This is a genomic window from Phycicoccus ginsengisoli (genome assembly GCF_054779295.1).
The window spans coordinates 1-111,712 of the sequence record NZ_BAAGYN010000007.1 but is presented as its reverse complement, the minus strand read 5'-3'; the positions used below and the strand labels follow the sequence as shown (position 1 = coordinate 111,712).

118 protein-coding genes, 1 rRNA gene, 1 pseudogene and 1 riboswitch (1 of these 121 cut by a window edge) are annotated in these 111,712 nt (G+C 74.0%); of the genes and pseudogenes, 25 read left to right on the top strand and 95 right to left on the bottom strand.

The genetic code is table 11. The annotated features are described in order from the left end of the window. From gltB to ACYVDO_RS13330, 13 genes are all read right to left on the bottom strand, one after another. On the bottom strand, positions 1-1,337 hold the 5' portion of the coding sequence (gene gltB / locus ACYVDO_RS13390) for a glutamate synthase large subunit (protein ID WP_460936655.1). It extends 3,208 nt beyond the left edge of the window; the window shows 1,337 of its 4,545 coding nt (coding positions 1-1,337); it begins with the start codon at positions 1,335-1,337; the stop codon falls past the left edge of the window. A gap of 138 nt (positions 1,338-1,475) precedes the next feature. After that, positions 1,476-2,402 (bottom strand): prolipoprotein diacylglyceryl transferase, encoded by a 927-nt coding sequence (lgt, locus tag ACYVDO_RS13385; protein WP_460936653.1) that lies wholly within the window; start codon positions 2,400-2,402, stop codon positions 1,476-1,478. After that, positions 2,402-3,166 carry a DsbA family protein gene (locus ACYVDO_RS13380; RefSeq protein ID WP_460936652.1) on the bottom strand — a complete coding sequence of 255 codons (765 nt, stop codon included), beginning with the start codon at positions 3,164-3,166 and terminating at the stop codon, positions 2,402-2,404. Before ACYVDO_RS13380 ends, lgt begins: the two co-directional genes overlap by 1 nt. Further along, entirely contained in the window at positions 3,163-3,684 is a 522-nt protein-coding gene (locus ACYVDO_RS13375) for a MauE/DoxX family redox-associated membrane protein (protein WP_460936650.1), read from the bottom strand. Before ACYVDO_RS13375 ends, ACYVDO_RS13380 begins: the two co-directional genes overlap by 4 nt. A gap of 1 nt (position 3,685) precedes the next feature. After that, positions 3,686-4,501 carry a tryptophan synthase subunit alpha gene (gene trpA / locus ACYVDO_RS13370; protein ID WP_460936648.1) on the bottom strand — a complete coding sequence of 272 codons (816 nt, stop codon included), beginning with the start codon at positions 4,499-4,501 and terminating at the stop codon, positions 3,686-3,688. After that, entirely contained in the window at positions 4,498-5,769 is a 1,272-nt protein-coding gene (trpB, locus tag ACYVDO_RS13365; protein WP_460936646.1) for a tryptophan synthase subunit beta, read from the bottom strand. The genes trpA and trpB overlap by 4 nt, the downstream gene beginning before the upstream one ends. A gap of 22 nt (positions 5,770-5,791) precedes the next feature. Then, positions 5,792-6,583, bottom strand: coding sequence for an indole-3-glycerol phosphate synthase TrpC (gene trpC, locus ACYVDO_RS13360; protein WP_460936644.1), 792 nt, complete (start codon positions 6,581-6,583; stop codon positions 5,792-5,794). Between the two features lie 37 nt (positions 6,584-6,620). Beyond that, entirely contained in the window at positions 6,621-7,040 is a 420-nt protein-coding gene (locus ACYVDO_RS13355; protein ID WP_460936642.1) for a DUF2752 domain-containing protein, read from the bottom strand. Between the two features lie 4 nt (positions 7,041-7,044). Then, a complete protein-coding gene (locus tag ACYVDO_RS13350) occupies positions 7,045-7,299 on the bottom strand; it encodes an HGxxPAAW family protein (RefSeq protein WP_460936640.1) in 255 nt (84 codons plus the stop codon). 52 nt (positions 7,300-7,351) lie between these two features. After that, entirely contained in the window at positions 7,352-7,951 is a 600-nt protein-coding gene (locus ACYVDO_RS13345) for a Trp biosynthesis-associated membrane protein (RefSeq protein ID WP_460936638.1), read from the bottom strand. Then, positions 7,948-9,507: an anthranilate synthase component I gene (locus tag ACYVDO_RS13340; RefSeq protein ID WP_460936636.1), complete on the bottom strand. Its 1,560-nt coding sequence runs from the start codon at positions 9,505-9,507 to the stop codon at positions 7,948-7,950. Before ACYVDO_RS13340 ends, ACYVDO_RS13345 begins: the two co-directional genes overlap by 4 nt. After that, positions 9,494-9,862 carry a phosphoribosyl-AMP cyclohydrolase gene (gene hisI / locus ACYVDO_RS13335; RefSeq protein ID WP_460936634.1) on the bottom strand — a complete coding sequence of 123 codons (369 nt, stop codon included), beginning with the start codon at positions 9,860-9,862 and terminating at the stop codon, positions 9,494-9,496. Before hisI ends, ACYVDO_RS13340 begins: the two co-directional genes overlap by 14 nt. Before the next feature lie 64 nt (positions 9,863-9,926). Further along, entirely contained in the window at positions 9,927-10,667 is a 741-nt protein-coding gene (locus ACYVDO_RS13330) for a VOC family protein (protein WP_460936632.1), read from the bottom strand. Positions 10,668-10,737: 70 nt separating this feature from the next. Here ACYVDO_RS13330 and ACYVDO_RS13325 point away from each other — a divergent pair, with 70 nt between their 5' ends. Next, complete coding sequence (locus tag ACYVDO_RS13325) at positions 10,738-11,580, top strand: NAD-dependent epimerase/dehydratase family protein (RefSeq protein WP_460936630.1); 843 nt, start codon at positions 10,738-10,740, stop codon at positions 11,578-11,580. 208 nt (positions 11,581-11,788) lie between these two features. Here ACYVDO_RS13325 and ACYVDO_RS13320 read toward each other — a convergent pair whose 3' ends face one another. Together ACYVDO_RS13320 and ACYVDO_RS13315 are read right to left on the bottom strand one after the other, a co-directional pair. Next, positions 11,789-12,121 (bottom strand): hypothetical protein, encoded by a 333-nt coding sequence (locus ACYVDO_RS13320; protein WP_460936628.1) that lies wholly within the window; start codon positions 12,119-12,121, stop codon positions 11,789-11,791. Between the two features lie 51 nt (positions 12,122-12,172). Then, on the bottom strand, positions 12,173-12,829 hold the full coding sequence (locus tag ACYVDO_RS13315; protein WP_460936626.1) for a dihydrofolate reductase family protein: 657 nt from the start codon (positions 12,827-12,829) through the stop codon (positions 12,173-12,175). Between the two features lie 368 nt (positions 12,830-13,197). Between ACYVDO_RS13315 and ACYVDO_RS13310 the strand changes: the two genes are divergently transcribed. Both ACYVDO_RS13310 and ACYVDO_RS13305 read left to right on the top strand, forming a co-directional pair. After that, positions 13,198-15,342, top strand: coding sequence for a DEAD/DEAH box helicase (locus ACYVDO_RS13310; RefSeq protein ID WP_460936624.1), 2,145 nt, complete (start codon positions 13,198-13,200; stop codon positions 15,340-15,342). 8 nt (positions 15,343-15,350) lie between these two features. Beyond that, positions 15,351-15,869 (top strand): metallophosphoesterase family protein, encoded by a 519-nt coding sequence (locus ACYVDO_RS13305; RefSeq protein WP_460936622.1) that lies wholly within the window; start codon positions 15,351-15,353, stop codon positions 15,867-15,869. Here the strand turns inward: ACYVDO_RS13305 and ACYVDO_RS13300 are convergent. From ACYVDO_RS13300 to ACYVDO_RS13270, 7 genes are all read right to left on the bottom strand, one after another. Continuing rightward, positions 15,857-16,144, bottom strand: a complete 288-nt coding sequence (locus ACYVDO_RS13300) for a hypothetical protein (protein WP_460936620.1) — start codon at positions 16,142-16,144, stop codon at positions 15,857-15,859. The genes ACYVDO_RS13305 and ACYVDO_RS13300 overlap by 13 nt on opposite strands. After that, on the bottom strand, positions 16,141-16,536 hold the full coding sequence (locus ACYVDO_RS13295; RefSeq protein ID WP_460936618.1) for a DUF1622 domain-containing protein: 396 nt from the start codon (positions 16,534-16,536) through the stop codon (positions 16,141-16,143). Before ACYVDO_RS13295 ends, ACYVDO_RS13300 begins: the two co-directional genes overlap by 4 nt. 57 nt (positions 16,537-16,593) lie before the next feature. Then, entirely contained in the window at positions 16,594-18,183 is a 1,590-nt protein-coding gene (locus tag ACYVDO_RS13290) for an Hsp70 family protein (RefSeq protein ID WP_460936616.1), read from the bottom strand. 129 nt (positions 18,184-18,312) lie between these two features. Continuing rightward, a complete protein-coding gene (locus ACYVDO_RS13285; protein ID WP_460936614.1) occupies positions 18,313-18,822 on the bottom strand; it encodes a hypothetical protein in 510 nt (169 codons plus the stop codon). 49 nt (positions 18,823-18,871) lie between these two features. After that, positions 18,872-19,360 (bottom strand): heme-degrading domain-containing protein, encoded by a 489-nt coding sequence (locus tag ACYVDO_RS13280; RefSeq protein WP_460936612.1) that lies wholly within the window; start codon positions 19,358-19,360, stop codon positions 18,872-18,874. A gap of 271 nt (positions 19,361-19,631) precedes the next feature. Continuing rightward, a complete protein-coding gene (locus tag ACYVDO_RS13275) occupies positions 19,632-20,738 on the bottom strand; it encodes a TIGR03118 family protein (RefSeq protein WP_460936610.1) in 1,107 nt (368 codons plus the stop codon). A gap of 140 nt (positions 20,739-20,878) precedes the next feature. After that, positions 20,879-21,319, bottom strand: a complete 441-nt coding sequence (locus ACYVDO_RS13270; protein WP_460936608.1) for an SRPBCC family protein — start codon at positions 21,317-21,319, stop codon at positions 20,879-20,881. A gap of 423 nt (positions 21,320-21,742) precedes the next feature. On the opposite strand from ACYVDO_RS13270, the gene ACYVDO_RS13265 reads away from it, so the two are divergent. From ACYVDO_RS13265 to ACYVDO_RS13255, 3 genes are all read left to right on the top strand, one after another. Beyond that, positions 21,743-21,934 carry a hypothetical protein gene (locus ACYVDO_RS13265; protein ID WP_460936606.1) on the top strand — a complete coding sequence of 64 codons (192 nt, stop codon included), beginning with the start codon at positions 21,743-21,745 and terminating at the stop codon, positions 21,932-21,934. 60 nt (positions 21,935-21,994) lie between these two features. Then, on the top strand, positions 21,995-22,228 hold the full coding sequence (locus ACYVDO_RS13260) for a hypothetical protein (RefSeq protein ID WP_460936604.1): 234 nt from the start codon (positions 21,995-21,997) through the stop codon (positions 22,226-22,228). A 384-nt stretch (positions 22,229-22,612) separates the two neighbouring features. Next, complete coding sequence (locus tag ACYVDO_RS13255) at positions 22,613-23,344, top strand: hypothetical protein (RefSeq protein WP_460936602.1); 732 nt, start codon at positions 22,613-22,615, stop codon at positions 23,342-23,344. Positions 23,345-23,401: 57 nt separating this feature from the next. Here ACYVDO_RS13255 and ACYVDO_RS13250 read toward each other — a convergent pair whose 3' ends face one another. The 3 genes from ACYVDO_RS13250 to ACYVDO_RS13240 all read right to left on the bottom strand — a co-directional run bounded on the left by ACYVDO_RS13250 (position 23,402) and on the right by ACYVDO_RS13240 (position 27,677). Further along, positions 23,402-23,758 (bottom strand): hypothetical protein, encoded by a 357-nt coding sequence (locus ACYVDO_RS13250; RefSeq protein WP_460936600.1) that lies wholly within the window; start codon positions 23,756-23,758, stop codon positions 23,402-23,404. Positions 23,759-24,072: 314 nt separating this feature from the next. Further along, positions 24,073-25,854, bottom strand: coding sequence for an ABC transporter ATP-binding protein (locus ACYVDO_RS13245; RefSeq protein WP_460936598.1), 1,782 nt, complete (start codon positions 25,852-25,854; stop codon positions 24,073-24,075). After that, the gene (locus ACYVDO_RS13240) at positions 25,851-27,677 is read right to left on the bottom strand and encodes an ABC transporter ATP-binding protein (protein ID WP_460936596.1); all 1,827 of its coding nucleotides are present in this window, start codon (positions 27,675-27,677) and stop codon (positions 25,851-25,853) included. The genes ACYVDO_RS13245 and ACYVDO_RS13240 overlap by 4 nt, the downstream gene beginning before the upstream one ends. 68 nt (positions 27,678-27,745) lie before the next feature. On the opposite strand from ACYVDO_RS13240, the gene ACYVDO_RS13235 reads away from it, so the two are divergent. The 4 genes from ACYVDO_RS13235 (at position 27,746) to ACYVDO_RS13220 (ending at position 32,044) form a co-directional block, all read left to right on the top strand. Further along, positions 27,746-28,390: a TIGR03085 family metal-binding protein gene (locus ACYVDO_RS13235; protein WP_460936594.1), complete on the top strand. Its 645-nt coding sequence runs from the start codon at positions 27,746-27,748 to the stop codon at positions 28,388-28,390. Between the two features lie 130 nt (positions 28,391-28,520). After that, positions 28,521-29,285, top strand: coding sequence for a hypothetical protein (locus ACYVDO_RS13230; RefSeq protein ID WP_460936592.1), 765 nt, complete (start codon positions 28,521-28,523; stop codon positions 29,283-29,285). A gap of 21 nt (positions 29,286-29,306) precedes the next feature. Further along, entirely contained in the window at positions 29,307-31,394 is a 2,088-nt protein-coding gene (locus ACYVDO_RS13225; protein ID WP_460936590.1) for a sensor histidine kinase, read from the top strand. Then, entirely contained in the window at positions 31,391-32,044 is a 654-nt protein-coding gene (locus tag ACYVDO_RS13220) for a response regulator (RefSeq protein WP_460936588.1), read from the top strand. Before ACYVDO_RS13225 ends, ACYVDO_RS13220 begins: the two co-directional genes overlap by 4 nt. A 9-nt stretch (positions 32,045-32,053) precedes the next feature. On the opposite strand, the gene ACYVDO_RS13215 is transcribed toward ACYVDO_RS13220, so the two are convergent. The 4 genes from ACYVDO_RS13215 to hisF are packed head-to-tail and all read right to left on the bottom strand — an operon-like array spanning position 32,054 to position 34,261. Next, positions 32,054-32,650 (bottom strand): maleylpyruvate isomerase family mycothiol-dependent enzyme, encoded by a 597-nt coding sequence (locus ACYVDO_RS13215; RefSeq protein WP_460936586.1) that lies wholly within the window; start codon positions 32,648-32,650, stop codon positions 32,054-32,056. After that, entirely contained in the window at positions 32,647-33,087 is a 441-nt protein-coding gene (locus tag ACYVDO_RS13210; protein ID WP_460936584.1) for an SRPBCC family protein, read from the bottom strand. Before ACYVDO_RS13210 ends, ACYVDO_RS13215 begins: the two co-directional genes overlap by 4 nt. After that, complete coding sequence (locus ACYVDO_RS13205; RefSeq protein WP_460936582.1) at positions 33,084-33,431, bottom strand: ArsR/SmtB family transcription factor; 348 nt, start codon at positions 33,429-33,431, stop codon at positions 33,084-33,086. The genes ACYVDO_RS13210 and ACYVDO_RS13205 overlap by 4 nt, the downstream gene beginning before the upstream one ends. A 56-nt stretch (positions 33,432-33,487) precedes the next feature. Then, positions 33,488-34,261, bottom strand: a complete 774-nt coding sequence (gene hisF / locus ACYVDO_RS13200; protein ID WP_460936580.1) for an imidazole glycerol phosphate synthase subunit HisF — start codon at positions 34,259-34,261, stop codon at positions 33,488-33,490. A 31-nt stretch (positions 34,262-34,292) separates the two neighbouring features. On the opposite strand from hisF, the gene ACYVDO_RS13195 reads away from it, so the two are divergent. From ACYVDO_RS13195 to ACYVDO_RS13175, 5 genes are all read left to right on the top strand, one after another. Continuing rightward, a complete protein-coding gene (locus ACYVDO_RS13195; protein ID WP_460936578.1) occupies positions 34,293-34,859 on the top strand; it encodes a uridine kinase family protein in 567 nt (188 codons plus the stop codon). 28 nt (positions 34,860-34,887) lie between these two features. After that, positions 34,888-35,304, top strand: a complete 417-nt coding sequence (locus tag ACYVDO_RS13190; RefSeq protein WP_460936576.1) for a DUF5655 domain-containing protein — start codon at positions 34,888-34,890, stop codon at positions 35,302-35,304. Further along, a complete protein-coding gene (locus tag ACYVDO_RS13185; RefSeq protein ID WP_460936574.1) occupies positions 35,304-36,467 on the top strand; it encodes an FUSC family protein in 1,164 nt (387 codons plus the stop codon). Before ACYVDO_RS13190 ends, ACYVDO_RS13185 begins: the two co-directional genes overlap by 1 nt. Before the next feature lie 22 nt (positions 36,468-36,489). Next, positions 36,490-37,698 carry an MFS transporter gene (locus tag ACYVDO_RS13180; protein ID WP_460936572.1) on the top strand — a complete coding sequence of 403 codons (1,209 nt, stop codon included), beginning with the start codon at positions 36,490-36,492 and terminating at the stop codon, positions 37,696-37,698. A gap of 153 nt (positions 37,699-37,851) precedes the next feature. Then, entirely contained in the window at positions 37,852-38,196 is a 345-nt protein-coding gene (locus ACYVDO_RS13175; RefSeq protein WP_460936570.1) for a TfoX/Sxy family protein, read from the top strand. A 225-nt stretch (positions 38,197-38,421) separates the two neighbouring features. On the opposite strand, the gene ACYVDO_RS13170 is transcribed toward ACYVDO_RS13175, so the two are convergent. The 30 genes from ACYVDO_RS13170 to pyrR all read right to left on the bottom strand — a co-directional run bounded on the left by ACYVDO_RS13170 (position 38,422) and on the right by pyrR (position 68,049). Further along, positions 38,422-38,925 carry a PH domain-containing protein gene (locus ACYVDO_RS13170; protein ID WP_460936568.1) on the bottom strand — a complete coding sequence of 168 codons (504 nt, stop codon included), beginning with the start codon at positions 38,923-38,925 and terminating at the stop codon, positions 38,422-38,424. Between the two features lie 2 nt (positions 38,926-38,927). Beyond that, positions 38,928-39,776 (bottom strand): ATP phosphoribosyltransferase, encoded by an 849-nt coding sequence (gene hisG / locus ACYVDO_RS13165; RefSeq protein ID WP_460936566.1) that lies wholly within the window; start codon positions 39,774-39,776, stop codon positions 38,928-38,930. A gap of 27 nt (positions 39,777-39,803) precedes the next feature. Continuing rightward, entirely contained in the window at positions 39,804-40,067 is a 264-nt protein-coding gene (locus ACYVDO_RS13160; protein WP_460936564.1) for a phosphoribosyl-ATP diphosphatase, read from the bottom strand. Beyond that, positions 40,064-40,549 (bottom strand): 6,7-dimethyl-8-ribityllumazine synthase, encoded by a 486-nt coding sequence (gene ribH / locus ACYVDO_RS13155; RefSeq protein WP_460936562.1) that lies wholly within the window; start codon positions 40,547-40,549, stop codon positions 40,064-40,066. The genes ACYVDO_RS13160 and ribH overlap by 4 nt, the downstream gene beginning before the upstream one ends. Beyond that, on the bottom strand, positions 40,546-41,769 hold the full coding sequence (gene ribB, locus ACYVDO_RS13150; protein ID WP_460936560.1) for a 3,4-dihydroxy-2-butanone-4-phosphate synthase: 1,224 nt from the start codon (positions 41,767-41,769) through the stop codon (positions 40,546-40,548). The genes ribH and ribB overlap by 4 nt, the downstream gene beginning before the upstream one ends. Next, positions 41,766-42,473 carry a nicotinamide mononucleotide transporter family protein gene (locus ACYVDO_RS13145; protein ID WP_460936558.1) on the bottom strand — a complete coding sequence of 236 codons (708 nt, stop codon included), beginning with the start codon at positions 42,471-42,473 and terminating at the stop codon, positions 41,766-41,768. The genes ribB and ACYVDO_RS13145 overlap by 4 nt, the downstream gene beginning before the upstream one ends. After that, the gene (locus ACYVDO_RS13140) at positions 42,470-43,147 is read right to left on the bottom strand and encodes a riboflavin synthase (RefSeq protein ID WP_460936556.1); all 678 of its coding nucleotides are present in this window, start codon (positions 43,145-43,147) and stop codon (positions 42,470-42,472) included. Before ACYVDO_RS13140 ends, ACYVDO_RS13145 begins: the two co-directional genes overlap by 4 nt. Continuing rightward, positions 43,147-44,169, bottom strand: a complete 1,023-nt coding sequence (ribD, locus tag ACYVDO_RS13135; protein WP_460936554.1) for a bifunctional diaminohydroxyphosphoribosylaminopyrimidine deaminase/5-amino-6-(5-phosphoribosylamino)uracil reductase RibD — start codon at positions 44,167-44,169, stop codon at positions 43,147-43,149. The genes ACYVDO_RS13140 and ribD overlap by 1 nt, the downstream gene beginning before the upstream one ends. Before the next feature lie 117 nt (positions 44,170-44,286). After that, a riboswitch (FMN riboswitch) is annotated at positions 44,287-44,417 on the bottom strand. A 134-nt stretch (positions 44,418-44,551) separates the two neighbouring features. Continuing rightward, positions 44,552-45,208 carry a ribulose-phosphate 3-epimerase gene (rpe, locus tag ACYVDO_RS13130; RefSeq protein WP_460936552.1) on the bottom strand — a complete coding sequence of 219 codons (657 nt, stop codon included), beginning with the start codon at positions 45,206-45,208 and terminating at the stop codon, positions 44,552-44,554. Positions 45,209-45,272: 64 nt separating this feature from the next. Next, entirely contained in the window at positions 45,273-45,782 is a 510-nt protein-coding gene (locus ACYVDO_RS13125; protein WP_460936550.1) for a GNAT family N-acetyltransferase, read from the bottom strand. Between the two features lie 75 nt (positions 45,783-45,857). Further along, the gene (locus ACYVDO_RS13120) at positions 45,858-47,357 is read right to left on the bottom strand and encodes an RsmB/NOP family class I SAM-dependent RNA methyltransferase (RefSeq protein ID WP_460936548.1); all 1,500 of its coding nucleotides are present in this window, start codon (positions 47,355-47,357) and stop codon (positions 45,858-45,860) included. Next, the gene (gene fmt / locus ACYVDO_RS13115; protein ID WP_460936546.1) at positions 47,350-48,285 is read right to left on the bottom strand and encodes a methionyl-tRNA formyltransferase; all 936 of its coding nucleotides are present in this window, start codon (positions 48,283-48,285) and stop codon (positions 47,350-47,352) included. The genes ACYVDO_RS13120 and fmt overlap by 8 nt, the downstream gene beginning before the upstream one ends. After that, complete coding sequence (gene def, locus ACYVDO_RS13110) at positions 48,285-48,830, bottom strand: peptide deformylase (protein WP_460936544.1); 546 nt, start codon at positions 48,828-48,830, stop codon at positions 48,285-48,287. The genes fmt and def overlap by 1 nt, the downstream gene beginning before the upstream one ends. A 10-nt stretch (positions 48,831-48,840) precedes the next feature. Next, positions 48,841-49,485 (bottom strand): HAD family hydrolase, encoded by a 645-nt coding sequence (locus ACYVDO_RS13105; RefSeq protein ID WP_460936542.1) that lies wholly within the window; start codon positions 49,483-49,485, stop codon positions 48,841-48,843. A gap of 104 nt (positions 49,486-49,589) precedes the next feature. After that, positions 49,590-50,657: an alpha/beta hydrolase gene (locus tag ACYVDO_RS13100; RefSeq protein WP_460936539.1), complete on the bottom strand. Its 1,068-nt coding sequence runs from the start codon at positions 50,655-50,657 to the stop codon at positions 49,590-49,592. Between the two features lie 204 nt (positions 50,658-50,861). Beyond that, positions 50,862-52,925, bottom strand: a complete 2,064-nt coding sequence (locus tag ACYVDO_RS13095; RefSeq protein ID WP_460936537.1) for a primosomal protein N' — start codon at positions 52,923-52,925, stop codon at positions 50,862-50,864. A 158-nt stretch (positions 52,926-53,083) separates the two neighbouring features. Next, positions 53,084-54,304 (bottom strand): methionine adenosyltransferase, encoded by a 1,221-nt coding sequence (metK, locus tag ACYVDO_RS13090; RefSeq protein ID WP_460936535.1) that lies wholly within the window; start codon positions 54,302-54,304, stop codon positions 53,084-53,086. A 77-nt stretch (positions 54,305-54,381) separates the two neighbouring features. Continuing rightward, the gene (locus ACYVDO_RS13085; protein ID WP_460936533.1) at positions 54,382-55,716 is read right to left on the bottom strand and encodes a bifunctional phosphopantothenoylcysteine decarboxylase/phosphopantothenate synthase; all 1,335 of its coding nucleotides are present in this window, start codon (positions 55,714-55,716) and stop codon (positions 54,382-54,384) included. Positions 55,717-55,756: 40 nt separating this feature from the next. Further along, entirely contained in the window at positions 55,757-56,020 is a 264-nt protein-coding gene (rpoZ, locus tag ACYVDO_RS13080; protein WP_460936531.1) for a DNA-directed RNA polymerase subunit omega, read from the bottom strand. Between the two features lie 53 nt (positions 56,021-56,073). Beyond that, positions 56,074-56,658, bottom strand: coding sequence for a guanylate kinase (gene gmk, locus ACYVDO_RS13075; RefSeq protein WP_460936529.1), 585 nt, complete (start codon positions 56,656-56,658; stop codon positions 56,074-56,076). Further along, positions 56,655-56,972, bottom strand: coding sequence for an integration host factor, actinobacterial type (mihF, locus tag ACYVDO_RS13070; RefSeq protein WP_179420118.1), 318 nt, complete (start codon positions 56,970-56,972; stop codon positions 56,655-56,657). Before mihF ends, gmk begins: the two co-directional genes overlap by 4 nt. 124 nt (positions 56,973-57,096) lie before the next feature. Next, positions 57,097-57,960: an orotidine-5'-phosphate decarboxylase gene (pyrF, locus tag ACYVDO_RS13065; protein ID WP_460936526.1), complete on the bottom strand. Its 864-nt coding sequence runs from the start codon at positions 57,958-57,960 to the stop codon at positions 57,097-57,099. A gap of 1 nt (position 57,961) precedes the next feature. Further along, positions 57,962-58,942 (bottom strand): dihydroorotate dehydrogenase, encoded by a 981-nt coding sequence (locus tag ACYVDO_RS13060; protein WP_460936524.1) that lies wholly within the window; start codon positions 58,940-58,942, stop codon positions 57,962-57,964. Beyond that, positions 58,942-59,844, bottom strand: a complete 903-nt coding sequence (locus ACYVDO_RS13055) for a dihydroorotate dehydrogenase electron transfer subunit (RefSeq protein ID WP_460936522.1) — start codon at positions 59,842-59,844, stop codon at positions 58,942-58,944. Before ACYVDO_RS13055 ends, ACYVDO_RS13060 begins: the two co-directional genes overlap by 1 nt. Beyond that, positions 59,841-63,146 carry a carbamoyl-phosphate synthase large subunit gene (carB, locus tag ACYVDO_RS13050; RefSeq protein WP_460936520.1) on the bottom strand — a complete coding sequence of 1,102 codons (3,306 nt, stop codon included), beginning with the start codon at positions 63,144-63,146 and terminating at the stop codon, positions 59,841-59,843. The genes ACYVDO_RS13055 and carB overlap by 4 nt, the downstream gene beginning before the upstream one ends. After that, entirely contained in the window at positions 63,143-64,345 is a 1,203-nt protein-coding gene (gene carA / locus ACYVDO_RS13045) for a glutamine-hydrolyzing carbamoyl-phosphate synthase small subunit (RefSeq protein WP_460936518.1), read from the bottom strand. The genes carB and carA overlap by 4 nt, the downstream gene beginning before the upstream one ends. Beyond that, a complete protein-coding gene (locus ACYVDO_RS13040; protein ID WP_460936516.1) occupies positions 64,342-65,115 on the bottom strand; it encodes a PH-like domain-containing protein in 774 nt (257 codons plus the stop codon). The genes carA and ACYVDO_RS13040 overlap by 4 nt, the downstream gene beginning before the upstream one ends. Next, complete coding sequence (locus ACYVDO_RS13035) at positions 65,112-66,401, bottom strand: dihydroorotase (RefSeq protein WP_460936514.1); 1,290 nt, start codon at positions 66,399-66,401, stop codon at positions 65,112-65,114. The genes ACYVDO_RS13040 and ACYVDO_RS13035 overlap by 4 nt, the downstream gene beginning before the upstream one ends. Further along, entirely contained in the window at positions 66,401-67,411 is a 1,011-nt protein-coding gene (locus tag ACYVDO_RS13030; protein ID WP_460936512.1) for an aspartate carbamoyltransferase catalytic subunit, read from the bottom strand. The genes ACYVDO_RS13035 and ACYVDO_RS13030 overlap by 1 nt, the downstream gene beginning before the upstream one ends. Beyond that, positions 67,408-68,049 carry a bifunctional pyr operon transcriptional regulator/uracil phosphoribosyltransferase PyrR gene (pyrR, locus tag ACYVDO_RS13025; protein WP_460936510.1) on the bottom strand — a complete coding sequence of 214 codons (642 nt, stop codon included), beginning with the start codon at positions 68,047-68,049 and terminating at the stop codon, positions 67,408-67,410. The genes ACYVDO_RS13030 and pyrR overlap by 4 nt, the downstream gene beginning before the upstream one ends. Positions 68,050-68,250: 201 nt before the next feature. On the opposite strand from pyrR, the gene ACYVDO_RS13020 reads away from it, so the two are divergent. Together ACYVDO_RS13020 and ACYVDO_RS13015 are read left to right on the top strand one after the other, a co-directional pair. Continuing rightward, positions 68,251-69,138: an NAD(P)-dependent oxidoreductase gene (locus ACYVDO_RS13020; protein WP_460936508.1), complete on the top strand. Its 888-nt coding sequence runs from the start codon at positions 68,251-68,253 to the stop codon at positions 69,136-69,138. Positions 69,139-69,289: 151 nt separating this feature from the next. Next, positions 69,290-70,240: a cupredoxin domain-containing protein gene (locus ACYVDO_RS13015; protein WP_460936506.1), complete on the top strand. Its 951-nt coding sequence runs from the start codon at positions 69,290-69,292 to the stop codon at positions 70,238-70,240. A gap of 127 nt (positions 70,241-70,367) precedes the next feature. Here the strand turns inward: ACYVDO_RS13015 and ACYVDO_RS13010 are convergent, their stop codons facing one another. From ACYVDO_RS13010 to efp, 3 genes are read right to left on the bottom strand one after another with little or no spacing between them, the layout of a single operon-like run. Further along, positions 70,368-70,937, bottom strand: coding sequence for a GNAT family N-acetyltransferase (locus ACYVDO_RS13010; RefSeq protein WP_460936504.1), 570 nt, complete (start codon positions 70,935-70,937; stop codon positions 70,368-70,370). Between the two features lie 10 nt (positions 70,938-70,947). Continuing rightward, positions 70,948-71,361 carry a transcription antitermination factor NusB gene (gene nusB / locus ACYVDO_RS13005; RefSeq protein ID WP_460936502.1) on the bottom strand — a complete coding sequence of 138 codons (414 nt, stop codon included), beginning with the start codon at positions 71,359-71,361 and terminating at the stop codon, positions 70,948-70,950. 1 nt (position 71,362) lies between these two features. Next, a complete protein-coding gene (gene efp, locus ACYVDO_RS13000; RefSeq protein WP_460936500.1) occupies positions 71,363-71,923 on the bottom strand; it encodes an elongation factor P in 561 nt (186 codons plus the stop codon). Between the two features lie 216 nt (positions 71,924-72,139). On the opposite strand from efp, the gene ACYVDO_RS12995 reads away from it, so the two are divergent. Both ACYVDO_RS12995 and ACYVDO_RS12990 read left to right on the top strand, forming a co-directional pair. Continuing rightward, positions 72,140-73,081 carry an aldo/keto reductase gene (locus ACYVDO_RS12995; protein ID WP_460936863.1) on the top strand — a complete coding sequence of 314 codons (942 nt, stop codon included), beginning with the start codon at positions 72,140-72,142 and terminating at the stop codon, positions 73,079-73,081. A 7-nt stretch (positions 73,082-73,088) separates the two neighbouring features. Beyond that, positions 73,089-73,373, top strand: a pseudogene (locus ACYVDO_RS12990) (nuclear transport factor 2 family protein); the annotation flags it as partial. 146 nt (positions 73,374-73,519) lie between these two features. Here the strand turns inward: ACYVDO_RS12990 and ACYVDO_RS12985 are convergent. Further along, positions 73,520-73,690 (bottom strand): hypothetical protein, encoded by a 171-nt coding sequence (locus ACYVDO_RS12985; protein WP_460936876.1) that lies wholly within the window; start codon positions 73,688-73,690, stop codon positions 73,520-73,522. Between ACYVDO_RS12985 and ACYVDO_RS12980 the strand changes: the two genes are divergently transcribed. Beyond that, positions 73,689-74,030 (top strand): hypothetical protein, encoded by a 342-nt coding sequence (locus ACYVDO_RS12980; RefSeq protein WP_460936874.1) that lies wholly within the window; start codon positions 73,689-73,691, stop codon positions 74,028-74,030. The genes ACYVDO_RS12985 and ACYVDO_RS12980 overlap by 2 nt on opposite strands. A gap of 41 nt (positions 74,031-74,071) precedes the next feature. Here ACYVDO_RS12980 and aroB read toward each other — a convergent pair whose 3' ends face one another. The 12 genes from aroB to ACYVDO_RS12920 all read right to left on the bottom strand — a co-directional run bounded on the left by aroB (position 74,072) and on the right by ACYVDO_RS12920 (position 85,786). Then, the gene (gene aroB / locus ACYVDO_RS12975; protein ID WP_460936498.1) at positions 74,072-75,154 is read right to left on the bottom strand and encodes a 3-dehydroquinate synthase; all 1,083 of its coding nucleotides are present in this window, start codon (positions 75,152-75,154) and stop codon (positions 74,072-74,074) included. After that, the gene (locus ACYVDO_RS12970) at positions 75,151-75,717 is read right to left on the bottom strand and encodes a shikimate kinase (RefSeq protein ID WP_460936496.1); all 567 of its coding nucleotides are present in this window, start codon (positions 75,715-75,717) and stop codon (positions 75,151-75,153) included. Before ACYVDO_RS12970 ends, aroB begins: the two co-directional genes overlap by 4 nt. Next, positions 75,714-76,937: a chorismate synthase gene (gene aroC / locus ACYVDO_RS12965; RefSeq protein WP_460936494.1), complete on the bottom strand. Its 1,224-nt coding sequence runs from the start codon at positions 76,935-76,937 to the stop codon at positions 75,714-75,716. The genes ACYVDO_RS12970 and aroC overlap by 4 nt, the downstream gene beginning before the upstream one ends. Positions 76,938-77,061: 124 nt before the next feature. Further along, entirely contained in the window at positions 77,062-77,952 is an 891-nt protein-coding gene (locus ACYVDO_RS12960; RefSeq protein ID WP_460936492.1) for a PAS domain-containing protein, read from the bottom strand. 322 nt (positions 77,953-78,274) lie between these two features. Beyond that, positions 78,275-78,676: a PPOX class F420-dependent oxidoreductase gene (locus ACYVDO_RS12955; RefSeq protein ID WP_460936490.1), complete on the bottom strand. Its 402-nt coding sequence runs from the start codon at positions 78,674-78,676 to the stop codon at positions 78,275-78,277. A 349-nt stretch (positions 78,677-79,025) separates the two neighbouring features. Further along, complete coding sequence (locus tag ACYVDO_RS12950) at positions 79,026-79,715, bottom strand: prepilin peptidase (protein ID WP_460936488.1); 690 nt, start codon at positions 79,713-79,715, stop codon at positions 79,026-79,028. Further along, a complete protein-coding gene (locus tag ACYVDO_RS12945; protein ID WP_460936486.1) occupies positions 79,712-80,563 on the bottom strand; it encodes a shikimate dehydrogenase in 852 nt (283 codons plus the stop codon). Before ACYVDO_RS12945 ends, ACYVDO_RS12950 begins: the two co-directional genes overlap by 4 nt. Beyond that, entirely contained in the window at positions 80,533-81,729 is a 1,197-nt protein-coding gene (mltG, locus tag ACYVDO_RS12940) for an endolytic transglycosylase MltG (protein ID WP_460936484.1), read from the bottom strand. Before mltG ends, ACYVDO_RS12945 begins: the two co-directional genes overlap by 31 nt. After that, positions 81,726-82,241: a Holliday junction resolvase RuvX gene (gene ruvX, locus ACYVDO_RS12935; protein WP_460936861.1), complete on the bottom strand. Its 516-nt coding sequence runs from the start codon at positions 82,239-82,241 to the stop codon at positions 81,726-81,728. Before ruvX ends, mltG begins: the two co-directional genes overlap by 4 nt. Before the next feature lie 20 nt (positions 82,242-82,261). Further along, positions 82,262-84,958: an alanine--tRNA ligase gene (gene alaS, locus ACYVDO_RS12930; protein ID WP_460936482.1), complete on the bottom strand. Its 2,697-nt coding sequence runs from the start codon at positions 84,956-84,958 to the stop codon at positions 82,262-82,264. 108 nt (positions 84,959-85,066) lie between these two features. Next, positions 85,067-85,396 (bottom strand): DUF6167 family protein, encoded by a 330-nt coding sequence (locus ACYVDO_RS12925; protein ID WP_460936481.1) that lies wholly within the window; start codon positions 85,394-85,396, stop codon positions 85,067-85,069. A 6-nt stretch (positions 85,397-85,402) separates the two neighbouring features. Then, positions 85,403-85,786: a DUF948 domain-containing protein gene (locus ACYVDO_RS12920; RefSeq protein WP_460936859.1), complete on the bottom strand. Its 384-nt coding sequence runs from the start codon at positions 85,784-85,786 to the stop codon at positions 85,403-85,405. 87 nt (positions 85,787-85,873) lie between these two features. Between ACYVDO_RS12920 and ACYVDO_RS12915 the strand changes: the two genes are divergently transcribed. Beyond that, positions 85,874-86,770 carry an alpha/beta fold hydrolase gene (locus ACYVDO_RS12915; protein WP_460936479.1) on the top strand — a complete coding sequence of 299 codons (897 nt, stop codon included), beginning with the start codon at positions 85,874-85,876 and terminating at the stop codon, positions 86,768-86,770. Positions 86,771-86,791: 21 nt separating this feature from the next. Here ACYVDO_RS12915 and ACYVDO_RS12910 read toward each other — a convergent pair whose 3' ends face one another. After that, entirely contained in the window at positions 86,792-88,126 is a 1,335-nt protein-coding gene (locus ACYVDO_RS12910; protein WP_460936857.1) for a replication-associated recombination protein A, read from the bottom strand. Between the two features lie 97 nt (positions 88,127-88,223). Between ACYVDO_RS12910 and ACYVDO_RS12905 the strand changes: the two genes are divergently transcribed. The 3 genes from ACYVDO_RS12905 to ACYVDO_RS12895 all read left to right on the top strand — a co-directional run bounded on the left by ACYVDO_RS12905 (position 88,224) and on the right by ACYVDO_RS12895 (position 92,116). Further along, entirely contained in the window at positions 88,224-90,446 is a 2,223-nt protein-coding gene (locus tag ACYVDO_RS12905; RefSeq protein WP_460936477.1) for an MMPL family transporter, read from the top strand. Next, positions 90,443-91,222 (top strand): GNAT family N-acetyltransferase, encoded by a 780-nt coding sequence (locus ACYVDO_RS12900; RefSeq protein WP_460936475.1) that lies wholly within the window; start codon positions 90,443-90,445, stop codon positions 91,220-91,222. The genes ACYVDO_RS12905 and ACYVDO_RS12900 overlap by 4 nt, the downstream gene beginning before the upstream one ends. A gap of 75 nt (positions 91,223-91,297) precedes the next feature. Then, on the top strand, positions 91,298-92,116 hold the full coding sequence (locus tag ACYVDO_RS12895; RefSeq protein WP_460936472.1) for an alpha/beta fold hydrolase: 819 nt from the start codon (positions 91,298-91,300) through the stop codon (positions 92,114-92,116). An 84-nt stretch (positions 92,117-92,200) separates the two neighbouring features. Here the strand turns inward: ACYVDO_RS12895 and ACYVDO_RS12890 are convergent, their stop codons facing one another. From ACYVDO_RS12890 to ACYVDO_RS12815, 16 genes are all read right to left on the bottom strand, one after another. Continuing rightward, a complete protein-coding gene (locus ACYVDO_RS12890) occupies positions 92,201-92,629 on the bottom strand; it encodes a VOC family protein (protein WP_460936470.1) in 429 nt (142 codons plus the stop codon). A gap of 9 nt (positions 92,630-92,638) precedes the next feature. After that, complete coding sequence (locus ACYVDO_RS12885) at positions 92,639-93,094, bottom strand: helix-turn-helix domain-containing protein (RefSeq protein WP_460936468.1); 456 nt, start codon at positions 93,092-93,094, stop codon at positions 92,639-92,641. Next, on the bottom strand, positions 93,094-94,923 hold the full coding sequence (gene aspS / locus ACYVDO_RS12880; protein ID WP_460936466.1) for an aspartate--tRNA ligase: 1,830 nt from the start codon (positions 94,921-94,923) through the stop codon (positions 93,094-93,096). The genes ACYVDO_RS12885 and aspS overlap by 1 nt, the downstream gene beginning before the upstream one ends. 117 nt (positions 94,924-95,040) lie before the next feature. After that, positions 95,041-95,526 carry a YchJ family protein gene (locus tag ACYVDO_RS12875; protein WP_460936464.1) on the bottom strand — a complete coding sequence of 162 codons (486 nt, stop codon included), beginning with the start codon at positions 95,524-95,526 and terminating at the stop codon, positions 95,041-95,043. After that, the gene (locus ACYVDO_RS12870) at positions 95,523-96,242 is read right to left on the bottom strand and encodes a VOC family protein (protein WP_460936462.1); all 720 of its coding nucleotides are present in this window, start codon (positions 96,240-96,242) and stop codon (positions 95,523-95,525) included. The genes ACYVDO_RS12875 and ACYVDO_RS12870 overlap by 4 nt, the downstream gene beginning before the upstream one ends. 84 nt (positions 96,243-96,326) lie before the next feature. Beyond that, entirely contained in the window at positions 96,327-96,959 is a 633-nt protein-coding gene (locus ACYVDO_RS12865; RefSeq protein WP_460936460.1) for an NUDIX domain-containing protein, read from the bottom strand. Between the two features lie 3 nt (positions 96,960-96,962). Then, on the bottom strand, positions 96,963-98,669 hold the full coding sequence (locus tag ACYVDO_RS12860; RefSeq protein WP_460936458.1) for a CTP synthase: 1,707 nt from the start codon (positions 98,667-98,669) through the stop codon (positions 96,963-96,965). Positions 98,670-98,680: 11 nt separating this feature from the next. Then, positions 98,681-99,802 (bottom strand): glycosyltransferase family 4 protein, encoded by a 1,122-nt coding sequence (locus ACYVDO_RS12855; RefSeq protein WP_460936456.1) that lies wholly within the window; start codon positions 99,800-99,802, stop codon positions 98,681-98,683. After that, entirely contained in the window at positions 99,799-101,478 is a 1,680-nt protein-coding gene (gene murJ / locus ACYVDO_RS12850; protein WP_460936454.1) for a murein biosynthesis integral membrane protein MurJ, read from the bottom strand. The genes ACYVDO_RS12855 and murJ overlap by 4 nt, the downstream gene beginning before the upstream one ends. Then, entirely contained in the window at positions 101,475-102,308 is an 834-nt protein-coding gene (locus tag ACYVDO_RS12845; protein WP_460936452.1) for a hypothetical protein, read from the bottom strand. Before ACYVDO_RS12845 ends, murJ begins: the two co-directional genes overlap by 4 nt. Before the next feature lie 7 nt (positions 102,309-102,315). Further along, the gene (locus tag ACYVDO_RS12840; protein WP_460936450.1) at positions 102,316-103,254 is read right to left on the bottom strand and encodes a copper transporter; all 939 of its coding nucleotides are present in this window, start codon (positions 103,252-103,254) and stop codon (positions 102,316-102,318) included. Beyond that, positions 103,251-104,435 (bottom strand): putative cytokinetic ring protein SteA, encoded by a 1,185-nt coding sequence (gene steA / locus ACYVDO_RS12835; RefSeq protein ID WP_460936448.1) that lies wholly within the window; start codon positions 104,433-104,435, stop codon positions 103,251-103,253. Before steA ends, ACYVDO_RS12840 begins: the two co-directional genes overlap by 4 nt. 85 nt (positions 104,436-104,520) lie before the next feature. Further along, a complete protein-coding gene (recN, locus tag ACYVDO_RS12830) occupies positions 104,521-106,239 on the bottom strand; it encodes a DNA repair protein RecN (protein ID WP_460936446.1) in 1,719 nt (572 codons plus the stop codon). Between the two features lie 114 nt (positions 106,240-106,353). Next, complete coding sequence (locus ACYVDO_RS12825; RefSeq protein WP_460936444.1) at positions 106,354-107,331, bottom strand: NAD kinase; 978 nt, start codon at positions 107,329-107,331, stop codon at positions 106,354-106,356. A 16-nt stretch (positions 107,332-107,347) separates the two neighbouring features. Further along, positions 107,348-108,154 carry a TlyA family RNA methyltransferase gene (locus tag ACYVDO_RS12820; RefSeq protein WP_460936441.1) on the bottom strand — a complete coding sequence of 269 codons (807 nt, stop codon included), beginning with the start codon at positions 108,152-108,154 and terminating at the stop codon, positions 107,348-107,350. Beyond that, complete coding sequence (locus ACYVDO_RS12815; RefSeq protein ID WP_460936439.1) at positions 108,151-108,462, bottom strand: hypothetical protein; 312 nt, start codon at positions 108,460-108,462, stop codon at positions 108,151-108,153. The genes ACYVDO_RS12820 and ACYVDO_RS12815 overlap by 4 nt, the downstream gene beginning before the upstream one ends. On the opposite strand from ACYVDO_RS12815, the gene ACYVDO_RS12810 reads away from it, so the two are divergent. Next, a complete protein-coding gene (locus ACYVDO_RS12810) occupies positions 108,463-109,380 on the top strand; it encodes a hypothetical protein (RefSeq protein WP_460936437.1) in 918 nt (305 codons plus the stop codon). Between the two features lie 72 nt (positions 109,381-109,452). Here ACYVDO_RS12810 and ACYVDO_RS12805 read toward each other — a convergent pair whose 3' ends face one another. The 3 genes from ACYVDO_RS12805 to rrf all read right to left on the bottom strand — a co-directional run. Next, positions 109,453-110,466, bottom strand: coding sequence for an HAD-IIA family hydrolase (locus ACYVDO_RS12805; RefSeq protein ID WP_460936435.1), 1,014 nt, complete (start codon positions 110,464-110,466; stop codon positions 109,453-109,455). Next, positions 110,467-111,510 carry a tetratricopeptide repeat protein gene (locus tag ACYVDO_RS12800; RefSeq protein WP_460936433.1) on the bottom strand — a complete coding sequence of 348 codons (1,044 nt, stop codon included), beginning with the start codon at positions 111,508-111,510 and terminating at the stop codon, positions 110,467-110,469. Between the two features lie 120 nt (positions 111,511-111,630). Next, positions 111,631-111,712: ribosomal RNA gene (gene rrf, locus ACYVDO_RS12795) — 5S ribosomal RNA — on the bottom strand; the annotation flags it as partial.

Below are 111,712 nucleotides of genomic sequence, written 5' to 3'. Positions count from 1 at the left end.
AGGTCGTCGAGGTGCAGGAGGCCGGCGTGCAGCCACTCCTCGTACGGCTTCTGGGCCGCGAGCGAGGACTTGACCTCGTCGTCCGAGACGATCCGGCCGTGCTCGGTGTCCACGAGGAACATCCGGCCCGGCTGGAGCCGCCCCTTGCGCACCACGCGGCTCGGGTCGAGGTCGAGGACACCCGCCTCGGAGGCGAGCACCACGAGTCCGTCGTCCGTGACCGAGTAGCGGCCGGGGCGCAGGCCGTTGCGGTCGAGCACCGCGCCGATCAGCGACCCGTCGGTGAACGTCACCGCGGCAGGGCCGTCCCACGGCTCCATGAAGGTCGAGTGGAACTCGTAGAAGGCCCGTCGGGCCGGGTCCATCTCCTCGTGGTTCTCCCACGCCTCCGGGATCATCATGAGGACGGCGTGCGGCAGCGACCGCCCCCCGAGGTGCAGCAGCTCGAGCACCTCGTCGAAGGACGCGGAGTCCGAGGCGCCGGGGGTGCAGATCGGGTACAGCCGCTCCAGGTCGCCCGGGATGACGTCGGAGACGAGCTGGCTCTCGCGGGCCCGCATCCAGTTGCGGTTGCCCTTCACCGTGTTGATCTCGCCGTTGTGGGCGATCAGGCGGTACGGGTGGGCCAGCGGCCAGGACGGGAAGGTGTTGGTGGAGAACCGGGAGTGGACCAGCGCGAGCTGGGTCTCGAACCGGCGGTCGGACAGGTCGGGGAAGAACGGCTCGAGCTGCCCGGTCGTGAGCATGCCCTTGTAGACGATGGTCCGGCAGCTCAGCGACGGGAAGTAGACGTCGGTCTCGTGCTCGGCCCGCTTGCGCAGGCAGAAGGCGAGGCGGTCCAGGCCGATCCCGACCATGCGTCCGACGGCGGCGCTGACGAACAGCTGCCGGAAGTGCGGCATGCAGTCGCGGGCCACCTGGCCGACCAGCTCCGCGGAGATCGGGACGTCGCGCCAGCCGAGGACGTTGAGCCCCTCCTCGCGGGCGATCTGCTCGATCCGCGCCACGGCCGCGTCGCGCTCGGACTCGTCGCGGGGCAGGAAGGCGGTGCCGACGGCATACGCCCCACCGACGGGCAGGTCGAAGTCGACGACGGAGCGGAAGAAGCCGTCCGGCACCTGGGTGAGGATGCCGGCGCCGTCGCCGACGAGCGGGTCGGCGCCGGTGGCGCCACGGTGCTCGAGGTTGCGCAGGGCGGTGAGTGCGTGGTCGACGATGTCGTGCCCGGCACTGCCCCGCATCGTCGCCACGAGCGCCACGCCGCAGGCGTCGTGCTCGAACTCGCGGCGGTAGAGCCCGGTGTCGGCGGGCTGGGCGGAGAAGCGCGTGTGGGACACGGGCGGGTCACCGTCCTCGGGGGTCGTAGGGCGTGCGCACAACCCTCGGAAGGGCGCACGGGGCACGCGCGTGGACGGCCTTGGCCACGGCGCAAGCAGGATAGCCCGCGCCCTCTCCGTTCCGCTATGTGAGCCGGCTCATTCCGTATGGTGAGACGTCACGCGTGGTTCGTGAGCCTCCGGAGCGCTCTCGGCGCCCTGCTCCGGCAGGGCCACGGGGCGGTCGCGGTTCCACCAGACGATGGCCAGGCCGAGCAGGAAGACGAGGATGCTGGTCCAGACGTTGACCCGCTGGCCGAGGATCCGGTGAGCCTCGTCGGAGCGCATGAGCTCCACGACGATGCGCCCGATCGGGTAGCCGGCGACGTAGAGGCCGAAGAGCTGGCCCCGGCGCAGCCGGAACCTGCGGTCGACGAGGACGAGGGCGAGGGCCAGCACGAGGCAGAAGACCGACTCGTAGAGGAACGTCGGGTGGAAGTACCCCAGCACCGTGCTGGAGGTGCCGGGGCAGGTCGTGGCGTGGCCGGCCGCCTGGTCCCAGCAGTGGATCTCCAGCTTCCACGGGACGTCGGTGCGACGGCCGTAGAGCTCGTTGTTGAACCAGTTGCCCCAGCGGCCCAGCGCCTGGGCCACCGCGACGCCGGGGACGGCGGCGTCGGCGAAGTCCATGAGCGGGACGCCGTGCCGTCGGGCGCCGATCCAGGCGCCGAGGGTGCCCAGGGCGATCGCGCCCCAGATGCCGAGCCCGCCCTGCCAGATGAACAGCGCGTGCAGCGGCTGCCCGCCCTGTCCGAAGTACGGGTCGGGCGTGGTGATGACGTGGTAGAGCCGGCCGCCGACGATGCCGAACGGCACCGCCCACGCCGAGATGTCCACGGCCTTCTCGAGGTCGTGGCCGCGGTCGCGCAGGCGCCGGCCCGTGATCCAGACCGCGACCGCGATCCCGGCGAGGATGCACAGGGCGTAGGCGCGGATGGGCACCGGTCCGAGGTGCCAGACGCCCGAGGACGGGCTGGGGATGCTCGCCGGGAGGGCCGTCGACACCGCGGCCACGACGCCGGGCATCACTTGGTCGCAGCCTTGACCTTGGCCGCGAGGCCCTGCTGCGTCAGCCCGGTGAGGTCGAGGGTCTGCCCGTCGAGCTTAACCGTGGGGGTGCCGTTGACGCCGTCCTTCTCGGACTGCGTCTGCACCGACTCCACCCACTGGTTGTGCGCCTTGTCGGCGTAGCACTTCTCCCACGACGTCAGCGCGGCCCCGGTGATGCCCGCCTTGGTGGCGAAGTCCTTGAGGGCCGCGTCGGTGTACCCGGCGCCCTCCTTGGCGGGCTGCCCCTGGAAGACGGCGGCGTGGTACTGCAGGAACTTGTCCTGGTCCGCCGCGCAGGCCGCGGCGTTGGCGGAGCGGTTGGAGGAGTCGTTGCGCAGGTTGTCGTCGAGGAACGACAGCGGGTGCGCCACGAGCTTGACCTGGTTGGCCTGCACCATGTCCTTGAGCTGCAGGCCGAAGATCTCCTCGAACCGGGCGCAGACCGGGCACTGGAAGTCCTCGTAGAGGTCCAGGGTCGGGACGTTGGCCGGGGCGCCGGGGTTGACCACGATGCCGGCCCCCATGGCTGCGACGTTCTTCGGCAGGGCCGAGCCGCCCGCGGTGGTGGCGGCCTTCTTGTCCGACCTGCCGAGCGTGACGGCCGTGACGACGCCGGCGACGACGAGCAGGACCACGACCACCGCGACGACGATCTTCGTGGTCGAGCTCCCCCTCGGTGCGGCGGCGGCCGCCTTCTCCTTGCGACTGGCTGCCTTGCGGTCGGCCGTTGCCTTGCTCATGCCGGGTGTCCTTCTCGGTCGAGGGTCTCGTCGTGGTCGCCAGCGGCCACGGGGTGCGGGAACAGCCAGCCGTCGAGCGCGAGGGCCGTCCGGGGCCGGACGGCCAGCCACGCCGCACAGGCCAGCAGCCCGAGGTCGCGGGCGATCTCCTGGGGGTACTGCGTCTGGGAGGCGTCGATGGTTCCCCCCTTGCCGAAACAGCCGCAGTCGATCGACAGGCCGCGGGCCCAGGCCGCGGAGATGCCGGCGATGAAGACGACCATGAGGATGCCGCCGACGACGGCCGAGCCCCGGGTCAGCAGGCCCACGACGAGGAGCAGGCCGACGGCGATCTCGAGCACCGGCAGGGCGTACCCCACGTAGCCGGCCACGTCGTACGGCAGCAGCTGGTAGGCGCGCACCGAGCGGGCCGACGTCTCCAGGTGGCCCACCTTGAGGCCGCCGGCGACCACGAGCACCACGCCGAGGACCACACGGGCCAGGGTCCCCACCCAGTCGCGCCAGGTCGCCGACCTCATCTCAGCGCCTGCTCCGCACGCCCTCGGCGAGCTCGCCGACCAGGGACCGCAGCGCCGCGATGCCGGACGCCTCGTCCGGGGCGTCCGCGAGGCACCGCACCAGGGCGGAGCCCACGATGACCCCGTCGGCGTATGCCGCGACCTCCGCCGCCTGCGCGCCGCCGGAGACCCCGAGGCCGACGCACACGGGCTTGTCCGTGACCGCCTTGGTCCGCTCGACGACGACCCGCGCCGCGTCGCCCATGGCGGTGCGCGCGCCGGTGACACCCATGTGCGAGACGGCGTAGACGAAGCCACGGCACTGGGCGGTGACCGACGCGATCCGCTCGGGGGTGGAGCTGGGGGCGACCAGGAACACGCGGTCCAGGCCGGTCTCGTCGCTCGCGGCGATCCAGTCGCCCGCCTCGTCCGGGATGAGGTCGGGGGTGATCATGCCCGCACCCCCGGCCGCCGCGAGGTCCTGGGCGAACCGGCGCGGACCGTGCTTGAGCACGAGGTTCCAGTACGACATGACGAGCGGGGGCGCCCCGGCGTCGCGCACCGCGCGGGTCGCGGCGAAGACGTCACGGACGTGGACCCCGTGCTTGAGGGCCTGGTCCGCGGCATACGCGATCGTGGGGCCGTCCATGAGCGGGTCGCTGTAGGGGATGCCGACCTCGACGATGTCGACGCCGGCCTCGACCATCGCCACCATCGCGGCGACGGATCCCTCGACCGACGGGAACCCCACGGGCAGGTAACCGACGAGGGCTGCGCGGTTCTCCTCGCGGCAGCGGGCCAGCACCCCGCCCACGCCGATGTCGGTGGTCGTGCTCACAGCTGGGTCCTCCCGTCGCCCTCGGCGCGCGGTTCGTCGGCCGTGCCGCTCGGGACCGCGTCGCCGTCGATGAGGCCGAAGTACTCCGCGGCCGTGTGCATGTCCTTGTCGCCCCGGCCCGAGAGGTTGACCAGCAGCACGGCGTCGGGGCCGAGCTCGCGCCCGACCTCCATCGCGCCGGCGAGGGCGTGGGCCGACTCGATGGCCGGGATGATGCCCTCGGTGCGGCAGAGCAGCTCGAACGCCCGCATCGCCTGCTCGTCGGTGGCGTAGCGGTACTCGGCGCGGCCGCTGTCGCGCAGGTAGGCGTGCTCCGGACCGACGCTGGGGTAGTCCAGCCCGGCCGAGATCGAGTGCGACTCGAGCGTCTGGCCGTCGTCGTCCTGCATGAGGTAGCTGAACGTGCCGTGCAGCACGCCCGGGGAGCTGGCCGCGAACCGGGCGGCGTGGCGACCCCCCGCGATCCCCTCTCCCCCGGCCTCGATACCGATGAGGCGGACCTCGGCGTCGTCGAGGAACCGGTGGAAGATGCCCATGGCGTTCGACCCGCCGCCGACGCAGGCCAGCACGGCGTCGGGCAGCCGCCCCACGCTGTCGAGCACCTGGGCCCGCGCCTCGACACCGATGATGCGGTGGAAGTCCCGGACCATCTCCGGGAACGGGTGCGGGCCGGTGACGGTGCCCAGGATGTAGTGGGTGTGCCCCACGTTCGTCACCCAGTCGCGCATCGCCTCGTTGATGGCGTCCTTGAGGGTGGCGCTGCCGGTGTCGACCGCGTGGACCTCGGCGCCGAGCATCCGCATGCGGGCGACGTTGAGGGCCTGCCGTTCGGTGTCGACCTTGCCCATGTAGATCACGCAGTCGAGCCCCATGAGCGCGGCCGCGGTGGCGGTGGCGACACCGTGCTGCCCGGCGCCGGTCTCGGCGATGACCCGCTGCTTGCCCATCCGCTTGGTCAGCAGGGCCTGGGCGAGGACGTTGTTGATCTTGTGCGAGCCGGTGTGGTTGAGGTCCTCGCGCTTGAGGATGACCCGGGCGCCACCGGCGTGCTCGGCGAACCGCGGCACCTCGGTGATGATGCTCGGCCGTCCGGTGTAGGTGCGGTGCAGCCGTTCGAGCTCGCCGAGGAACTCGGGGTCGACCATGGCCTTGCGCCGGGCCTCGTCGAGCTCCTCCAGCGCGGGGATCAGTGCCTCGGGGACGTAGCGCCCGCCGAAGTCGCCGAACCGGCCGGTCCGCGGCAGCGGGTGGGGGGTCAGGTCGGTCACAGCTGGTCTCCTCCGTGGCGGGTCACGCCGGCGCGCCCGCGGTGATGATGTCCCGCGCCGCCCCGCGGGGGTCGGCACCGCGGACGAGTGCCTCGCCGACCAGGACCGCGTCGGCGCCCTCCGCCGCGTAGCGGGCGGCGTCCTGCGGCCCGGCGACGCCGGACTCGGCGACCCGGACCACTCCGTCGGGCACGAGGCCCGCCAGCCGGGCGAAGGTGTCGGGGTCGACGTCGAGCGTCTTGAGGTTGCGGGCGTTGACGCCCACGACGGTGGCGCCGGCGTCGAGGGCGCGGCGCGTCTCCTCCTCGTCGTGCACCTCGACGAGGGCGGTCATGCCGAGCTCGCGGGCCAGGGCGTGCATCCGCTCCAGGTCGTCCTGCGACAGGGCCGCCACGATGAGCAGGATGATGTCGGCGCCGTGCGCCCGGGCCTCGAAGAGCTGGTAGTCCTCGACCATGAAGTCCTTGCGCAGCACGGGGATCCGCACGGCTGCCCGGACCGCGTCGAGGTCGGCCAGCGACCCGCCGAAGCGGCGCTGCTCGGTGAGCACGCTGACGGCCGTCGCACCCCCGGCCTCGTAGTCCGCGGCCAGGGCCGCAGGGTCGGCGATCGCCGCGAGCGCGCCCTTGCTCGGGCTGGAGCGCTTCACCTCGGCGATGAGCGACAGGCCGGGCCGGCGCAGGGCCGCCTCGGCGTCCAGGGCGGCCGGCGTCCGGGCCGCGGCGTGCTCGACTGCGGCACGCGGGGTCACCGCCACGCGCGCGGCGAGGTCCTCGCGCACGCCGGCGACGATCTCGTCGAGGACGGTGCCCATGCCCCACAGGCTAACCAGCGGGGCTGGGGCCCCGGCGTCAGGGTCGCAGGACGGACAGCTGGGGCAGCAGACGCAGCACGCCGAACGCGAGCAGTCCCAGCGCCCAGACCGGGCCGATGGTCGACATCCGGCCGACCCAGGCGACCGGGCGACCCCGGACGGCTGCCGCCAGCCACGTGGCGTACGCCACGGCGGCGAGCACGGCCGTGCCCACGGCATACGCATTGCTGGAGACGGCGGCGCCGACGTGCCCGGTGAGGAGGTCGTTCGTGGCGCGCAGGCCGCCGCAGGCGGGGCACGGCAGCCCCGTGAGGACGAGGAAGGGGCAGAACCCCCAGGAGCCGGCGGTGTGCGGGTCGTGCAGGACGAGAGCCGCCCCGAGGGCCGCTCCGCCGAGGCCGACCAGCAGCGGCGCCCGCAGCGAGGGGGGCGCGACGCTGCGGGCGGCGACGCTCATGGCGTCAGTGGATGCCGAGCTCGGGCTTGGCGGAGTCGGGCGAGTCCGGACCCACGACGGTCTTGGCGCCGTAGCCGGCCATCGACAGCACCTTGCCCGCGACCGCGCCGAGGACGCAGACGACGGCGCCGACGACGAACAGGGCCACATTGGCGATCGCGACGCCGATGGCCATGAGCGCGAAGCCGACGAGGTTGACGGCGACCCCGGTCCAGGCGGCGACGCTGTGGCCGTGGTCTTCGTGGACTTCTTCTGCCATGGGGCTCGGGCTCCTGGGGGTCGAGGTGCTGCTGGGTACTGGTGCCATTGTGTCAGGTGGTCCGGGAGTCGTCGCGGGCCGTGGGGTCCTCCCCCGCGTCGAGCCGGTCCCAGTCGGTCCCGACCCGCTGCCCACGGGCCCCGGCCGTCGTGGTGGGCGACTCGTAGCGCGCCCCGAGCCCCCGCCACCCTGGGGCCCCGACCCAGCCGCCGACGGCGGCGATCAGGAGCAGGGCGCAGGCGACGAGGTCCACCCACGGCCAGGCCGTCGCGGAGGAGTGCGTCTCGAGCGTCCCGGTGCGCCCGGCGCTGCGGGCCGCGACGGCTCCGAGGGCACCCGAGGGGTCGAGCGCCACCCGGGCCACGACGAAGCCCTCGGCCACGGCCGCGAGCGCCATGACCGCGAGCGTCACCCGGCGCAGCACCGGACCGCTCGTGGTGCTGGCGACGGCCGCCGCGAGGGCCACGAGGGCCAGGGCGACGACGCCGGAGGCGACCTCGGTGCCGCTGGCGTCGATGCGGGTGGCCCCGAGGACGGCGTCGTCCACGGTCCCCGACACCCAGGTGCGCCCGCCACTGGCGAGCAGCACCAACGCCGACACGAGGGCGACCAGGACGACGAAGAGCTTGCCCGTCGGGCGCAGCCGCCTCATCGGACGGTCCTCAGGGCGGACGCGGTGGCGACCGCGCGCAGGGCGGCGGCGGCCTTGTTCACCGTCTCGTCGTACTCGGTGGTCGGGACGGAGTCGGCGACGATCCCGGCTCCCGCCTGGACGTGGGCCGTGCCGTCCTTGACGACGGCCGTGCGGATGGCGATCGCCATGTCGAGGTCTCCGTGGAAGTCGAGGTAGCCGACGACGCCGCCGTAGACGCCGCGCCGGCTGGGTTCGTAGTGCTCGATGAGGCTGAGCGCCCGTGGCTTGGGGGCGCCGGACAGCGTCCCGGCCGGGAACGTGGCCCGCAGGACGTCGTATGCCGTGCAGCCGGGACGGATGTCCCCGACCACCGTGGACTCGAGGTGGGTGACGTGGGAGTAGCGCCGGACGTTCATGAACTCCACGACGTCCACGGTGCCCGGCTCGCACACCCGCTGCAGGTCGTTGCGGCCGAGGTCGACGAGCATGACGTGCTCGGAGCGCTCCTTGGGGTCGGCGAGCAGGTCCTCTGCCAGCGCCAGGTCCTCCTCGGGCGACTTGCCCCGGGGACGCGAGCCGGCGATGGGGTGCGTGATCGCCCTCCGGCCGGTGACCTTGACCAGGGCCTCGGGGGAGGAGCCCACGACGTCGTAGGAGCCGCCGTCCGGGTGGGGCAGCCGGAGCAGGTACATGTACGGGCTGGGGTTGGCGGTGCGCAGCGCCCGGTAGACGTCGAGGGCGTCGGCCGGGCACGGCGTCGAGAAGCGCTGGGACAGCACGACCTGGAACACCTCGCCGGCCCGGATGTCCTCCTTGGCGTCCTGCACCATCTGCTCGAAGTCGGCCTGCGTGGTGTTGCTCGTGACCCCCTGCCGGGCGCGGTCGAAGGCGTCGCGGTCGACCGTCGCGACGGTGGACGGGGCGGCGACCGCGAGGTCGGCGGTCATCCGGTCGAGCCGCTGGACCGCGTCGGCCCACGCCTGCTCGACCCGCTCGTCGGTGGCGTCGTAGTTGACGGCGTTCGCGACGAGCAGCAGCGAACCGTCGGCGTGGTCGAGGACGGCCAGGTCGGTGGCGAGCATCATCGCGAGCTCGGGCACGTCGAGGACGTCGGGGTTGGTGTCGGGCACCCGCTCCCACCGGCGGACGGCGTCGTAGGTGATGGCGCCGACCATGCCGCCGGTGAGCGGCGGCAGGCCCTCGACCGGCTCGGTGGCGAGCGCCGCCACGGTGTCGCGCAGCGCCTCCAGGGGGTTGCCGTCGGTGGGCACCCCGACCGGCGGCTCGCCCAGCCAGAGGGCCTCGCCGCCGCGCTCGGTCAGCGTGGCGCGGCAGGCCGCCCCGACGATCGAGTAGCGCGACCACACTCCCCCGTGCTCGGCCGACTCGAGCAGGAAGGTGCCCGGCCGGTCCTGCGCGAGCTTGCGGTACACCCCCACCGGCGTCTCGGCATCGGCCATGAGCCGGCGCACCACCGGGATGACGCGGCGGTCCTGCGCGAGCACCGAGAAGGTGTCCAGGCTCGGCCAGGTGGCACCGAACGCGAGGTCCGGGCTGACGTCACTCACCGGCATACGGCCTCGCCCCGAGGTCCCCCTCGTCGAAGCAGGTGCGCGCGCCCGTGTGGCACGCGGCGCCGACCTGGTCCACGCGCACGAGGAGGGCGTCGCCGTCGCAGTCGAGCGCCACGGACTCCACGCGCTGGTGGTGGCCGCTCGTGTCGCCCTTGCGCCAGTACTCCTCGCGGCTGCGCGACCAGAACGTCACGCGGCCCTCGGTCAGGGTCCGGCGCAGCGCCTCGTCGTCCATCCACCCCAGCATGAGCACCTCGCCGGTGTCGTGCTGCTGGACGACCGCGGCGACCAGGCCGTGGGCGTCGCGCTTGAGGCGGTCGGCGATGGCGGGGTCGAGGACGGCTGGGGAGGTCACCCCGCCATTGTGCCGGTCCGGCCGGCGCCGCTCCGACCGGCATCCTCCGGGTGGGCGGGTGCGGTCACCCGCGGCGCAGGACGAGCTCGTTGCCGTCGGGGTCGGAGAGCAGCACCCGCTCGTCCCCCGCGGCGCCGGCCTCCCCCTCGGCGCCGGCCCCGGGACGGGTCGCGCCGAGCGCCAGCAACCGGTCGATCTCGGCCCGCAGGCCGCCCTCGGGCGCGACCAGCTCGAGGTGCTGGCGGTTGCGACCGACCTTGGGGTCGACGGGCGGCCCACCCCACGAGATGTTCGTGCTGCCGCCGGGGGCGCGGATCGAGGTCTCCTCGTCCTGGTCCCAGACCAGCGGCCAGCCCAGCGCCTCGCTCCAGAACCGGCCGACCGCCCGGGAGCCGTCGCACGTCACCTCGGCCAGGAAGCCGCACCCGGCGAAGAACGCGTTCCCGGGCCCCAGCACGCAGAAGTCGTTGCCCTCGGGGTCCTCGAGCACCACGTGCCCCTCCTCGGGCAGCTGCCCGATGTCGAGGTGGTGCGCACCGAGTGCGAGCGCCCTCGCCACGGTCGCGGCCTGGTCGTCCTCCGAGGAGCTCGTGAGGTGCAGGTGCAGCCGGTTGCGGACGACCTTGGCACCCCGCGACGGCTCGAACCGCAGGTCGAAACCGGTGGGCTCGGCGGCAACGAGCTCGACGCCGTCGTCACCCGGCGTCGTCCCGCCGGTGCGCCAGCCGAGGACACCGCCCCAGAAGCGGGCCAGTCCGGCAGGGTCGTCGGCGTCGAGGCAGAGGGCACGCAGGCGGCTCGTCACGCCGCGACGCTAGGCGGGGGGGCGGGACGCGGGCAACGGGTTTTGCCCGGTCCGGGTAGCGTGGTCGACCGTGCGCGTGTGGGTGAGCGGGTCCCGTGGCCGCCTCGGCAGCGAGGTGTGCCGTCAGCTCCTGCGTGCCGGTCACGAGGTGGTGGGCGCCGACGTGGCCGCGGACGACGGGGGTGGCCACGCGGCCGTCGACCTGCTGGACCGCGAGGCCGTCGCCGCCTCCCTCGCCGGGTGCGAGGCCGTCGTCCACTGCGCGGGCATCCCGAGCCCGGAGGACGTGGTCCCCGCCGACCTGGTCCGGACCAACGTCCTGAGCACCTTCCACGCCCTCGAGGAGGCCTGGGCCGCCGGCATCCGCACGGCGGTGCTGGCCTCGAGCGGTTCCATCTACGGCACGGCGTGGTCGCCCGAGCCGCTGCACCAGCCGTACGTCCCCGTCGACGAGGACAGCCCGCTGCAGTACGTCGACCCGTACGCCCTCACCAAGGACCTGCTCGAGCGGATGGGCCAGATGTACGGCCGCCGCGGCATGACCGTGACGGCGCTGCGCTTCCACTGGATCCTGTCGCGGCAGGAGGTGCGCGAGCTCGTCGACGCGGTCCCCGAGGCGCAGGAGGTGGGGAACCTCTGGGGGTACGTCGACCTCGAGGACGCGGCCCGCGCCTGCCTGCTGGCGCTGCACCCGACGCCGGAGCACTCCGGCTACGAGGCGGTGCTCGTCGCCGCGGACGACACCCGGGTGGAGCGGCCGATCGAGGATCTGCTGGCGCAGCACTGCCCCGAGACCGAGGTGCGCGTCCCCCTGCGCGGCACGGCCGGGGCGTTCGACTGCTCGAAGGCCGACCGGGTGCTCGGCTGGCGGCCGCGGTCGCGCTGGCGGGGGACGCCGGAGCGCTCCGGCTAGGAAGCCGGGGCCTTCTCGGCAGGAGTCCTCTTCTCGGCAGGAGTCCTCCCCGAGCGGGATGTCGTGGTGGTGGCGGAACCCCGGCACCGAGGTGGAGAAGTCCAGCGCCGACCGCTGGTCGTCGACGTCGATGCTGGTCAGCCGGATCCGCAGGGTTCGTCCTTCCGGTCGTCCGGCCTACGCCGGCCGTCGGCCGGATCGGCACGGCTCACAGCTGCAGGATCCGCGTCGAGACCTCGTAGGCGGCCGCTGCCGCTCGCGCGTCGTGCCAGCCCGTGGGGTCGTCCAGCGTTGCCTGGGTGCGCCGGCGCACGGCCGCCCCGGGGTCGGGCGACACGAGGTCGTCACACAGCCCGGCGACGACGAGCTCCGCGTCGTGCTCGTCGACGCCCTCCAGGGCCAGCCCGTTGTACAGCAGCGTGGCCGCCTCCTCGAACACCTCCCGGGCCATGTCGGCGTCGACGCCGGGGCGCTCGCGGGCGACCCGTTCGGCGGTCTCCAGCAGCTGGTCGAACGGGGGCTCGAAGGCGGCGGACGGCATACCGCCACCGTCGCAAGCGCTGGGCCCCGGTGGCAAGGCACTTTCCGGGCCTCAGGGCGCCGGGACGCCCCCGGCATCCGCGTCCGTGCGCGTGAACGTGAGGTGCGTGACGCCGCTCGGCGACGACACGGCCTCGACGTCGTAGCCCGCCTCCACCCCCTCGAGCCCGTCCCAGAGCCGTACGCCGCGGCCCAGGACGATGGGCACCTGGACCAGGTGCATGTGGTCGACGAGCCCGGCGGCGAGGAAGTCGCGGACCACCGTGGCACCGCCGCCGATCCGGACGTCGAGGCCACCGGCCGCCTCCCTCGCGACGGCGAGCGCCTCCTGCGGGCTGGCGTCGAGGAAGTGGAACGTGGTGCCGCCCTCCAGCTCCAGGGACGGCCGGGGGCGGTGGGTGAGGACGAACGTCGGCGTGTGGAAGGGCGGGGTGGTCCCCCACCACCCCTGCCAGTCGGGGTCGTCCTGCCAGCCGGGAGGACCGTACTTGTGGGCGCCCATGATCTCCGCACCGATGCCGTGCTCGTGCCGCTGGGCCATCGCGTTGTCGACGCCGTCACTGCCGGCGGGGTCCCAGTAGCGGGTGGCCATCATCCACTGGTGCAGGCGCTGCCCGGCGTGGCCGAACGGCGCCTCCAGCGACTGCGGCTCCCCCGTCGCGAAGCCGTCGAGGGAGATCGAGAAGTTCTGGATCCGGGTGAGTGACATGGGCACGCTCCTGCTCGGTGGTGGCGCCAGTCTGCCGCGGGGCGGCGACAGGGCTCCTGCGTTGGGACCGCCCCGGCGCGCCGAACTCGTCGGCTCCGGCACCTCCCGGTCCCCCCGGCCCCGACACACCGACGGCGGTGAGTATGCCGGTCCGGTGGTCGTCGTCGCCCTCGACCGCGTATCCTCGGGGGTGCGCCCCGCTGATCGGCGAGGGCGCTCCAGCGTCACGGGACCAGCTCCTCCCCTGCCGCGCGGCCGCACCGGTCCGGTGTCTCGCGCCGTCGACGGCCAGGCGAGTCGCCCCACGCCCGGTGCAGCCGCACCGTCGTCCGGGCCCATCCCGTGTCCGACACAGGAGAAGGAACCGCTTGGCTCAGCGAGCTCCGCGCCGCACCGGCACGTCGCGCCCCACGAACCGCGACGCCCGACGTGCCCGCGCCCACGACGAGGAAGGCATCCTGCCGGTCCTCGCCAAGGCCGTCCGACAGGTCGAGGCTGCCGCGCAGCGCGGCCCGGTGCGCCCGGGTGCCCGCACGGCGTACCAGGTCGTCGCCCTGCTCGTGCGCGAGGAACGCGCCCGGGTGAAGTCCGACCCGGAGGTCTCCGAGGCGGAGCGGTCCGCCGTGCTGACCCGGCTCGACGGCATCGCGACCATCCTGGCCAAGACCGCCGCGCGCGACACCTCGCTGCTCTCCCTGCTGGCCGAGGACGCCAAGGTCTCGCCGTCGGCGCTCAGCCTCAAGGAGGACATGCTGCGCGCAGCCGGGCGTGAGGTGGAGCCGGAGGAGGAGCCGGAGCCCGAGGACGCCGCCCCGGCCGCCCACGCGCCGCGACGGGTCATCCCCCAGACGGTCATCGCGCGGCAGCTCGCGAACCCGTTCCTGGCCCCCGACTACTCCGCGGTCCCGGCGCGTCCCACCACCAACCGGTTGGGCGGCTGGGAGCTGCTGACCCCCCTCTTCCGTGCGTTCGAGAGCGGCGGCGACGCCACCTGTATGCCGCTGCCGGAGGACCCGGAGCTGCCGATGGGCATGCGGGGGCTGCACCTCATGCGCCACCAGGCGCAGCTCGTCGCGGCCGCCGCGGAGGGCCACCGCACGTTCCTCCTCGCGGACGAGCCGGGTCTGGGCAAGACCGCGCAGGCCCTGCTCGCGGCCGAGGCCGCCGACGCGTTCCCGTTGCTGGTGGCGGTGCCCAACGTCGTCAAGGCGAACTGGGCGCACGAGGCCGGTCTGTGGGTCCCCCGACGGACCTCGACCGTGGTCCACGGCGACGGCGAGACGGTCGACGGCTTCGCCGACATCGTCATCGTCAACTACGACATCCTCGACCGGCACGTGGGCTGGCTGGGCGAGCACGGCTTCCAGGGCATGGTCGTCGACGAGGCGCACTTCATCAAGAACAAAACCTCGCAGCGGTCGCGGCACGTCCTCGAGCTCTCGGAGCGCATCCGCACCCGCCGGCTCAACCCGTTGCTGATGGCCCTCACGGGGACGCCGCTCATCAACGACATCGAGGACTTCCGGGCCATCTGGCAGTTCCTCGGCTGGATCGACGACACGAAGCCCCGCACCGCCCTCATGGCGGCGCTGGAGGAGAACGGACTGACCCCGGCGGACCACGGCTTCTACAAGGCCGCCCGCACCAGCGTGATCGACCTCGGCATCGTCCGGCGTCGCAAGGTCGACGTGGCCTCGGACATCCCGTCCCGTCGGATCGCCGACCTCCCGGTGGAGCTCGACGACGAGGCGGGTCGCTCGATCCGCGCCGCGGAGCAGGAGCTGGCCCGGCGCCTCGTCGCGCGGTACGAGTCGGCGCTGGCCACCCGCAAGGTCTCCGTCGTCGTCGACGGCATCGACCACGACCTCGTCCGGCGCGTGGCCGAGTGGGAGCGGGAGGACGGCGGCTCGGACAAGACCGGCGACAACGTGTTCACCGTCATGCGCCGGATCGGCCAGGCCAAGGCCGGCCTCGCCGCCGACTACGCCGCCCAGCTGGCCCGCAACGTCGGCAAGGTCGTCTTCTTCGCCAAGCACATCGACGTCATGGACGAGGCGGAGCGCACCTTCGCCCGTCGGGGCATCGGCTACTCCTCGATCCGTGGCGACCAGACCCCCAAGGCACGCAAGGCCGCCATCGAGGCGTTCCTCACCGACCCCGACGTCGCCGTGGTCGTCTGCTCGCTCACCGCGGCCGGCGTGGGCCTCAACCTCCAGGTCGCCTCGAACGTCGTCCTCGCCGAGCTGTCGTGGACCTCCGCCGAGCAGACCCAGGCCATCGACCGGGTGCACCGGATCGGCCAGACCGAGCCGGTCACCGCCTGGCGGATCATCGCCGCGCAGACGATCGACCCGCGCATCGCGCAGCTCATCGACGACAAGGCCGGGCTGGCGGCGCGGGCGCTCGACGGCTCCGACGAGGAGGTCGGCTCCTCGGCCGACGTCCAGCTCGAGGCCCTGGTCACGCTGCTGACGCAGGCCCTGGAGAAGCAGCTCGCCACCGACGAGGACTGACCGGGCCGATGACGACCCGGCTGCTGCTGCTCGCCGACACGCACGTGCCCAAGCGGTCCAAGGACCTCCCGGCGGAGGTCTGGGGAGCGGTCGAGCAGGCCGACCTCGTGCTGCACGCCGGTGACTGGGTGGACGTGTGGCTGCTCGACGCCCTGGAGTCGCGGGCCCGCCAGCTGGTCGGCGTGGCCGGCAACAACGACCACGGCGTGCTGCGCGAACGCCTCCCCGAGGTGGCCCGCGTGGCGGTCGAGGGCGTGCGCATCGGCCTGGTCCACGAGACGGGCCAGGCCGCGGGCCGCGAGGCGCGCTGCGCAGCGGCCCACCCGGACCTCGACGTGCTCGTGTTCGGCCACAGCCACATCCCCTGGGACTCCACTGCACCGGGCGGACTGCGCCTGCTCAACCCCGGCTCCCCCACCGACCGGCGACGACAGCCCACCTGCACGTACATGACGGCCGTCGTCGAGGACGGTGCGCTGGGCGGGGTCGTCCTGCACCGGATCGCGCCCCGGCGTCAGGACGGCTGACCGACGGGTTCCCGGGCTGGCCGACGGCCGCTGGACCTCAGCCCGAGGACGGCGAGCTTGCGGATGGCCACGATCGCCGCCGCGCCGGCGATCGCCTGCCACGACCCCGCCGTCGCCAGCCGCAGGAGTCCAGCGGCGAGCAGGAGGTCGAGGAAGACGCCGAGTGACGGGAGCAGCCTGCGGGTGACGCACACCGCCGCCAGCCCCGCCACCAGTCCCGCCGAGGCCACCAGCCAGGACAGGTGCAGGAGCACCCCCGACACCACCGGCGTCATGCCGGCTCTCCTTCGGTGGCGGCGGCGTCCCGGCTGCGCAGCAGCTCCTGCTCCTCGCGGATCTCGCGGGCGAGGAAGAAGTTCAGGGCCGTCCTGATGGCCGCGACCGCTGCCAGCTTGCCCAGCTCCTGGAAGGTCGGCGCGATGGCGGTCCGCAGGACGTCGCTGGCCAGCTGGAACTCCAGGCCCAGGGCGAGGAACCGTCCGAGGGTGAGCCGGACGGGCACGAAGGCCTCGGCGCGGCGCCGCGGCAGCGCCCGGACGAACCCGGCGAAGGCGAGCAGCGCGCCGACGACGATGACCAGCGCACCGGCGGCCTCGACCAGCACCACGAGCGCGTCGACGCCGGTCCGCAGCCAGTCGTCGGACCCGAGGACCGCTGCAGCCGCCATCACCCATCCCTACCACGGGGCGGGTCGGTGCGCCTCGGCAGCGCGTCGGCGCGCGGGTCACGCGCGGAGGACGTGCTCCTGCCGGTACCCGGTCGTGAGGTCGGTGATCCGCACCGAGACGATGCCGGCGGCGTCGACGGTGTAGCGCTCCTCGACCATGGGTCCGGAGCCGAGCCGCTCGACGGCCACGCCGGCCTGCAGGTCCGCTGCCGACGGCTCCGGCTCGTCCGCCTCACCGCCTGCCCGCGCGGCCTGCAGCTCGGGGTCGAACGGGAAGACGACGTGACCGACCGGTGCCAGGTCTCCTCGGGGCTCGCCCTGGTCGTCGACGGAGGAGTACTCCACGAACCGGAACCAGCCGATGTTGTGGGCCGCCTGGTACCGGCGCGTCACCACCACCGGTTCCGCCGACGCCTCCACGCCGACGACGGAGGTCGTGAGCAGGGAGCGGTCCAGCACGGGGTCGAAGGACACCCCGGCACCGGCTCCCCTCTCCCGGAACACCCCGAAGCCCCGCGAGAGCCGGTCGCGCAACGAGAAGCCCGCCCTCGGGTCGGCCGCGATCGCCAGCCCCACCGCCGTGGAGGCACTGGGGAGCGGGGCGCGGTGGACGCGGCGCCCGAACCGCTCCCGGAGCAGGCGGGGCACGAGGGGCAGGCCGCTGGCCCCGCCGACGAGGTAGATGCCGGCCACGCCCTCGAGCCCCATCGGGTCGTCGCCCTCCGGCAGGGTCGCCACGAGCGGCTCCATGGCCGCGACCGACGCCTCGACCAGCGGCGTCACCCGGGCGTAGTAGTCGGCGACGTCCACACTGACCATCCCCGCGTCCGTCCCGGGCACCTCGACCCCGAGGCGACGCGACTGGGGGCTGATCCGCTCCTTGGTGTCCCTGCTGTGCTCCACGAGCGCCGCCCAGCCCTGGGGACCCAGCTCGTCCCGGCCGACGCCCGCCGCGGCGAGCGCGCGGTCGGCGAGGGCCTCGTCGAAGTCGTCCCCGCCGAGCCGGTTCACCCCGCGGGAGTCCAGGACCTCGTGCGACGTGCCGTCGAGCTGGACGAGGGAGGTGTCGAAGGTGCCGCCACCGAGGTCGTAGACCACGACCAGGTTGCGGCGTGAGGTGATGGACCGTGACTGCCGGTGCGCGAACTCCAGGCTGGCGGCGGACGGCTCGTTCACCATCCCGGTCACGTCGAACCCGGCCCGGCGACAGGCCTCGAGGGTGAGGAAGCGCTGCGAGCTGTGCGCCTGGGCCGGCACCCCGAGCACGACCCGGGTCGCCGCGTCGCCGCCGGCCAGCTGCTCCTCGATGCTCGACGCCTGCGCCAGCGCGCGGCGCAGGGCCACGAAGAAGCCGGTCAGGAGCTCGAGGACGGCCACGTCGCGACCACCGATGCGCACCGCCGAACCGCCCGCCGCGTCCGGCTCCGCCAGCAACCGCTTGAACGACCGGGCGGTGGGAGCACCGCGCCGCGAGGCGTCGAGCGCCTCGAAGCCGTAGACGAGCTCGTCGCCGTCGAGGGCGGCCAGTGACGGGTAGTGGTCGTGCGCGTCACCGGCCGGGTCGAGGAACGACACGACCGGGTAGTTGCCCCGGTCCGCGTGCGCGACGACCGTGTGCGTGGTGCCGAAGTCGAGCCCGAGGTCCATGCCGCCAAGGCTAGGTGCACGGCAGCCGGCAGCGCGTGCCCGTCCCCCGGTCGGACCCGGGGGCCGCTGCAGCGGCGCCATGCCGGGCGGCCCCGTCCTGCCGGGCCGCCCCGTCCTGCGCCCGGCGCCTCAGACCGCCCGGGCGGCCGCCTCGGCCCGCTGCTTGAGGTTCAGCAGCTGCCGCCTCGCCATGACGAGGTCGCCGACCGCCAGCAGGGCGGCGGCAGTGCGGTTCGTGTCCATCACCACCTTGAGCAGCAGGCGGGTCCGGCCCTCGGCCTCCGGCAGGACGAGGTAGGACATGAACGCGCCGAGGATGAGGCCGGTCAGCTGCCGTCCCGGCTCGACGGCGACCACCCGCCCCAGCGGGCGACCGCCGGAGCTGGTGAACGGCTCCCCCACCCGCGGCTCGGGCAGCGCCAGCAGCTCGCGGGGTGACCGGTGACCGAGGTTGTCGAGCCAGTCGTAGGAGTACGGGGCGACCCGGACCTGGGTCACCCAGGGCCACACGTCCGCGGGCGTGGCCTGCACCGTGACCCCACGCCAGGCCTGCAGCGCAGGACGGGGCCCGACGAGGTCGTCGCAGGCGAAGTGGAGCCCGGTCTCGCGCTCGGTGACCCCCCACGTCGCGCCGATCATCGTCCCGGCCCCGTGGCGGTGCTGCCCGGACGACGGGTCACGCGGCAGGTCACGCCGCCGGGCCGGCGGCGAGGTGCTCGAGCAGGATGCGGACCACGAACCGGTGGTCCTCCACCTGCGGGAGTCCCGACACCCCCATCCACCCGACGAGACCCGCTCCGGCGACGCGCAGCGGCACGGCACCCCCGGCCGCGGCGTACCGGGAGGCGGGCAGGGCGAACTTCTCGGTCAGCGTCGTGTCCTGCTCCCGGCACATCCGCGAGAGGTAGAGCGAGGAGCGCTCGAACCGCATCACGACCCGCCCCTTGCGGCGCAGCCAGGCCTCGTTGTCGCTGGTGGACCCCGGCAGGGCGCAGTGGAAGAGCTGGTGTCCTCCGCGCCAGAGGCCGACGGCCACCGGGAGGGAGTCCGCCCACGCGGCGTCGACGGCCCGGCGCCCGACGGCGTAGGCGACCTCCTCGGTCAGGGCCGGCAGGACGAGCCGGTCCTCCTCGAGCAGGAGCTCGTCCAGCGTGGGCCAGGTCTCCGGTGCCGGCATGCGCTGCCCCTCCTGGGTCGGGTCGGGTCGGGTCGGGTCGGGTCGGGTCGGGTCGGGTCGGGTCGGGTCGGGTCGGGTCGGGTCGGGTCGGGTCGGGTCGGGTCGGGTCGGGTCGGGTCGGGTCGGGTCGGGTCGCGGCGGGTCGGGGTCGCGGCGGGCCACGGGTCCGGGTGCCGCAGGCCGCCCGCGGAGCGTAGCCAGCCGGTGGGTCCGGGGCAACGGGCCCTGGTGGGAGACCCGCCACCCCGGACCCCGTGGGCCGGCGGCAGCGTCAGGACGTGGCGTGGAGCAGGCCCAGCAGGCCGTGCGACTCGTCCTGGGGGCCGGCCGTGAAGAGCACGTCGTGCGTGGACGCCTCCGTGCCGTTGCCGGGCAGGAGCGCCCACAGCCCGTCGATGGTCACCGCCTTGCCGCCCGCGGTCCGCAGCGTCCCGGCATACCGCAGGGTCGTCGGGTCGAAGGCGTGGATGCGCCCGTCACCGAAGTTCCCCACGAGCAGGTCACCGGAGAACGAGCCGAACCCGGCCGGCGCGATCGTCATCCCCCACGGCGCGTTGAGCACGCCGTGGCCCGCCAGCCTGCGCAGGAGGGTGCCGTCGAGCGTGAACACGTCGACGCGGCCTCGTCCGGCACCGGCCACCTCGTCGTGGCGGGCGCTGTCCTGCTTGGCGTAGGAGACGTACACCTTGTCCCCGGCGACCATGACGTTGAAGGGCGCGTAACCCCTCGGGAGCCGCGGGTCGGCGAAGCTCCCGGCGGTGACGACCCGCTGGAAGCCGCCGTCGTACACGTCGACCACCCCCGCCGAGAAGTCGGCCACGTAGAGCCGCGGGCCCTGCGGCGTCTGCCCCATCGCCATCCCCTTGTCCACGGCCCCGGGCGTCACGACCGCGTCGACCGCGTGGGTCGACGGGGGTGCACCGGTACCGCCCACGGCCGGGTTCCAGCCGCTGAGGTGACCGGTCTCGCCGACGAACAGGAAGCGGGCGGCCGCGGAGTGGCCCGAGGAGTCGTGGACCACGAAGGACGTCGTCGGGTTGGACACCTGGCCGGTGGGCGCCCCACCGGGGATGCTCACGACCAGCGGTGCGACCGCCTGCGGGCTGCCGTCGACACCACCGGTGTACAGCGTGGTGACGTCCGCGCCGTTGTCCGACACCCAGAGGGGGCTGGTCCCCAGGTAGGACGCGCCCCAGGCGTTGACGAGGTGCGGGTCGGTGACCTGGGCCGCCCCCGGGACGTCGGAGACGAGGTTGACCTGTCGGTATGCCGTGAAGGCGCTCGCGCCCGCGGGCGCGCTGACCGTGAGCAGCCCGACGGCTGCGGCGCAGCCGGCCGCGAGGGCCGGCAGCGAGGGGCGACGACGTGTGCGTGTCATGGACAGACCTCCCGTGTCAGGAGCGGACGGTCCTGGGTGGACCGGCGCCATGAGGTACACGGGCCACGGGGGTCCGGGGTTCAGCCGGTGGGCTCCGGGGTTGCAGCCGAGGGGTTCCGGAACTCAGCCGGGTCCGGCGTTCAACCGCGCCGGGTCTCCAGGTAGCGCTTCAGGTCCACCCAGTTGCGGCGCTCCCACCGCGGACCGACCAGCGCCAGGACCGGGGTCATCACCCGCATGGGACCGACGAGCCGAATGTCCCAGTCCCAACGCAGCCGGGTCCGGCCCTGCGTGGCCTCGAAGGTGAGCACCCCGTCCACCTGCATGGCGGGTGAGCGGATGGCGTTGTGGAGGCGGTGCGGCCGGTCGTACTCCAGGACCTCGACGGTCATCCGGCTCCGGGAACCCATCCCCTTGGGCCGGGCGGTGAAGCGCGAGCCCTTCCCGACCGGCCCCGCGCCCAGCTTCTCGGCGTCGACGATCCGTGGGTTGTAGCGGGGCTCGTTCCGCTCGTCCGCCACGAGGTCGAAGACCTCCTCCACGGGCGCGGCGATCGTCACCTCTCCCGAGATGTGCGTCATCGTGATGCTCCCTCCGTCAGGTCCTCCCCGATCTCGACCGTGCCACCCCGAGGGCACGGCGCCCAGGGCCCTTGGTCGCCCCCGCGGCCGCCGGACGCGGGCGGGCGCGGCGGAAGGCCAAGGCCGGCCTGCCGCCGTCGGGGCGGCACCCTCCACGCCCTTCCGCCGCGAGGACCTTCGGCCGGAGCCACCGCGCCGCAGGAGGCGGAGGATCGAGGACAGGAGGAGGGAGCCGTCGTGGAGAGGATCGGGTGGTTGGTCCTGGGGGCCTGGCGTTGGTGGCGGCGGTGCGGGCGCGCAGGAGCCACCGTGCCATGGTCGTGGGCCGCGCGGCCGTGGCCGTCCTGTTCATCGTGCTCGGGGCCGGGGTGAACGCCTACTACCTGCTCGTCGGCCGAGGCGGCGGCCGGGGCGCTCGTCCTGATGGGCGGTCGCCGGACCCAGGCAGGGCTGGTCGCCCTCATCGCCTTCCACGTCTGCCAGCTGCCCTTCGGTGGCGTGCTGTGGGTCTGGGCGCCGGTCATGCTGACGGCACTGGTCCTCCTGCTCCGCGCGGAGCGGGCGGCGCCGCTGGAGCCGGCAGTCCAGGCAGTGAAGGTACGGGCCCGTGCCTGAGCCGGGCACGTCTCCCTCTTCCGTCCCGGGGACCAGGTGCTCCTCGCCGGCGACGCCATCGTGACCACGAGGATCGACACGCTCAGGCACCTCGCGACCCGGCGGCAGGGCCTGTCGGCGCCACCCTGGTACACCACGTGGGACCGCGAGGCCGCTGCCCGGTCCATCCGAGGGCTGGCCGAGCTGGCCCCGTCGGCGCTGGGGAGCGGGCACGGCCGCCCGATGACGGGTCCGGGCACGGCGCGGGCCGTCCGCGACTTCGCCGCAGGGCTCGCCGGAGGGTCCGCGGCCTGACCCGGGCACCGTCGCACGGCCGCTGGGGTCGCGGGCACGCCGGTGTCGCGGGCACGCCGGTGTCGCGGGCGCCCTGGTCGAGGCGGGGTGACCCGGCGACCCCCGGACGCCGTCGGTGACCCCACCTTGGGTGGGCAAGCGGCGACCGGTCCGGCTGTGACACCCCTGCCCGCCGGGATGCCGGGCGCTCTCGCACGCGCCTCGACGCTAGGCACGCCGGATGGTCCCGGCGCAGGGACCTTGGTCCCCCTCGCGGCGACAACCCGCCCGGTCTCGGAGGTTTGACCACCCCGCAAACGGGGCACGGACCACACGGTGCGGCCACAACACCCTGGCGAAACACCCTGCCGAGCCGGAGCCGCGCCGAACCGGAGGTGCACAACCATGAGCGACATCTCTCGCCGGAACCACGAGACCCGTGTCCACGACGAACGGCTCGACGACGACCCGCGCACGGAACGCGTGGTGGCGCGCGACGACGTCGCCCGGCACGACGGCGTCGACGGCCGCGACGTGCGGGAGCGCACCGCCCGCGACTACCGCGTCGGCGACCCCGAGGAGGGGCTCGCGGCCGGCGCCGACCGGTACGGGGGCGTGAAGGTGGGGTCCGCCTTCTTCGGCTGGCTCACCGCCATGGGCCTGGCCGTCCTGCTCACGGCCGTCGTCGCGGCTGCGGGCACGGCCGTCGGCCTGGAGACCGGCACCAGCTCCACGACGGCCGCCAACCGGGCCGCCGACAACCCCGGGACCGTGGGCGTCGTCGGGGCCATCGCCATCGCCGTGATCCTGCTGGTGAGCTACTACTGCGGTGGCTACGTCGCCGGACGGATGGCGCGGTTCAACGGGGCCCGACAGGGCGTGGCGGTCTGGGTGTGGTCGGTCGTCGTCGCCATACTCGTCGCCATCGTCGGCGCCGTCGCCGGGAGCAGGTACGACGTGCTCGGCCGGCTCGACAGCTTCCCCCGCCTGCCCCTGCACAGCAGCCAGCTCACCACCGCCGGCGTCGTCGCCCTCGTGGTGGCCCTGGTCATCGCCCTCGTCGGAGCCGTCCTCGGCGGCATCGCCGGCATGCACTTCCACCGCCGCGTCGACCGGACGGTCGTCGACCCCTACTGACCGGCCCGGCGTCACCCCTCGCACGACGTCCTGTCGACGCGCGCCCGGGTGCCCCCGTCACCGCACCGGGTCGAACTCCAGCGCACGGGCTCGAGCCGCCAGCGCCGCGTCGTGGCAGTGGAGCACGGCGGCCAGGGCGGCCGCAGCGCTCTCCGTGGTCCTGGGGTGCACGCATCCGCCGACAGCAGGGAGCAGGGATGCCTGCTCGAGGAACGCCTCGTCAACCCTGGAGGTGCCGTCACCCGGCGCCGCCACGGGTATGCCGGCCACCATCGCCACGAGCGCCACCAGGACGCCGGCAGCACGGACGCGATGAGTGGGACGGGCCGTCCCACGTCCACGGGACGGGCCGGCGCGCCACCGCCCCAGCGGGTCCGGGAGGGGTGCCGGACGTGCAGTTGCTCTCGCAGTCATGCTGGTCACCTCCCACAGTGACGACGACGAGGGGCCCCGGTCGAGCCGCGGGCACCCACCTGCCGCCCGAGGTCCGGGCAGGCCTCGGGGAGCCGAGGTCGGACGTGCCCCACCCCGCGACGGGGCAGCCCCCTTCCCCTCGGTCGTGGCCCGGCCCTGCCCGGGCAGCCGTGCGGCCCCCTGCGCCCGCACCCCCAAGACTCCTGCCTGCCGATCACCGCCACACCGTCACAGTGGCGTAGGACAGGTGCACGAGCACCCGACCGGGCCGCCGTGGGAGGACCGGCGCCCCTGGCCGCGGAGCCGACGCGAGGTCAGCCGCGCTGCTGGGCCGCCCACGAGGCGTGCAGGGCGGAGTAGACGCCGCCGCGGTCGACGAGCTCGCGGTGCGGACCTCGCTCGACGATCCGGCCCCGGTCGACGACGACCACCTCGTCGGCTGCCTCCGCGGTCGAGAGCCGGTGCGCGATGGCGATCGACGTGCGTCCCCGCGTCAGGCCCTCGAGCGCCCGCTGGATCCGCACCTCCGTGGACGGGTCGACCGCCGAGGTGGCCTCGTCGAGCACCAGCAGGTCAGGGTCGGCGAGGTACGCCCGGGCGAGGGCCACGAGCTGCCGCTCCCCCGCCGACAGGGACTCGCCGCGCTGGCCGACCTCGGTCGACAGCCCCTGGGGCAGGCCCGAGAGCCAGTGGTCGAGGCCGAGCTCGGTGATGGCGAGGCGGACGTCCTCGTCGCTGGCCTCCGGCCGGCCGAAGCGCACGTTCTCCAGCAGGGTCGCGTCGAAGAGGAAGCCCTCCTGCGGCACGAGCACCACCCGGTCGCGCAGTGAGGAGAACCGCACCTCCCGCAGGTCGACGCCGTCGATCCGGACCTTCCCCTCCGTCGGGTCCATGAGCCGGGTCAGGAGCTTGGCCAGGGTGGACTTGCCGGAGCCGGTCTCGCCGACGATCGCCACCCGGGACCGAGGGGCGATGGTGAGCCCGATGTCGTGCAGCACGGTCTCACCGCCCGGGTAGGCGAAGGACACGTGGTCGAAGTCGACGCTGATCGGCCCGCGCGGCAGCACCACCCCGTCGTCGCCGGGGTCGGCCACGTCCGCCGGCGTGTCGACGACGCCGATGACCCGCCGCCACCCGGCCACCGCGTTCTGCAGCTCGTTGAGGATCTCCGTGGCCTGCTGCACCGGCTGGGTGAACAGGTTGACCAGGAAGAGGAAGGCCAGCAGCTCGCCCAGGGTGAGGTGGCCGGCGGCGGCCTGCACGGTCCCGACCACGAGCACGACGGCCAGCGTGAGCCCGGCGACGAGCTGTCCGGAGGAGAAGGCGACGACGGAGCGGACCTGGGCCCGGATGGAGGCCGCACGATGGGCGTCGATGGCGGCGTCGATCCGCTGGGCGGTCCGCGCCTCGACCCCGTACGCGCGGATCGTCGAGGCGCCCACCACGGACTCGGAGACCGCAGCCAGCAGGTCGCCGACCCGTTCACGCACCTGGGTGTAGGCCCGGCCCACGACCCGCTGGAAGCGGCGGATCACCAGCAGCAGCGGCACGAAGCACAGCCACACCACGGCCGCGAGCAGCGGGCTGTAGTAGACCATCAGCCCGGTCGCCACGACGATCTGGCCCAGGCTCAGGATGAGGATGATGCCGCCGAACTGCACGAACTGGCTGATGGTGTCGACGTCGGAGGTGACCCGGCTGACCATCGACCCGCGCCGCTCGGTGTTCTGGGTGAGCATGGACAGGTCGTGGATGTGGCGGAACCCCCTGAGCCGCAACGTCGCCAGCCCGGCCTCGGACGCGCGGTAGAGGCGCACGTTCACGGCATACGCGCTCAGGGCGGTGGCCACGACGGCGATCAGTGCGAGCAGGACGTACCGGGTGACCAGCGCCGGGTCCGGGCCCCCCTTGCCGAGCAGTCCGTGGTCGGTCGTCTGCTGCACGACGAACGGGACGACGATCCGACCGACCGTCGTGACCGCCGCGAGGCCCAGGGTGACGCCGATGCCCTTGCGCAGCTCGGGCGACAGGTCCAGGCCCCGGCGCAGCGTGTCGACGGTCCCGAGGGAGGAGGTCGCCTCGATGGACGTGCTCACGCGTTGACCTCCTCGTCGGACGCGACGGCGGCGCGCTCGGCCGCCTCGCGGGCGTATGCCGTGACGAGCCGCTCGTACCCGGTGCACCGTCCGAGCAGCTCGGCGTGGGTGCCGTGGTCGAGCACGCGGCCGTTCTCGACGTAGACGATCTCGTCGGCGAGGGTGATCGTCGACATCCGGTAGGCCACCACGAGCACGGTGGTGCCGGCACTCGAGCTGCGCAGCGCGGCCAGGATCGCCTGCTCCACCGACGGGTCGACCGCGCTCGTCGCGTCGTCGAGCACCAGCAGCCGCGGCGAGCGGACCACCGCACGGGCCAGGGCGATCCGCTGCCGCTGGCCGCCCGACAGGGACGCGCCACGCTCCCCCACGTGCGTGTCCAGGCCGGCGGGCAGGGCCCGGACGAACTCATCCGCCTGCGCGGTCCGCAGGGCCTCCCACACCTCCTCGTCGCTGCGCTCGACGCCGAGCGTGACGTTGCCGCGGACGCTGTCGTCGAACATGAAGGTCTGCTGGGGCACGAGGGCCGCTGCGGCGGCCACCCCGCCCCGGGCGACCTCACGCAGGTCGACGCCGTCGATGCTCACGGTGCCGTGCTCGGGGTCGACCAGGCGCAGGGTGAGGTTGGTCAGGGTCGACTTGCCCGAGCCGGTGGGGCCGACGAGCGCGACCGTGGAGCCGGCCGGCACGTCGATGGTGACGTCGTGGATCGCCCGGAACTGGGAGGCGTTGCCCTGCTCGTCGAGGACCTCGTAGGAGTAGTCGACCCCGGTGAGGGTCGAGTGCGCCGACGACTGCGGCGGCAGCGCCTGCGAGCCGTGGGTGAGCTCCCCACGGGCCCGCAGCACGGCATCCACCCGGTCCCAGCCGACGACCGTGCGGGGCAGCTCGCCGAGCACCCAGCCGAGCGCCCGGACGGGGAAGGCGAGCACCGAGATGAGGTAGGCCACCTGGACGACGTCGGCCGGCTGGAGCGCACCGGAGGCGACCCGCTGGGTGCCGACCACCAGCACCGCCAGGGTGCCCAGCGTGGGGATGGCCTCGATGACCGGGTCGAAGGTGCCCCGGGTGCGGCCGACCTCGACGTTGGCCGCCTGGAGCCGCCGGGTGACCTCCTCGAAGCGGTCGGCCTCCTGGGCCTCGCGGCCCATCGCCTTGACGACGAGCGCGGCCTCGAACGACTCGTGCGCGACCTCGCTCACCTCGGCCCGCAGCTGCTGGGCCCGCGCGATCCGCGGTGACATCGCGCGCTGGAAGACCATGTTGGCGAGGAACAGGGCGGGGAAGACCGTGAGCCCGATGATGGCCATGACCGGGTCGACCAGCACCATCTGGACGATGCCGGCGATGAGCATGACGATGACCCCCAGGGCCATGGGCAGGGGCGCGAAGACGTTCCAGGTGGCCTCGACGTCGGCGTTCGCGTTCGACAGCAGCTGGCCCGAGGGGTGCCGATGGTGCCACGACAGCGGCAGCCGCAGGTACTGCCGGGTGACCTCGCGGCGGAACTGCGCGGCGACGTTGTACATCGTGTAGCCGGCCGCGATCCGGCGGATGACCACGCCGATCACGTTGAGCCCCACCACTCCCGCGACCCAGCCGAACGTCACCCAGAGCTGGTGCGCGGTCGCGTGCCCGGCCTCGACCGCCGGCTGCACCTGCTCGCGGGTCACCTTGCCGATGGCCCAGGCGGTGAGCACGGTCATGACGCCGTAGAGCGTGCTCCCCGCCACCGCGAACGCGAACCAGCGCGGCTCTCGGCGCACGCCGACCCCCACGATCCGCAGCGCACGACGCAGCGACGGGCCGGCGTCGACGGGCACGGCGGACCTCCGGGAGGGTGGTGGTGGGCGAGACGGCAAGCCTATGCCGCGACAGGCATGATGATCGCATGACCTCCCTGGCCCGCCGCGAGCGGATTTCCCTCTGCGACACCTTCGCCGCGACGGGACCGGACGCGCCGACGCTCTGCTCCCCCTGGACGACCGCCGACCTCGCCGCCCACCTCGTGATCCGCGACCGGCGTCCCGACCTCGGGGTCGGCATCGTCGTCCCGCAGCTGTCCGGCCGGCTCGAGGCAGGGATGCGGGAGTACGCCGCCAAGCCGTGGCCCGAGCTCGTCGACCTGGTGCGGTCGGGGCCGCCCGCGTGGTCGCCGGTGCGCGTCCCCCCGGTCGACGACCTCGTCAACCTCGCCGAGTACTTCGTGCACCACGAGGACGTCCTGCGCGGCGACGGGTCCCTCGGCCCCCGGCGGGAGATCTCCCCCGAGCTGTCCGACGCCCTGTGGACCACGCTGACGCGCATCGCCCGCCTGTCCTTCCGGCGCAGCCCCGTCGGCGTGGTCCTGTCCACCCCCGACGGCCGACGCCACCACGCGCGGAGCACGACCGAGCTCGGCACCGTCGTGCTCGAGGGTCGGCCCGAGGAGCTCCTGCTCGCCGCCTTCGGACGGCAACGGGTCGCCGAGCTCGAGGTGACCGGCGGCGACGACGCCGTCGCCGCCCTGTGGGCGGCTCCACTCGGCCTGGGCTGAGCCCGGCGCCCGCGGGGCCCCGTTGTCCCGACGACGGTGCCGCGGTGTCCCTGTGCCCGGGGACAGGTGGCCCAGCACGGTGGTGGAACACCAGACAGAGCCCGTCAGGGCCCGACCAAGGAGTTCCGCCGTGAGCACCACCGAGTTCACCTCCCGCACCCTCGTCCGCGACGACGTCGCCGCCGACACCGAGTCCGCCCCACCGCCCCGGACCCGCCGCGGCCGCGGTCGCCTCTGGGCCCTGACGGGTCCCCTGGCCGCCGTCGCGGCGTCGGCAGGGTCGATCGTCGCCGACCTGGGCAACCCGGTCTACGACCCGCAGACCTCCGGCGACGCCGGCCGGATCCTGGCCACCCTGGCCCAGCACGGCGGCGCCCTGACCGTCTTCCACGTCGTCACGTCGGCCGCGGCCCTGCTGCTGGTGGTGTACGGCGTGGGCGTGGCCCGCCGGCTCCGGTCGGGCCTGCCCACGGACAGCATGGTCCCGGGCCTGGCGGTCGCCGGCACCACGATCACCGCAGCCGTGCTGCTGCTCGGCACCGGCCTGGACACCGAGGTCATCGAGGGGGTCACCCGACCGGAGACCTTCGTCGAGGAGACTGCCGCCCTCTACGGGCACTGGATCGGGACGATCCCGTACCTGTGGACCGCCGTCGGCCTCACCGGGCTCGCCATCGGCTGGGCCGCGTGGCGGTACCGCACCGTCCCGCGGTGGATCGGCCTGGTGGCGCTCGTCCTCGGCGGCCTGACCGCCGTGGCCGGGGTCTCCCCACTGGAGTACGTCGCCAGCCTGCCGGGGCAGCTCCTGGTCCTCGTCACCGGCCTGGGCTTCGCCCTGGGCGACCGGGCCCACCGCCGGCAGGCGGACTGCGCAAACGGGTCCGACGAGGCCTGATCCCGGGCCACAATTCCCCCTGTGACCGTGACCGCACCCACGATCTCCCCCGCGACGGCATACCCCCACCGTCGCCGGCACGTCCGACTCGGACTGCTGGCGGCGGTGGGCCTCGCCGTGTTCGCGGGGACCGTGGTGCTGGCAACGCAGGTCAGTCGGGCGCAGCGCGAGTCCTACGGGATCTCGCTGTCGCCGGGCTGGGACTCCGGCCTCAACGGCCTGGTGCTGCTCGCGCTCGGGCTCGTGGTCCTGTGGCGGCCGCCGGGCCACGTCGTGGGGCGCGTGATGGTGGTGTTCGGCCTGTTCTGGCTGCTCGTGGGGTTCTGCGACGCGTACGACGGCTGGGCCCTGCGAGCGGCGCCGCCCCCCTCACCGGGGGCCCAGCTCGCGCTGTGGTTCTCCGGCCGCTTCGGCAGCTTCCTCCTCGTGGGGGTACCCCTGCTGCTGCTGCTCTACCCCACGGGGCGGTTCCTCTCCGGCGCCTGGGGCGTGGTCAGCCGGCTGAGCCTCGCCTCCGTGGTGGCCTGGGCCGGTGCCGTGGTGCTCCTGCCCGGCAGCCTGAACGGCGACCCCACCGGGGCCGGCGGGCTCTCCTACGACGCCGGCACGCTGCCCGTGGACCCCGCTGTCGGCGACGCGGTGACATCGGTGCTGGGGGCGGCCGCCATCGCGGGTGGGCTCGCCAGCGTCGTCGTGGTGTGGCGCCGGCACCGGCTCTCGACCGGCCTGGAGCGCATGCGGATCCGGTGGCTGCTCTGGGCGGCCACGGCCGTCGTCGGCCTCTTCGTCACGGCGTCGCTGGTGCCCTTGTCCGCCCGGGCGCAGGACGTGCTGTTCTCGGTCGGCGTGCTGCTCCCCGCGGTGGCCCTCACCGTCGGGCTGGTGCAACCGGAGCTGGTCGGCGTCGACGAGCTGCTGTCGGGCACCCTGCTCAACGGCGTCGCAGCCATGGCCGCCGTCGGGGTCGACCTCGGCGCCCTGACGCTGTTGACCGACGGCCTCGGGGCGCGCCTCGACCAACGCACCCTCGTCGTGCTCGTCCTCGCCCTCGGGGCGGCGGCGTACCTCGTCCTGCGGCACCTCCTGCTCGGGCGCGTCCGGCGGCTCGTCTTCGGCACCCGCGACGACCCCTACGACGTGGTCGCGGGCCTCGCGTCCCGGCTGGAGTCCGCCCCGGACGCGCGCGGGCAGCTCGCCGCGGTGGCCGACGCGGTCGCCCGGGCGTTCGGGGTCCGCTACGTGCGGGTCGAGGTCGACCGGCCCGGCGGTGACGGCCTCGCCGCGACGCACGGCAGCGCCGGCGGTGCCGTGCGCACCTTGCCCATCACCTTCCGCGACACCACGATCGGACGCCTGGTCCTGCCTCGCGACGGCGTCCGGGCCCGGCTGTCGCGGCGGGACGAGGCGCTGCTCGGCGACCTCGTGCGCCAGGCCGCCCTGGCCGCCCGCAGCGCGCGGCTCACGGAGGAGCTGCAGGAGAGCCGCGAGCGGCTGGTCCTGGCCCGCGAGGAGGAGCGCCGCCGGATCCGCCGCGACCTGCACGACGGGCTGGGGCCGGCACTGAGCGGCGTGGTCTTCAGGATCGAGTCGGCCCGCCTCCTCGTGCCCGACGACCCCGGAGCCGCCACCCGAGGCCTCGAGGTCGCGGCGTCGCAGGTGCAGGACGTGGTCGCCGACGTCCGCCGGCTCGTCCACGACCTGCGCCCACCGGCCCTCGACGACCTCGGTCTGGTCGGAGCCCTGCGACAGCAGGCGAGCGCCCTGTCGGGTCCCGGCTTCGCCGTCCACGTCGAGGCCGCCGAGGGCGTGGAGACGCTGCCCGCGGCCGTGGAGGTCGCGGCATACCGCGTCGTGGGCGAGGCCGTCACGAACGCGGCACGGCACGCGCGCGCGTCCCGGTGCGACGTCCGGCTGCACGTGGCGGCCGGGGAGCTGCACCTGCGGGTGTCCGACGACGGGGTGGGCGTCGACCCCGCGGCCGTGGCCGGCGTCGGGCTGGTGTCCCTGCGCGAGCGCGTGGCCGAGCTGGGTGGCCGCGCCGAGGTCGTCTGTCCCCCCGAGGGCGGCACCACCGTGCGCGCCCGACTGCCGCTGAGGAGCACCCCGTGAGCGAGCCCGCGATCCGCGTCGTCCTGGCGGACGACCACCAGGTCCTGCGCGACGGGCTGGTGGCACTCCTCGACGCGCTGCCCGGCCTGGAGGTCGTCGGCACCGCGACCGACGGCCGGGACGCCGTGCTCGTGGCGCGCGACACCGAGCCGGACGTCGTCGTCATGGACATCCAGATGCCCCACCTCGACGGCATCGAGGCCACCCGCCAGATCGTCGCCGCGCGACCGGCGACCGCCGTCGTCATCCTCACCATGAACGAGGACGACGACACCATCATGGGAGCGCTGCGCGCCGGTGCCCGGGGGTACCTCCTCAAGGGGGCCTCCGCCGCCGAGGTGCAGCAGGCCATCCGCTCCGCCGCCGGGGGCGGCATGGTCTTCGGGGCGTCGCTCGCCGCCCGGGTCGCCGACTTCCTGTCCGGCCGCCCCAGCACCCCGGACGTGCCGTTCCCGGAGCTCACCGACCGCGAGCGCGAGGTCCTCGACCACCTGGCCGCCGGCCGGTCGAACGCCGACATCGCCCGCCTGACCTACCTGTCGGACAAGTCCGTCCGCAACGCGGTGTCCTCGATCTACGCCAAGCTGCACGCGGCCGACCGGGCCGACGCCATCATCAAGGCGAGGGACGCCGGCCTCGGCCGGGACTGAGCACGCAGGTCAGCGCCTGGGCAGCGCCTGCCCGTCGGGCAGGACGCGTCCGCTGAGGAGGGCCACCAGCGCGCCGCTGCCTGTCCGGACCGGACGGCCGCTCCCCAGGCTCCAGTCGGTGTCCGTGGCCTCCAGCCGGACGCCCGCGAGGTCGACGCCGAACCACGCGCCGCCGGCCGAGGCCAGCTGGTCCAGCACCGCCACGACACCCTCGTCCGGCGCCACGGCCGGCCGGTCGAGCGCCAGGGTCACGTCCAGCGAGTGGATGACGGCATGGCTCAGGGCGCCGGCTGCTCCCCCGCCCGGCGGCTCCCACGCGTGCAGGGCCGGCGACCTCAGCTGGGCGAGCAGGTCGTCCACCGGCAGCAAGCGGTCCCGCTCCGCCACGGTGTCGGACAGGACGCCGAAGTCTCCGCCCGCCGCGGCCAGCTCCGCGCCGTACTGCGCCGGCGCCATCCGCACCGGCATGGTCACGTGGGCGACCACGTGCCCGACGGTCCACCCCTCGCACAGCGACGGCGCACCCCAGACCCGCTCCCCGGCTGCGACGAGCAGGTCCGCCAGCCCGACGTACGTGGGTCCCACCCAGGACTGCGGGCCCGTCATGACCGTCCCCCCACGGTGATCCCCACGAGGTGCCGCTCCAGCTTGTCGAGCGAGGTGGCGAAGCCGGCCCGGGCCTCCGGCCGGCGCATCGCCTCGGGCACGTTCCGCTGGGTGATGGTGACGGCGGTCCGTCCGTCGCCGAGGTCCTCCAGCGTGCTCGTCGTGTGCAGGCCCGACGCCGCCTCGAGCCACGCGAGCCGCTCGGGCGGCACGACCTCGGTGAAGGTGGCGACCATGCGGTGGCTTCCCTGTCCGCCCACCATGAGCGTCTCGAACCGCCCGCCAGCGCGCAGCTCGACCACGATCCCGTCGACCGGCGTCTCCATGCCCTCGGGACCCCAGAACTGCGCCAGCTCGGCGGGTTCGGTGAGGCAGCGCCAGACCAGGTCACGCGGGGCCGGAAACACCCGCTCGTACACCAGCTCGTCGTCGTTCACGCGTCCTCCTGCTCCTGCACCCTCGCCAGGTGCGACTCCAACCGGTCCATGCGCGCGGCCCACGCGCGCCGGCTCTCCTCGATCCACGAGACGGCCTCCCGCAACGTGTCGGCCTCGAGCCGGCACGGCCGCGCCTGCCGGTCCCTCCCCCGCGACACCAGCCCGCACCGCTCCAGCACCGCGATGTGCTGCGAGACGGCCTGCAGGCTCATCGCATACGGCTCCGCGAGCTGCGTCACGGTCGCGTCCCCCCGGCTGAGCCGGGCCACGATGTCCCGCCGGGTGGGGTCGCTCAGCGCGGCGAACACCCCGTCCAGCCGTTCCGCGTCGGTCGCTGAGGTCATGGACGTTATTAAAGCATCTGCTTGATCAAGCGTCCACTGGAATAGAGCGGAGCTCATCAGCGGACGGGTATGCCGTCCTGCGCCAGCGCCGCCTTGACGTCGCCGACCGTGAGCTCGCCGAAGTGGAAGACGCTCGCCGCGAGGACGGCGTCGGCGCCGGCGTGCACCGCGGGGGCGAAGTGCTCGACGCGGCCGGCGCCGCCGCTCGCGATCAGCGGGATGCGCAGCTCCCTGCGCACGAGCCGGATGAGCTCGAGGTCGAACCCGTCCTTGGTGCCGTCGGCGTCCATCGAGTTCAGCAGCACCTCACCGGCGCCCAGCTCCTGCGCCCGCACGCACCACTCGACCGCGTCGATGCCGGTGCGCTCCCGGCCGCCGTGGGTGGTGACCTCGAACCCGCCGACCGGCGACCCGTCCTCGGCCCGGCGCCGGCGCACGTCCGCCGACAGCACCAGCACCTGGGAGCCGAACCGGTCCGCCACCTCGGAGACGAGCTCGGGCCGCGCGATGGCGGCGGTGTTGACCCCGACCTTGTCGGCTCCGGCCCGCAGCAGCCGGTCGACGTCGTCGACGGAGCGCACTCCCCCACCCACCGTCAGCGGGATGAAGACCTGTTCGGCGGTGCGCCGCACGACGTCGTAGGTGGTCTCGCGGTCGCCGCTGCTCGCCGTCACGTCGAGGAAGGTCAGCTCGTCCGCGCCCTGGTCCCCGTAGGCCTTCGCCAGCTCGACGGGGTCGCCGGCGTCGCGCAGGTTCTCGAACCGCACGCCCTTGACGACGCGGCCGGCGTCGACGTCGAGGCAGGGGATGACCCGGGTGGCGAGACTCACCCGGGAAGGGTATCCACCTAGGGTGGACGTCATGTCGGTCGACCGCACCACGGACCACGTGAGTGCGATCGTCGCCCTGGTGGACTCCACCCCCGCGCGCTGCGGCAGCACCCATCTCGTCGTCATCGACGGCCCCAGCGGCTCCGGCAAGACCACGCTCGCACGCCAGGTCGCGGACGTCCTGTCGGCCCCCACCGTGCACATGGACGACCTCTACCCGGGGTGGGACGGCCTGCGGGCGGGCACCCACCGCGCCGACGAGTGGATCGTGCAGCCCCTGCGCGAGGGCCGCGCCGCGCGCTACCAGCGGTGGGACTGGCACGCGGGCCGGTATGCCGAGTGGGTCCAGCTGCCACCCACCGACGTCGTGGTGCTGGAGGGCTGCGGGGCAGGCGCGCTGCCGGGCGGGGCGTTCGCCTCGGTGCTGGTCTGGGTGGAGGCCGCGGAGGACGTGCGGTACGCCCGCGGCATCGCCCGCGACGCAGGCTTCGCGCCGTTCTGGGACCAGTGGGCCGCGCAGGAGCGCCGCCTGTACGACGCGGACCGCACCTGGGAGCGGGCCGACCTCGTCGTGGACACGACAGCGGGCCGGCCGTGAGACCGCGCCCGCGGCCCACCCTGCTGCCATGATCGGGTCCATGGAACCCGCCCACGGACGGCAGACCGCGGACACGGACGCGGGCGCCGGTGCCGACGCCCTGTACCCCGGCGACCGCGCGGGTCTGCGCGCCGTCCACGACGCGGTCGTCATGCTCGCGCAGGGGCTCGGGGACGACACGCACCGGGCGGACTACTCGCGCTGGGTCTCGGTCGGGCGGCGCGCCACGTTCGCCGTCGTCGGCCCGGGGGCCGGGGCCACCGTGCGGGTCGGCCTTAGCTTCCCCGCCGACGCACCCGCGGACGTGTCCGCCGACGACCGGCTCTCCCCGGCCACCGGGTTCGGACCGGCGACGCACTGGCTCGAGCTGTCGGCCGACTGCGACGAGGACGACATCCGCTCGCTCGAACCGCTCCTCGAGGCGGCCTACCTCCAGAACGGCTGATGCCCGGCACCGGGACCCGGGGAGACCGGGCACTGCCGCGCCTGCCCTCCTCGGCCGACCTGTCCCGGGCCGCGGCCCGGTCCCGGCACGAGGCGAGGGCGCGCACGCAGCGGATGCTGGCCCGGCTCGCCTTCGTCGTGCAGTGCGGGCTCGGCGCCGCCATCGCCTGGTGGGTCGCCACCCACCTGCTCGGTCACCGGCAGCCGTTCTTCGCCCCCGTGACGGCGATCGTGTCGCTGGGGCTGTCCTACGGCCAGCGCCTGCGCCGCGTCACCGAGGTCATGATCGGCGTCGCGGTCGGCGTCTTCGTCGGCGACGCCTTCGTCCACTTCTTCGGGACGGGCACGTGGCAGATCGTCGTCGTCGTGGTGCTCGCCATGAGCATCGCCGCCCTGCTCGGCGCCGGGCTGCTGCTCACGACGCAGGCCGGCGTGCAGTCGGTCATCGTCACGACCCTCACGGCGGCCCCCGGCTACGCCTTCACCCGCTGGCTGGACGCGGTCGTGGGCGGGGTGGTCGCGCTGCTGTTCACCACCCTGGCCCCCACCACGCCCATCCGCCGGCCGCGCCAGCAGGCGTCGGTGGTGGTCCGGGAGATCAGCGAGATCCTCGCCGACACCGTGCGGGCCGTGCGCGAGCGCGACTCGGACCTCGCGACAGCCACCCTGGAGCGGGCGCGGGCGTCGGAGTCGATGCTCGACGAGCTGCGCTCGCTCTCGGCCGAGGGCATCGCGGTCGTCCGGCTCTCGCCGTTCCGACGGCGGCACCTGCCGGGCGTGCAGGCCATCGCCGACCTACTCGAGCCGCTCGACCGGGCCATCCGCAACCTGCGCGTGCTCGTCCGGCGGGCCGCGGTCGCGACCTGGCGCGACGAACCGGTGCCCCCGGCATACCTGCGGCTCATCGAGGCGCTCGGGGAGGTCACCGGCGACATCGCCCGCGAGCTCGGTGAGCGACGACTGCCCACCAACGCGCGCGCCGGCCTCTACCAGGTCGGCGAGCTGAGCGCCGTGCTCGACCCCGGTTCGGGGCTGTCCGCCGAGGTGATGCGCGCCCAGATCCGGTCCATGGTCGTCGACCTGCTCATGCTCACCGGGCTGCCCGCCGCCGACGCGCGGGACCACGTGCCGGAGACGATGACCACCGGTCCCGACGACGACTGATCCGCCTGCCAGACTGGACCGGATGTCACAGGCCACCGTCCGTCCCCCCGTCACCGCCGCGCCGTCCACCTGGCTCGTCGCGGTGGCGCTCGTCGCCGTCGCCGCGAACCTGCGCACCGTCATGGCCAGCGTGCCCCCGCTCGTGCAGGACATCGGGCTCGAGCTGCACCTCGGCAACGCCGCCCTCGGCCTGCTGACCACCCTGCCGGTGCTGTGCATGGGGCTCTTCGCTCCCGTCGCCCAGCGGGTGGCCGCCCGGGTCGGCGCCGCGACGGGCGTGCAGCTCGCGGCCGTGTGTGTCCTGCTCGGGCTGCTGTCGCGGTTCGGGGGGAGCCATGTGTGGCTGCTGTATGCCGGGACGTTCGTCGCCGGCGTCGGCATCGCCCTGGGCGGGACCCTGCTGCCCGGGCTGGTCAAGGAGCTCTTCCCGCCGGGGCGGTCGGGGCTGGTGACCGGCCTGTACATGCTGGCGATGATGGGCGGTGCGGGAGCCTCCTCGGCCCTATCCGTGCCGCTGCGCGACCGGTTCGGGTCGTGGCAGGCCTCGCTCGGGTCGTGGTCGGTGATCGCGCTCGTGGGGGTGCTGGCCTGGCTGCCGATCTGGCGAGGGCACACCCGGCTGCGGGCGGCCGACCCCGTGGTCGTGGTCCCGACGAGGCTGCCGTGGCGGCACGCGACCGCGTGGCTCGTCGCGGGCTACCTCACCATCCAGTCGGTCGAGTTCTACTCCTCGCTGGCCTGGATCGCGCCCACGTACGCCGCCCGCGGGTGGGACCCCACCCACGCCGGGTACCTCCTCAGCGTCTTCACCGCGCTCCAGCTCGTCTCCGGCCTGCTCGGGCCGGTCCTCGCCGACCGCGTCCACGACCACCGGGCCCTGCTGCTCGGCGCTTCCGTGCTGGGCCTGCTCGGCCAGGCGGGGCTGTGGCTCGCACCCGGCGCGGCCCCCTGGGTGTGGGCGGGGGTGCTCGGGTTCGGACAGGGCGCGTCCTTCGCCCTGGGCCTCGTGCTCATGGTCGACTACGCCTCCACGCCGGCAGCGAGCGCACGGCTCGCCGGGATGGCGTTCTTCTTCAGCTACACGATCGCCTCGCTCGGACCGGCGAGCCTGGGGGCGCTGCGCGACGTGACGGGTGGATTCCAGGCGGTGTGGATGGTGCTGACCGTCCTCATGTTCGGACAGGTGGCGTTCTCGGCGGCCCTTCGGCCCACGCTGGCGCGCATCCCCTGACGTCGTCCGCGGCGCCGCCGACACGGGTGCAGCGGCGCCCACGCGGGTTCACCGGTGACAGCCGGGGTTCACCGGTGCCAGCCGGGGTTCACCGGTGCCACCACGTGGTCGGTGACGGACGCGGGGCGTCGGCCTGCGTGGGATGCTGCCGCCATGGCGTACGACCGGGAGCTCGCCGACCGCCTGCGGACCGTGCTGCGGGACGTCGACGGCGTGCGGGAGAAGGCGATGTTCGGCGGGGTGGCGTTCCTCGTCGGCGGCCACCTGGCGGTCGCGGCGAGCGGCCAGGGCGGCCTCATGGTGCGTTGCGACCCCGACCGGACCGACGAGCTCGTCGGCGGCGGCGAGGCCGAGCCCATGGTGATGCGAGGCCGGGAGATGGACGGCTGGTTGCGGGTGGGCGCCGACCGGGTCGCGGAGGACACGGCGCTCCAGCGCTGGGTCGACGTGGGCGTGGGGTGGACCGCCTCGCTCCCCCCGAAGCAGGGCCCCGGGTAGACCGGCCGGCCGGCGCCCTCGCCGTTTGGCGCCCCCCGCCACCGGGCATACACGGAGCAGTCGTGGCCCGGCGCACGGCCCGCGAGGGGACGCTTTGCGACCGGGCCGGGCCACGGCGCCCAGGCGCGCCCGTGCTCCCACTCCCCACCGGCCGTCCGGTCGGGTGTCGGCGCACTGTGCGTTGCCCCACGCCGCGGGGCAACGCACAGCACGCGACGAGGATCCTCAGTCCCGGGTGACGTCCGGGCTCGGCACCGTGGGGCCGAGGGCCTGGACGAGGGCGGCCAACCGCCCCGCCTCGGCGCGGCCGAACCCGGCATCGGCCTTCTGGATCGCCATGACGGCCACCGTGTCGGTGTCCGTCAGCTCGATCGTGACCCACGGGTCGCCCTCCACGAAGCGCACGTCGACGACCTCGCGCCACGACACCGTGCGGGTGAGCAGGAGGTTGCGGATCGTCAGCGACTCGCGGGTCGGCACCGCCCGGATCCTGGCGAAGCGCCACAGCAGCAGGGCCATGGCCACCCCGACGCCCGCGAAGAAGACCCGGTCGCCGGTGCGCCAGTTCCCGCCGTCGGCCGGCCCGGGCAGCACCACGGCCACGATCGCGAAGAGGATCAGCGTCGCCACCGCCGAGGCGGTCGCCACCACCCTGCCCCGGCGCGGCCGGAACGGTGCGAAGGCCGCCTGCTCGTCCGCGCTGCCCCCGCCCGAGCGGTTGCCGGTCACGGTCACAGCCGGCAGGCCGCGATGTCGGTGACGAGGATCGCCCGCGCCCCGAGGTCGTAGAGCTCGTCCATGATCGCGTTGGTCCGGGCCCGGGGCACCATCGCGCGCACGGCGGCCCACTCCTTGTTCTGCAGGGCCGACACGGTGGGCGACTCCAGGCCCGGCGTCACGGCACACGCCACCTCCACGAGGTGGGCCGGCACGTCGTAGTCGAGCATCACGTAGTGGCGGGCGGTGATGACGCCGGTGAGGCGTCGCCGCAGCACCTCGACGGCGGCGGAGCTGTCGCCCTGACCCTCGCGGCGGATCAGCACCGACTCGCTGAGCAGGATCGGGTCGCCGAAGACCTCGAGCCCTTGCTGGCGCAGGGTGGTCCCCGTCTCGACGACGTCGGCGATCACGTCCGCGACCCCGAGGGTGATGGCCGTCTCCACGGCACCGTCGAGGCGCACGACCTTCGCGGTGACCCCGGCCTCGGCGAGGTGCTTCTCGACCAGGCCGGGATAGCTCGTCGCCACGCGGCGGCCACCGATGTCGGAGACGTCGGCGCACGTCCCCGGGCGGCCGGCATACCGGAAAGTGGAGCCTCCGAAGCCCAGCGTCATGACCTCGATGGCGGCACTGCCGGAGTCGAGCAGCAGGTCGCGTCCGGTGATGCCGCAGTCGATGGTGCCGGAGCCGACGTAGACGGCGATGTCACGCGGGCGGAGGTAGAAGAACTCGGCGTCGTTGTCGGGGTCGGTGACGACGAGCTCCTTGGCGTCGCGCCGGACGCGGTAGCCGGCCTCGCGGAGCATGTCGACCGCGGGCTCGGAGAGTGACCCCTTGTTGGGCACGGCGATTCGCAGCATGGTGCGGGCTTTCGTGAGAGTGGTGGCCTAGAGGTGGGCGTAGACGTCGTCGAGGGTGATGTCGGAGGCGACCATGAGCACCTGGAGGTGGTAGAGCAGCTGGCTGATCTCCTCCGCGGCGCGGTCCTTGCCCTCGTGCTCGGCGGCCATCCACACCTCGGCGGCCTCCTCCACGATCTTCTTGCCGATGGCATGCACGCCGGCATCGACGGCGCGGACCGTCCCCGAACCCTCCGGGCGGCTCACCGCCTTCTCCGTCAGCTCGGCGTACAGGTCGTCGAAGGTCTTCACGGGCCCAGCGTACGGGGGACGAGGCCTGCCAACGTCACCGCGGTCGCCACCGCGGCGACCGCCGCCTCGTGCCCCTTGTCCTCGCTCGACCCCGGCAGACCCGCGCGGTCGAGGGCCTGTGCGTCGTCGTCGCACGTGAGCACGCCGAACCCGATCGGGATGCCCGTACGCGTGCTGACGTCGGTGAGGCCGTGGGTGACGCCGCTGCACACGTAGTCGAAATGCGGTGTGCGGCCACGGATCACGACACCCAGGGCGACCAGGGCGTCGTACGACGGCGCGAGGCGGGCGCACGCGACGCTGAGCTCGACGGTGCCGGGCACCCGCACGAGCAGGACGTCGGTGACACCACACTCCGCGAGGCCGCGCTGCGCCCCCGCGACGAGCCCGTCCATCACCTCGGTGTGCCACGAGGCGGCGACGACGGCCACCCGCAGCCCGGCGCCGTCCGCACTGACCGTGGGCGCTCCCCTGCCGCTCATGCCGTCTCCCCGGAGTCCGTGGCGTCCATGACGAGGTCGTGGCCCATCCGGTCTCGCTTGGTCCGCAGGTACCCGCGGTTGGCGGTCGTCGGGGCGACCTGGAGCCGCTCCACCGCATCCACCCCGAGACCGAGCGCACGCAGCGCCTCCACCTTGGCCGGGTTGTTGGTGAGCAGCCGGATGTGGTCGACCCCCAGGGCCGTGAGCACCGCCGCCCCGGCGGCGTACTCACGCGCGTCCACCGGCAGGTCGAGGGCGGTCTGCGCGTCCACCGTGTCGAGGCCGCCGTCCTGCAGCGCGTACGCCTGCAGCTTGGCGAGCAGCCCGACCCCGCGGCCCTCGTGGCCCCGCAGGTAGACGACGACACCCCCTTCGGCGGCCACTCGCTCGAGCGAGCGCTCGAGCTGGGGCCCGCAGTCGCAGCGCAGCGACCCGAACGCGTCCCCGGTGAGGCACTCGGAGTGCAGCCGCACCAGCGGGCGCTCGGGGACGCCGCGGGGGCTCACGAGCGCGATGTGCTCGTCGCCGGTGATCGCGTCGCGGAAGCCGACGGCGCGGAAGTCCCCGTGCCGCGTGGGGACCACCGTCTCGGCCACCCGGGCCACCCGGTCGAACCGCTGCCGGTACGCGACCAGCTGGGCGATCGTGATGACGGGCAGGTCGTGCACGGCGCCCATCGCCTGCACGTCGGGCAGCCGCATCATCGTGCCGTCGTCGTGGACCAGCTCGCCGATCGCGGCGGCCGGCGCGAGGCCCGCGAGCCGGCACAGGTCGACGGCCGCCTCGGTGTGCCCGGGGCGCACCAGCACCCCGCCCTCGCGCGCCCGCAGCGGCACGACGTGCCCGGGCCGGACGAAGGTGTCGGCGGTGGACCGGGGGTCGGCCAGCAGGCGCACGGTGCGCGCCCGGTCGGCCGCCGAGATGCCCGTGGTGACGCCCTCGGCCGCGTCGACCGTGACCGTGTAGGCCGTGCGCCTCGGGTCGCGGTTGTCGGCGACCATCAGCGGCAGACCCAGCCGGTCGGCCACCTCGGGGGTGACCGGCGCGCACACGTAGCCGCTCGTGTGCCGGATCGCCCACGCCATCCACTGGTCGGTCAGGGTCTGGGCGGCGAGGATGACGTCGCCCTCGTTCTCGCGGTCCTCGTCGTCGGTGACGAGCACCGGGCGCCCGGCACGCAGCGCGTCCAGCGCCTGCTCGATGGTCGCCAGGCTCCTCATGCCGCAGCCACCGCCTCCGGCTCGCGGTCGGGCTCCTCGACCCGGGACGCCTTGAGCCACACGAAGAAGCCGTAGAGCACGAGGCCGGCGTACACGGCATACAGGACCGCGGACGGGTAGAACTTCGAGTGCACCAGCAGCGGGACGCCGACCAGGTCGACGCCGATCCACGCGAGCCAGAAGTCGTTCCAGCCGCGGGCCATCGCGTACGTCGCCACGATCGAGCCGACGAAGATCCACGCGTCGCACCAGAAGTACCAGCGCGGGGCGGGCCAGCCGGCGCCGATCGCCGCGAAGACCCACTGCAGCACGACGACGCCCGCGACCCAGAAGCCGACGTAGCCCAGGCGCTCGCGCGCGGTGGCCCAGCGCGGGGTGATGACGGGGGCGTCCACATCGGCGGAGCTGAGCCGGCGGACGGCGTTCCAGCGGTACCAGCCGTACACGCTGGTGATGATGAAGAAGACCTGGCGGCCGGCCTGCCCGAGCAGGGTCTCGTGCTGGGGGTTGGAGAAAGCGACCCCGAAGAAGACCGTGAACAGCAGGACGTTGCCGAGGATCCCGACGGGCCAGGCCCAGATCCGCCGGCGCATGCCACCGATGGCGGAGGCGAATCCGAAGACGTTGCCGACCACCTCGCGCCACAGGATGTGCTGCGAGCCGATGGTCAGCTGTGCCTCGAAGAGCTTCTCGAGCCAGTTCATGCGGGGATCTCCTGGGAGTCGGTGGTGCCGGGGGCCGGGGTGGTGGGTGCGGGGGTGCCGGCGGCCCGTGGGGGGCCGGTCGCGAGCAGGCGCTCGACGTACTTGGCGAGGACGTCCACCTCGAGGTTGACCGGGTCGCCGGCGCCCTTGTGCCCCAACGTCGTCAGGGCCAGCGTGGTGGGGATCAGCGAGACCTCGAACCAGTCGCCGCCCTCGTCGGAACCGACGGCCGACACCGTGAGGCTGACGCCGTCGACGGTAATCGAGCCCTTCTCCACGACGTAGCGGGCCAGACCGGCGTCGAGGCTGAACCGGACCACCTCCCAGCGGTCTCCGGGTGTCCGCGCGAGGATCCGGGCGGTGCCGTCGACGTGCCCCTGCACGACGTGCCCGCCGAAGCGTCCCCCGGCCGCCATCGCCCGCTCGAGGTTGACCCGGTCCCCGGCGGCGAGGGCGCCGAGGCTGGTGCGCGCGAGGCTCTCCGCCATGACGTCGACGGTGAACTGCTCCTCGTCGTGCTCCACCACGGTGAGGCAGACGCCGTTGACCGAGATCGAGGCGCCGTGGACGGCGTCCGACACGACCAGGGGGCCGGACACGGTGAGCCGGGCGGACTCGGCGCCGCGCTCGAGCGCCACGACGTGGCCGAGCTCCTCGACGATGCCGGTGAACATCAGCGGGTCTCCTTCAGGCAGGCGGTGATCCGCACGTCGGTGCCGATCAGGGTGATGTCGGTGGGGTCGAGGCGCAGGGCCTCGTCGATCGTGGTGATGCCGAGGTCGCTGACGGACGGCCGGCCACGGCCGAGCAGGACCGGCGCGACGTAGGCCACGACCTCGTCGACGAGCCGGTCGTACATGAACGCCGCCGCGACGGTCGGGCCGCCCTCGAGCCAGACGTGGTGCACCCCGGCCCCGGCCAGCGCCTCGAGGACCTCCTTGGGGCTGCGGGTGCGCAGGTGCCAGGTCGGGGCGGCGTCGTCGAGGACCCGGGCCTGCGGCGGGAGGTCGCGCTCCCCCATCACGACCCGGATCGGCTGGGTGCCCGTCAGGGTGCCGTCGGGGTGGCGGGCCGTGAGGTGGGGGTCGTCGGTGAGGGCCGTGCCGGTCCCGACCAGGACGGCCCCGCAGCGGGCGCGCTGCTCGTGCACGTCGGCCCGGGCGGGAGGGCCGGTGATCCACTGGCTCGTGCCGTCGGCCGCGGCGCTGCGCCCGTCGAGGGTGGTGGCGAGCTTCCACGTGACCCACGGCCTGCCGGTGCGGACGAGGTGGGTCCAGGTGCGGTTCACGGCCTCGGCCTCGTCGGCCAGGACGTCACCGACCACCTCGACACCGCGCTCACGCAGCCAGTCCGCGCCCCCGGCGGCGACCGGGTTGGGGTCGGACTGCGCGTGGACCACGCGACGCACGCCCGCGGCATACAGGGCCGGTGCGCACGGCGGCGTGCGGCCGGTGTGGTTGCAGGGCTCGAGGGTCACGTAGGCCGTGGTGCCGGCGGCGCGCTCGCCCGCGGCGGCCAGGGCGGCGGCCTCGGCGTGCGGCGTGCCCGCACCGCGGTGCCACCCCTCGGCGACGACCTCGCCGTCGTCGGCGACCAGGACGCAGCCGACCCGCGGGTTGGGGTCGGCCTCGGGACCCCGGGCGGCGAGCGCGAGGGCGCAACGCATCGCCGCGTCCGTGCCGGGCTGCTCGCCCATCGTCCCGCCTCCTGCTCCAGACCGTTCGGTCGAGCTCCGGGGGACGTGCGGTCGAGGGACCTCAGGGCAGGCGGCGGGTCGCGACCGACCCGACCGCGCGACCTGGGGGTCCCGCGTCCACGTGCTGCCTACCATCCGGACTTTCACCGTCGGTCCAGGAGTTCCACCTGGTCAACCGGCCGCTGGCTGCGGCCGGGTCGCGGACTGTCACCGCCGGTTCGGACTTGCACCGACCCCGGAGCACGTGTGTCGCCGACCAGTATGCCAGCGGCCGCGGGGCCGGGCCGAGGCGGTCCGCGTGATGGTCCTCACGCTCCGGCCCGGCGGAGAACGGACCGGGCAGCGAACGGCCGGGCAGCGAACGGACGGGCGGCGAACGGCCCTAGTGCGCGTGGGCGGTCGCCAGCGCTCGCAGCTCGTCGACGGCTGCGGCCGCGTCCCGGGCGCCGTAGACGGCCGACCCCGCCACGAAGACGTCCGCTCCCGCCTCGGCGCACTGCTCGATGGTCGACGCGGACACCCCGCCGTCGACCTGCACCCAGACCTCACCCCCGAAGCGGCGCACCGCCTCCCGGACCTGGGCCACCTTGGGCATCTGGTCGGCCATGAACGACTGGCCGCCGAAGCCCGGCTCGACCGTCATGACCAGCACCATGTCGAGGTCCGGGAGCAGGTCCTCGTACGGCGCGAACGCGGTGCCGGGCTTGACCGCCATGCCGGCCCGCGCGCCGGCCGCACGCAGGTCCTTCGCCAGGGCCCGCGGGTCGCGCGCCGCCTCGACGTGGAAGGTCACGGAGGCCCCACCGGCCTCGGCGTACTGGGGTGCCCAGCGGTCGGGGTCCTCGATCATGAGGTGGCAGTCCAGCGGGATCGGGCTGACCTTCGCGAGCGCCTCGACCACCGGGAGGCCGAGGGTCAGGTTAGGCACGAAGTGGCCGTCCATGACGTCGACGTGGGCCCAGTCGGCGTTGCGGATCCGCTCGAGCTCGTGCTGCAGGTTGGCAAAGTCGGCGGACAGGATGCTGGGCGAGATCTGCACGGGCACACCCTAGCGACGGCGCGACCGGGGTCCCGAGCCCGGACCATGCGCTGCCCGGTCCCGCTCACCGCACCAGGCGCACCTCGACCAGCTCGGGGAACCGCAGGTCGGTGAACGTGGCACCGTCGGGGTCGAACCTGTTGCGACGGTAGAACGCGCGAGCCCTCGTGTTGGCCTCGAACACCCACAGCTCGGCCGCCTGGGTCGCCGGCAGGACGGCGTCGAGCAGTGTCTGCCCGAGGCCGCTCCCGAGCCAGCTCCTCGCCACGTAGAGCCCCCACAGCTCGGTCCGGCGCACCGCTGCCGGACGCGCCTCGACGGCGCGCGCCGGCCCGGCGGCGGAGAAGCCGACCACCTCCTGCGCCTCGACGGCCACCCGCCGGACGACGCCGGACTGGACGGGCCCCTCCAGCACCCGTTCCCACGTGGCCACCGCGTCGGCCACGGTCCAGTCCTCGAAGTAGCCGGGTCGCAGCACGGCACCGTACGTGTCGACCCAGGCCCGGTGGTGCATGGCGCCGAGCGAGGCCGCGTCGGAGCGACGCATCTCCCGGACCACGGGTGCCGCCCCCATGGGGCGACCCTAGCGCCGCAACCGAGTCCCGCGCGCCGTCTGCGGCCCAGCTCGGAGCAGCTGCTCCGCCCCACCTCAGGCGCGCTTGCGCAGCAGCGCCAGGAACATGCCGTCGGTGCCGTGCACGTGCGGCCACAGCTGGGCGCTCGGGCCGGCCCCGGGCACGGCGACAGGCTGGCCGGCGGCGTCGCGCAGGAAGTCGCGCGCCTCGAGCTGCTCGACGTCGTCCCGGCGCTTCAGCACGTCGCTGACGACGAACTGGGTCTCGGCCAGGTGGGGACTGCACGTGGCGTAGGCGACGACCCCGCCCGGCGCCGTGGCGTCGATGGCGGAGGCCAGCAGCTCGCGCTGCAGGGAGCCCAGCGCGGCGAGGTCGGCCGGCGTCCGGCGCCACCGCGCCTCGGGCCGCCGGCGCAGCGCACCCAGGCCGGTGCAGGGCGCGTCCACGAGGACGCGGGCGTAGCTGCCCGGCTCGTCCTCACCGACGGTACGACCGTCGCCGGTGCGGACCTCGAGCACGCGACCGGCCGCCGAGGCGCGCTCCAGCGCGGGGCGCAGGGTCTGGCGCACGAGGTCGGCCCGGTGCGGGCTCACCTCGTTCGCGACGAGGTCGGCCCCCGCCTGCACCGCGAGGGCGGCCAGCAGACCGGCCTTGCCCCCGGGTCCGGCGCACAGGTCCAGCCAGCGCTCGGTGCCGGGGACCTCGACGGGGACCGCAGCGAGTGCGAGCGCGACCAGCTGCGAGCCCTCGTCCTGCACGGCCGCGCGCCCCTCGCGGACTGCCCGGATGCCGCCCGGGTCGCCCCCGGGAAGCACCGCACCGACCGGCGAGAGCGACGACGCCTCGGCCCCCGCCTCGACGAGCTCGGCGACACTGCACAGCCCGGGTCGAGCGACCAGGGACACCTTGGGCGGGTCGTTGTCCGCCGTGACGAGGGCGGTGAGCCGGGCGTCGACGGTGTCCGGCGTGGCTGCCCCGTGGCCCAGCAGTGCTGCCCGCATCGCCTTGACCACCCACTCCGGGTGCGACTGCTCGACCGCGAGCCGGGCCGTGAGGTCGCCGTGCGGCACGACCTCGGCCAGCCAGGCGTCGCGGTCGCGTTCGCTCACGCGGCGCAGCACGGCGTTGACGAAGCCGGCGGCCCCGGCTCCGTTGACCTTGCGCGCCAACGCGACCGTCTCGGCCACCGCGGCGTGCGCGGGCACGCGCATCCCCAGGAGCTGGTGCGCCCCCAGACGCAGGGTGTCGAGCACGCCCGGGTCGACCTTGCTGAGCGGTCGGCCCGCCGCGACGGCGACCACCGGGTCGTAGAAGCCGTGCATCCGCACCGCCCCGTAGACCAGCTCGGTCGTGAAGGCGGCGTCCCGGCCCGAGATCCGCCGGTCGCGCAGGACCGCGGGCAGCTCGAGGTTGGCGTACGCGCCGTCCGCCACCGAGCGCAGGACGGTGTATGCCGCGAGCCGCTGGGGATCGCTCGTGCGCCCCCGCTCGCTGGGGCGCTGCCGCGAGCGCTGGGGTGACCGGTGCGGGCGCCTGCCCCCGCCCGAGGCGCCGTCGGGCCGCTGCTCAGCCACCGAGCCGCTCCCCCGCCTCGATCCGGACGCCGCGCGCCCAGTCGGCCGCGGACATCTCCTTCTTGCCGTGGGGGCGTACCGCGCCGAGGCGCACGACGCCCGCCGCGGTGCCCACGTGGACCTCGCGCTTCCCGGCGGCGAGTTGCCCCGGCGCCAGCGGCTCCCCGGCATACGCGCCGTCGACCGTGACGGGCGACAGCTTGAGCCGTTCGCCGCGGAAGGTCGTCCACGCCCCGGGCGCCGGCGTGCAGCCGCGCACCAGCCGGTCGACGGCGGTGGCGGGACGGTCCCACCGGACCTCGGCGTCGGCCACCTCGATCTTCGGGGCCAGCGAGACCCCCTCCGCGGACTGGGGCACGGGAGTCAGCGAGCCGTCCGCGATGCCGTCCATGGTCGCGACGAGCAGGCCGGCGCCCCCCTCGGCGAGGCGCCCGAGCAGGTCGCCCGCGGTGTCGGTCGGACGGATCGTCTCGGTCATGACGCCGTAGACCGGGCCGGTGTCGAGGCCGGCCTCGAGCCGGAAGGTCGACGCGCCGGTGACCTCGTCGCCGGCCATGACGGCGTGCTGCACCGGGGCCGCTCCGCGCCACGCGGGCAGGAGCGAGAAGTGCAGGTTGACCCAGCCGTGGGCCGGGATGTCCAGCGCGACCTGGGGCACCAGGGCGCCGTAGGCGACGACCGGGCAGGCGTCGGGCCCGATCTCGCGCAGCCGGGCGAGGAAGTCCTCGTCGCGGGGGCGCTGGGGCGTGAGGACCTCGATCCCGAGCTCCTCCGCGCGCTGCCGCACGGGTGAGGGGTGCAGGGTGCGGCCGCGGCCGGAGGGGGCGTCGGGGCGCGTCACGACGGCGACCACCTCGTGCGGGGACGCGACCAGGGCGTCGAGCGAGGGCAGCGCCACCTCGGGGGTGCCGGCGAAGACGAGCCGCATCACAGGGCCCGGCCGAAGGTCGCGTGCGGGCTCGCCCGCACCGGGGGCGCCGGGGCGCCGGCCCACTCCGCCTCCCGGATCGCCTTCATCGCGGCCTTGCGCTGCTCGCGGTCCATCCGGTCGATGAACAGGATGCCGTCGAGGTGGTCGGTCTCGTGCTGCAGGCACCGGGCCATCAGCTCGGACCCCTCGACGACGACGGGCTCGCCGAACTGGTTGAAGCCCTTGGCGACGGTGCGCAGCGCCCGTGGGGTCTCGAACCGCAGGCCGGGGAAGGACAGGCAGCCCTCGTCACCGTCCTGCAGCTCGGCGGAGAGGTCGAGGTCCGGGTTGACGAGGTGTCCGAGCTCGCCGTCGACCCAGTAGGTGAACACCCGCAGGCCGACCCCGATCTGCGGAGCCGCCAGCCCGGCGCCCGGGGCGTCCATCATCGTGTCGGTCAGGTCCTTGACCAGCTGGCGCAGCTCGCGGTCGAAGTCGACGACGGGGGCCGCGGGCGTGCGCAGCACCGGGTCGCCGAAGAGGCGGATGTTCTGGATCGGCACGCCGGCCAGTCTAGGTGCGCTGCTCCCCCAGCTCCGCCGGCCCCGGGACGGGCAGCCCGCGCAGCGCCAGGTCGCGTGCCAGCTGGGCGGGGGTGGTGAACGGGATCGCGTCCATGCCCACCGAGGCAGCCGCCTCCACGTTGGCCGGGCTGTCGTCGACGAAGACCGTGCCCAGCAGGTCGACGGGCGCGTCCGCCGCGAGCCGGTGGAAGACCCCGGGGTCCGGCTTGGCCAGCGAGATGCGCCCCGAGACAGTGATGTGCTCGAACAGCGAGAGGAAGTCGAACCGCTCGAGCGCGCGCGGGAACAGCTCGGCCGACCAGTTGGTCAGGGCGAGCAGGCGCACCCCGTGGTCGGCCAGGGTGCGCAGGATCGTCACCGACCCCTCGACCGGGCCGACCATCGAGAGGTCGAAGTGGGTCCGGTAGGCGCGGATCTCCTCGGCGAGGTGGGGGTGGGTGGCGAGGGCCGCCGTCTCACCGTCGTCCCACGAGCGGCCGGCGTCCTGGGCGTGGTTCCACGCGGCGAAGCCGAAGTCGCCCGTGAGGAACGCGCTGGCCCGGTCGGGGCCGACGGCAGCGGCGATCGCCGGGTGCGGGTCCCAGGAGATGAGGACGTTGCCGAGGTCGAAGACGACGGTGGGCCGGGTGGTCACCGGCCCACCGTAACCGCAGGGCGGGGTGCCTTCGCGGGTATGCCGGGCCGGGCCGGGCGCGTCGCGTCAGCCTTGGGGCGTCGCGTCAGTCCGGCGCGGGCGCGTCACCCGGGCCGGGCCGCGTCGCGCAGCCGCTCGAGGGCCGCCAGCACCTCGGCCGGCCGCTCGAGGTGGGGCGAGTGACCGCACCCCTCGAGCGCGGTCTCGGTGAACGAGCCCCCGGCCGCGGCATACCGCTCGAGCACGGCCCTGGTCTGCCCGACCATCGGCTGCGGCGGGCACTCCTGCTCACCGGGCCACCCCGGGACGGCGCCGAGCCGGCCGAGGTACGCCAGGTCGAACAGCGAGGTGTCGGACACGATGACGTCGGCGGTGCCCCGCACCCACTCCACGGGAGGCTTGGGGTCGAGCGCGACCAGCTCGTCGGCCACGGAGAACCAGCGGGGCGACATCGCGTTGGTCACCCCGCGCCTGCCGGGACCCGTCGCCGGCCAGTGCTCGCTCGCCGCGGCGTCGCCGGGGTAGTTGTCCTCCCCCACCGCCGTCGACAGCACGGTGTCGAGCATGGCCTCCTCGTCGGCCCCGAACGCTGCGGGGTCTGCCACGTAGGCCGACAGCATCACCGCTCGCGGGGTCGTCGGCCCGTCGCCGGACCGGTCCTTGGCGGCGAGCCGGGCGACGAAGTCCGGGTTCACGGCGCCACCACCGGTCCCGGCGAAGTCGGCGGTGGTCGGCGTGCCCGTCAGGTCGCGGGTGCCGCCGAAGCCGTACGGGGACAGCGGCGACTCCAGCAGCAGTCCCGCTACCCGGCCGGGGTGGTCGACGGCGAGCTGCATCAGCACGCCGCAACCCATCGAGTGCGCCGCGACGAGCGGCCGGCTGCCCGGTGCGAAGAGCCCCTCGACGTCGAGGAGCGCCGCCACGTCGTCGGCGAAGTCGCGCAGGCCCCGGGTCGCGTCGACCGGCGCCATCTGGCTGTCGCCGTAGCCGCGCAGGTCCGGCGCGACGACCCGCCACGGGCCGTCGTCGCCGCCGAGCCGGTCGCGGACGAACGGCTCCCAGAAGGCGGCCGAGGAGCAGTTGCCGTGGACGAGCAGCAGCGGGACGCCGTCCTCCGGGCCCCACACGAGGACGTTCTGGTCGATGCCGTTCGCGACGGTGCGCACGCTCATGGCCGCACGCTAGGCACCCGCCTCCGGCGACGCCATGTGGGCCGCCGACATCCCCGGCCTCCCGGGGTGTGCCGTGACGCCTCGGGCCGGGACCGCCCCACGCCGGACTCTCTCCCCAGCCTGGCAATCGTGGGCGAAGATTCGCGCTGCTGGCGAACCTTCACCAGCCTGGCGAATCGTGGGCGAAGATTCGCGCGGTGCCAGTCAGCCGGCGAGGTCCGGCGGGTCGACCCGGATCTGGAGCCCGGCCGCCTCCTTGCGGGCGCTGCGGACGGCGCGGACCCCGGCGAGCGCCTCCGCCAGCGCCGGTGCCCGGTCCAGCGGCGCGCGCAGCAGCACCCGCACCTCGTCCTCGCCGACCGACAGCGGGCCGAGCTGCTCGACGACGTCCGCGATGCCGAACCGGGCCAGGTCAGCCTGGTCGACGGCCGCGCGCACCGCCCGGCGCTCGCCGGTGACCGCGACCAGCGCCACCGTCGGCGGCAGGTGCAGGGCCGCACGGTCCGCGAGCTCGCGGCCGGCGAACCACGCGGGGTCCCAGCGCACCAGCGCCTCGACCACCGGCAGCGTCGTGTGGGTCGGGGCGCCGCACAGGACCACCTGTCCACCGTCGGCTGCGCCGCGGGTCAGGCCGGCCGCACCCAGCCAGCGGCGCAGGGCCTCCTCGGCGGCGTCGAGGGTCGCCCGGTCGAGCGAGGCCCAGGCGTCGAGCAGGAGGCAGGCGGCGTACCCACCCTCGGCGACGGGTTCGGCGCCGGGCGTGGCGATGACCAGGGCGGGCGTGGCGGCCACGGTGTCGAGCACCGCCCCGGCGCCAGAGGTGTGCACCGGCACGCCGGGGAAGGCGCGGCCCAGCTCCTCGGCGGTGCGCCGAGCCCCCACGACCGAGGAGCGCAGCTCCCGGCCACCGCACTCGCGGCACTCGAACCGGCCCACCCCGCGCCCGCACCAGCGGCAGGCCGGCTCGGCACCGCGCGCTGACTGGGCGACCGGGCCACCGCAGTGGCGGCACCGGACCGGGGCACGGCAGGTCTGGCAGGCGAGCGACGGCAGGTAGCCGCGACGGGGCACCTGCACGAGCACGGGCCCGGAGTCCAGGGCAGCCTTGGCGGTGCGCCAGGCGACGGACGGCAGGTGGGCGCTGGTAGCGGCGGGGTCCCGCTCGACGTCGAGGCCCTCTCCGGCCACCCGCACGCTGGGCACGGCCCCACGCACGGACGCCGCCGCGACGGTCCGGAGGGCGTCGGCCTCGACGAGCCGCTGGACGGCCACGCTGCGCGTGAACCCGGCGCTGAGGACTGCCGTCCCCTCCAGCGCGGCCCGCGCCAGCAGCACCTCGCGCGCGTGCGGGTAGGGCGCCCGGGGCTCGTCGAGCAGGTCGTCGCCGTCGTCCCACCAGGCCACGAGCCCCGGCGACCGGACCGGGGCGAACGCGGCGGCGCGGGTGCCGACGACGACCGAGACGTGGCCGCGGAGCACCTTGAGCCACGCGGTGTAGCGGGCCTGGGGGCCCTGGTCGGCGGTCAGCCGCACGTGACGGCCCTTCCCGAGCACGGCGGTGAGGGCGGTGTCCACCCGCCGCACGTCGCGGTGGTCGGGGACGACGATGACGCTGCCCCGGCCGCCGGCGAGGGTCGCGGCCGCGGCGGCGGCCAGCGCCGCCGGCCAGTCCTCGTCGGGCGTGCGCGGCGGCAGCGCGAGCAGGGAGGCGGCCGGGGACTCGCCCGAGGCGAGCCGGCTCAGGAACGCGGGGCCCCCGGCATACCGGCTCCACGAGGGCACGTGGTCGGGCGCCTCGGGCAGCGGGTCGGGCTCCGGCGCCAGCTCGGCGAGGGCCTTCTCGGCGGCTGCGTGGCGCGGGGGCACGGCCAGCCGCAGCACGTCGCCGAGCGTCCCGGCGTACCGGGCGGCCACGGCCCGGCAGAGCGCCAGCAGCGCGGGCGTGAGGACCGGCTCGGGCGACACCACGCGGCGCACCGGGGCGAGCCGACCGGTGTGCTCCGCCTCGGCCCGGCGCTCGAGGACGAAGCCGTCGAGGTCCTGGCCGGCGAACCGGACCTTGACCCGGGCACCCGGGACGGCGGTCGCGGTCATGGACTCGGGGACGAGGTACTCGAACGGCCGGTCGAGGTGCGCCAGCCCGGTGTCGACGACCACGGCGGCGACCGGGTCCGTGGCCGCTGCCTCCTGCTCCGGGCGCACCCGCGGGGTCTTGGGCAGGGCGGAGCGGATCAGCGCCAGCTGCTCCCCTGCTCCCGGTTCGGACACACCGGAAAACTAGTCGACCCGGCCGACAACCCTGCGGGGAAGGTGTCGGCCGGGTCGGCTCTCGTGGGGCGCGTGCGCGCCTCGTGCGCGCCTCGTGCGCGCCTCGTGGGCAGCTCGTCGGCCACGGCGGGGCCGCACCGCCGCCAGGTGCGGCGGCCTCAGCCCTTGACGGCCTTCTGCAGCGCCTCGACCCGGTTGGTGTGCTCCCAGGTGAACGGGTTGGACAGCCCGTCGAAGTGGGTGCGGCCGAAGTGGCCGTACGCCGCCGTCGGCTTGTAGATCGGCCGCAGCAGGTCGAGGTCCTCGACGATCGCGGCGGGGCGCAGGTCGAAGACGGTCGAGATCGCGCGCTGGATCGTGTCCACGGGCTCGGTCTCGGTGCCGAACGTCTCGACGTACAGGCCCACCGGCTGCGCCTTGCCGATGGCGTAGGCGACCTGGACCTCGCAGCGGCGGGCCAGGCCCGCGGCGACGACGTTCTTGGCGACCCAGCGCATGGCGTAGGCGGCGGAGCGGTCGACCTTCGACGGGTCCTTGCCGGAGAAGGCGCCGCCCCCGTGGCGGGCCATGCCGCCGTAGGTGTCGACGATGATCTTGCGGCCGGTGAGCCCAGCGTCACCCATCGGGCCACCGATCTCGAAGCGGCCGGTGGGGTTGATGAGCGAGCGGTACCCGGACGTGTCCAGCTCGGTGCCGTGGTCGGCGAGCTCGCCCAGCACCGGCTTGATGACGTAGTGCTCGATGTCCGGGCCCAGCAGGTCGTCGAGGGAGACGTCGGCGGCGTGCTGCGTCGACAGGACAACGGTGTCGAGGCGCACCGCGCGGTCGCCGTCGTACTCGATGGTGACCTGGGTCTTGCCGTCGGGCCGCAGGTAGGGCACCTCGCCGCTCTTGCGCACGGCGGTCAGCCGCTCCGAGAGGCGGTGCGCCAGGAAGATGGGCAGCGGCATGAGCTCGGGGGTGTCCTCGCAGGCGTACCCGAACATCAGGCCCTGGTCGCCCGCGCCCTGCTTGTCCCGCGGGTCGACGCCCCCCGTGCGGTTCTCGTAGGCCGTGTCGACGCCCTGGGCGATGTCGGGGCTCTGCTGCCCGATCGACACCTCGACGCCGCACGACGCGCCGTCGAAGCCCTTGGTCGAGGAGTCGTAGCCGATGCCGAGGACCGTCTCGCGCACGATCCGGGGGATCTCGACGTACGCCTCGGTCGTCACCTCGCCGGCGACGTGCACGAGCCCGGTGGTGACCATGGTCTCGACGGCCACCCGGCTGTGCGGGTCCTGGTCGAGCATGGCGTCGAGGATCGAGTCGGAGATCTGGTCGCAGATCTTGTCCGGGTGACCCTCCGTGACGGACTCGGACGTGAACAGGCGTGCGGACACTCAGGTCTCCTTGGGACGACGACGGTGCTGGCAGCGCCGGCCCGGTGTGCCGACGACCCCCGCGAGTGTAGTCGCGGCTACAGGATCTCCTGCACGGCGTCCCAGACCGCGGCGGCAACCTCCTCCTTGGAGGCGGGCCCGGCGTCGACGACGTGGCCGCTGCCCTGGCGCAGGATGTGCACGGTGTTGTCGTCGTGCCCGAAGGTCTTGTCGGCACCGACCTCGTTGACCACCAACAGGTCACAGCCCTTGCGGACCAGCTTGTCGCGCCCGTGCTCGAGGACGCTCCCCTCCGCGTCGCCCGTCTCCGCGGCGAACCCCACGACGACCGGGCTGGCGTCGTCGCCCCGGTCGCGGACCAGCCGCGCCAGGATGTCGGGGTTGCGGACCAGCTCGATGGTCGGGGCCGCCTCGTCCGGTCCGCCGTCCGGGCCGGTGCCGTGGCCCTTCTTGATCTTCGCCTCGGCGTAGCGCGCGGGCCGGAAGTCGGCCACCGCCGCGGCCATCACCACGACGTCGGCGTCCCGGGACGCGTCGAGCACCGCGTCCTGGAGCTCGAGGGCGGTCTGCACCGGGACGACAGTGACGCCGTCGGGGGCCGGCAGGGCGGTGTTCGCGGCCACCAGCACGACGTCGGCGCCACGCCGGGCCGCCACCCGGGCGAGGGCGTAGCCCTGCTTGCCGGAGCTGCGGTTGCCGAGGAAGCGGACCGGGTCCAGCGGCTCACGGGTGCCACCGGCACTCACGACGACCCGACGGCCCTCGAGCCCGTGCTCGTCGGCGGGCGTGGCGGCCGAGCGGCTCGCGTGCGCCGACTCGTCGGCGGGCACTGCGATGTCGGTCCGCGCCGCAGCGGGCGGGTGGGTCGGAGCACCCGGGTGCCCGTGCGCGAGGAGCCGGGCGCAGACGGCATACAGGTCCTCGGGCTCGGGAAGCCGGCCGGGACCGGTGTCGGCGCCGGTGAGCCGCCCACTGGCCGGCGGGACGACGTGCACCCCGCGCTCGGTGAGCGTCTCGACGTTGGCCTGCGTGGCCGGGTGCTCCCACATCTCGGTGTGCATGGCCGGCGCCATCACGACCGGGCAGCGCGCCGTGAGCAGGACGTTGGTGAGCAGGTCACCGGCCAGGCCGTGCGCCGCCTTGGCGAGCAGGTCCGCGGTCGCGGGGGCCACGACGACGAGGTCCGCCTGCTTGCCCAGGCGGACGTGCGGGACCTCGTGGACGCCGGACCACACGTCGGTGTGCACCGGCTTGCCCGACAGCGCCTCCCACGTGGGGGCGCCGACGAACTGCAGCGCCGACGCGGTCGGGACCACGGTGACGTCGTGCCCGGACTCGGTGAGCAGCCGCAGCAGCGAGCACGCCTTGTAGGCCGCGATGCCGCCACTGACACCGAGGACGATCCGCGCCATCGAGGACTCCCTGCGTCGAGGTGCCGAGGAGGGGTGTGGCTCAGGCCTCGATCGGCTCGGAGGTGACCAGTCCCTGGTTGATCTCGCGCAGCGCGATGGACATGGGCTTCTCGTGCACCTGGCTGTCGACGAGCGGCCCGACGTACTCGAGCAGGCCCTCCTGGAGCTGGCTGTAGTACGCGTTGATCTGGCGCGCGCGCTTGGCCGAGTAGATGACCAGGGCGTACTTGGAGTCGGCCTTGGTGAGGAGGTCGTCGATCGGCGGGTTGGTGATGCCGATGGGGTTGGCGACGGTTCCGGACACGGGGGGGCTCACATCTCTGTAGTCGGTTGCGTGCGCTGTCGCGGGACAGCTCGTCAGTGCGTTCGCATCAATGATACGAGTTCTTCGGCTGCCCGACGAACGTCGTCGTTGACGATGGTGACGTCGAACTCCTTCTCGGCCGCCATCTCGACCTTGGCGGTCTCGAGCCGGCGGGTGCGCTCCTCCTCGTCCTCGGTGCCCCGGCCGACGAGCCGGCGCACCAGCTCCTCCCAGCTCGGGGGGGCCAGGAAGACGAACAACGCCTCGGGCATCGTCCGGCGCACCTGGCGGGCGCCCTGGAGGTCGATCTCGAGCAGCGCCATGCGGTGGGAGGCGAGCGCCTCCTCGACCGGCCGGCGGGGGGTGCCGTAGGAGTTGCGGCCGTGGACGACGGCCGACTCGAGCAGCTCACCGTCGCGCTGCATGCGGGCGAACTCCTCCGCCCCGACGAAGTGGTAGTGGACGCCGTCCTGCTCCCCGGGCCGGGGGCTGCGCGTGGTCGCCGAGACGCTCAGCCAGACGTCCGGGAAGTGGTCGCGCACGTAGGCCGAGACCGTGCCCTTGCCGACCGCGGTGGGGCCGGCCAGCACGACGAGGCGGTGCGCTCGCCCGGAGTCCGCTGGGAGCGGCCCGCTCACGCCTCGTCGAAGCGGGTGAGCAGCGCGGAGATCTGGTTGGCCCCGAGACCGCGGACGCGACGGCTCTCGGAGATGCCGACCTCCTCCATGATCTGGCGGGCGCGCACCCGGCCGACGCCCGGCATCGACTCGAGCAGGGCGGAGACCTTCATCTTGCCGACGACCTCGTTGGCCTTGCCGTCGGCGATGACCTCCTTGAGGGACCCCTGGGCGTACTTGAGGCGGTTCTTGACCGCGGCACGCTCGCGTCGGGCGACCGCAGCCTTCTCCAGGGCGGCAGCTCGCTGCTCCGGCGTCAACGGGGGAAGGGCCACGGCTGCGTCTCCTTGTGCGGACGTGCGGGTGCACGTGGGTCGGGGTTGGGGGGCTGGCTCCGACTGTAGCAACCGCCGGGCGACTCTTCTCGCCCGAGGGCGCCGGGGCGGCGCCGTTGCGCGGTCAGCGCAGCAGGGAGGCCATCGTCTCGCTCGTCGAGCGCACCCGGTCGCGCAGCGCGGCCACGTCGGGGCCGGCCGACAGCACCTCGCGGCTGCTGGCGGGAAGCACGTCGGGCAGGGCGTCCCCGAAGACCCGTCGCAGGTCCTCGCCCGTGCCGCCCTGGGCGCCCACGCCGGGCGCCAGGAGGGGCCCGTTGACGGCGGCCAGGTCGAGCTGGAGCTCCTGGACGGCCGTGCCGACCGTGGCGCCCACGACCAGCCCCACGCTGCCGAGCTCGCCCCGCTCCCCCGCTGCGGCGTTCTCGGCGGCAGCGCTGCGAACGATGCCCTCCGCGACGCTCGTCCCGCCCAGCCGGGCGTGCTGGACCGTCCGGCCCTCGGGGTTGGACGTGAGCGCCAGGACGAAGACCCCGCGACCGGTCTGGGCGGCCAGGTCGAGGGCGGGGCGCAGCGACTCGAACCCGAGGAACGGGCTCAGGGTCACGGCGTCCCCGGGCGCCACGGCGTCCTTGCCGAGGAACGCCTCGGCGTAGGCCGCCATCGTGCTGCCGATGTCGCCGCGCTTGGCGTCCACGAGGACCAGGGTGCCGGCCTCCTGCAGGGCCCGCGTGGCCCGCTCGAGGACGGCGACCCCGGCGGAGCCGAAGACCTCGAAGAACGCCGACTGCGGCTTGACCACGGCCACGTGGCCGCCGAAGGCCTCGACGCAGGTCTCCGTGAACCGGGTCAGGCCCTCGAGGTCGTACTCCAGGCCCCAGGACTCGACCAGCGCGCGGTGGGGGTCGATGCCCGCGCACAGCGGTCCGTGGGTCTGCGTGGCGGCCCGGAGCCGCTGGCCGAAGCCGGCCTCGCTGGTCCCGCTCATGTCACGCCATCCTCTCGTGGGCGATCCCGACGACGTCCGTCAGCCGGCCGAAGCCCTTCTCCTGCAGCAGCTCGCGCAGCTCGCGGCCGACCCGGACCGGCGCGCTGGGGTCGTTGAACGCGGCGGTGCCGACCTGGACGGCCGACGCGCCCGCCGCGACGAGCTCGAGGGCGTCGCGCCCGGTCCGAACTCCCCCGACGCCGATGATCGGCACGGTCGGGAGCCGGCCCGCCCGCATGGCGGCCCGGGTCTGCCAGATCGCGCGCACGGCCACCGGGCGGACCGCCGGGCCCGACAGGCCACCGGTCACGCCGGCGACCTGGGGTCGCAGCAGGTCGGTGTCGATCACCATGCCGAGCAGGGTGTTGATCATGGTGAGCCCGTCGGCCCCGGCCTCGACCGCCGCCTGCGCGACCGTCACGATGTCGGTGACGTCCGGGGTCAGCTTGGCGAAGATCGGCACCTCCGGCGGCAGCTGCGGGCGCACCTGCGAGACGACGTCGGCCGAGGCGGCCGGGTCGCAGGCGAAGACGAGGCCGCGGTTGGCGACGTTGGGGCAGGAGATGTTGACCTCGACGCCGACGACTGCGGCGAACGCCTCGCTCGCGGCCAGCCGGCCCGCCACGTCGGCGAACTCGGCGCTCGTGCCACCGGCGATCGAGACCAGCACCCGGGCACCGGCCTCGTGCAGCCAGGCCAGGTCCTGCTCGACGAAGGCCGTGATGCCCGGGCCCTGCAGGCCGATCGAGTTGAGCATGCCCGACGGCGTCTCGGCCATCCGCGGCGTGCCGCGACCGGACCGGGGGTCGGCCATGACCGACTTGGTGACGAAGGCACCGAGCTCACGCAGGTCGAAGAAGCGGGCGAGCTCCTTGCCGTTGGCCGCGCAGCCGGAGGCCGTCATCATCGGGCTGGGCAGCCGCATGCCGGCGAGGTCCACCGACAGGTCGACCGTGGTGGCCGGGGTGGTGGTGGTGGTCATCAGTGGCCTCCCGTCCCCGGCGCCCCGACGGCGTCGTCGGGCACCCGGCACAGACCGTCCGAGAACGCGTCCCAGCGCACCCGGTCGCCGCGGAACACCGGGCCCTCGACGCACGAGCGCACCATCCGGGTCCGCCCGTCGTCACCCACCACCGGCATGACGCAGGTCATGCAGACGCCGACGCCGCACGCCATCGACTCCTCGACGGCGACGTGGGCCGTGGCGCCCTCGGCGGCCGCCACGTCGGTGATCGAGCGCAGCATCCCCATCGGGCCACATCCGTAGACGTTCCCGCCCCCGCCCGCGCGGCGGATCGTCTCGGGCAGCACGTCGGAGACCCAGCCGCGGGTCCCCTCGGACCCGTCGTCCGTCGTCACGGTGACACCGTCGGAAACCTCGCGGGCCTCCTGCACCCCGAACAGCTTCGACGCCGTCGCGGCGCCGAGGACCACCTCGACGTGGCAGCCCTGCGCGCGCAGCGACCGCGCCAGCCAGGCGAGGGGCGCGCTGCCGTAGCCGCCGCCGACCAGGACGCAGCCGACGGGCTCGTGAGGCACGGGGAACTCGCGACCGAGCGGGCCGATCACGTCGACCTCGTCTCCGGGGCGCAACGCGGCCAGCCACTCGGTGCCGGCGCCGACTGGCGAGATGACGACGTCGACCGTGTCGGTCGCCGGGTCGGCGCGGTGGAGGGAGAAGCAGCGGCGCAGGAGGTTCGCGCTCGTCGGGCCACCGACGGCCAGGGCGACGAAGTGGCCCGGCCGGGCGTGCTCCGCCAGCCCCGGCACCTCGAACGACAGGCGGTGGTACGCACCGACGACGTCGTTCGAGACCAGCCGCCCCGTGCCCTGCACGACCGGGGTGTCCCCGGCGACCGAGGTGTCCTGGGCGACGTCGCTCACCGGCGAGCCTCCACGGCATACAGGTCGAGGTCGCGCGCGTGCTCCTGGAGCGGCTTGACGCGGTACTCGCCCCGCAGCTGGGCCTCGATGCCCTGCACCGCGGCCGCGAGCTCCTGGACGGTGGTGACGATCGGCTTGTCCATCGAGGTCGTCGCGGCGCGGATCGCGTAGCCGTCGGCGCGCGCGTTGGGGCCGCTGGGCGTGTTGACCACCATGGCGATCTCGCCCGCGAGGATGAGGTCGACGATCGACTGCTCGGTCTCGTCGCGCTCGCTCACCTTGTGCACCACCTCGGACGCGATCCCGTTGCGCCGCAGGACATCCGCGGTGCCCGTGGTGGCCACGATCGTGAAGCCGAGGTCGGCGAGCCGCTTGACCGGGAAGATCATCGCCCGCTTGTCGCGGTTGGCGACGGAGACGAACACCTTGCCCGAGCGGGGCAGGCCCGACCCGGCGGCGAGCATCCCCTTGGCGAACGCCGTGCCGAAGTCGTCGTCGATCCCCATGACCTCACCCGTGGAGCGCATCTCCGGCCCGAGCAGGCTGTCGACGACCTGGCCGTCACGGGTGCGGAACCGCTTGAACGGCAGCACCGCCTCCTTGACCGCGACCGGCGCGTGGCTCGGCATCGACCCGCCGTCGCCGTGGGCGGGCAGCAGCCCCTCCTCGCGCAGCTCCTTGATCGTCGCGCCGAGCATGACCCGGGCGGCGGCCTTGGCCACCGGCACACCGGTCGCCTTCGCCACGAACGGCACCGTCCGCGACGCGCGCGGGTTGGCCTCCAGGACGTAGAGCACGTCCTGCGCGAGGGCGAACTGCACGTTCATGAGGCCGCGCACGCCGATGCCCTCGGCAAGCCGCAGCGTCGCCTCGCGCACCCGCTCGAGCTCGGCCACGCCGAGCGTCACCGGCGGCAGCGTGCAGGCCGAGTCGCCGGAGTGGATGCCGGCTTCCTCGATGTGCTCCATGATCCCGCCGAGGTACATCTCGGTGCCGTCGTAGAGCGCGTCGACGTCGATCTCGATCGCGTCGTCGAGGAACCGGTCGACGAGCACCGGGTGCTCCGGGCTCGCGACGGTCGCGCGGGTGACGTAGGTCGCCAGGGTGTCGTCGTCGTAGACGATCTCCATGCCGCGACCGCCGAGGACGTACGAGGGCCGCACCAGGACGGGGTACCCGATCTCCTGCGCGACCGCGACCGCCTCGGTCGCGCTGTATGCCGTGCCGTGCCGCGGTGCGGGCAGGTTCGCCTCGGCGAGCACGCGGCCGAACGCCCCGCGGTCCTCGGCGAGGTCGATGGCCTCCGGGCTGGTGCCGACGATCGGCACGCCCGCCTCCTTGAGCGCCTTGGCCAGGCCGAGCGGCGTCTGGCCGCCGAGCTGGACGATGACACCGGCCACCGGGCCGGCCTGCTGTTCGGCGTGGACGACCTCGAGCACGTCCTCGAGGGTGAGCGGCTCGAAGTAGAGCCGGCTGCTCGTGTCGTAGTCGGTGGAGACGGTCTCGGGGTTGCAGTTGACCATCACGGTGTCGTAGCCGGCGTCGCGCAGGGCGAAGCTGGCGTGCACGCAGGAGTAGTCGAACTCGACGCCCTGGCCGATCCGGTTCGGGCCGCTGCCGAGGATGATCACGGCCGGCTTCTCGCGCGGCTCCACCTCGGTCTCCTCGTCGTAGGACGAGTAGTGGTACGGCGTCTGCGCCGCGAACTCCGCGGCGCACGTGTCGACCGTCTTGTAGACCGGGCGCACCCCGAGTGCCTGGCGCACCCCACGGACGACCGCCTCCGGCATACCGCGCAGCGAGGCCAGCTGGCCGTCGCTGAAGCCGTGCCGCTTGGCCAGCCGCAGCAGCCTGGGGCTGAGCTCAGGGGCGGCGGCGATGCGCTCGGCGAGGGCGTTGACGAGCGCGACCTGGTCGAGGAACCAGGGGTCGATGCCCGTCTCGTCGTGCACCTCCTCGACCGAGAGGCCGCCGCGCAGGGCCTGCTGCACGGTGACCAGGCGCCCGTCGGTGGGCGTCTTCGCGATGTGCAGCAGGGTGCGGGCCTGCTCCTCGCTCGGCGTCGGGCCGTCCCAGTGGAACGTGCTGTCCTTGCGCTCGGCGGAGCGCAGCGCCTTCTGCAACGCCTCGGTGAAGTTGCGGCCGATGGCCATCGCCTCACCGACCGACTTCATCGTCGTGGTGAGGGTCGGGTCGGCGGCGGGGAACTTCTCGAACGCAAACCGCGGCACCTTGACCACGACGTAGTCGAGGGTCGGCTCGAAGCTGGCCGGCGTCTCGCGGGTGATGTCGTTGGGCACCTCGTCGAGGGTGTAGCCGATCGCCATCTTCGCGGCGATCTTGGCGATCGGGAAGCCGGTCGCCTTCGACGCCAGGGCCGAGGAGCGCGAGACGCGCGGGTTCATCTCGATCACGATGATGCGACCGTCGTCGGGGTTGACGGCGAACTGGATGTTGCAGCCGCCGGTGTCGACGCCGACCTCGCGGATGATCGCGATGCCGAGGTCGCGCAGCCGCTGGTACTCGCGGTCGGTGAGCGTGAGCGCGGGCGCCACGGTGATCGAGTCACCCGTGTGGACGCCCATGGGGTCGAGGTTCTCGATCGAGCAGACGACCACGACGTTGTCGGCGTGGTCGCGCATGACCTCGAGCTCGTACTCCTTCCACCCGAGGATCGACTCCTCGAGGAGCACCTCGGTCACGGGGCTGTACTGCAGGCCCGCGCCGCCGATGCGGCGCAGGTCGGTCTCGTCGTAGGCGAAGCCCGAGCCGAGGCCGCCCATCGTGAACGACGGCCGGACGACGACCGGGTAGCCGAGGTCGTCGGCGGCCGCGAGCAGCTCGTCCATGCTGTGGCAGATCATCGAGCGCGCGGACTCGCCGCCGCAGCGCTCGACGACGCCCTTGAACTTCTCCCGGTCCTCGCCGAGCTGGATCGCCTCGACGTTGGCGCCGATCAGCGGGCAGTTGTACTTCTCGAGCACCCCCGCCTCGTGCAGGGCGATGGCGCAGTTGAGGGCGGTCTGCCCACCGAGGGTCGCGAGCACCGCGTCCGGGCGCTCCCGGGCGATGATCGCCTCGACGATCTCGGGGGTGATCGGCTCGACGTAGGTCGCGTCGGCGAACTCCGGGTCGGTCATGATCGTGGCCGGGTTGGAGTTGACCAGGACGACCCTGATGCCCTCCTCGCGCAGCACCCGGCAGGCCTGCGTCCCGGAGTAGTCGAACTCGCACGCCTGCCCGATGACGATCGGCCCGGAGCCGATCACCAGGACGCTCTTGATGTCGTCGCGCTTGCTCACGCGCGGTGTCCCTTCTCCTTGTTGCCCTGCATGAGGGAGATGAACCGGTCGAACAGGTAGGCCGCGTCGTGGGGGCCGGCCGCGGCCTCGGGGTGGTACTGCACCGAGTACGCGGGCAGGTCGAGGCACTCCAGGCCCTCGACGACGTCGTCGTTGAGGCACACGTGCGAGACCCGCACCCGGCCGTATGCCGTGCCGTCGGCAGCGTCGCTGGGCGCCGGGACGCCCTCGGGCTCGAGCGGCGCGTCGACCGCGAAGCCGTGGTTGTGCGCCGTCACCTCGACCTTGCGCGTCGACCGGTCCATGACCGGCTGGTTGATGCCGCGGTGGCCGTACTTGAGCTTGTAGGTGCCGAAGCCGAGTGCCCGGCCGAGCAGCTGGTTGCCGAAGCAGATGCCGAAGAACGGGATCCGCGCGTCGAGGACCTGGCGCAGCACCCCGACCTCGGCGTCGGCCGTGGCCGGGTCGCCGGGACCGTTGGAGAAGAACACGCCGTCGGGACCGTGCTCACCCCCGACCCGGCGCACCTGCTCGAACGTCGTGGTCGCCGGCAGCACGTGCACCTCGATGCCGTGCTGCGCCATGAGGGCCGGCGTCATCGACTTGATGCCGAGGTCGACCGCGGCGACGGTGAACCGCTTCTCCCCCACCGCCGGCACGACGTACGGCTCGCGTGTGGTGACCTCGGCCGCAAGGGCCGCGCCCTGCATCAGCGGCGCGGACACGACCTCGGCGACGAGTGACTCGACCGGCTCGGACGCCCGGGCCCCCGAGAAGATCCCGACCCGCATGGCGCCGCGCTCGCGCAGGTGCCGGGTCAGGGCGCGCGTGTCGATGCCGCTGATGCCGACCACGCCCTGGGCCTCGAGGTCGTCCTCGAGCGACTGCTGCGAGCGCCAGTTGGACGGGCGCAGGGCGGGGTCGCGCACGACGTAGCCGGCCACCCAGATGCGGCGCGACTCGGGGTCCACGTCGTTGACCCCGGTGTTCCCGACGTGCGGGGCCGTCATCACGACGACCTGGCGGTGGTAGCTGGGGTCCGTCAGCGTCTCCTGGTAGCCGGTCATGCCGGTGGAGAACACCGCCTCCCCGACGGTGGCGCCGGTCGCGCCGTAGGCCTCACCGCGGAAGACGCGCCCGTCCTCGAGCACGAGCACGGCGTCGTCGCGGTCGAGGTCCAGCTGTGCGGCCACGCTCATCGGGTGGTCCCTCCTTCGGGTGCGGTGGGCTCGTGCCCGGTGTCGGTGCTCGTGTCGGTGGCGGTGCTCGCCGCGGTCTCGGTGTCGGTGCTCGCCGCGGTCTCGGTGTCGGTGCTCGCCGCGGTCTCGGTGCCGGTGCCCGCGGCGGTCTCGCTGTCAGCGCTCGTGTCGGCGTCGGTGCTCGTGCCGGTGTCGGAGGGGCCGTCGGTCGGCTGCCCCTCCGCCCGCTCGGAGCCGCCGCTGTGCCACCACAGGGCCGACTCGACGCGGTCGACGTCGGCGCGGTACCGCGGGTGGAAGCCGGTCTCGTACACGGCCCCGTCGTCGGCCCGCCACTGCAGGACGACCAGCCGGTTGGCACCGACGAACTTGCCGGCCATCCCCCGGTCGCGGCGCACGCTGAGCAACCGTGAGCGGGGCACGACCACGGTCGACTCCCCCTGCCGGTCGATGCGCACGAGCTGGTCGGGGTTCCCGCGGTCGACGGTGAGGGTCGCTCGGGACCGGTTGCCCAGACCCTCGACGGCCACCCGCTCGAGCCGGCTCTCGGCGGTCGTGGTGCTCACGTAGGTGCCCTCGACGACGACCGCGTGGCTGCGGTCCTCCCTCAGGGCCGGCGCCGGCGCGGCACCGTCCTGCGACCGGTGGCGCTCCACGGCGATGGCCGCCGAGGCGTTGCGCCGGCTCTTGCGCAACCACGCGGTATACAGGAGGGCGTAGATGAGCCCGAGGGCCACGAGCATGAGACCCACTGCCTGCAGTCGCGTCACGCGAGGGCCCCCTTCTGCGCGGTGACCCGGCCTCGCAGGACGGTGGCGTGGACGGCCCCCCGGAAGGTGCGGCCGTGCCAGGGGTTGTTGCGCGACAGGGAGAGCGAGGCACTGCGGTCGACGGTCACCTCGGCGCTCGGGTCGACGAGGGTGAGGTTCGCGGGCGACCCGGTCTCGAGCGGCCGGCCGTGCCCGGAGAGGCCGGCAATCCGGGCCGGGGCCGTCGACATGACCCGGGCCACGCCGGCCCAGTCGAGCAGCCCCGGACCCACCATGACGTCGGCCACCACGGACAGGGCCGTCTCGAGGCCGAGCATGCCGAACGCCGCGTCGACGAAGGCATGCTCCTTGTCGTGCCGGGCGTGCGGGGCGTGGTCCGTGGCGACGGCGTCGATGGTGCCGTCCGCGAGCGCGGCCCGCAGGGCGTCGACGTCCTCCTGCGGGCGCAGCGGCGGGTTCACCTTGTAGACCGGGTCGTACCCGGCGAGCAGGTCGGTGGTCAGCAGCAGGTGGTGCGGCGTCACCTCGGCGGTGACGTCGATGCCCCGCGCCTTGGCCCACCGGACGACCTCCACCGTCCCGGCGGTGGACACGTGCGCGACGTGGACGCGCGAGCCGGTGTGCCGCGCCAGCATGACGTCACGGGCGACGATGCTCTCCTCGGCGATGCCGGGCCAGCCCGGCAGCCCCAGCCGACCCGACAGCTCGCCCTCGTGGGCACAGGCCTGGCCGCCGGCCAGGTGGGGGTCCTGCGCGTGCTGGGAGACCACGCCGCCGAACGCCCGGACGTACTCCAGCGCCCGGCGCATCACCCGCGGGTCCGCCACGCAGTGCCCGTCGTCGGAGAAGACGCGCACGCCGGCCCGGGAGCGGTGCATGAGGCCCAGCTCGGCGAGCTCCTCACCGGCGAGACCCTTGGTGACCGCGCCCACCGGGACCACGTCGACCAGGCCGGCAACCCGCCCCAGGTCGAGGACGCGCTCCGCCGCCTCGGCCGTGTCCGTCACCGGTGTGGTGTTGGCCATGGCGAGGACGGCGGTGTAGCCGCCCACGGCCGCGGCGGCCGACCCGGACGCGATCGTCTCGGCGTCCTCCCGGCCGGGTTCGCGCAGGTGCGTGTGCAGGTCGACCAGGCCCGGCAGGGCCACCAGCCCGTCGGCGTCGAGGACGTCCGCGCCCTTGGCCGAGCGGATCGAGCCGACCTGGGTCACCACGCCGTCCTCGACGAGCAGGTCCTGGGCGCCCCGGCCGAGCAGGTCGGCCCCGGTCACGAGCAGCGCGGGCATCAGGCGTCCTCTCCTTCGTTGCCGGCCAACAAGTGGTAGAGCACCGACATCCGCACCGCCACCCCCGCACTGACCTGGTCGAGCACGAGGCTCTGGGCGGCGTCCGCAGCGTCTGCGCCGATCTCCAGCCCTCGGTTCATGGGTCCCGGGTGGCAGATGACGGCGTCCGGGTTGGCGGCGACGAGCGCGTCGAGCCGCGCCCGGGTGAGGCCGTAGCCGACGGTGTACTCGCGGGCCGTCGGGAAGAACCCGCCGCTCATCCGCTCGCGCTGGACCCGCAGCATCATCACCGCGTCGGCGGTGGGCAGCACGGCGTCGAGGTCGTTCTCCAGGGCGAACCCGTCGCGCTCCGACCAGGCCGTGATGCCGCTCGGCATGAGCGTCGGCGGGGCGACGAGGGTGACCCTGGCCCCCAGGGTCCGCAGGGTGATGAGGTTCGAGCGCACCACGCGGGAGTGGGTGAGGTCGCCGACGATGACGACGTGCCGCCCCTCGAGGTCCCCGAGCCGGTGCTCCATCGTGTACGCGTCGAGCAGCGCCTGGGTGGGGTGCTCGTGGGTGCCGTCCCCGGCGTTGACGACGTGCGCGTCGATCCACTGGCTGACCTGGTGGGCGGCGCCGCTGGCGGAGTGCCGGATGACGACGGCGTCGACGCCCATGGCCGCCACCGTCATCACCGTGTCGCGCAGGGACTCGCCCTTGGAGGTCGAGGAGCCCTTGCCGCTGATGTTGATGACGTCGGCCGAGAGCCACTTGCCGGCGATCTCGAAGCTGCTGCGGGTGCGGGTGGAGTCCTCGAAGAAGAGGTTCACCACCGTGCGGCCGCGCAGGGTGGGCAGCTTCTTGACCTCGCGCTTCTGCACGGCGTGCATCTCGGCCGCGGTGTCGAGCAGCTCGCGCACCTGCTCACGGCTCAGGTCCGCGGAGGACAGCAGGTGCCGGCGCGGTCGCGCCGGGGTCGGGGCGCCCGACGCCACGGGGTGGCCGAGGCCGGTCACGGCGGTGCTCATCGGGGCTCCCCTCCGGCGATGGTGACCTGGTCCTCGACCCCGTCGGGCTCGGCCAGCCGCACCCGCACCTTCTCGCTGCTCGAGGTCGGCAGGTTCTTGCCCACGTGGTCGGCGCGGATCGGCAGCTCGCGGTGACCGCGGTCGACGAGGACGGCCAGCCGGACGACGCGCGGCCGGCCGAGGTCCGAGAGGGCGTCGAGAGCGGCCCGGACGGTGCGGCCGGAGTAGAGCACGTCGTCGACGAGGACCACGACCTTGTCGTCGATCCCGGAGGCCGGGATGTCGGTGTGCATGGGGCTGCGCGTGGGCTGCCGGCGCAGGTCGTCGCGGTGCATCGTGACGTCGAGGGCCCCGACCGCGACCGGGACGCCTTCGACCTCCTCGATCAGCGCGGCGAGGCGGCGGGCCAGGGCCACGCCCCGGGTGGGGATGCCGAGGACGACGAGGTCGGCAGCGCCCTTGTTGCGCTCGAGGATCTCGTGGGCGACGCGGCGCAGCACCCGGGACACGTCGGCAGCGCTCATGACCGAGCGCTCGTCGGTGGCGGTCACGGCGGTGCCGGGGACCGTGGTGGGGGTGGCGGAGCCGGCGGGAGCGGTGGGCTCGACCTCGGCGGGTACAGCTGAGTCTGGACGCATGACGGCGCCTGGACCTCCTTCCCTGCCTCACTGGACAGGTCGTTAAAGGATGTCGGTCGGGAGCCACTGTAACGGGTCGACCCGTGAAGGTGCGACGCGGCCCACCACCCGGTAGGACCGAGGGGTGGCAGGCCCCCCGGGCACCGCCACCCCACCGACGGCGGCCGACCGTGGCACGCCGCGACACCGACAGGAGAGACGATGACGAGCACCCCCACCGTCGCGGTGCTGGGCACCGGCATCATGGGCGCAGGGATGGCCCGCAGCCTGCGCCGCGCCGACCTCCCCGTCCGCGTGTGGAACCGCAGCCGCGACAAGGCGGAGCCGCTCACCGACGCCGGGGCGACCGTGTACGCCTCCGCCGCCGAGGCGGTCACCGGGGCCGACGTCGTGGTCACCATGCTGTACGACCACGAGGCCGTGCGGTCCACGCTCGAGCAGTGCGCCGACGCGTTCGGCGCGGACACCGTCTGGGTGCAGGCGTCCACCGTCGGCGTCGCTGGCACCGAGGCCCTCTCGTCCCTCGCCATGCAGCGGGGGATCGCGTTCCTCGACGCGCCCGTGCTGGGTACGAGGGACCCGGCGGAGAAGGGCGCCCTCGTCCTCCTGGTCTCCGGTGACCGCTCGCTCGCCGAGCGTGTCCAGCCGGTGCTCGACGCCGTCGGCTCGCGGACCATGTGGGTCGGGGACGAGCCCGGTGCGGCGAGCCGGCTCAAGCTGGCGGTCAACTCCTGGGTGGCGACGATCAACGCCGGCGTCGGCCAGGCCCTGGCCCTCGCCGAGGGCCTGGGCGTGGACCCCAGGTTGTTCCTCGAGGCCATCGGCGGCGGGCCGACCGACACGCCGTACGCGCAGCTCAAGGGCGGCCTCGTCCTCGAGCGCGCGTACGCCCCCGCGTTCGCCGTCGACAACGTGTCCAAGGACGTCGGGCTCATGGTGGAGGCGGCGTCCGCGGCCGGCGTGGACACCGGCGTGCTGGAGGCGCTCGCCGCGGCCTACGCCCGTGCCTCCGCCCAGGGACACGGAGGGGACGACATGGCGGCGGTGGCCGAGGCGTTCCGCACGCGTCGGGGGGAGCGGCCGGAGTGAGCGGCCGCGCCGTGGCGCGTAGTCCTTCGGCATGATGACGCGCCACCGGTGCACGAGGACCGTGTGACGTGGACTGCCCGCGGTGAAGGGTCACGAGCGATCCGCCAGGGGGTCGCACCCCGTGGCCCCGTTCACCTCCAGGAGCACCAGCATGCACAGGAACGGACTGCTGCGACGCCTTGCCCTCGCCGTCGCCGGAACCACTGCCCTCGCCATCCCCGTCGCCCTGGCCCCCTCGGCCTCGGCGCAGACCAGCCCGGTCACCTGGCACGTCCGGGTGGGCGCCGAGTCGCCCGACATGGCCGTCAGCGCGATGGCCTTCCTGCCCAAGGAGGTCTGGGTCGACGCCGGAGACACGGTGCACTGGACGTCCGGCAGCGCAGAGCCGCACACGGTCACCTTCCTGGCGCCGGGGACCTCGCTACCCCCGTTCGTCCCGTTCGACCCGACGCAGGTCACCCAGCAGGGCGGCACGACGGAGGACGGCACGGCATACACGAACTCGGGGATCATGGCCACGCAGCCGATCTTCACGTTCACCAACCCGGCCACCAGCTACCAGCTGACCTTCCCGACCACCGGGAGCTTCACGTACTACTGCCTCGTGCACGGAGCGATGATGTCGGGGACGGTCCACGTGCGGGCAGCGGGCACGCCCTACCCGTACACGCAGCAGGACTACGACCGGGTGGGGAACGCACAGGCGCAGGCGGACCTGGCTGCGGGGCGCGACGCCTGGCGGGCGTCGAGGCAGGCGCACGCGACCACCGGCCACTCGGTGGAGGTCGGAATCGACGGTGACGGGTTCTCCGTGATGCGGTTCGTGCGTGACCACGTCGTCGTGCACGTTGGTGACACTGTCTCGTTCAGCACCACCGGTGAGGCACCGCACACCGTCACCTTCGGGCAGGAGCCGCCCATCCCGGCCCTGTTCGGCCCCTCCGGGGACCCGGCGCACTTTGCCGGCGGCGACCTGAACAGCGGGCTGCTCACGCCGGGCGTCCCGTTCTCCGTGACCTTCACGGCGACGGGCACCTTCCACTACATCTGCGCCATCCACGACGGCATGGGCATGGTCGGGGACGTCCTCGTCGAGCCCTGAGCCGACCGGCGGACGACCAGCTCATGGGGTGTGGCGGCGTGTCGCGCTCGACGCGCCGCTGCCGCCCACCAGCTGGTCGTCCGTCCACGTCGCAGTCCCCGCGCCCCTCGTCCCGGCCGGTCGGCGCTCACCCCAGGTGGCGCACCATGGCCACACGCCGGCCGGCCTGCGGGAGGCCGATCCGAGCCTCGGCCTGGAGCATCGGCGCCATCCACGCGGGGTCGGGCACCACCTCCGTGAACCCGAGCCGCGCGTAGAAGGGCCCGTTCCACGCGATGTCGGCGAAGGTGCGCAGCGTGATGCGGTCGAACCCCCTGGCCGCGACCTGCGCGCACGCCGCCTCCACCAGCGCGGTGCCGATCCCCCGGCGGGCGTGGTCCGGGCGGACAGCGAGCTGCTCGAGGTGCGCGTGCACCCCTGCCGGGCCGTCGCCGCTCCCATCGAGCAGAAGCACATGGGCGAAGCCGACGACCTCGTCACCCGCGACGACCGGGTCACTCGCGACGAGCAGGGAACCCGGCTCGGCCGCGCGGGCCTCGCCGCTGGGCGGCGTGCCCCACAGGCTCGTGTCCACGACCGCGTCGAACACCCGGTCCGCGGCGGCCTCGACCCCCGCCAGGTACGGCAGGTCGGCGGCGGTCGCCGGCCGCACGGCATACCGGCTCGCGCCGCCTGCGGCCCCGGCGTCCCCCGTCACGGCAGGTGGCTCAGGCGAGGGTGGGCTTGACCTCGGCCAGCCGGCCGAGCAGGCCGTTGACGAACTTCGGGCTGTCGTCGGTCGACAGGCTGGTCGCAAGCTCGACGGCCTCGGAGATCGCCACACCGACGGGGACGTCGTCGCCGTAGAGCACCTCGAACGCGCCGAGGCGCAGGATCGCGCGGTCGACGCTGGGCATGCGCTCCAGCGACCAGCCCTGCGAGTACGTCGTGAGCAGCTCGTTGATGTCGGTCCAGTGCGCGACGACACCCTCGACCAGGTCGGCGGTGTACTGGTTCAGCGGCGCCTCGGTGACCGGCTTCGCGAGCCGCTCGGCCAGCAGGTCGCGGGCGTTGAGCCCGCGCTGCTCGGCCTCGAAGAGGATGTCGACGGCGCGCTTGCGCGCCTTGGAGCGAGCAGCCACCTCAGCTCACGCGGCCGAGGTACGAGCCGTCGCGGGTGTCGACCTTGACCTTGGTGCCCTGCTCGAGGAACAGCGGGACGTTGATCGTCGCGCCGGTCTCGAGGGTCGCCGGCTTGGTGCCGCCGGTCGAGCGGTCGCCCTGCAGGCCCGGCTCGGTGTAGGTGATCTCGAGGACGACCGAGGCCGGCAGCTCGACGTAGAGCACGGTGCCGTCGTGGGTCGCGACCTGGGCGGTCTGGTTCTCCAGCAGGTAGTTCGCGGCGTCGCCGACGGTCGCCTCGGGGATGTGGATCTGGTCGTAGGTGTCGCCGTCCATGAAGACGTAGTCGCTGCCGTCCTTGTACAGGTACTGCATGTCGCGACGGTCCACGTTGGCGGTCTCGACCTTGACGCCCGCGTTGAAGGTCTTGTCGACGACCTTGCCCGACAGGACGTTCTTGAGCTTGGTGCGCACGAACGCCGGGCCCTTGCCGGGCTTGACGTGCTGGAACTCCACGACGGCCCAGAGCTGGCCCTCGATGTTCAGCACCATGCCATTCTTGAGGTCGTTGGTCGATGCCACGGGGAAGTCGCTTTCTCGTCGGTGGGCGCGGGCCGGTGGGCGCCGCCGCCGGTCTCGGTATGCCGCACGGGCGCGGCGCGCGCGGCAGTCCCGGAAGTTCGGGGTGGGATTCGGCCGACAGTCTAGCCGCCGGGCCGTCCTGCCCCGAATCGCCGTCCTGCCTAGGGTGGGCGGGTGACGAGTACCGGCGACCGCGCCCAGACAACCGACACCTCGATGACCTACCGGCCCCTCGGCGACAGCGGGCTCGTGGTGAGCAGCCTCGGCCTGGGCTGCAACGCGTTCGGCCGGCGGGTCGACCAGGACGGGGTCGCGGCGCTGCTGCGGGCGTCGCGGGACGTCGGGCTGACGTTCCTCGACACCGCGGACATCTATGGCGGCCGCCCCGGCCAGAGCGAGTCGATGCTCGGAGAGGCCCTGCAGGGGCAGCGCGACGAGTTCGTGCTGGCGACCAAGTTCGGGATGGACATGCAGGGCGCCAACGGCGAGGACTTCGGGGTGCGCGGGTCGCGGCGGTACGTCCGCCGGGCGGTCGAGGCCAGCCTGCGACGGCTGCAGACGGACCACATCGACCTCTACCAGCTGCACCGGCCCGACCCGGTGACGCCGCTGGAGGAGACCCTCGAGGCGCTGACCGACCTGGTCCGCGAGGGCAAGGTGCTCTACGTCGGGTGCTCGAACTTCGACGGCTGGCAGGTGGCCGATGCCGCCTGGACCGCGCAGACCGCCGGGCTGGCGTCGTTCGTGTCCGTGCAGAACGAGTACAACCTGCTCGACCGTGAGGTCGAGACGGAGGTCGCCCCGGCGTGCGAGCGGTTCGGTCTGGGCGTCCTGCCCTTCTTCCCCCTCGCGCACGGGCTGCTCACCGGCAAGTACCGCCGCGGGGAGGACGCACCTCCAGGGTCGCGGGCTGCGCTCGAGTCCGACCGCGCCGGCTGGCTCGCCGACGCCGACTGGGACCGGATCGAGGCGCTCGAGCGCTTCGCGGCCGAGCGCGACCTCGAGCTGCTCGACGTCGCCCTCGGCGGCCTGGCCGCCCAGCCGGCCGTGGCCTCCGTCATCGCCGGCGGGACGCGTCCCGAGCAGGTGGTCCGCAACGCCCAGGCCGTCGCGTGGGACCCGACCGCCGCCGACCTCGCCGAGCTCGACCAGCTCTGACCGACCCGTGGACGCGCGCGATCTCCTGACCCATCTGTGCGAGGTCATCGACGCGCATGACTGGCAGGCGCTGCCCGCCCTCCTCCACGACGACTTCGTCTGCCGCTACGTCCACACGGGCGAGGGCTTCGACCGCGACGGCTGGGTCCGGCTGAACGCCGAGTACCCGGGCTTCGACCACCTTGTCCTGGAGGACGTCGTGGCGTCGGGCACCAGGGCGGTGGGCCGGTGCCACGTCACCGCCCACGCCGGTGGCGGGCTGACCCACTTCGAGGTGGCCACCTTCATCAGCGAGCGGGACGGGGCTCATCGCGCAGATGACGGAGGTGTGGACCGACGTGGCACAGACACCGCCGGACTCCGCCCGCCCCAGCTGACGCGCAGCGGCGGCCCACGCCGGTCACCAGTGGTGGGGGCAGCTGCGCCGGTTCGGTCCGCCTACGTCCAGGAGCCGCCGTTGCCCCAGCCGGCCCCCGGGTGCACGTGCACCTCGTCGTCCTGCCAGGCGTCGTTGCGTCGCCCACGCAGGCGACGCACGATCCCGTACCCGATGACGGCGGCGAAGGCGGCGACGCCCAGCCCGAACACGGCATACAGGAAAACACCCATGGCCACCCCCTGGAGACGCGCCGTTCGGTCCACGGTACCGCTCCACCCCCGTCGCAGGGGCGGAAACGGGCGCACGGCGGGTGGCGCCTACCGTGAGGCCCTGCTCTTCGTCGTGCTCGGCGTTGCCACGCTGGTGCTCTACACCGCGGTGGGCGCGTGGATGGCGCGAGTCGCCCGACGCCAGCCTGACCGGGTCTTCGAGATCGGCCGGTACGGGCGCATCCGCCGGCGGGACGTCACCGCGGCCGAGTGGATCCGCCGCTACGTCCCCTGGGGTCTGGCAACGGGCGCGCTGATCATCGTCGTCGGCGTCGTCACGATCGCGTTCGCGCCGCGCTGAGGGGCCGGCCGGCGCCCCGCTCGGAGCGGCCGGGTCCACGGTCAGTCGCGGGAGACCTCGGCGTACGCCGCCTGCAGCAGGGCCGGGTCCGGCCCCTCGAGCCGGGTCGGCCTGGCGATGTCGGTGAGCACCACGAACCGCAGCAGCGACCCTCGCGACTTCTTGTCCCGCTTCATCGCGTCGAGGAGCTGGGGCCACCGGTCCCCGCGGTAGGTCGTCGGCAGCCCGAGCGAGGTCAGGATCTCCCGGTGCCGGTCGACGACCGCGTCGTCGAGGCGGCCGGCCAACCGCGCCAGCTCGGCGACGTAGACCATGCCGATGGACACGGCGGCACCGTGCCGGAAGGCGTACCGCTCGACCTGCTCGACCGCGTGCCCGAACGTGTGCCCGTAGTTGAGGATCTCGCGCAGCCCCTGCTCGGTGAGGTCCTGCCCGACGACGTCGGCCTTGACCCGGATCGCCCGCTCGACCAGCTCGCGCACGTGCGGCCCGCTCGGGGTCGACACGCCCTCGGGGTCCGCCTCGACGAGGTCGAGGATCACCGGGTCGGCGATGAACCCGCACTTGACGACCTCGGCCAGCCCGGCGACGAAGTCGTGCCGCGGCAGCGTCTCGAGGGTCGCGAGGTCGCACAGCACCCCGGCCGGCGGGTGGAACGCGCCGACGAGGTTCTTGCCCTCAGGCGTGTTGATCCCGGTCTTGCCACCGACGGCCGCGTCGACCATCCCCAGCAGCGTGGTCGGCACGTGCACGACCTTCACGCCGCGCAGCCAGGTCGCCGCCACGAAGCCGGCGAGGTCGGTCGTCGCTCCCCCACCGACCGCCACGACGGCGTCCGAGCGCGTGAAGCCCGCCTGCCCGAGGACACCCCAGAGGAAGGCGGCCACCTGCGCGGTCTTGGCCTCCTCGGCGTCGGGCACCTCCGCGGCATACGCCTCGTAGCCGTGGCCGGACAGGGCGTCGCGCACACCCTCACCGGTCGCCGCGAGCGCCCGGGGGTGCACGACGAGCACGCGCTGCACCGACTCCCCCAGCATTCCCGGCAGCTCGTCGAGCAGCCCGGTGCCGACGAGCACGTCGTACTCGCCACCCACGCTGATCCGGGTCGTCTCCTGCGTGCTCACCGTTCTCCGTCCTGCGGGTGGGTGTGCGTGGTGCCGTCCGCTGCGCTCTCCCCCAGCAGCGCGAGGATCTCCTCGACGATGGCGGCGGGCTTGCGGCCGGCGGTGTCGACCCGGTGGGTCGCGAGCCGCTGGTAGACCGGGCGCCGCTCGTTCATCATCTTCGTCCAGGACGCGCGCGGGTTGACCATGAGCAGCGGCCGGTTCCCGCCGTCGAAACCGATCCGGCGCGCGGCGTCGGCGATCGCGACGTCGAGGAAGACCACGACGTGTCCGGCCAGCAGCTCCTGCGTCGCCGGGTCCATGGGCGCCCCTCCGCCGAGGGAGACGACGCCGTCGCACTCGGCGAGCGCACGCGTCACCTCAGCCCGCTCGAGCTCGCGGAAGTGCGCCTCGCCGTGGTCGACGAAGACGTCCGGGATCGACTGCCCGGCACGCTCCTCGATGGCGGTGTCGGTGTCGTGCCACGGTACGTCGAGGGCCCGGGCGAGGCGCTTGCCGATGGTGCTCTTGCCGGCCCCGGGCGGTCCGATGACGACCACCCGCGGGCGCCTGGGTGCGTTCACCACGTGCGCATGGCCTCCGGGATCGAGGCGAGGTATGCCGCGTGGTTGCGTGCCGTCTCGGTCACCGAGTCGCCACCGAACTTCTCCAGGCAGGCCTCGGCGAGAACCAGGGCGACCATGGCCTCGGCCACCACGCCGGCCGCGGGGACGGCGCAGACGTCGGAGCGCTGGTGGATCGCCTTGGCCGCCTCGGCGCCGGTCGTGTCGACGGTGTCGAGGGCCCGCGGCACGGTCGAGATCGGCTTCATCGCCGCGCGGACGCGCAGCACGTCACCGGTGGACATGCCGCCCTCGGTGCCGCCCGCGCGGCCGGTGCGGCGCCGGATCGTCCCGTCGGCGTCCCGCTCCATCTCGTCGTGGGCGGCTGACCCGCGCCGGGCGGCGGTGCGGAAGCCGTCACCGACCTCGACGCCCTTGATCGCCTGGATGCCCATGAGGGCAGCGGCCAGACGCGCGTCGAGCCGGCGGTCCCAGTGCACGTGCGAGCCCAGGCCCGGCGGCAGCCCGTACGCCACGACCTCGACGACGCCGCCGAGGGTGTCGCCGTCCTTCTTCGCGGCCTCGACCTCGGCGACCATGGCCGCGCTGCCGGCGCTGTCGAGGGTGCGCACCGGGTCTGCGTCGACCTCCTCGACCTGGTCCGGGGTGGGCAGCGGCGCGTCGTCGGCCACGCCTGCGGTGCCGATGGCCACCGTGTGCGAGACGAGCCGGATGCCGTACGCCTGCTCGAGGAACCGGGCAGCGACCTCGCCCAGGGCGACCCGGGCGGCGGTCTCGCGCGCCGACGCGCGCTCCAGCACCGGCCGGGCGTCGTCGAAGCCGTACTTCTGCATGCCGACGAGGTCGGCGTGGCCGGGGCGCGGGCGGGTCAGCGGCCGGTTGCGCGCGACCTCCTTCTCGGCGTTGACGTCGTCGGCGGCGGCGTACGCCTCGTCCGAGACCGGGTCGGCCGCCATGACGGTCTGCCACTTGGGCCACTCAGTGTTGCCGACCCGGATGGCGACGGGCGAGCCCATCGTCACGCCGTGGCGCACCCCACCGAGGAACTCCACCTCGTCCTGCTCGAACTTCATCCGGGCACCCCGGCCGAAGCCGAGGCGACGACGCGCCAGCGCGGCTGCGACGTCCTTGGTGGTCACCTGCACGCCGGCCGGCAGGCCCTCCATCGTCGCGAGCAGGGCGGGGCCGTGGGACTCACCTGCAGTCAACCAGCGGAGCATGTCCCGATCCTCCCACGGGCGCGGAAACGCCCGGCGCGGGCGCCCTCACCCTGGACACCTGTGCCCCGGCCCACGCGGCACGGCGCGCTCGGTCCCCCAGTCCACGACCAAAGTGTCGGGCTGCCTAGGGCTTGACGACCTCCCGAAGGGTCCGCATGGCTCGCGACACCGTGTCGCGAGCGCCATGGATCCGAGCCGCGCTCGCGGGTGTCGCGTGCGCCAGCGCGCGGTCGAGCTCGAGTGCGGCTGCGAACAGGTCCTGCAGCACCTCGGAGTGGACGGTCTCCAGGATGCGCTCGCGCTCCTCGAGGCGGGCGAGCCGCTCGCTGCGCCTGATGTTGCACACCTGGCCCCGCGGCCCGGGCTGGGCGTAGAGGTCGGTCACGGCCACCTCCACCCAGGTCCAGCCGCCGCCGGTGCGCACCCGGAGCTCACCCACCCGCTCGGCCTGCGCGGGGTCGGAGGCCAGGAGCTCCTCGAACTCCTGGAGGTCCTCGGGGTGGATGCGGTCCGTCAGGGGCGCGCCGATGACCTCGTCGACCCGCCAGCCGAAGAGTTTGGCGACCGCCGGGCTCGCGTAGCTGACGACACGGTGCTCGTCGACCAGGACCGCGGCGTCGCTGGAGCGCTCCATCAGGCGCCGCACGGCGTCGCCGAGGTTGAGGGACACGCCGACGATGCCGACCAGTCGCCCGTCGCGGTACACCCCGCTGTCGGTGACCAGGGCGTGCAGGACCTCGCCGCTGCGGTTTCGGACCGGGAATCCGCCGGACCACGAACGGCCTTCCCGCAGGGCGCGCATGATCTCGGCCGCCGCCTGCCGGGAGAGTTCCGGCACCGTCACCTCCGTGATGTCACGCCCCAAGGCCTCCGCGGCGGCCCAGCCGTACAGCTGCTCGGCAGCGCCGTTCCAGGCCAGGACCGTTCCCTCCATGTCCGTCGCGATCACGGCATGTCCCAGCGCGTCCAGCAGCTCCTCGGCAGACGGAGGAAGCGGAAGTGCCTCGGTACCCATGGACTCAGCGTGCACCCGACACTCCGCCGGGTCACGGGGTCGAAAGCCCCGGACTGAGCTCGAGGCACGGAAGGGGACCGCGGAGGGCCGTGTGAGCCGGGCGTGTGGACGACGTCGGCCGACATCGACGGCTCGCCACCCGTGAGGAGCCGCATCACTGCGGGGTCGCTGTCCAGCTCGATGAGCAGGTCCGCGTCCTGGGCAGTGAACTGGCGCAGCACCAGGCGCTCGCTCTCGAGGTAGTCGCTCATGCTGGAAGCATGACCGGTACGGTTCACCACGCCAAAACGACTTTTCGTTCGGCGTCGGACCTCAGGCCCGGTCAGTCGACCGGACTGATGCGCAGCATGACCCGCTGAGGGGTCCCTCGTCGAAGGAGCCGCTCGAGGCTCATGACGAGGCGGTACTCGAGGGGGTACTTCGGTTTCAGCACTTCGTCGAGTCGGCGCATGGCAGCGTCGCCCTCGACGATCTCGGCGACGGCGGTGAATGCGGGCGCGTCGTCCCCGACGGCACCGCGACGGCTGCACGGTCGTAGCTCGACGGTGCCGTTGTTCCGCAGCCGCTTGACCTTGCCGCTGCCAACCGGTGTCGTCACGACGAGGGCATCGCCGTCGCGCCCGATCCAGACGGGGGTGGGGACTGCGACGCCGTTCTTGCGGAAGGTCGTCAGCGAGACGAACTTCGTGTCGGCGAGGTGGTCGAGGGTGGTGTGGGTGGGCACGACGCGACGCTACCCTGGGGAGCTCCGACCCGCCCGCCGCGCGTGCGAGGTCGTGCCCGTCTCAGTGCCCCACCCGCACGCACTGGGCGTCTCCCTGCCGAAGGCAGGGTGCGCCGTACGTCTGGAAGCGCAGTCGCCGGATCGAAGGGCTCCCCGTCGCGCCGCCAGAACCTGGCCGTCGTGGTGGGCCGTCGTGGTTGGCCATCGTGGTCGGCCACGCGGGGATCTCGTCAGCGATGTCGAGCGGCAGTTCATCAGCCACGACCAGAAGGGTCGCCCGGTCCACCTGGGGCGGGCGTCCGCTCCTCGGCTGCCATTCGCGGACGTCCGGAGGTCGCGAGTGCCTGGCTCAGAGGGAGTAGCGGGCAGCGACGCCGACGAGGGCGCCGACCACCATCGCCGGCCCGAAGGCGATGTGAGAGCGCAGCCCGACCCGGCGGCCGACCAGCATGACCAGCGCGACGAGGCCGCCGACGAGGAACCCGGCCAGGGTCCCCATGACCACCGCCCCGAGACCCAGCCACCCGAGCACCAGCCCGATCAGTCCGGACAGCTTCACGTCCCCGAACCCGAGCGAGCCGGGCGAGACCAGGGCCAGCACGAAGTACAGGGCGTACAGGCCCGCCATGCACGCGAGCGCCCGCACGAGCGGCTGCCACTGACCCATCCCGGCGCTGGCCACCGCGACGAGGACGAGCAGGACGGGGTAGGCCGGGAGCACCAGCCCGTCGGGCAGCCGGTGCACGTCGGCGTCGATCCACACGAGGGCGACGGCGAGCCAGGCGAAGGCGAGGTAGGTGGGCAGGGCGGCCCAGGCGGCCGTGCCACCGACCTGCCACGAGAGCCAACCCCACAGCAGCCCGAGCGCGAGCGCCGGCCACCACGGGTGGCGCGGCAGCGCACCGGCCCCGTCGGACTCGATGCGGTACCCGCCCGTGGCCAGCTGCCGGCCCGTCAGGGCCCCGACCGCCGCACCCGCCAGCGAGAACACGACGACGAGCCACCACGCCGTGCCGGCATGCGGTGCCCAGGCGGTCACCGGGCCAGGGCCTGTCGCCCGGCGGCCAGCATCGCGTCGACCGGCGGCACCTGGCCCGTGAACAGGCGGAACTGCTCGGCCGCCTGGTGGACGAGCATCTCGAGCCCCGAGAGCACGGTGGCGCCGGACGCCAGGGCGACCCGGGCCAGCGGCGTGGGCCAGTCGGCGTACACGACGTCGAGGACCGTCACGCCACGCAGCGTGGCCTGCCCCGCCCCGGTCGCCGACAGCTCGACGGCCGCTGCGGCGGCCGCACCCGATGGCGGCAGGGTGCTCACCACGAGCCGGCCCGGGTCACGCGCCCACTGCGCCAGTGGCACGACCTCGAGCGCCACGCCGGCGTGCACGGCCACGCGCAGCGTCTCGGGACGGGCCTCGCCGCGGACGGCCAGGCGCACCGACCGCACGCCCAGCCCGGCGAGCGCGAGCAGCGCGCTGCGCGCGGTCGCTCCCCCGCCGAGCACGGTCGCCGAGCGGTCGTGCGGCACCTCACCCAAGGCGGCCCCGATCCCGTGGACGTCGGTGTTGTGCGCGTCCCAGCCGAGGTCGTCCCGCCGCACCAGGGTGTTCACGGCGCCGGTGACGCGGGCCGTCTCGGTGGCCGTGGCGGCGACGTCGAACGCCACCTCCTTGAGCGGCATGGTCAGGCTGAGACCACGCCAGGACGCGTCGCGCTCCCCCACCCAGCTGGCGAACGCGTCGGCGGCCACCTCGTGCGCGGTGTAGCGCCAGGCGGTCAACCCGAGCGCGCGGTAGCCGGCCGTGTGCAGGGCCGGCGACAGGGAGTGGGCCACCGGCTGCCCGAGAACGGCAGCGTTCAGCACCGGTCGCTGTGCTGCCGGCACCACGACTGGAACTCCTTCACGTTGCGGTCGTGCTCGGCCTGGGTGGCGGCGAACTTGGTCTCGCCGGTGTCGGGGTCGACGGTCACGAAGAACAGCCACGGCCCCGGGGTGGGGTTGGCCGCCGCCTCGATCGACGCGGCACCGGGGCTGTTGATCGGCCCGGGCGGCAGCCCCTGCACCTTGTACGTGTTGTACGGGCTAGGACTCTGGCGGTCGGCGTTGCTCGTGCCTGCGCGGCCGCGCTTCTGGACGGCGTAGTGGACCGTCGAGTCCATCTGCAGCAGCCCGAAGTTGGGGGCGCCCTTCGAGGCGAGCCGGTTCTCGATGACCCGGGCCACCTTGCCGCGGTCGGCGTCGCCGCTGACCTCGCCCTCGACGATCGAGGCGACCGTGATCACCCGCTCGCGGTCGCCCTCGGCCACCCCGGCCTTCGTGAGCTCCGACAGCGTCATGGCGACCATCTGCTTGAGCTGCTGCGCGGCCGTCGAGTCCTTGGCGAACTCGTACGTCGACGGGAAGAGCCAGCCCTCGACGTTGCCCTTGGCGTAGTCCGGCAGGCCGAGGGCAGCCGGGTCCTTGGCAGCGGCCTGGTACGCCGAGACCGGAAGACCGCTGGCCTTGGACAGGGCCGCGAAGACCTCGTTCTTCCACAGGCCCTCGCGGATCGTGACCCGGGGCACGTCGGCCCGGTTCGCGGAGTCGAGGAGGATCGCGAGGGCGTCGGACGCCTTCATCTGCTTGCGGAACGTGTAGGTGCCCGGCTGGATGCTGGTGATGCGCGGGTTGGCGCCGGCGGCGTCGGCGAAGGCCTTGGTGGTCTTGACCACGTCCGCCGCGACCAGGGCCCGGCCCATGGCCGGTGGCAGCTCGCCGTCCTTGATGGTCACCTGGACGCGGCCGGTCCCCGGCCCCGGGTAGTCCTTGCTCTCCAGGAGCCCGTCCACGACCGGACGAAGGGCCGTGTATGCCGCGAGCGCGGCCGCCGCGACGATGGCCAGGGCGATCACGAGGATGCCGAACCGGCGACCCCGTCGCCGGCGCGGGCGACGGCCCCGGTGCCGCTCCGAGCGCGTCCGGACGACCGGTTCGCCGTGCAGGGCGTCGTGCCGGTCGTCGTGGTGCTCGTCGTGCCCCCCGAAGATCGAGTGCTCCAACCGGGGCTCGGTCATCGGTGCCTGTCCTTCGTCCTGGGCTTGCGCCCGCCGGTCCTCACCAGCTCACCGGGCGGGCGCCCGGAGCTGCGCTCTGCGTCCAGGGCCGCCTGCAGGATGAGGACTGCCGCGGCCTGGTCGACGACCGCCCGCTGTGCCCTGCCGGCGACCCCGCTGGCGCGGAGCTGGCGGTGGGCCTCGACCGTGGTGTTCCGCTCGTCGACGAGACGGACGGGAACGGGGGCGATGCGGACCGCCAGCCGCCCAGCATACGTGCGCGCGGCGGCAGCGGCGGGACCTTCGGCGCCCGAAAGTGACCGGGGCAGGCCCACGACCACCTCGACGGCCTCCAGCTCGCCCACCAGCTCCGCGATCTCCTCCACGTCCCTCGACGCGCCGTCCGAGCCGTCGGCGTCCCTCGCCACGGTCCGGATCGGCGTCGCCAGCAGCGCCGACGGGTCGCTCGCGGCGACCCCGACGCGGACGCTGCCGACGTCGATGCCCACCCGCCGGCCGGGGCGGTTGGGCATCGTCGTGTCGTGCGGGTCGGTCACCCGGCCGAGCCGTTCCGGACGGCCGCGTCGACCTGTCCGAGGGCCTCACCGGTGCGGCTCGGATCGGTGCCACCACCCTGGGCCAGGTCGTCCTTGCCGCCACCGCCGCCCCCGAGGGCCTGGGCGGCGACCCGGACCAGCGCTCCCGCCCGGATGCCGCGCTCGCGGGCACCGGCGTTGGTCGCGACCACGACCGACGGGCGTCCCTTCGCCACACCGGTCAGCGCCACGACCGCGGGGGCCGCGTCGCCGAGCCGGCCGCGCAGGTCCAGTGCCATGGTGCGCAGGTCGTCCGCCGAGGCACCCTCACCGGCGTCGTGGGTGAGCAGCCGGACCCCGTCGACCTCGCGGGCGTACTCCACGAGCCGGCCCGTCTGGGCCTGGACCTGCTCGCGGTGCATCCGCTCGATCTCGCGCTCGGCCTCGCGGACCCGTGCCACGAGCTGGGCGACCCGCTCTTTCAGCTCGCCGGGCTGGACCTTGACGATGTCGGTCAGCTCGGCGACGAGCGCACGCTCCTTGGCGAGGTACCGCAGGGCGTCCATGCCGACGAACGCCTCGAGCCGCCGCACGCCGGAGCCGACCGAGGACTCCCCCGTCACCGACAGGGCGCCGATCTGGCTGGAGTGGCCGACGTGCGTGCCACCGCAGAGCTCACGCGACCAGGGACCGCCGATCTCGATGACGCGGACCTCCTCGTCGTAGGTCTCGCCGAACAGCGCCAGGGCGCCGAACTCGCGGGCCTCGGGCAGCGTCATGTACTGGGCGGAGACCGGCAGGTCCTGGCGGACCGCCAGGTTGGCGACCTCCTCGATCTCGCTGCGGGTCTCGGCGCTGAGCGCCTGCCCCCAGGCGAAGTCCAGGCGCAGGTAGCCGGGCTTGTTGTACGAACCGGACTGCAGCGCCGACGGGCCGAGCACCTGGCGCAGCGCCGCGTGCACGACGTGCGTCCCGGAGTGGGCCTGGCACGCCGACACGCGCCACTCGGGGTCGACCTCGGCGCTGACCTCGAGGCCCTGGCGGACCGGGCCGGTGAGGACCTCGACGGTGTGCACGACCAGGCCCTTGACCGGGCGCTGGACGTCGACGACCTTGAGGTGCGTGCCGTCGGCGACGATCACACCCGCGTCGGCGACCTGGCCGCCGGACTCGGCGTAGAACGGGGTCCGGTCGAGCACGACCTGGCCGCGCTGGCCCGGCTCGAGCACCTCCACCCGCTCACCGTCGACGACGAGGCCGATCACCGTCCCCTCGGTGGTGAGCTCGGAGTACGCGCGCCAGTCGGTCGCGCCGAGCGCCCGCAGGTCCTTCCAGACCTCGGTGTTGGCGTGGCCGCCCTTCTTGGCCTTGGCGTCGGCCTTCGCCCGCTCGCGCTGCTCCTGCATGAGGCGGGTGAAGCCCTCGCGGTCGACCTCCAGGCCCTGCTCCGCCGCCATCTCCAGGGTCAGGTCGATGGGGAAGCCGTAGGTGTCGTGCAGCTGGAACGCCTGGTCGCCCGGGAGGGTCGAGCCGCCGGACTGCTTGGTGCGGGTCACCGCCGTGTCCAGGATGGTCGTGCCCGCCGCCAGGGTGCGCCGGAAGGCGTCCTCCTCGGCATACGCGATCTGCGAGATGCGCTCGAACCCGTCGCGCAGCTCGGGGTAGGACTGGCTCATCCGCTCCATCGAGACGGGCAGGAGCAGCGGCAGGCTCGGCTCGTCGAAGCCGAGCAGGCGCATCGAGCGCACCGCGCGGCGCAGCATCCGGCGCAGCACGTAGCCGCGGCCCTCGTTGCCCGGGGTGACGCCGTCGCCGATGAGCATGAGGCTCGAGCGCACGTGGTCGGCGACGACGCGCAGGCGCACGTCGTCGGGGTGGCTGTGCGCGGCGTCGTGGCCGGACTGCTGGCCGTACTTCTTGCCGGTCAGCTCGGCCGCGCGCTCGAGGACGGGGTAGACCTCGTCGATCTCGTACATGTTGTCGACGCCCTGCAGGATCGAGGCGAGCCGCTCCAGCCCCATGCCGGTGTCGATGTTCGGCTTCGGCAGCGGGCCGGACACGTCGAAGTCGACCTTGCTGCGGACCTGCGACAGCCGGGACTGCATGAAGACGAGGTTCCAGACCTCCATGAACCGGTCCTCGTCGACGGCCGGCCCGCCCTCGGGGCCGTACTCCGGGCCGCGGTCGACGTAGATCTCCGAGCACGGTCCACCCGGGCCGGGGACGCCCATGTGCCAGTAGTTGTCGGCCAGGCCTCGCCGCACGATCCGCTCCCGCGGGATGTCGGTGAGCTCGGCCCACAGGTCGGCGGCCTCGTCGTCGTCCTCGAACACGGTGGCCCACAGCCGGTCGGGCTCGATGCCGTAGCCGCCCTGCGCCTGCGGGGTGGTGAGCAGCTCCCAGGCGAACTCGATCGCGCCGGCCTTGAAGTAGTCGCCGAAGGAGAAGTTGCCGTTCATCTGGAAGAACGTGCCGTGCCGGGAGGTCTTGCCGACCTCCTCGATGTCCTGGGTGCGGACGCACTTCTGCACCGAGGTGGCGCGGTCCCACTGCGGGGTCTGCTGACCGAGGAAGTAGGGCTTGAACGGCACCATCCCGGCGTTGACGAACAGCAGGTTGGGGTCGTCGTAGATGAGTGGTGCGGACGGGACGACGGTGTGGCCCTTGCCCTCGAAGAAGGAGAGCCAGCGGCGCCTGATCTCGGCGGTTTCCATGGGTGAATCAGTCCTTAAGCGCATGCGGCGCGTGTGCAGGCGGGCATGACGAATCGTACGGGCAGTGCGGGCGGGCGTGCGGGGCGGCAGCGCGGGGCGCCGTCGCCCCTACCGAGCTCGGTGCGCCCCGGGACCCGTCGGGTCGTCGAGCAGCGCCCGCGCGGCGTCGGCGTCGAGCCGGGGGCGGCCCGCGCCCTCGACGCCGAGGGCGTCGGTGTCGAGGGTGTGGGTGTCGATGCCCAGCGCCATCCGCAGCTCCGCCTCGCGCTCGTCCATCCCCTCGCGCACGGCCGCGGCGAGCTCGCGCAGCCCCTCACCGAAGTCGGACAGGCCGTGGGCGACCCCTGCGGGGGTGTACGCCTGCGCGGCCTTGCTCAGCCGGCGCACGGCATACACACCGGCGGCGGCGCCCAGGGCGGTCCAGAACAGTCGCGACACGGGCGATCAGCCCCTGCGGCGGCGGCGGCCGCCCGCGCTGCGCTGGCCGCTGGCGTTGAACGCGGAGCGGACGCCGTAGGTGAAGGCCGCGACCTTGACCACCGGGCTGCCGAGCGTCGCCGCAAACAGCGACGTCAGCGCACTGGCGTTGGTGGTGATCGCCGAGACGTTCGTGGTGATCCCGTCGACCCGCGCCAGCTGGTCGTTGGTCAGGCTGACGGTGTCGGTGAGCTTGAGCAGCGTCGGCTGGACGTTCTCGGTGGTCGAGCGGACGCTGATCCTCGTCTCGTCGAGGATCTTGCCGGCCTTGCCGATCACGCTCCCGAGGCGGAAGACGAGGAACGCGAAGGCCAGCGCGGCGATCATGCCCGCGATGTCGCCCAGACTCACTGAATCCATGGCCGTCACCCTAACCGATGAGTTCCGGGCCCGTCGGAGGTCGGAACCCCCGAGCCCACCACGACCGAGGAGACACCCGTGACCAGCACCGACACCGCTCCGCAGACCCGCACGCTCGAGGTCCCCGGCGCCACCCTGCACTACGACGTGCGCCCCGCCGCGCACCCCTCCCACCGCACCCTGGTGCTCGGCGGCCACCCCATGGCGGCTCACGGCTTCGGCACCCTGGCGTCCTTCTTCCCCGACCGGACGGTCGTCACCTACGACCCGCGCGGCACCGGCCGCAACCCGCTGTCGGCGGGCGCCGGCCGCCCGACCTGGCACGACCACGGAAACGACCTCGCGGCGCTGGTCGCCGAGGTCTCCGACGGCCCGCAGGAGGGGCAGGTCGACTTCTTCGGCAGCAGCGGCGGCGCGGTCATCGGGCTGGCCCTCGTGGCGGCGCACCCGGCGCTGCTCGGGACCCTGGTCGCGCACGAGCCGCCGTTCACCCCGGTGCTGCCCGACCGCGCCAGCCTGGACGCGGCCGGGCAGGACATCCACGACACCTACCACCGCGGCGGCCACGGACCGGCGATGGCGAAGTTCCTCGCCCTCATCACCCACGAGGGTCCCCTCCCGGAGGACTGGACCAGCAGGCCCGCCCCCGAGCCGGCGGCGTTCGGCCTGTCGTCGCAGGACGACGGCCGGCGCGACGACGCCCTCCTCGGGCGCAGCCTGCGCCCGTTTCCCGACACGCACTGGCCGGACCTGGAGGCGGTGGCGGGGGCGGGCACGCGGGTCGTCCTCGGCGTCGGCGAGGAGTCCGGCGCCCAGATGGCGCGGCGGGCGGCCGAGGCGGTGGCCGCGCGGGTCGGCGTGACCCCGGTGGTGTTCCCGAGCCACCACGGCGGCTTCGCCGGCAACGAGTACGGCATGCCGGGGCAGCCCGAGGCCTTCGCCGCGACCCTGCGCGAGGTCCTCGACCGCGCGTGACCCGCCAGGCGGCCGACGCGCTCAGCTGCCGCGGACGCGCTCCTTGAGCCACTCCCAGCGCTGCTGCAGCCTCGCCTCGAAGCCCCGGTCCGTGGGCCGGTAGTAGTCGGTGCGCCCCTGCAGGTCCTCCGGCAGGTACGCCTGCCGGGCGACGCCGTCGGGCTCGTCGTGGGCGTAGACGTACCCCGCCCCGTGCCCGAGGCGGGTCGCGCCGGCGTACCCGCTGCCGCGCAGGTGCGGGGGCACCAGGCCGCCCTTGCCTGCCCGCACGTCCGCGATGGCCTCGTTGATGCCGGTGTAGGCCGCGTTGCTCTTCGGGGCGAGCGCGTTGTGCACGACTGCCTGGGCCAGGATGATCCGTGCCTCCGGCATCCCGATCTGGGCGACGGCGTGCATCGCGGCGACCGCCGTCTGCAGCGCGGTCGGGTCGCCCAGGCCCACGTCCTCGGAGGCCGAGATGACGATGCGGCGGGCGATGAACCGCGGGTCCTCGCCCGCCTCGAGCATCCTGGCCAGGTAGTGCAGGGCCGCGTCGACGTCGGAGCCGCGCATCGACTTGATGAGGGCGGAGGCGACGTCGTAGTGCTGGTCGCCCGTGCGGTCGTACCGGACGGCCGCGTGCGCCACCGCCTGCTCGGTGTGCGCGAGGGTGATCTCGACCGGGCCGTCGACCTCGGCTCCGGGGGCGACACCGTCCTGGGCGACACCGGCGGCGGCCTCGAGCGAGGTGAGGGAGCGACGGGCGTCGCCACCGGCGATCCGGACGAGGTGCTCCCGGGCGTCGTCGGCCAGGGTGTACTCACCGGCGAGCCCTCGCTCGTCGACGAGGGCGGCGGTGAGGACGTCGGCGACCTCCTCGTCCGTGAGCGGGCCGAGGGTGACCAGCATCGAGCGCGACAGCAGCGGCGCGATGATGGAGAACGACGGGTTCTCCGTGGTGGCGGCGACGAGGATGACCTGGCGGTTCTCGACACCGGGCAGGAGGGCGTCCTGCTGGGCCTTGGTGAAGCGGTGGATCTCGTCGAGGAACAGCACGGTCTGCCGGTCGAACATGTCGCGGTCGCGCAGCGCCTGCTCCATCACCGCCCGCACGTCCTTCACCCCCGCGGTCACGGCCGAGAGCTCCACGAACCGCCGATCGGCGGCGTTGGCCACGAGGTGGGCGAGGGTCGTCTTGCCGGTGCCCGGCGGTCCCCAGATGATCGCCGACAGGGGGCCGGCCGAGCCGCCCGAACCCTCGATCAGACGTCGCAGCGGGCTGCCGGCGCGCAGGACGTCGGACTGGCCGCGGACCTCCTCCAGCGAGCGCGGCCGCATCCGGACCGCGAGCGGAGGCAGGGCGGCTCCCGACGGCATACGGTCACCATCGCCGGCCACGCCCCCACGCGCAGCACTCGCGCTGGCGAACAGGTCCTCTCCGGCCGCTCCTCCCACGGGTGGCAGGCTATCCCCCGTGGCCGACTCGCCCTCCCGCAGCACCCTGCACCCCGACCGGTCCCGGTCGCTGCTGTCCCGACTCGGCTCGGCGCTGGCCCACCGGCCGAAGACCGTGGTCGCGACCTGGGTCGTGCTCGTCGTGCTCGGCTTCGCCACGGCGCTGGGGGCCTACGGCAACGAGCGGCTGTTCGCCCGGCTCAGCACCGGGGAGCCGTCCGTCGCGGGCCAGAACACCACCGGTCGCGACCTGCTGGTGCGACAGGGACAGTCGCAGCTGTCGACCTACACGGTCCGGGTCGACGGCGTCGACGTCACCGATCCCACGCTCGCCAGGGCGGCCACCCGCACCGCCGCCGACCTCAAGGGCCTGACCGGAGTCGCCTCCGTCGCCTCCCCCTACGTCGTCCCGGGGGGACCCACCGGCCCCGCCGCCGCGCCCCTGCTCGAGGGCGGGTCCCCGTCCGGGCGTGGGTTCGTCACGGTCGTGACCTTCTCCGGCGACCCGAGCAAGGCCCAGCAGAAGCAGCTGGAGGCGAAGGTCCGCGACGCCTTCACCCCGGTGCGCTCCGCCGCGCCTGGTGCCCGGGTCAGCGCGGGCGGCCTGTCGGACCTCATCACCGCCATCACCGGCCAGCTCGAGGTCGACCTGCGCACCGGGGAGGGCATCGCCCTGCCGGTCAGCTTCGTCGTGATGATCATCGTCTTCGGCGGCTTCGTCGCCGCCGGGATGCCGATCGCCGGAGCGGTCGCGTCGATCGCCGGGGCGCTCGCCTCCCTGCTCGGCTTCTCCTACCTCATCGACCTCGACACCACGGCCGTCAACGTCGTCACCGTGCTCGGGCTGGGGCTGTGCATCGACTACGGGCTGCTCGTGGTGAGCCGGTTCCGGGAGGAGCTGCGGGCACGCGCGCAGGGGATGCCAGCGGCCGAGATCCCCGCCGGGATGATCCGCGCGGCAGCCGCCCGCACGGTCGACTCGGCCGGGCGCACCGTCGTCTTCTCGGGCCTGACCGTCGCCATCTCGCTCGGCGGCCTGCTCGTCTTCGAGGCCCAGATCATGAAGGGCATCGGCGTCGCCGGCATGTCCGTGGTGGTCATCGCCATGCTCGTCGCGCTGACCCTCATCCCGTCGCTGTGCGTGCTCGGCGCCCGCCGGCTGCTGCGCCGCGGCACCGAGACCGCCCCCGAGCACGGCGTGTTCTCCCGCCTCGCCCAGTGGGTGCACCGTCGCCCCATCCCGATCATCGCCGTGGTCCTCGCGGCGCTCGTCGCCCTGGCGCTGCCCGCCTTCGACCTGCGGCTGACCTCCTCCGGGGAGCAGCTGCTGCCCACGAGCAGCAGCCAGCGGCAGTTCTTCGAGGGGCTGGCGAAGGACTACCCGCAGCTCGGCGGCGCCGACGTCGTCGTCGTCGCCCAGGCCCCGTTGGCGCAGGTGCAGAGGTATGCCGGGGACCTCCGGCTCCCCGACGGCGGCCGGGTCCGTGCCGTCAAGGACATCGGTGACGGGCTCGCCACCGTGAGCCTCGACGTCCCCGGCGCGGCGCTGGACGACCCGGCCCGGGCGCTGACCACGCAGCTGCGCGCGGCCTCCCCCGGCTTCCCGACCTGGGTGGTCGGCCAGGCCAGCGGCCTCACCGACTTCACCGACTCGATGGTGGCACGGGCTCCGTACGCCTTCGCGCTCGTCGCCCTGGCGACGCTCGTGCTCCTGTTCCTCATGACCGGCTCTGTCGTCATCCCGGTCAAGGCCCTGCTGCTCAACGTCGTCTCGCTGGGGGCCTCGCTCGGGGTGCTGGTCCTGGTGTTCCAGCGCGGCCACCTCGAGGGGCTGCTCGGGTTCTCCTCGGTGGGCGCGATCGAGTCCACCATCCCGCTGCTCATCCTGGCGTTCGGCTTCGGCCTGTCGATGGACTACGAGGTCTTCCTGCTCTCGCGGATCGTCGAGCTGCACGAACGCGGCTACTCCAACGACGACTCCGTGGTCGTCGGCCTGCAGCGGTCGGGGCGGATCATCACCTCGGCGGCCCTGCTCGTCGTCATCGTGTTCTCCGGGTTCGCGGCCGGCAAGCTGCTGGTCATCAAGGAGACCGGCGTCGGGCTGGCGACGGCCGTGGCCATCGACGCGACGCTCGTGCGCATGCTGCTGGTGCCGGCCACGATGACGCTGCTCGGCGACTGGAACTGGTGGGCGCCGGCGCGCTTGCGGCGCCTGCACGCCCGCTTCGGGATCACGGAGTGAGACCGCCCGTCGACGCGCCGGGAGCGACCTCGCTGCACAGCCACGCGGAGCTCCTCGCCGCCACGGGTGGGAGCGCGTTCGTGCGCCACGACCTCCCCCACGCGCTCGAGGGCCCGGCCTACGCGCTCGGGGCGGCCGTGGCCGTCCCCCGTCGGACGCACACGCGCGGGCTGGGACTGCTCGTCCTGGGGCCGCCGGACGACGCCGGCCCGTTGGTCGACGCCCTGGTCTTCGGTGACGTCCTGCCGGAGGGTCTCGCGTCGGTGACGGTGCAGCGTGGGTCCCTCCAGGCAGTCGCAGGCCGGCTGCCGCTCGGCGAGGGCAACGACTGGGAGTGGATGTGCACCAGCACTGCCCCGCCCGAGGTGCCGGCGGAGTCCCGGCTCGAGGCGCTGTCCACGGCCGACGAACCGGCGATCCGTGACCTGCTGGCGGCGGCCAACCCGAACACCGACGCTCGCCCCTTCGAGCACCCGGGCCAGCACTGGGTCGGGGTCCGCGCGGGCGACGGGCTGCTCGCCTGCGGCGTGCGGGAGCCCGGTCTGTCCGGTGCCCCCGTGCTCGCCGGCATCACCGTCGCGGCGAGCAGCCGCGGCACCGGACTGGGAGTTGCCGTCACCGCACGCCTGACCCGCGAGGCCGTCGCCGAGTCGGGTGTCTGCACCCTCGGCATGTACGCGCACAACACCGTGGCCCGACGGCTGTACCGCGGTCTGGGCTACGGCGACGTCCACGAGTGGTCGAGCCGGGGACTGGTCGGCGCACCGGGCGCCTGACCCGGCTCGGGCGTGCGGAGTGCACGGCCCCGTGCCTACATTCGTCCCGACGGTTCCACCGACGAGAGGACTGAGATGCCCAGTGTGACCAACGGTTCGGTCGAGCTCCACGTCGAGGACACCGGCGGTGACGGCCGTCCGGTCGTCCTGATCCACGGCTGGCCGCTCAGTGGTGCCTCGTGGTCGGAGCAGGTGCCGGCCCTGACCGGCGCCGGCTACCGCGTCGTGACCTACGACCGCCGCGGGTTCGGCCAGTCCGGCAAGCCGGGCGACGGCTACGACTATGACACCTTCGCCGACGACCTCCAGGCCGTGCTCGAGGCGCTCGACCTGAGCGACGTCAGCCTGGTCGGGTTCTCGATGGGCGGCGGCGAGGTGGCCCGCTACCTCGGCAGGCACGGCCAGGACCGCGTCCACAGCGCCGTCTTCGCCGCGGCGATCCCGCCGTTCCTGCTCAAGTCCGACGACCACCCCGACGGCGGCCTGGACCTGGGGACCGTCGCGTCCATGCAGGCAGACCTGCGCACGGACCCGCCGGCCTTCTTCGACGGGTTCCTGACCGGGTTCTTCAGCGCCGGGGACGACCTCAAGGTCACCGAGTCCCAGCGCCAGGAGGCCCTCGGCCTCGCCGCGCAGGCCGACCCCGAGGCCGCGGCCCAGTGCATCGCGACCTGGGTGACCGACTTCCGCGACGACCTGGCGAAGGTGACCGTGCCGACCCTCGTCGTCCACGGCGACTCCGACGGCATCGTGCCGTTCGAGCTGTCCGGCCGACGCACCCACGAGGCCGTCGCCGGCAGCGAGCTGCACGTCGTCGCGGACGGGCCGCACGGGCTCAACGTCTCGCACAGCGAGGAGTTCAACCGCACCCTGCTGGCCTTCCTGGAGAAGTAGCCGCCCACCCCACGCAGGGGGTGCCGTCCGCTGCTGCGAGCGGACGGCACCGTCGCGTCCGGCCGGGGACCGGCGCGACCCCGCTCAGGCGAAGTCGGCCGGGGTGTCCTCGCTGGGCTGCACGAGGACGAGCCAGTTGCCGGAGTTGTCCCGGCACAGCGCCTCCGTGCCGTAGGGCCGCTGCGACGGCGGCTGCATGAACTCGACGCCCTTGGCCGACAGCTCCTCGTAGGTCTTCTGGCAGTCGTCCACGTTGAGCCCGACGCCGTTCATGCCGCCCTGGTCCTGGGACCGGCGGATCGCCTCGACCAGCTCCGGCGCCAGTGGCGGACCCGGCACCGCGAGGTGCACCTGCAGCTCCGGCTGGCTGGGATGCACCACCGTGCACCACCGGTAGCCCTCGCCGAGGGTGATGTCGTCCTTCTCCTCGAAGCCCAGGACGTCGGTGTAGAACGTCTTGGACTCGTCCACGTCCTTGACGAAGACGCTGACGATGCTGATGTTCGTGATCATGCGGCGAGCCTAGGAGTGGTGCCGCCCCGGCTGCTTCTCCTCGATTGCGGAGGTCGCCGGGTCGCGGCTGCGCTCGGCCAGGCCCCACATGAACACGTAGCACCCCGGGATGTGCGGGGCGCCCGCGGCATACCGGCGCTGGAACTCGCTGGGGCTCTCGCCCACCACCGCGCGGAACCGGCTGCTGAACGAGCCGAGGCTGCTGTACCCCACGGCGTGGCAGACCTCGGTCACCGTGAGGTTGGTGGCGCGCAGCAGGTCCTGGGCGCGCTCGACCCGCCGTTCGCTGAGGTATGCCGCGGGCGTGCGGCCGTAGGTCGCGCGGAAGAGCCGCAGGAAGTGGTACTTGCTCAGCCCGGCCACCGCCGCGAGCTCCTCGAGCCCGATCGGCTCGGTGTAGTGGCGGTCGGCGTGGTCGCGCGCCCGGCGCAGGTGCACGAGCACGTCGCCGGGCGCGCGGTCCATCAGCTCTGCTCGGGGTCGACCTCGTCGGCGCCCTGGGGCGCGGGGGCCTTGTCGGCCGGCTTCGCGTCGACCCCGGCCTCCTTGCGCTGCTCGGCCGTGATCGGCGCCGGCGCAGCGGTCAGCGGGTCGTAGCCGCCACCGGACTTCGGGAAGGCGATGACGTCGCGGATCGACTCGGTGTGCGCCAGCAGCGAGACGATGCGGTCCCAGCCGAAGGCGATGCCGCCGTGCGGCGGGGCGCCGTACTGGAACGCGTCGAGCAGGAAGCCGAACTTCTCCTGCGCGTCCTCCTGCGACAGGCCCATGACCTTGAAGACCCGCTCCTGCACGTCGCGGCGGTGGATACGGATCGAGCCACCGCCGATCTCGTTGCCGTTGCAGACCATGTCGTAGGCGTACGCGAGGGCCGGCCCGGGGTCGGTGTCGAAGGTGTCCTCGAACTCCTTCTTCGGCGAGGTGAACGCGTGGTGGACCGCGGTCCACGCGCCCGCACCCACCGCGACGTCGCCCGCGGCCACGGCCTCGGACGACGGCTCGAACAGCGGTGCGTCGAGGACCCAGAGGAAGGACCAGGCGTCCTCGTCGATGAGCCCGCAGCGCCGGCCGATCTCGAGCCGCGCGGCACCGAGCAGCGCACGGCTGGAGCGCGTGGACCCGGCGCCGAAGAACACGCAGTCCCCCGGCTTCGCACCGACCTGGGCGGCGAGGCCGTCGCGCTCGGCGTCGGTGAGGTTCTTGGCGACCGGGCCGCCGAGCGAGCCGTCCTCCTGCACGAGCACGTAGGCCAGGCCCTTGGCGCCGCGGCTCCTGGCCCAGTCCTGCCAGGCGTCGAGCTGCTTGCGCGGCTGGGAGGCGCCGCCGGGCATGACCACCGCACCGACATACTCGGCCTGGAACACGCGGAACGGCGTGTCCTGGAAGTAGTCGGTGCAGTCGACGAGCTCGTTCCCGAAGCGCAAGTCGGGCTTGTCGGTGCCGAACCGCTCCATCGCCTCGGCGTAGGTCATCCGCTGGAACGGCGTGGGCAGGTCGACGCCGATGAGCTGCCAGACCTCCTTGACCACGGCCTCGCCCAGCTCGAGCACGTCGTCCTGCTCGACGAACGACATCTCGATGTCGAGCTGGGTGAACTCGGGCTGGCGGTCGGCGCGGAAGTCCTCGTCCCGGTAGCAGCGCGCGATCTGGTAGTACCGCTCCATCCCGGCGACCATGAGCAGCTGCTTGAACAGCTGGGGGCTCTGCGGCAGGGCGTACCACGAGCCCGGCGCCAGGCGCGCCGGCACGAGGAAGTCGCGCGCCCCCTCGGGCGTCGACCGCGTCAGCGTCGGGGTCTCGATCTCCACGAAGTCACGGTCGCCGAGCACGCGACGGGCGGCCGCGTTGACCTTCGAGCGCAGCCGGATCGCCGAGCCCGCCGAGGAGGCGCCGGGGCGGCGCAGGTCCAGGTAGCGGTGCTTGAGGCGCGCCTCCTCGCCGACCGTGACGCGCTCGTCGATCTGGAACGGCAGCGGCGCGCTGGGGTTGAGGACCTCGATCGAGCTCGCGATGACCTCGATCTCACCCGTGGGCAGCTCGGGGTTGGCGTTGCCCTCGGGGCGCGTGCGCACCTCGCCCACGACACGCACGCAGTACTCGTTGCGCAGGTCGTGGGCTCCGCCCTCCGCGAGCACCTCGTCGCGCGCCACCACCTGGGCCACGCCGCTGGCGTCGCGCAGGTCGAGGAAGGCCACTCCGCCGTGATCGCGCCGCCGGGCCACCCAGCCCGTGAGCGTGACGGTCTGGCCGGAGTGGCCGGCACGCAGGGTGCCGGCCTCATGGGTGCGGAGCACGAGGAAGTCCTTCGATCGGGGCGGGGGTCGGGCGCCGGGAACGCCCGGCAGCCCGGCCCATCCTACGGACCGCGCACTCAGGCCGACGAACCGGTTTCCCGCAGCCCCCGGGCCGGCTCAGCCCTCCTGGTCCGCCCCGCCGTCCGGGTCCGCAGCCGGGTCGTCCCCCGCACCGGAACCCTCGCCACCGGGCGGGTCGCCCGTCTCCTCGACCGTGCCGTCGACGTACACCCAGTGACCGGCCCGCCGGGTGAAGCGGCTGCGCTCGCGCAGCACCCCGCCCACGTGCCGGGCCTCGAACTCGACCTCGCCGACCTGGTCCCCCTCGTTCCCGTCGGCCGTGGCCACGACGGTGAGCCCGAGCCAGCGCGGCGTGCCGGCCCGGCCCAGCCCGAGGTCCTGAGGCCTCGTGCGCGGGTGCCAGGTGCGCAGGAGGTATGCCTCGTCGCCCAGCACGTACGCGGCATACCTCGAGCGCATGAGCTCGACGGCCGTGAGCGCCTCGCGCTCGCCGCGGTGCAGCGCACCGCAGCACGCCTCGTAGTACTGCCCGCTGCCGCACGGGCACGGGCCCGGGACCGCCGTGGCACCGAAGACGCTCACTGCGTCGCCACCGGCAGCAGGCAGAACTCGTTGCCCGACGGGTCGGTGAACGGCGTCCACGGCAGGTCGCCCCAGTCGTGCTCGACGGGACGGGCGCCGAGCTCCTCGAAGCGCGCCACGACGGCGTCCCGGTCGTCGTGCGGCTCCAGCCGCAGGTCCAGGTGCATCCGGTTCTTCCCCGTCTTGGGCGCCGCGTCGCCGAAGAACTCCAGGACGGGCCCCCGGCCGGACGGGTGGCGCAGCGAGACGGGTGCGACGCCGTCGTACTCCTGCCACCCGGAGGCCTCGGACCAGAAGGCGGCGTCCCGCCGAGGGTCGTCGCCCCGGACCACGATCGCGGCCACCGGGCCGGTGTCGCGGTAGGCCGCCCGCTCCTCCATGACGCAGAAGGCGTGGCCCTCGGGGTCGGCGAGGACCACCCAGGGCACGTCGCCCTGGCCGATGTCGAGGGGGCTGGCGCCGAGCTCGAGCACCCGCCGCACCACCGCGTCGCGGTCGCTGCCGCCGTGCAGGTCGAGGTGCACGCGCGGGGGCTCGGTGGTCGGGGACCGGACCCGCTGCAGGCACAGGTCGAGGACCGGCCCGTCCTCGAGCGCCAGGCGGGTCTCGTAGCCCTCGGGCTCGTCGGTGAGGGTCCGGCCGCCGAGGGCCGCCTCCCAGAAGCGCCCGAGGCGCCGGGGGTCGGTGGCGTCGACGACGACGTTCTCCAGGAACATGTCCTCGAGACTAGGGGCAGGACCGCGTACGTGCGGGCCGCGCGCACGCCGACCGGCGTGGAGGACGGTCAGCGTGGAGGGTCGTCAGCGCCGACCGGGGTGGCCGGGCCAGGGTGCGTCGGCGGGGCGCAGCGTGGCCCACCCGAGGTCGCGGGCCGCGAGCGCGGCCAGCGCAGCGATCGCCAGGGTCGCATTGTGCACGCGCCCCGCGAGCACGGCGTCGCGCACCTCCTCCAGCGGCACCCAGCGCACCGGCATACCCAGCTCCTCGCCGTCCCGCTCGTGCTGCTCGTGGTCCGGCACGACCGCCAGGTCACGGGCGAGGAAGATGCGCAGGCCCTCGTCGAGCCCACCGGGCGAGCTGACGTAGTCGGCGAGGACGTGCCACGTGCGGGCGGTGAGGTCGGCCTCCTCGTGCAGCTCGCGGGCTGCCGCGAGGTGGGGCGGCTCACCATCGACGTCCAGCAGGCCGGCCGGGACCTCCCACTCGAAGGCGCGCACCGGGTGGCGGTACTGCTGGATCACGCAGACCCGGCCCTCGTCGTCGAGCGCGGCCACGGCGACCGCGCCCGGGTGGCGGACGTACTCGCGGGTGACCTCGCCGGCGTCGCCGAGGTCGACCCGGTCCCGCACGACGTCCCAGACCAGGCCCTCCATCGCGACCTCGGTGGCGACGACGGGCCGGCCCTCGAACCGGTCGGCCAGCTGCTCCCTCACGCGTCAGGCGTTCGCGTCGGCGGCGACCTTGGGCCGCTCGACCTCGACGAGCCGCGAGGCCCGCTGCGCGTCGAGGGCGGCGCCCACGAGCCCGGCGAAGAGCGGGTGGGCGCGGTGCGGCCGCGACTTGAACTCCGGGTGCGCCTGGGTCGCGACGTAGTACGGGTGCTCGTCACGGTCGAGCTCGACGAACTCCACGAGGCCCCACTCGGGGTGGGTCCCGCTCACGACGAGGCCGGCCCGGGTCAGCTGGTCGAGGTAGTCGTTGTTGACCTCGTACCGGTGGCGGTGGCGCTCGGAGACGGTCGTGGCGCCGTACGCCTCGGCGACGACGGACCCGTCGAGCAGGGTGGCCTCCTGGGCGCCGAGCCGCATGGTGCCGCCGAGGTCGCCGGCGCCCTCGACGAACGCCTTCTGCTCCTCCATGGTCGCGATGACCGGCGCCGGGGACTGCGGGTCGAACTCGGTCGAGCTCGCGCCCTCGATGCCGGCGACGTTCCGCGCGTACTCGATCACCATGCACTGCAGGCCCAGGCAGATGCCGAGGGTCGGCACCTGGCGCTCGCGGGCCCAGCGCAGCGCGCCGACCTTGCCCTCGATGCCGCGCACCCCGAACCCGCCCGGGACGAGCACCGCGTCGACCCCGCCGAGCGCCTTCTGGGCACCCAGCTCGGTCTGGCACTCGTCGCTGGCGACCCAGCGGATCTTCACCTTCGCGTCGTGGTGGAAGCCACCCGCCCGCAGCGCCTCGGTGACCGAGAGGTAGGCGTCGGGCAGGTCGATGTACTTGCCGACCAGGGCGATCTCGACCTGGTGCTCGGGGTTGTGCACCCGGCGGAGCAGCTCGTCCCAGTCGTGCCAGTCGACGTCCCGGAACGGCAGCCCGAGGCGGCGGATGACGTAGGCGTCCAGGCCCTCCTTGTGCAGGACCTTGGGGATGTCGTAGATGCTCGGGGCGTCGACGCAGGCCGCGCAGGCCTCGGTGTCGACGTCGCACATGAGCGAGATCTTGCGCTTGATGCCGTCGGGGATGTCGCGGTCGGCGCGCAGCACGAGCCCGTCGGGCTGGATGCCGACCTGGCGCAGGGCGGCGACCGAGTGCTGGGTCGGCTTGGTCTTGAGCTCACCGCTCGGGGCGAGGTACGGCACCAGCGAGACGTGCAGGAAGAAGACGTTGTCGCGGCCGACGTCGTGGCGCACCTGGCGGGCCGCCTCGAGGAAGGGCAGGGACTCGATGTCGCCGACGGTGCCGCCGATCTCGGTGATGATCACGTCCGGCGCGTCGGCGCTGCTGACGCCCTCGCTGCCGGCCGCCTGCGCGCGCATCCGGGCCTTGATCTCGTTGGTGATGTGCGGGATCACCTGGACCGTGTCGCCGAGGTACTCGCCCCGGCGCTCCTTGGCGATGACGTCGCTGTACACCTGGCCGGTCGTCACGTTGGACTTGCCGACGAGCGGGACGTCGAGGAACCGCTCGTAGTGGCCGATGTCGAGGTCGGTCTCGGCCCCGTCGTCGGTGACGAACACCTCGCCGTGCTGGAACGGGTTCATGGTGCCCGGGTCCACGTTGAGGTAGGGATCGAGCTTCTGCATCGTGACCCGCAACCCGCGCGCCCGGAGCAGATGTCCGAGGCTGGAGGCCGTGAGCCCCTTGCCGAGCGAAGAGGCAACGCCCCCGGTCACGAAGATGTGTTTCGTCTGCTCCACCACGGGGTTCAAGCCTACGTCATCGGGAGCAGCGCCCGGTACCACTCCCGCCACCGGCGCGCCGTCTGCTCGCCGTCGTCCCACGATGCGGCCCTCACCCGGCCCGCGGCAGAGGCTGCCGACCGTGCCTCCGGGTCGGTGAGGTAGGCCGTGACCGCCCCCGCGACCGCCGCCGCGTCGCCCACCGGGACGAGCGTGCCCACCCCCTCGACGAGGTCGCGCAGGCCGCCGGTGTCGGTGGCCACCACGGGGACACCCGCCGCCATGGCCTCCTGCACGACGAGGGCCCGGGCCTCCCAGCGGGAGGTCAGCACGAAGACCTCGGCGGCCCGCAGCCACCGGTCGGGGTCCGCCTGGGGTCCCGCGAAGTGGATGGGGTCGCCCGCGCGTCCGGCTCGCTGGGAGAGCCGTGCGAGCAGGGGCTCGTCGCCTCCCCCGACGACGACCCAGAGGGCGTGGGGCACGGAGGCGTGGGAGGCGTGGGAGGCGTCGACGAGCGTCTCGAGGTCCTTCTGCGGGGCGATGCGCGCGATGGTGAGGACCAGCCGGGGGTCGCCTGCCGCGTCGATCCCGGTGTCCCGCAGCAGCTCGCGGACGGCTCGTCGGCGCTGGGCCTCGACGGGCGGCTCCTCGGCCAGCAGCCGGGGCACCCTGGGCGAGGGGACGGGCGCCAGCCGGGCGTCACGGGCGCCGTGCCGGCGCGCCTCGTCGACCAGGTCGCTGCTGGCTCCGGTGACGAGGTCGGCCCGACGTGCCACGAGGCGCTGGGCGAGGTCGAGCACGCGCTTGCGGCCTCCGCCCGCGAGGACGGCGTTGTGCTGGCTGACCACCACCGGGGTGCGCGTGCCGAGGGTGGCGACCACCGCGACCAGCCCGGCCTGGTGGCCGTGGGCGTGCAGCACGTCGGCGGACGCCGCGGTGCGCCGGATCGCGCGCAGGGCCGCCAGCGAGGCGACGGGTCCGGTCCCCCTCCCCGGCCACGCCACCACGGCGCCGGTCAGGTCGAAGGTCCGGGCGGTCAGCCCGTCGGTGACGACGACGACCTCGTCGCCGAGGTCGCGCAGGTCGGCGGCCAGCTGCACGACGTGGGTGCCGATGCCGCCGGTGCTCCGCCCGAGCAGCTGCACCACCCTCACGCGGTGCCCCCGCGACGCCGGCGACGGCCCCGCTCGCGCAGGGCCTTCATCGACCGCCGGTCGCCCACCGTCATCACTGCGAGGTAGGACAAGCCGCTGACCACCGCGACGGCCAGCCCGGTCGCGACCGCCGACAGCACACCCACCGGCTGCATCGACCGGGCCGTGGCGTCCCCGACGGCGAGCCCGACGGCGACACCGACGAGGGCCGCGCCGAGGGTGCGTCCGCTGCCAGCGAGCGCCTCCGGCCCCCAGGCTCGGCGCACGAGCAGGGCCAGGACCGCGGCCGAGAGGGTCATCCCCACCGTCGAGGACACCCCGAGGACGCCCAGGGTGGCGGCGGCGCTGGAGCCCTCGCGCAGCAGCGCTATCGGGCCCAGGGCAGCCACGGCCCACCCCGCCGCCACGGCGAGGGCCGCATGGAGGGGTCGCCCCCTGACGTAGAGGGCCCGCGTGAGCAGCGCCGCCACGGCGAAGCCCACCACCCCTGGCGCATAGGCCGAGAGGGCGCCCGGGAGCGCGGCGAGCGCCTCGGCCCCCGCACCGCGCCCGCCGGCACCCGCACCGCGGGCGCCGGGGTCGATCGAGCGGAAGAACTCGCCCACCGGCTGGGCGACGGACATCAGCACCGCCACGGCACCCGACACGAGCAGCAGGATGCCTCGCAGGCTGCGGGCGAGGGTGTCCCGCGCCGCCGTCCCGGGCAGGAGCTGCGCGTCGGCCCCCTCGGCGGCCGCCGTGTGCGCGAGCGCCGGGAACGCGGAGGTCGCGATCGGGACGGCGAGCACGGCATACGGCAGCAGGTAGACGGCCTGGACGTAGGAGTACACGTTGACGGCGCCCACCGCGTCGGTGCGGTGGTGCGTGACCCACAAGGTCGCGACGACGGCGCCCTGCTGCGCCAGGAGCGCGACCAGTCCGGCGCCGGCCAGGGACCGGGCGCGCCGGGCGGCGCCGTCGGGGAAGCGGAGTGTGGCGCGCAGGCGGACCCCCGCGCGCAGGGTCGGGACGAGGAGCGGCAGGCTGAGCACGACCACCCCGAGGGTCGTGCCGCCGGCGAGCACCCAGACGGCGCCGTCGCTGACGGTGGCCGCCGTCGTCACCGCGCGGTCGACCATCTGTCCGTACGTGAGGTAGGCCGCGATGACGACGAGGCTCGACAGCAGCGGGGCCAGGGCGGCGGCGAGGAACCGGCGGTGCGCCTGGAGCACGCCGCTGAGCACGATGCCGACGCCGTAGAGCAGCACCTGGGGGGCGAACAGCACGAGCATGTGCCGCCCGAGCGCCGCCTCCGGGCCGGTGGCGTCGGCACCCAGGAGGGCCCGGCTCAGCCACGGCGCCAGGAGCACCAGGAGCAGGCTCAGCGGCAGCAGCACCACCACGGCCCACGAGAGGAGGGCGGACGCGGTCTGGTCCGCCTCGCGGTCGCGCCCGAGCCCGAGCTGGCCCGCGATGAGGGGCACCGCGACGGCGGCCAGGACGCCGCCGGCGGCCACCTCGTACACCACGTTGGGGACGAGGTTCACCGTCTGGTAGACGTCGCCGACGCTGGTCGTCCCGACGTTCTGGGAGAAGACGAGGGTCCGGGCGAAGCCGGCCAGCCGGCTGAGCAGCGTCGCGACCGCGATCAGGCCGGCCGCGCGGGCGATGGAGGTCCCGACGGAGCCCGGGCTCATCGGCGGCCCAGGGCGTCCAGCTCGCGCAGGACCGGGGTCGACTCGATGACCCGGGTGAAGGAGACCTTCTCCGAGGCGAGGGTGAGGGCGACCAGGGCCGTCAGGGCGGCCCACCGTCCGCGTCGTCCGGTGGCCTGGACCAGGGCGGTGCCCAGCAGCGCCCCGGCGGCGTTGGCGCCGGTGTCGCCGAGCATCGACTCGCCCGCCAGGTCGGGCCGCAGCAGCCCGAGCGCGGCCCCGGCGGCGGCCGCACCTGTCACGGCGGACCGCGGCCTGGCGGCAACCACTGCGCCGAGGGCGAGGGTGACCTTCAGGGCCCGGCCCGGGCGCAGGTCCAGCAGGTTGAGCAGGTTGGCCGTGCCGGCCACGACCGCGCCCCCGACCAGGGTGTCGAGAGCGGTGGGTGCCGTGGTTCCGCCGGGACCTCGGCGTGAGGTGCGGTCCACGAGCCCGGCGGCCACGAGCCCGGTGGCCGCGAGGCCGAGGACCTTCACCGCGCCGGTCGTGACCTGGCCGCGCACCAGGGCGCCGAGGTGGCCGCGCAGGCCCTTGCTGGACGCGTCACCCTGCAGGTCGTCGAGCGCCCCGAGCGCCGCGGACGCTGCCGTGGCGACCACCGGCGCCGCACCGCCGCCCACCAGCGCCGCGCCCGTGGCGGCACCCACGGCATACGCCGGGCCCTCGAGCAGCGTCACGGTGCGTCCGGCGTGGTTGGTGCGTTCCCAGACGGTGCGTCCCCCGGGTGGCGCCGCACGCAGGGCGCGCAGGGCCAGGGCAGCGGCGGCACCCGCGACGGCACCGGGGAGGAGGCCGGGGACCAGCGGTCGCATCCGCGCCCTACTTCGTCGCCAGCTGTGGGAAAGCGGCGGCGGCATCGGAGGCCAGGCCGTACTGGCCAGCCCGCCCGGCCTCCTGCTCGAGGAGGGCGAAGACCACGCTGGCCTGCCCCATCGGCAGGTCCACGTCGTCCACGGTCGACACCTGCTTGGCGAGGTCGCCGTCGGCACGGACCGTGGTGACCACGGACGCGACACCGGTGGCCTTGGGGTCGAGGGACGGCGCGACGACCACCGCGCCGGCGCCGGCATCGTCCAGGGCTCCGGCGAGGGCGGCGAGGGCGGTCGCCCTGTTGGTGCGATCCTGCGCGCTCGAACCACTGACCGGGCCGGCCACGACGACGGCGACGGTCGAGGGGACGACCGTGCCGGAGTACTTCACCAGCTCGCCGGTCCGCAGCGACTCCAGGGCCGCGCGTGCCCCCTGGCTCGTCGACCCGGCCTTGGTCAGGACCGAGCGCGCGAGCACGGCGTTGACGACGTCGCCGCCACCCTCGTCGACGGGTACCCCGACGACCCCGGCCAGCTGCGAGCCGAGGGTGGCACGGAACTGCGCCTTCGCCGGGTCCACCCACGCGTCCTGCACGGTGACGGTCGACCCGATCTTCGCACCGGCCGAGGCCAGGGTCGCGCTCGTGGACTTGACCACGCCCTGGTCAGCACCCGGCAGGACGACCACGCTGACCGTGGTGTCGGTGAGCCGGCCGGCCAGCAGGCTGCGGTTGCTCGCCTCGGTGAAGTCGTCGCGCGCCTGGGCGGCCTTCTCCGCCGCATCGAGCTCGGTGCGCAGCGCGGCCTTGTCGGTGCGCAGGTTCTTCACCTCCGACGTCAGCGTGTTGCCCAGGTCCTCCTTGAGGGGGCCGGCACCGAGCACGATCCCCACGGCGAGGGCCAGGAAGATCGAGACGATGGAGACGAGGTGGTAGCGGAAGTCGATCACGTGACAGTTCCTACGACGAAGGACCAGAGGTCATCCCAGCGGGCCGCGACCACCTGGAGCAGGGCACGGCCGCCGGTCGTCGACCACAGCGCCGCGAAGAGAGCGCTGAGGCCCACGAGGAGCATGACGATGAGGGTGAGGTTGGAGATCCGCGACCGGTAGAGCCGGCTCACGCCCTTGGCGTCGACCAGCTTCCCGCCGACCCGAAGCCGGGTGAGGAAGGTGCTCGCCATGCCGCTGCGGCCCTTGTCGAGGAACTCCACGAGCGTGGCGTGCGTGCCGACCGCCACGATGAGCTCGGCGCCCTTGTCGTCGGCGAGCAGCATCGCGACGTCCTCGCTGGTGCCGGTCGCCGGGAACACCACCGGCTCCACCCCGAGGCGGCGCACGCGCTCCAGGCCGGGGGCGTTGCCGTCGCGGTAGGCGTGGACGACGATCTCGGCCCCGCACCGCAGCGCGGCGTCCGAGACCGAGTCCATGTCGCCGACGATCAGGTCGGGCCTGAGCCCCTCCTCGATGAGGGCGTCGGCGCCGCCGTCGACGCCGACGAGGACGGGCCGGTACTCGCGGATGTAGCTGCGGAGGGTCTTGAGGTCCTCCTTGTAGTGGTACCCGCGCACCACGATGAGCGCGTGGCGGCCGTCGAGCTCGGTGGTGATGTCCGGGACGCCCACACCGTCGAGCAGCAGCTCACGCTCGCGCCGCAGGTACTCCATTGTGTTCGCCGCGAACGCCTCGAGCTGCACGGCGAGCCCCGCGCGGGCCTCGGTCATCGCGGCCTGCACGAGCTCCTCGTCGAAGGCCTGGCCGCGGGCCACGACCCGGTCCTCGACCCAGACCTCCCCACCGTCGACGCGGACCTGCTGCCCCTCGTGCAGGTCGTGCATCACGTCGCGGCCGACGTTGTCGACCAGCGGGATGCCCGCCTCGACGAGGATCTCCGGGCCGAGGTTGGGGTAGCGGCCGCTGATGGACGGCGAGGCGTTGACCACGGCGGCCGGCCGGCAGGCCAGCAGGGCCTCGGCACTCACCTTGTCGATGTCCTGGTGGTCGATGACGGCGATCTCGCCGGGCCGCAGCCGCTTGGTGAGGTTCTTGGTGCGGGCGTCGACGCGGACCGGCCCGCGGACCCCCGGGCTGTCGGGGACGCGGGCACGCTGGCGCGGGATCTTCAGTGGCATCGAGATTCATCCTCCCATGGGGGAAGTGACCGGCCGTGCGCCCCACGCGGGGAGTGTGGGGTGTCTCGCGCTCGCCCGGGGGCGGTCAGCCCGTGGCCGCGGCCCGTCGTGCGGTGGTCTGCTCGACGAGCTCCCGGGCGTGCTCGAGCGAGGTGCCCGTGTCGACGCCGGCCATCATGCGGGCCAGCTCGCGCAGCCGCTCCTCGCCCTCGACCGGGTGCACGCCGCTGGAGGTGATGTGCCCGTCGCTGGCCTTGCGGACGACGAGGTGGCGGTCGGCGTACGCCGCGACCTGCGGCAGGTGCGTGACGACCACCACCTGGGCGTGCCGGGCGAGGGCGGCGAGCCGGGCCCCCACGTCGAGGGCAGCCGCCCCACCGACCCCGGCGTCGACCTCGTCGAAGACGAACGTGGGCACGTCGACGCCGCCGGACGCCCCGGTGACGACCTCGAGCGCGAGCATGACGCGCGAGAGCTCACCACCGGACGCGGCCTTGGTGACGGTGCGGGCGGGCGCCCCGGGGTTGGCGGCGAGCATCACCTCGACGTCGTCGGCGCCGTGCCGGGCGGGGCCGGCGGCACGCGGCGACACCCGGACCTCGACGGTGGCCGACCCCATGGCCAGGTGCGCGAGCTCGGCAGTGACGGCCTCGGCGAGCTCGGCCGCAGCCGTGGTCCGGGTGGCCGTCAGGGCGGCGGCGGCCGCCTCGCGCCGAGTGCCGAGCTCCTCGACGAGGTGCTCGAGCTCCTCGATCCGCGAGTCCGACCCGAGCAGCGTGTCCAGGCGCCGGGCCGCCGTGCGGCCCCACTCGAGCACGTCGTCGATGGTCTCGCCGTACTTGCGCGTCAGGGCGGTCAGGTCCGCCCGCCGCTGCTGCACGAAGGTCAGCCGACCGGGGTCGACGTCGACGTCGGTGACGTACGAGCTGAGGTCCGCGGCGAGGTCACCGACGAGGTACCCGACCTCGGCGAGCCGTCGGTCGAGCTCGCGCAGGGCCGGGTCGTGCTCGACCTCGCCGGCCAGGGCCTGGCGCGCGGCCGCCACGGCGGCCATCGCGTTCGGGGCCGGCTCGGCGGCGTACTCCTCGTCCCCGGCGAGGTGGACGAGCGCCAGGGTGGACGCGGTCCGCAGCCCCTCGGCGTGGCTGAGCCGCTCGTCCTCGACCCGGAGGTCGGCGTCCTCCCCCGGCTGGGGGTCGAGCTGCTCGAGCTGGGTGAGTCCGTGCTCGAGGACCTCGATCTCCTGCGCGCGCTCGCGGCCCTGGCGGCGCAGCTCGGCGAGCTCGCGGACGGCGGCCTCGTGCCGGTCGTAGACCTCGGTGTACGCGTCGGCGGCCTCGCGCACGGCCCGGCCCCCGAAGGTGTCGAGCACCGCCCGGTGCTGGTCGCTCTGGCGCAGCCGCCACTGGTCGGCCTGTCCGTGCACGGCGACGAGGTGCTCCCCCACCTCGGCCAGCACCCCCACCGGCGCACTGCGCCCGCCCACGTGGGCGCGCGACCGGCCCTCGGCGCTCACCGAGCGGACGAGCACGAGCCCCTCGCGGACATCGGCGCCGGCCTCGGCGGCGCGCACCGCGGCGGGGTGGTCGACCGGCACGTCCACGAGTCCCTCGACGACGGCGTTGGCCTCCCCCGAGCGCACCAGCCCCGCATCGGATCGGGCACCGAGCAGCAGGCCGAGCCCGGTCACGACCATGGTCTTGCCGGCGCCGGTCTCACCGGTGACGACGTTGAGCCCGGGGTGCAGGTCCAGCACGGCGTCGTCGATGACGCCGAGTCGCTGGATCCGCAGTTCCTGGAGCACGGGGCCCAGCCTCTCACGCAGTGCCGACGCCGTCCGGCAGGCGGTCGGTGGCGTCGCCGCCGCGCGTCCGCACGAGCCGCGCCGCCGGTCAGGCGCGCGGGATGGTGCCCAGGGTCAGGCGCGCGGGGGTGGTGCGGGCACGCCGAGCGCGGAGCGTGCTGCCTGCGTCCTCCGCGCCTCGTCGCGCCTGGCCTCGCCCCGCCACCCGTGGACGGACAGGTCGAACTTGGCCACGAGCCGGTCGGTGAACGGCGAGGTGCTCAGCCGCGCGAGCCGCACCGGCGTGGCCGAGCGGACCGCCTCGATGCGCGCTCCCGGAGGCAGGTCCACCGCACGGCGGCCGTCGCACCACAGGGCGCCGGTGCCGAGGGTGTCCTGCACGACCTCGAGGGCCAGGTGTGAGTTCGGGCCGACGACCAGCGGCCTGGCGAAGAGGGCGTGCGCGCTGATGGGCACGAGCAGCAGGGCCTCGACGTCGGGCCAGACCACCGGCCCGCCCGCCGAGAAGGCATACGCCGTGGAACCGGTCGGGGTGGCGACGACGACACCGTCGCACCCCCAGGTCGTGAGCGGCCGACCGTCGATCTCGGCGACGATCTCGAGCATCCGCTCGCGGTTCGCCTTCTCGACGGTGACCTCGTTGAGCGCCCAGCTGCTGTACACCGGGGTCCCGTCGACGTGGGCTGTCACGTCGAGGGTCATCCGCTCCTCGACCGTGTAGCTGCGCTTGACGATGTGCTCGACCGTCGCCGAGATGTCCTCGCGCTCGGCCTCGGCGAGGAACCCCACGTGCCCGAGGTTGACGCCGAGCAGAGGAGCACCGCTGCCGCGGGAGACCTCCGCCCCGCGCAGGATGGTGCCGTCGCCGCCCAGGACGCACACCAGCTCGCAGCCCACGGCGGGGTTGCCACCCTCGGCCACGGTCACGCCGTCGTGGCTGGACAGCCCGAGGGCGTCGACCTCCTCGCGCGCCATGACGACGCCGATCCCGGCGTCGTGCAGGCGTTCGACGACCCCGCGGGCGACGGCCGTGGCCTCCTGCCGCCGTGGGTGGGCGACGAGCAGGATGCTGCGGTGCTGTGCGGTGCTCACGGGGCTCCCTTCGCGCTCACGGGGCGCTCACCTCGTCGGCCGCCCTCACCAGAGCCTGCCATCCCATCGACTCGGCGGCTCGGGGGGTCAGCCAGAGGAGGTACTCGGCGTTGCCCTCCGTGCCGACGACGGGGCTGGCCACGAGGCCCTTGGGGTGCAGCCCCGCCTCGATCGCAGCCCGGGCCACCTCGGTGACCGCCCACGCGCGGTCGCCCTGGTCTCGGACCACGCCACCCTTGCCCAGGCGGGTGCGGCCCACCTCGAACTGGGGCTTGACCAGGACGACGGCGTCGCCGCTGTCGCGCAGCAGCCCGCGCAGCTCGGGCAGGACGAGGGTCAGGGAGATGAAGCTCAGGTCCGCCACCAGGACGTCGACCGGTCCCCCGATGTCGTCGGGACCCAGTCCGCGGACGGTGGTGCCCGAACGCTCGGTCACCCGCGGGTCGTCCGCCACCTCCGCCACCAGCTGGTCGTGGCCGACGTCGAGGGCCACGACGTGCGCCGCCCCGTGGTGCAGCAGCACCTGGGTGAAGCCTCCGGTGGAGGCCCCCACGTCGAGGCACCGGCGCCCCTGCACCAGGAGACCGCGCGGACCGAACGCCTCGAGGGCACCGACGAGCTTGTATGCCGCCCGGCCCACCCAGCGTGGTCCGGCGGCCCGGACCTCCACGGCTTGGTCGACGGTGGTCGGCGTCGACGGCTTGGTGGCGGGATGCCCGTCGACGCTCACGAGCCCCTCCTCGACGAGGCTTCGGGCGTGCCCGCGGGAGCGGGCCAGGCCGCGGCGGACGAGCTCGACGTCGAGCCGGGCGGAGCCGGTCACTCGCCGCCGAGGTCGGAGAGGCGACCCTGCAGCGTGCGGTGGACGCGCCGGCCCGCCTCGATCTGCGCGTCGAGGTCCTCGGTCGGGGCGTCACGCAGGTCCTGCAGGGCCGAGTCGATGACGATGTCGCCGGTGGCACGGTCGCCGAGGCCCTCGCGGGCCGGCGCGGCCGGCCGGGGCGCCGGCACGGGCGCCGGGGTGGAGGCGTGGCGGGAGTCGCGAGCGTCGTCCGCGGAACGCGCGGCGCCGTCGTCCTGCGTCGCGGCGTCGCCCTGGTGGACGTGGGTGGGGTCGGCGGGCTGGCTCACGTGGTCGCCTTCGCCGCAGTGCTGGAGCTCGCCGGCGTCGACCCGTTCGACGACGAGGCGGCGGACTTCCTGGCCGTCGACTTCTTCGCCGTCGCCTCCTTCGCGGCGGACTTCCTGGCCGTGGCCTTCTTCGCGGTCGACTTCTTCGCCGTCGCCTTCTTCGCCGCAGACTTCCTGGCCGCAGACTTCCTGGCCGTGGCCTTTGTCGTCGTCGAGGTCGTCGACCCGGTCCCTGCCCCGCCCGACGAGCTCGAGGAGGCGGCCGTCTTCGCGGCCCCGTTCTGGTCGGCGGTCTTCGTCGCCGTGGTCTTCCTGGGCGCGGACTTCTTCGCCGTCGCCTTCTTCACGGTGGCCGTGGACTTCTTCGCTGTCGACTTCTTCGGTGTCGACTTCTTTGCGGCGGACTTCCTCGCGGAGGCGGCGGCTGCTGTGGGCTCCGACCCGGCCGACGACACCGCCGCGCCGACAGGTGCGGTCGGCGTCGCTGCGAACCGGCTCAGGGCCTCGTCGGCAGCCTGGCTCGCCCGAGTGCTGACCGCGCCGGTGGCAGCACGGCCCCGGGTCCCGAGCGGCGACCGTGAGGCGGTGCTCACGGCGGACACGCCGGCCGCGAGCATCGTCGAGCGCAGGTCGGCCAGCTCGTGGGTCAGGGCCGCCAGGGACGCCCGGGCCGCCTCCACGTCCGCGAGCCGCGCGACATCGGCGCGCTTGAGCGCCGCCTCGACCTCGGCCTGGACGAGCGCGACGAGGTTGTCCCTGTTGGCCTTGGCCGCCTCCAACAGCTGGTCGGCCAGTGTCGAGGCCTGTACCGCGCGCCGGGTCACCTCGTCGGCTCCCGGAAGTGCGAGCAGGCCCTGCGCCGCCTCCAGGGCGCGCGCCTTCGTCATCTCCCCGAGCCCGCTGGCGAGCTGGACGTAGCTGCGTACGGATTCGAAAGCCATCGTGGTCCTCCTGGCCGGGACGGGGCCTGGTCGCCCGTCATGGCTCACGCTACTGCCACTCGTCCAGCTGCGCGGCGAGCCCGTCGGCGGTCGCGGCGTCGATGGCGTCGTCGTCCAGGGCCTGGTGCAGGCACGCGATCCCGGCCCGAGCCGCTTCGATCGCGCTGCCCTGCGCTGCTACCTCCCAGCCGCCGTCGACGATCCTCCGGCGATCCGCACCGCAGGCCCACCACGTGTGGTCGGTCTCCGCCGGCACATACCCCTCGGCGAGGTCCCGAAGATCGGGCAGCAGGTAGGTGGGACGGTGTGCGCGCGGAGCCAGGGCCAGGGACCGCACCGAGTCCACCCCGGTGAGCACCAGCACGGAGTCGAGGCCCGCGGCCACGGCACCCGCGATGTCGGTGTCGAGCCGGTCCCCCACCGCCAGCAGGGCTCGCGGCGCCGTGCCGAGGCGCCGTGCACACAGCTCGTAGAGCGGGGCGTACGGCTTGCCCACCACGACCGGGTCCTTGCCGACCGCTCGCCGGACCGCCGCGACCAGCATGCCGTTCCCCGGCGCGGTGCCCCGGTGCGTCGGGAGCGTCTCGTCCATGTTGCTGGCGACCCAGACGGCTCCGGCGGCCACGGCATACGAGGCCTCCGCGAGGTCGGCGGCCGTGACGGCAGGGCCGTAGCCCTGGAGCACCCCGGCGACGCGTCTGGCCGGGTCGGCTCCGAGCTGTTCCCCCGTCACCACCCGGAAGCCGTTGTCCCCCAACGCCTCACGCACGCCCTCCCCGCCGACCGCCAGGACGGTCGCCCCAGCGCCCAGGCGGGAGGCCAGCTCCGCAGCCCCCGCCTGGGCGCTGGTCGCGACGTCACGGTCGGTCACGGGCAGGCCCAGGTCCGTGAGGTGCGCCGCCACGTCCCCCGGAGGGCGGGAGGCGTTGTTGGTCGCGTAGACGACAGGGACGGGGAGCGCCGAGAGGGCGGCCACCGCGTGGTCGACGGCCTCCGGGCCGCGGTAGACCACTCCGTCGAGGTCGCAGACGACCCCCGCGTACCGGTCGACGAGTGCCGCCACCTAGGGCTGCACCTCGTCCTCGTCCTCGCCGTCGAGCAGGTCGGTGAGGACCACCCCGTCGAGCTCGGCCAGGCGGTCCGCGGCATCGGTCTCGAGCTCGTCGTCCGCCGCCACGGCCTTGGCGAACCAGTCCCGCGCCTCCTCACGCCGGCCGAGGGCGAGCAGCGCCTCGGCGTACGCGTACGACAGGCGTGCCGCCCAGGGCTTGCGCGAGGAGCCGCGCAGCTGCGGGATCTCCAGGGCGAGGAGCGCGGCATCGAGCTGCCCGAGGTCCCGACGGATCCCCGAGACGACGATCGCCAGCTCCACGCGGTCCTCGACCGCGAGCGTCCTGGCCTCGGGCGACGACGCCAGCTCGAGGGCACGTTCGGGTCGGTCCAGCCCCCGCTCGCAGTCGACCATGAGGGGCAGGAGGTGCGAGGAGCCGCTGAGGCGCCGCACCGTCCTGAACTCGCTCAGGGCTCGGGCCCACTCCCCCTTGCGGTAGGCCACCATGCCCAGCGCCTCCCGGGCCGCGGGGACGCGCCCGGCTCGGCGGACGGCAGTCTCGGCGTGCGCCTCGGCCCCCTCGTAGTCCTCGGCCTCGATCAGCGCGGCCACCATGACGAGGTGCTGGGCCACACCCTCGGCGTTCTCCTTGCTCAGGGTGCGCAGCTGCTGGTGCACGGTGCGGTCCAGCTCCTTGCCCGTGACTCCCTCGGCGATGCGGGGCTCGGGCAGCTTCGGCTTCTTCGGCGCCAGGCGTGGGCCGCCGCGCCGCTCGGAGTTGTCGAACGTCCCGGCCCCACGCTCGCGGTCCTGGCCACCGCGGTCCTGGCCACCGCGGCCTTGGCCACCGCGCTCCGGGCGGCCGCCTCGAGCGGCGCCACCACGGCCACCACCCTGGTCCGCCCCCCGGCCGGCGCCAGCTGGGCGCCCGCCACGGCCGCCGGCGCCGCCACCGGAGAACCCGCGGCCTCCGCCCTGTCCGCTCGAGCCTCGGGGGCCACCAGCTGACGACGGGCGACGACTCTGGCCGGAACGGCCGTTCTGGTCTTCGGACACGGGGACACTCCTCGGTGGTGCGGGTCGGTCGGAAGTCTACGGACCCACCGCGGCGGCGCACCGCGGGGCCGGTGAATGCAAAAGGGCCACCCGGTGGGGTGGCCCTTATGCGTGAAGTATGTTCGGCTGCGTCCTACTCTCCCACACCGTCACCAGTGCAGTACCATCGGCGCTGAAGGGCTTAGCTTCCGGGTTCGGAATG

Bases quoted from the DNA above. Each gene is read 5' to 3' on its own strand.
- ACYVDO_RS13345 (WP_460936638.1), bottom strand. From the start codon at position 7,951: ATGAGGCGGCTGCGCCCGACGGGCAAGCTCTTCGTCGTCCTGGTCGCC.
- ACYVDO_RS13275 (WP_460936610.1), bottom strand. From the start codon at position 20,738: ATGACACGCACACGTCGTCGCCCCTCGCTGCCGGCCCTCGCGGCCGGC.
- ACYVDO_RS13235 (WP_460936594.1), top strand. From the start codon at position 27,746: ATGACCTCCCTGGCCCGCCGCGAGCGGATTTCCCTCTGCGACACCTTC.
- ACYVDO_RS13020 (WP_460936508.1), top strand. From the start codon at position 68,251: ATGACGAGCACCCCCACCGTCGCGGTGCTGGGCACCGGCATCATGGGC.
- ACYVDO_RS13305 (WP_460936622.1), top strand. From the start codon at position 15,351: ATGACGACCCGGCTGCTGCTGCTCGCCGACACGCACGTGCCCAAGCGG.
- ACYVDO_RS13060 (WP_460936524.1), bottom strand. From the start codon at position 58,942: ATGACCACCACCACCACCCCGGCCACCACGGTCGACCTGTCGGTGGAC.
- ACYVDO_RS12995 (WP_460936863.1), top strand. From the start codon at position 72,140: ATGACCTACCGGCCCCTCGGCGACAGCGGGCTCGTGGTGAGCAGCCTC.
- alaS (WP_460936482.1), bottom strand. From the start codon at position 84,958: ATGGAAACCGCCGAGATCAGGCGCCGCTGGCTCTCCTTCTTCGAGGGC.
- ACYVDO_RS12910 (WP_460936857.1), bottom strand. From the start codon at position 88,126: ATGCCGTCGGGAGCCGCCCTGCCTCCGCTCGCGGTCCGGATGCGGCCG.
- ACYVDO_RS12845 (WP_460936452.1), bottom strand. From the start codon at position 102,308: ATGCGACCGCTGGTCCCCGGCCTCCTCCCCGGTGCCGTCGCGGGTGCC.
- ACYVDO_RS13140 (WP_460936556.1), bottom strand. From the start codon at position 43,147: ATGTTCACCGGCATCGTCGAGGAGCTCGGCCACGTCGTGGCGCTCGAG.
- ACYVDO_RS12870 (WP_460936462.1), bottom strand. From the start codon at position 96,242: ATGTTCCTGGAGAACGTCGTCGTCGACGCCACCGACCCCCGGCGCCTC.
- ACYVDO_RS13250 (WP_460936600.1), bottom strand. From the start codon at position 23,758: ATGACTGCGAGAGCAACTGCACGTCCGGCACCCCTCCCGGACCCGCTG.
- ACYVDO_RS13285 (WP_460936614.1), bottom strand. From the start codon at position 18,822: ATGATCGGCGCGACGTGGGGGGTCACCGAGCGCGAGACCGGGCTCCAC.
- ACYVDO_RS13295 (WP_460936618.1), bottom strand. From the start codon at position 16,536: ATGGCGGCTGCAGCGGTCCTCGGGTCCGACGACTGGCTGCGGACCGGC.
- ribH (WP_460936562.1), bottom strand. From the start codon at position 40,549: ATGAGCGGCAGGGGAGCGCCCACGGTCAGTGCGGACGGCGCCGGGCTG.
- ACYVDO_RS13190 (WP_460936576.1), top strand. From the start codon at position 34,888: ATGATCGGGTCCATGGAACCCGCCCACGGACGGCAGACCGCGGACACG.
- ACYVDO_RS13355 (WP_460936642.1), bottom strand. From the start codon at position 7,040: ATGAGCGTCGCCGCCCGCAGCGTCGCGCCCCCCTCGCTGCGGGCGCCG.
- ACYVDO_RS13375 (WP_460936650.1), bottom strand. From the start codon at position 3,684: ATGAGGTCGGCGACCTGGCGCGACTGGGTGGGGACCCTGGCCCGTGTG.
- ACYVDO_RS13175 (WP_460936570.1), top strand. From the start codon at position 37,852: ATGGCGTACGACCGGGAGCTCGCCGACCGCCTGCGGACCGTGCTGCGG.
- ACYVDO_RS13350 (WP_460936640.1), bottom strand. From the start codon at position 7,299: ATGGCAGAAGAAGTCCACGAAGACCACGGCCACAGCGTCGCCGCCTGG.
- ribD (WP_460936554.1), bottom strand. From the start codon at position 44,169: ATGGGCGAGCAGCCCGGCACGGACGCGGCGATGCGTTGCGCCCTCGCG.
- ACYVDO_RS13255 (WP_460936602.1), top strand. From the start codon at position 22,613: ATGAGCGACATCTCTCGCCGGAACCACGAGACCCGTGTCCACGACGAA.
- ACYVDO_RS12985 (WP_460936876.1), bottom strand. From the start codon at position 73,690: ATGGGTGTTTTCCTGTATGCCGTGTTCGGGCTGGGCGTCGCCGCCTTC.
- ACYVDO_RS13315 (WP_460936626.1), bottom strand. From the start codon at position 12,829: ATGTCACTCACCCGGATCCAGAACTTCTCGATCTCCCTCGACGGCTTC.
- ACYVDO_RS13145 (WP_460936558.1), bottom strand. From the start codon at position 42,473: ATGAACTGGCTCGAGAAGCTCTTCGAGGCACAGCTGACCATCGGCTCG.
- murJ (WP_460936454.1), bottom strand. From the start codon at position 101,478: ATGAGCCCGGGCTCCGTCGGGACCTCCATCGCCCGCGCGGCCGGCCTG.
- carA (WP_460936518.1), bottom strand. From the start codon at position 64,345: ATGAGCGTGGCCGCACAGCTGGACCTCGACCGCGACGACGCCGTGCTC.
- ACYVDO_RS13035 (WP_460936514.1), bottom strand. From the start codon at position 66,401: ATGCCCGCGCTGCTCGTGACCGGGGCCGACCTGCTCGGCCGGGGCGCC.
- ACYVDO_RS13300 (WP_460936620.1), bottom strand. From the start codon at position 16,144: ATGACGCCGGTGGTGTCGGGGGTGCTCCTGCACCTGTCCTGGCTGGTG.
- ACYVDO_RS13185 (WP_460936574.1), top strand. From the start codon at position 35,304: ATGCCCGGCACCGGGACCCGGGGAGACCGGGCACTGCCGCGCCTGCCC.
- ACYVDO_RS13085 (WP_460936533.1), bottom strand. From the start codon at position 55,716: ATGGCGCGGATCGTCCTCGGTGTCAGTGGCGGCATCGCGGCCTACAAG.
- pyrF (WP_460936526.1), bottom strand. From the start codon at position 57,960: ATGAGCGGGACCAGCGAGGCCGGCTTCGGCCAGCGGCTCCGGGCCGCC.
- ACYVDO_RS13380 (WP_460936652.1), bottom strand. From the start codon at position 3,166: ATGAGCAAGGCAACGGCCGACCGCAAGGCAGCCAGTCGCAAGGAGAAG.
- ribB (WP_460936560.1), bottom strand. From the start codon at position 41,769: ATGAGGAGCCTGGCGACCATCGAGCAGGCGCTGGACGCGCTGCGTGCC.
- ACYVDO_RS12960 (WP_460936492.1), bottom strand. From the start codon at position 77,952: ATGGGTACCGAGGCACTTCCGCTTCCTCCGTCTGCCGAGGAGCTGCTG.
- ACYVDO_RS13320 (WP_460936628.1), bottom strand. From the start codon at position 12,121: ATGCCGTCCGCCGCCTTCGAGCCCCCGTTCGACCAGCTGCTGGAGACC.
- ACYVDO_RS13180 (WP_460936572.1), top strand. From the start codon at position 36,490: ATGTCACAGGCCACCGTCCGTCCCCCCGTCACCGCCGCGCCGTCCACC.
- aroC (WP_460936494.1), bottom strand. From the start codon at position 76,937: ATGCTCCGCTGGTTGACTGCAGGTGAGTCCCACGGCCCCGCCCTGCTC.
- pyrR (WP_460936510.1), bottom strand. From the start codon at position 68,049: ATGCGTCCAGACTCAGCTGTACCCGCCGAGGTCGAGCCCACCGCTCCC.
- ACYVDO_RS13015 (WP_460936506.1), top strand. From the start codon at position 69,290: ATGCACAGGAACGGACTGCTGCGACGCCTTGCCCTCGCCGTCGCCGGA.
- ACYVDO_RS13030 (WP_460936512.1), bottom strand. From the start codon at position 67,411: ATGAGCACCGCCGTGACCGGCCTCGGCCACCCCGTGGCGTCGGGCGCC.
- ACYVDO_RS13100 (WP_460936539.1), bottom strand. From the start codon at position 50,657: ATGAGCGTGCGCACCGTCGCGAACGGCATCGACCAGAACGTCCTCGTG.
- ACYVDO_RS12890 (WP_460936470.1), bottom strand. From the start codon at position 92,629: ATGATCACGAACATCAGCATCGTCAGCGTCTTCGTCAAGGACGTGGAC.
- ACYVDO_RS13265 (WP_460936606.1), top strand. From the start codon at position 21,743: ATGGGCGGTCGCCGGACCCAGGCAGGGCTGGTCGCCCTCATCGCCTTC.
- ACYVDO_RS13340 (WP_460936636.1), bottom strand. From the start codon at position 9,507: ATGCCGGTGAGTGACGTCAGCCCGGACCTCGCGTTCGGTGCCACCTGG.
- hisG (WP_460936566.1), bottom strand. From the start codon at position 39,776: ATGCTGCGAATCGCCGTGCCCAACAAGGGGTCACTCTCCGAGCCCGCG.
- mltG (WP_460936484.1), bottom strand. From the start codon at position 81,729: ATGACCGAGCCCCGGTTGGAGCACTCGATCTTCGGGGGGCACGACGAG.
- ACYVDO_RS13280 (WP_460936612.1), bottom strand. From the start codon at position 19,360: ATGCCGGCACCGGAGACCTGGCCCACGCTGGACGAGCTCCTGCTCGAG.
- ACYVDO_RS13290 (WP_460936616.1), bottom strand. From the start codon at position 18,183: ATGGACCTCGGGCTCGACTTCGGCACCACGCACACGGTCGTCGCGCAC.
- ACYVDO_RS12885 (WP_460936468.1), bottom strand. From the start codon at position 93,094: ATGGACCGCGCGCCCGGCGACGTGCTCGTGCACCTGCGCCGGGCGCGC.
- ACYVDO_RS13270 (WP_460936608.1), bottom strand. From the start codon at position 21,319: ATGACGCACATCTCGGGAGAGGTGACGATCGCCGCGCCCGTGGAGGAG.
- trpC (WP_460936644.1), bottom strand. From the start codon at position 6,583: ATGGGCACCGTCCTCGACGAGATCGTCGCCGGCGTGCGCGAGGACCTC.
- ACYVDO_RS12895 (WP_460936472.1), top strand. From the start codon at position 91,298: ATGCCCAGTGTGACCAACGGTTCGGTCGAGCTCCACGTCGAGGACACC.
- ruvX (WP_460936861.1), bottom strand. From the start codon at position 82,241: ATGCCCAACCGCCCCGGCCGGCGGGTGGGCATCGACGTCGGCAGCGTC.
- ACYVDO_RS13125 (WP_460936550.1), bottom strand. From the start codon at position 45,782: ATGGGGGCGGCACCCGTGGTCCGGGAGATGCGTCGCTCCGACGCGGCC.
- ACYVDO_RS12980 (WP_460936874.1), top strand. From the start codon at position 73,689: ATGGCCACCCCCTGGAGACGCGCCGTTCGGTCCACGGTACCGCTCCAC.
- fmt (WP_460936546.1), bottom strand. From the start codon at position 48,285: ATGCGGCTCGTCTTCGCCGGCACCCCCGAGGTGGCGCTGCCCTCGCTC.
- ACYVDO_RS13215 (WP_460936586.1), bottom strand. From the start codon at position 32,650: ATGACGGGCCCGCAGTCCTGGGTGGGACCCACGTACGTCGGGCTGGCG.
- ACYVDO_RS13205 (WP_460936582.1), bottom strand. From the start codon at position 33,431: ATGACCTCAGCGACCGACGCGGAACGGCTGGACGGGGTGTTCGCCGCG.
- lgt (WP_460936653.1), bottom strand. From the start codon at position 2,402: ATGCCCGGCGTCGTGGCCGCGGTGTCGACGGCCCTCCCGGCGAGCATC.
- ACYVDO_RS13195 (WP_460936578.1), top strand. From the start codon at position 34,293: ATGTCGGTCGACCGCACCACGGACCACGTGAGTGCGATCGTCGCCCTG.
- steA (WP_460936448.1), bottom strand. From the start codon at position 104,435: ATGCCACTGAAGATCCCGCGCCAGCGTGCCCGCGTCCCCGACAGCCCG.